Annotated in this window: 106 protein-coding genes (1 of these 106 cut by a window edge); 77 read left to right on the top strand and 29 right to left on the bottom strand. The window is 65.3% G+C overall.

The window, feature by feature from the left end:
* Positions 1–380, top strand: partial view of an acyl-CoA dehydrogenase family protein gene (locus KXR83_RS13710; protein WP_437425275.1) — the 3' end only. The gene continues 1,240 nt to the left of window position 1, outside the view; only the last 380 of its 1,620 coding nucleotides appear in the window; its start codon lies beyond the left edge, outside the window; its stop codon occupies positions 378–380.
* A 12-nt stretch (positions 381–392) separates the two neighbouring features.
* Here KXR83_RS13710 and KXR83_RS13705 read toward each other — a convergent pair whose 3' ends face one another.
* From KXR83_RS13705 to KXR83_RS13695, 3 genes are all read right to left on the bottom strand, one after another.
* Positions 393–857, bottom strand: coding sequence for a SixA phosphatase family protein (locus KXR83_RS13705; RefSeq protein WP_437425379.1), 465 nt, complete (start codon positions 855–857; stop codon positions 393–395).
* Positions 858–910: 53 nt separating this feature from the next.
* Positions 911–1,225 (bottom strand): hypothetical protein, encoded by a 315-nt coding sequence (locus tag KXR83_RS13700; RefSeq protein ID WP_133248696.1) that lies wholly within the window; start codon positions 1,223–1,225, stop codon positions 911–913.
* 65 nt (positions 1,226–1,290) lie between these two features.
* Positions 1,291–3,675, bottom strand: coding sequence for a phosphoketolase family protein (locus KXR83_RS13695; protein ID WP_437425274.1), 2,385 nt, complete (start codon positions 3,673–3,675; stop codon positions 1,291–1,293).
* 199 nt (positions 3,676–3,874) lie between these two features.
* Between KXR83_RS13695 and KXR83_RS13690 the strand changes: the two genes are divergently transcribed.
* The 3 genes from KXR83_RS13690 to KXR83_RS13680 are packed head-to-tail and all read left to right on the top strand — an operon-like array spanning position 3,875 to position 7,018.
* Positions 3,875–4,762: a DMT family transporter gene (locus KXR83_RS13690; protein ID WP_317711911.1), complete on the top strand. Its 888-nt coding sequence runs from the start codon at positions 3,875–3,877 to the stop codon at positions 4,760–4,762.
* A gap of 18 nt (positions 4,763–4,780) precedes the next feature.
* Positions 4,781–5,584 carry a DMT family transporter gene (locus tag KXR83_RS13685; RefSeq protein ID WP_174548751.1) on the top strand — a complete coding sequence of 268 codons (804 nt, stop codon included), beginning with the start codon at positions 4,781–4,783 and terminating at the stop codon, positions 5,582–5,584.
* Between the two features lie 39 nt (positions 5,585–5,623).
* Entirely contained in the window at positions 5,624–7,018 is a 1,395-nt protein-coding gene (locus tag KXR83_RS13680; RefSeq protein ID WP_437425273.1) for a dihydrolipoyl dehydrogenase family protein, read from the top strand.
* Between the two features lie 111 nt (positions 7,019–7,129).
* On the opposite strand, the gene KXR83_RS13675 is transcribed toward KXR83_RS13680, so the two are convergent.
* On the bottom strand, positions 7,130–8,500 hold the full coding sequence (locus KXR83_RS13675; RefSeq protein WP_437425272.1) for an FAD-binding oxidoreductase: 1,371 nt from the start codon (positions 8,498–8,500) through the stop codon (positions 7,130–7,132).
* 70 nt (positions 8,501–8,570) lie between these two features.
* A complete protein-coding gene (locus KXR83_RS13670; protein ID WP_437425271.1) occupies positions 8,571–9,029 on the bottom strand; it encodes a flavodoxin domain-containing protein in 459 nt (152 codons plus the stop codon).
* A 252-nt stretch (positions 9,030–9,281) separates the two neighbouring features.
* On the opposite strand from KXR83_RS13670, the gene KXR83_RS13665 reads away from it, so the two are divergent.
* The 6 genes from KXR83_RS13665 (at position 9,282) to KXR83_RS13640 (ending at position 15,924) form a co-directional block, all read left to right on the top strand.
* The gene (locus KXR83_RS13665; RefSeq protein ID WP_023954190.1) at positions 9,282–9,443 is read left to right on the top strand and encodes a DUF5302 domain-containing protein; all 162 of its coding nucleotides are present in this window, start codon (positions 9,282–9,284) and stop codon (positions 9,441–9,443) included.
* A gap of 98 nt (positions 9,444–9,541) precedes the next feature.
* Positions 9,542–11,062: a CoA-acylating methylmalonate-semialdehyde dehydrogenase gene (locus tag KXR83_RS13660; protein ID WP_437425270.1), complete on the top strand. Its 1,521-nt coding sequence runs from the start codon at positions 9,542–9,544 to the stop codon at positions 11,060–11,062.
* A 23-nt stretch (positions 11,063–11,085) separates the two neighbouring features.
* A complete protein-coding gene (locus KXR83_RS13655; RefSeq protein WP_317711905.1) occupies positions 11,086–12,237 on the top strand; it encodes an acyl-CoA dehydrogenase family protein in 1,152 nt (383 codons plus the stop codon).
* On the top strand, positions 12,234–13,103 hold the full coding sequence (gene mmsB / locus KXR83_RS13650) for a 3-hydroxyisobutyrate dehydrogenase (protein ID WP_437425269.1): 870 nt from the start codon (positions 12,234–12,236) through the stop codon (positions 13,101–13,103). The genes KXR83_RS13655 and mmsB overlap by 4 nt, the downstream gene beginning before the upstream one ends.
* Before the next feature lie 125 nt (positions 13,104–13,228).
* Positions 13,229–14,662 (top strand): aldehyde dehydrogenase family protein, encoded by a 1,434-nt coding sequence (locus KXR83_RS13645; RefSeq protein ID WP_317711903.1) that lies wholly within the window; start codon positions 13,229–13,231, stop codon positions 14,660–14,662.
* An 83-nt stretch (positions 14,663–14,745) separates the two neighbouring features.
* On the top strand, positions 14,746–15,924 hold the full coding sequence (locus tag KXR83_RS13640; RefSeq protein WP_437425268.1) for an acyl-CoA dehydrogenase family protein: 1,179 nt from the start codon (positions 14,746–14,748) through the stop codon (positions 15,922–15,924).
* Positions 15,925–15,927: 3 nt separating this feature from the next.
* Here the strand turns inward: KXR83_RS13640 and KXR83_RS13635 are convergent, their stop codons facing one another.
* Entirely contained in the window at positions 15,928–16,428 is a 501-nt protein-coding gene (locus KXR83_RS13635) for a MarR family winged helix-turn-helix transcriptional regulator (RefSeq protein ID WP_023954180.1), read from the bottom strand.
* A 142-nt stretch (positions 16,429–16,570) separates the two neighbouring features.
* Between KXR83_RS13635 and KXR83_RS13630 the strand changes: the two genes are divergently transcribed.
* The 6 genes from KXR83_RS13630 to KXR83_RS13605 all read left to right on the top strand — a co-directional run bounded on the left by KXR83_RS13630 (position 16,571) and on the right by KXR83_RS13605 (position 20,049).
* Complete coding sequence (locus tag KXR83_RS13630) at positions 16,571–17,458, top strand: AurF N-oxygenase family protein (RefSeq protein ID WP_437425267.1); 888 nt, start codon at positions 16,571–16,573, stop codon at positions 17,456–17,458.
* Positions 17,455–18,207 carry a DUF4873 domain-containing protein gene (locus KXR83_RS13625; protein ID WP_437425266.1) on the top strand — a complete coding sequence of 251 codons (753 nt, stop codon included), beginning with the start codon at positions 17,455–17,457 and terminating at the stop codon, positions 18,205–18,207. Before KXR83_RS13630 ends, KXR83_RS13625 begins: the two co-directional genes overlap by 4 nt.
* 48 nt (positions 18,208–18,255) lie before the next feature.
* Positions 18,256–18,453 (top strand): hypothetical protein, encoded by a 198-nt coding sequence (locus KXR83_RS13620; RefSeq protein WP_023954174.1) that lies wholly within the window; start codon positions 18,256–18,258, stop codon positions 18,451–18,453.
* 10 nt (positions 18,454–18,463) lie between these two features.
* Complete coding sequence (locus KXR83_RS13615) at positions 18,464–18,832, top strand: RNA-binding S4 domain-containing protein (RefSeq protein ID WP_031331119.1); 369 nt, start codon at positions 18,464–18,466, stop codon at positions 18,830–18,832.
* A 69-nt stretch (positions 18,833–18,901) separates the two neighbouring features.
* Positions 18,902–19,498 (top strand): DUF3558 domain-containing protein, encoded by a 597-nt coding sequence (locus KXR83_RS13610; RefSeq protein ID WP_437425265.1) that lies wholly within the window; start codon positions 18,902–18,904, stop codon positions 19,496–19,498.
* Positions 19,495–20,049, top strand: a complete 555-nt coding sequence (locus KXR83_RS13605; protein ID WP_437425264.1) for a DUF3558 domain-containing protein — start codon at positions 19,495–19,497, stop codon at positions 20,047–20,049. The genes KXR83_RS13610 and KXR83_RS13605 overlap by 4 nt, the downstream gene beginning before the upstream one ends.
* A gap of 14 nt (positions 20,050–20,063) precedes the next feature.
* On the opposite strand, the gene KXR83_RS13600 is transcribed toward KXR83_RS13605, so the two are convergent.
* Positions 20,064–20,843 carry an acyl-[acyl-carrier-protein] thioesterase gene (locus KXR83_RS13600; protein ID WP_317712872.1) on the bottom strand — a complete coding sequence of 260 codons (780 nt, stop codon included), beginning with the start codon at positions 20,841–20,843 and terminating at the stop codon, positions 20,064–20,066.
* 324 nt (positions 20,844–21,167) lie between these two features.
* On the opposite strand from KXR83_RS13600, the gene KXR83_RS13595 reads away from it, so the two are divergent.
* From KXR83_RS13595 to KXR83_RS13560, 8 genes are all read left to right on the top strand, one after another.
* Complete coding sequence (locus KXR83_RS13595; protein WP_437425263.1) at positions 21,168–22,883, top strand: FAD-dependent oxidoreductase; 1,716 nt, start codon at positions 21,168–21,170, stop codon at positions 22,881–22,883.
* Positions 22,884–23,010: 127 nt separating this feature from the next.
* The gene (locus tag KXR83_RS13590) at positions 23,011–24,276 is read left to right on the top strand and encodes a glycosyltransferase family 4 protein (protein WP_437425262.1); all 1,266 of its coding nucleotides are present in this window, start codon (positions 23,011–23,013) and stop codon (positions 24,274–24,276) included.
* Positions 24,263–25,012, top strand: a complete 750-nt coding sequence (locus KXR83_RS13585) for a class I SAM-dependent methyltransferase (protein WP_437425261.1) — start codon at positions 24,263–24,265, stop codon at positions 25,010–25,012. Before KXR83_RS13590 ends, KXR83_RS13585 begins: the two co-directional genes overlap by 14 nt.
* Positions 25,013–25,014: 2 nt before the next feature.
* The gene (locus KXR83_RS13580; RefSeq protein ID WP_437425260.1) at positions 25,015–26,121 is read left to right on the top strand and encodes a prenyltransferase; all 1,107 of its coding nucleotides are present in this window, start codon (positions 25,015–25,017) and stop codon (positions 26,119–26,121) included.
* A gap of 54 nt (positions 26,122–26,175) precedes the next feature.
* Positions 26,176–27,036, top strand: coding sequence for an LLM class F420-dependent oxidoreductase (locus KXR83_RS13575; RefSeq protein WP_023954162.1), 861 nt, complete (start codon positions 26,176–26,178; stop codon positions 27,034–27,036).
* The gene (locus tag KXR83_RS13570; protein ID WP_437425259.1) at positions 27,033–28,142 is read left to right on the top strand and encodes a TIGR03857 family LLM class F420-dependent oxidoreductase; all 1,110 of its coding nucleotides are present in this window, start codon (positions 27,033–27,035) and stop codon (positions 28,140–28,142) included. Before KXR83_RS13575 ends, KXR83_RS13570 begins: the two co-directional genes overlap by 4 nt.
* Positions 28,139–29,194 (top strand): phosphotransferase, encoded by a 1,056-nt coding sequence (locus KXR83_RS13565; protein WP_437425258.1) that lies wholly within the window; start codon positions 28,139–28,141, stop codon positions 29,192–29,194. The genes KXR83_RS13570 and KXR83_RS13565 overlap by 4 nt, the downstream gene beginning before the upstream one ends.
* 10 nt (positions 29,195–29,204) lie before the next feature.
* Entirely contained in the window at positions 29,205–30,287 is a 1,083-nt protein-coding gene (locus KXR83_RS13560; protein ID WP_437425257.1) for an NAD(P)H-dependent amine dehydrogenase family protein, read from the top strand.
* Between the two features lie 14 nt (positions 30,288–30,301).
* On the opposite strand, the gene KXR83_RS13555 is transcribed toward KXR83_RS13560, so the two are convergent.
* From KXR83_RS13555 to KXR83_RS13545, 3 genes are all read right to left on the bottom strand, one after another.
* Positions 30,302–31,621, bottom strand: a complete 1,320-nt coding sequence (locus KXR83_RS13555; RefSeq protein WP_437425256.1) for a DUF222 domain-containing protein — start codon at positions 31,619–31,621, stop codon at positions 30,302–30,304.
* 90 nt (positions 31,622–31,711) lie between these two features.
* Positions 31,712–32,560: an SDR family oxidoreductase gene (locus KXR83_RS13550; RefSeq protein ID WP_437425255.1), complete on the bottom strand. Its 849-nt coding sequence runs from the start codon at positions 32,558–32,560 to the stop codon at positions 31,712–31,714.
* Between the two features lie 47 nt (positions 32,561–32,607).
* On the bottom strand, positions 32,608–33,210 hold the full coding sequence (locus KXR83_RS13545) for a TetR/AcrR family transcriptional regulator (RefSeq protein ID WP_437425254.1): 603 nt from the start codon (positions 33,208–33,210) through the stop codon (positions 32,608–32,610).
* A 134-nt stretch (positions 33,211–33,344) separates the two neighbouring features.
* Between KXR83_RS13545 and KXR83_RS13540 the strand changes: the two genes are divergently transcribed.
* Genes KXR83_RS13540 through fadD1 form a run of 3 tightly spaced genes read left to right on the top strand, consistent with a single transcriptional unit; the run spans position 33,345 to position 37,315 of the window.
* Positions 33,345–34,691 carry a flavin-containing monooxygenase gene (locus tag KXR83_RS13540; protein WP_437425253.1) on the top strand — a complete coding sequence of 449 codons (1,347 nt, stop codon included), beginning with the start codon at positions 33,345–33,347 and terminating at the stop codon, positions 34,689–34,691.
* A gap of 1 nt (position 34,692) precedes the next feature.
* The gene (locus tag KXR83_RS13535; protein ID WP_437425252.1) at positions 34,693–35,673 is read left to right on the top strand and encodes an alpha/beta hydrolase; all 981 of its coding nucleotides are present in this window, start codon (positions 34,693–34,695) and stop codon (positions 35,671–35,673) included.
* A gap of 52 nt (positions 35,674–35,725) precedes the next feature.
* Positions 35,726–37,315, top strand: a complete 1,590-nt coding sequence (gene fadD1 / locus KXR83_RS13530; RefSeq protein WP_437425251.1) for a fatty-acid--CoA ligase FadD1 — start codon at positions 35,726–35,728, stop codon at positions 37,313–37,315.
* 30 nt (positions 37,316–37,345) lie between these two features.
* Here the strand turns inward: fadD1 and KXR83_RS13525 are convergent, their stop codons facing one another.
* From KXR83_RS13525 to KXR83_RS13510, 4 genes are read right to left on the bottom strand one after another with little or no spacing between them, the layout of a single operon-like run.
* Entirely contained in the window at positions 37,346–38,812 is a 1,467-nt protein-coding gene (locus KXR83_RS13525; protein ID WP_437425250.1) for a flavin-containing monooxygenase, read from the bottom strand.
* Positions 38,809–39,702 (bottom strand): IclR family transcriptional regulator, encoded by an 894-nt coding sequence (locus KXR83_RS13520; protein ID WP_437425249.1) that lies wholly within the window; start codon positions 39,700–39,702, stop codon positions 38,809–38,811. Before KXR83_RS13520 ends, KXR83_RS13525 begins: the two co-directional genes overlap by 4 nt.
* Complete coding sequence (locus KXR83_RS13515) at positions 39,702–40,478, bottom strand: SDR family NAD(P)-dependent oxidoreductase (protein WP_437425378.1); 777 nt, start codon at positions 40,476–40,478, stop codon at positions 39,702–39,704. Before KXR83_RS13515 ends, KXR83_RS13520 begins: the two co-directional genes overlap by 1 nt.
* A gap of 29 nt (positions 40,479–40,507) precedes the next feature.
* A complete protein-coding gene (locus KXR83_RS13510) occupies positions 40,508–41,560 on the bottom strand; it encodes an alcohol dehydrogenase catalytic domain-containing protein (RefSeq protein WP_437425248.1) in 1,053 nt (350 codons plus the stop codon).
* A gap of 144 nt (positions 41,561–41,704) precedes the next feature.
* Here KXR83_RS13510 and KXR83_RS13505 point away from each other — a divergent pair, with 144 nt between their 5' ends.
* From KXR83_RS13505 to KXR83_RS13495, 3 genes are all read left to right on the top strand, one after another.
* Positions 41,705–42,604: an alpha/beta fold hydrolase gene (locus tag KXR83_RS13505; protein WP_437425247.1), complete on the top strand. Its 900-nt coding sequence runs from the start codon at positions 41,705–41,707 to the stop codon at positions 42,602–42,604.
* Between the two features lie 46 nt (positions 42,605–42,650).
* Positions 42,651–44,018, top strand: coding sequence for an alpha/beta hydrolase domain-containing protein (locus tag KXR83_RS13500; protein WP_437425246.1), 1,368 nt, complete (start codon positions 42,651–42,653; stop codon positions 44,016–44,018).
* A gap of 79 nt (positions 44,019–44,097) precedes the next feature.
* Positions 44,098–44,595 (top strand): metallophosphoesterase family protein, encoded by a 498-nt coding sequence (locus tag KXR83_RS13495; RefSeq protein WP_437425245.1) that lies wholly within the window; start codon positions 44,098–44,100, stop codon positions 44,593–44,595.
* A 43-nt stretch (positions 44,596–44,638) separates the two neighbouring features.
* Here KXR83_RS13495 and KXR83_RS13490 read toward each other — a convergent pair whose 3' ends face one another.
* Positions 44,639–45,331, bottom strand: coding sequence for a class I SAM-dependent methyltransferase (locus KXR83_RS13490; RefSeq protein WP_030165055.1), 693 nt, complete (start codon positions 45,329–45,331; stop codon positions 44,639–44,641).
* Positions 45,332–45,372: 41 nt separating this feature from the next.
* Between KXR83_RS13490 and KXR83_RS13485 the strand changes: the two genes are divergently transcribed.
* On the top strand, positions 45,373–46,341 hold the full coding sequence (locus KXR83_RS13485) for an NADPH:quinone oxidoreductase family protein (RefSeq protein WP_437425244.1): 969 nt from the start codon (positions 45,373–45,375) through the stop codon (positions 46,339–46,341).
* Between the two features lie 15 nt (positions 46,342–46,356).
* Positions 46,357–46,638, top strand: a complete 282-nt coding sequence (locus KXR83_RS13480; RefSeq protein ID WP_030165049.1) for a DUF2277 domain-containing protein — start codon at positions 46,357–46,359, stop codon at positions 46,636–46,638.
* Here the strand turns inward: KXR83_RS13480 and KXR83_RS13475 are convergent.
* Positions 46,635–47,534 (bottom strand): amidohydrolase family protein, encoded by a 900-nt coding sequence (locus KXR83_RS13475; protein ID WP_437425243.1) that lies wholly within the window; start codon positions 47,532–47,534, stop codon positions 46,635–46,637. The two genes, KXR83_RS13480 and KXR83_RS13475, sit on opposite strands and share 4 nt — an antisense overlap.
* Positions 47,535–47,665: 131 nt before the next feature.
* Between KXR83_RS13475 and KXR83_RS13470 the strand changes: the two genes are divergently transcribed.
* Entirely contained in the window at positions 47,666–48,739 is a 1,074-nt protein-coding gene (locus tag KXR83_RS13470; RefSeq protein WP_437425242.1) for an NAD-dependent epimerase/dehydratase family protein, read from the top strand.
* Here KXR83_RS13470 and KXR83_RS13465 read toward each other — a convergent pair.
* The 3 genes from KXR83_RS13465 to KXR83_RS13455 are packed head-to-tail and all read right to left on the bottom strand — an operon-like array spanning position 48,728 to position 54,196.
* Positions 48,728–51,052, bottom strand: a complete 2,325-nt coding sequence (locus KXR83_RS13465) for a molybdopterin-dependent oxidoreductase (RefSeq protein WP_437425241.1) — start codon at positions 51,050–51,052, stop codon at positions 48,728–48,730. The two genes, KXR83_RS13470 and KXR83_RS13465, sit on opposite strands and share 12 nt — an antisense overlap.
* On the bottom strand, positions 51,036–53,243 hold the full coding sequence (locus KXR83_RS13460) for a molybdopterin-containing oxidoreductase family protein (protein ID WP_437425240.1): 2,208 nt from the start codon (positions 53,241–53,243) through the stop codon (positions 51,036–51,038). The genes KXR83_RS13465 and KXR83_RS13460 overlap by 17 nt, the downstream gene beginning before the upstream one ends.
* On the bottom strand, positions 53,240–54,196 hold the full coding sequence (locus tag KXR83_RS13455) for a spirocyclase AveC family protein (RefSeq protein ID WP_437425239.1): 957 nt from the start codon (positions 54,194–54,196) through the stop codon (positions 53,240–53,242). The genes KXR83_RS13460 and KXR83_RS13455 overlap by 4 nt, the downstream gene beginning before the upstream one ends.
* A 248-nt stretch (positions 54,197–54,444) precedes the next feature.
* Here KXR83_RS13455 and KXR83_RS13450 point away from each other — a divergent pair, with 248 nt between their 5' ends.
* The 9 genes from KXR83_RS13450 (at position 54,445) to KXR83_RS13410 (ending at position 66,608) form a co-directional block, all read left to right on the top strand.
* Entirely contained in the window at positions 54,445–55,059 is a 615-nt protein-coding gene (locus tag KXR83_RS13450) for a TetR/AcrR family transcriptional regulator (RefSeq protein ID WP_317711876.1), read from the top strand.
* A gap of 214 nt (positions 55,060–55,273) precedes the next feature.
* A complete protein-coding gene (locus tag KXR83_RS13445) occupies positions 55,274–56,776 on the top strand; it encodes a WS/DGAT/MGAT family O-acyltransferase (RefSeq protein ID WP_437425238.1) in 1,503 nt (500 codons plus the stop codon).
* Positions 56,777–56,789: 13 nt separating this feature from the next.
* Entirely contained in the window at positions 56,790–58,172 is a 1,383-nt protein-coding gene (locus KXR83_RS13440; RefSeq protein ID WP_437425237.1) for a wax ester/triacylglycerol synthase domain-containing protein, read from the top strand.
* Positions 58,169–59,329, top strand: coding sequence for an alpha/beta hydrolase (locus tag KXR83_RS13435; protein WP_437425236.1), 1,161 nt, complete (start codon positions 58,169–58,171; stop codon positions 59,327–59,329). The genes KXR83_RS13440 and KXR83_RS13435 overlap by 4 nt, the downstream gene beginning before the upstream one ends.
* Before the next feature lie 89 nt (positions 59,330–59,418).
* Positions 59,419–59,991 carry a TetR/AcrR family transcriptional regulator gene (locus tag KXR83_RS13430; RefSeq protein ID WP_437425235.1) on the top strand — a complete coding sequence of 191 codons (573 nt, stop codon included), beginning with the start codon at positions 59,419–59,421 and terminating at the stop codon, positions 59,989–59,991.
* A 317-nt stretch (positions 59,992–60,308) separates the two neighbouring features.
* Positions 60,309–61,553 carry an ABC transporter substrate-binding protein gene (locus KXR83_RS13425; RefSeq protein ID WP_437425234.1) on the top strand — a complete coding sequence of 415 codons (1,245 nt, stop codon included), beginning with the start codon at positions 60,309–60,311 and terminating at the stop codon, positions 61,551–61,553.
* Positions 61,554–61,603: 50 nt separating this feature from the next.
* Positions 61,604–64,396: an ABC transporter permease subunit gene (locus KXR83_RS13420; protein WP_437425233.1), complete on the top strand. Its 2,793-nt coding sequence runs from the start codon at positions 61,604–61,606 to the stop codon at positions 64,394–64,396.
* Positions 64,393–65,133, top strand: coding sequence for an ABC transporter ATP-binding protein (locus tag KXR83_RS13415; RefSeq protein WP_437425232.1), 741 nt, complete (start codon positions 64,393–64,395; stop codon positions 65,131–65,133). Before KXR83_RS13420 ends, KXR83_RS13415 begins: the two co-directional genes overlap by 4 nt.
* 152 nt (positions 65,134–65,285) lie before the next feature.
* Entirely contained in the window at positions 65,286–66,608 is a 1,323-nt protein-coding gene (locus KXR83_RS13410; protein ID WP_437425231.1) for a DUF222 domain-containing protein, read from the top strand.
* 95 nt (positions 66,609–66,703) lie between these two features.
* On the opposite strand, the gene KXR83_RS13405 is transcribed toward KXR83_RS13410, so the two are convergent.
* Genes KXR83_RS13405 through KXR83_RS13385 form a run of 5 tightly spaced genes read right to left on the bottom strand, consistent with a single transcriptional unit; the run spans position 66,704 to position 71,154 of the window.
* Positions 66,704–67,687: an LLM class flavin-dependent oxidoreductase gene (locus tag KXR83_RS13405; protein ID WP_437425230.1), complete on the bottom strand. Its 984-nt coding sequence runs from the start codon at positions 67,685–67,687 to the stop codon at positions 66,704–66,706.
* Positions 67,688–67,697: 10 nt separating this feature from the next.
* The gene (locus KXR83_RS13400) at positions 67,698–68,084 is read right to left on the bottom strand and encodes a carboxymuconolactone decarboxylase family protein (RefSeq protein WP_030165011.1); all 387 of its coding nucleotides are present in this window, start codon (positions 68,082–68,084) and stop codon (positions 67,698–67,700) included.
* On the bottom strand, positions 68,081–68,944 hold the full coding sequence (locus KXR83_RS13395) for an NAD(P)-dependent oxidoreductase (RefSeq protein ID WP_437425229.1): 864 nt from the start codon (positions 68,942–68,944) through the stop codon (positions 68,081–68,083). Before KXR83_RS13395 ends, KXR83_RS13400 begins: the two co-directional genes overlap by 4 nt.
* Positions 68,941–69,678, bottom strand: a complete 738-nt coding sequence (locus KXR83_RS13390) for an SDR family oxidoreductase (RefSeq protein WP_030165005.1) — start codon at positions 69,676–69,678, stop codon at positions 68,941–68,943. Before KXR83_RS13390 ends, KXR83_RS13395 begins: the two co-directional genes overlap by 4 nt.
* 9 nt (positions 69,679–69,687) lie before the next feature.
* Complete coding sequence (locus KXR83_RS13385; RefSeq protein WP_437425228.1) at positions 69,688–71,154, bottom strand: aldehyde dehydrogenase; 1,467 nt, start codon at positions 71,152–71,154, stop codon at positions 69,688–69,690.
* Between the two features lie 66 nt (positions 71,155–71,220).
* Here KXR83_RS13385 and KXR83_RS13380 point away from each other — a divergent pair, with 66 nt between their 5' ends.
* The 20 genes from KXR83_RS13380 (at position 71,221) to KXR83_RS13285 (ending at position 90,550) form a co-directional block, all read left to right on the top strand.
* A complete protein-coding gene (locus KXR83_RS13380; protein ID WP_030165000.1) occupies positions 71,221–71,811 on the top strand; it encodes a TetR/AcrR family transcriptional regulator in 591 nt (196 codons plus the stop codon).
* Positions 71,808–73,031, top strand: coding sequence for a cytochrome P450 (locus KXR83_RS13375; protein WP_437425227.1), 1,224 nt, complete (start codon positions 71,808–71,810; stop codon positions 73,029–73,031). Before KXR83_RS13380 ends, KXR83_RS13375 begins: the two co-directional genes overlap by 4 nt.
* The gene (locus KXR83_RS13370) at positions 73,031–73,825 is read left to right on the top strand and encodes an SDR family oxidoreductase (RefSeq protein WP_437425226.1); all 795 of its coding nucleotides are present in this window, start codon (positions 73,031–73,033) and stop codon (positions 73,823–73,825) included. Before KXR83_RS13375 ends, KXR83_RS13370 begins: the two co-directional genes overlap by 1 nt.
* Positions 73,822–75,171, top strand: a complete 1,350-nt coding sequence (locus KXR83_RS13365; protein ID WP_099383892.1) for a cytochrome P450 — start codon at positions 73,822–73,824, stop codon at positions 75,169–75,171. Before KXR83_RS13370 ends, KXR83_RS13365 begins: the two co-directional genes overlap by 4 nt.
* A gap of 15 nt (positions 75,172–75,186) precedes the next feature.
* Positions 75,187–75,378 (top strand): ferredoxin, encoded by a 192-nt coding sequence (locus KXR83_RS13360; RefSeq protein ID WP_437425225.1) that lies wholly within the window; start codon positions 75,187–75,189, stop codon positions 75,376–75,378.
* A 15-nt stretch (positions 75,379–75,393) separates the two neighbouring features.
* Entirely contained in the window at positions 75,394–75,945 is a 552-nt protein-coding gene (locus KXR83_RS13355; RefSeq protein WP_062798971.1) for a hypothetical protein, read from the top strand.
* A gap of 7 nt (positions 75,946–75,952) precedes the next feature.
* Positions 75,953–77,209 carry a hypothetical protein gene (locus KXR83_RS13350; RefSeq protein ID WP_437425224.1) on the top strand — a complete coding sequence of 419 codons (1,257 nt, stop codon included), beginning with the start codon at positions 75,953–75,955 and terminating at the stop codon, positions 77,207–77,209.
* A gap of 5 nt (positions 77,210–77,214) precedes the next feature.
* A complete protein-coding gene (locus KXR83_RS13345) occupies positions 77,215–78,087 on the top strand; it encodes an SDR family NAD(P)-dependent oxidoreductase (RefSeq protein ID WP_437425223.1) in 873 nt (290 codons plus the stop codon).
* Positions 78,088–78,121: 34 nt separating this feature from the next.
* Complete coding sequence (locus KXR83_RS13340; RefSeq protein ID WP_437425222.1) at positions 78,122–79,021, top strand: acyl-CoA thioesterase domain-containing protein; 900 nt, start codon at positions 78,122–78,124, stop codon at positions 79,019–79,021.
* Positions 79,022–79,080: 59 nt separating this feature from the next.
* Complete coding sequence (locus tag KXR83_RS13335) at positions 79,081–79,845, top strand: TIGR03084 family metal-binding protein (protein WP_437425377.1); 765 nt, start codon at positions 79,081–79,083, stop codon at positions 79,843–79,845.
* Positions 79,842–81,560, top strand: coding sequence for an acyclic terpene utilization AtuA family protein (locus tag KXR83_RS13330; RefSeq protein WP_437425221.1), 1,719 nt, complete (start codon positions 79,842–79,844; stop codon positions 81,558–81,560). Before KXR83_RS13335 ends, KXR83_RS13330 begins: the two co-directional genes overlap by 4 nt.
* Positions 81,557–82,720 carry an acyl-CoA dehydrogenase family protein gene (locus tag KXR83_RS13325; protein WP_437425220.1) on the top strand — a complete coding sequence of 388 codons (1,164 nt, stop codon included), beginning with the start codon at positions 81,557–81,559 and terminating at the stop codon, positions 82,718–82,720. Before KXR83_RS13330 ends, KXR83_RS13325 begins: the two co-directional genes overlap by 4 nt.
* Positions 82,721–82,752: 32 nt before the next feature.
* On the top strand, positions 82,753–84,288 hold the full coding sequence (locus tag KXR83_RS13320; protein WP_317712868.1) for an acyl-CoA carboxylase subunit beta: 1,536 nt from the start codon (positions 82,753–82,755) through the stop codon (positions 84,286–84,288).
* Positions 84,289–84,296: 8 nt separating this feature from the next.
* Positions 84,297–86,291, top strand: a complete 1,995-nt coding sequence (locus KXR83_RS13315; RefSeq protein ID WP_437425219.1) for an acetyl/propionyl/methylcrotonyl-CoA carboxylase subunit alpha — start codon at positions 84,297–84,299, stop codon at positions 86,289–86,291.
* Positions 86,288–87,445, top strand: coding sequence for an acyl-CoA dehydrogenase family protein (locus KXR83_RS13310; protein ID WP_437425218.1), 1,158 nt, complete (start codon positions 86,288–86,290; stop codon positions 87,443–87,445). The genes KXR83_RS13315 and KXR83_RS13310 overlap by 4 nt, the downstream gene beginning before the upstream one ends.
* Positions 87,446–87,466: 21 nt before the next feature.
* On the top strand, positions 87,467–88,228 hold the full coding sequence (locus KXR83_RS13305) for an enoyl-CoA hydratase family protein (RefSeq protein WP_437425217.1): 762 nt from the start codon (positions 87,467–87,469) through the stop codon (positions 88,226–88,228).
* The gene (locus KXR83_RS13300; RefSeq protein ID WP_247209950.1) at positions 88,225–88,827 is read left to right on the top strand and encodes a TetR/AcrR family transcriptional regulator; all 603 of its coding nucleotides are present in this window, start codon (positions 88,225–88,227) and stop codon (positions 88,825–88,827) included. Before KXR83_RS13305 ends, KXR83_RS13300 begins: the two co-directional genes overlap by 4 nt.
* Positions 88,828–88,907: 80 nt before the next feature.
* Positions 88,908–89,366, top strand: coding sequence for an ATPase (locus KXR83_RS13295; RefSeq protein ID WP_437425216.1), 459 nt, complete (start codon positions 88,908–88,910; stop codon positions 89,364–89,366).
* The gene (locus tag KXR83_RS13290) at positions 89,353–89,685 is read left to right on the top strand and encodes an ArsR/SmtB family transcription factor (protein ID WP_437425215.1); all 333 of its coding nucleotides are present in this window, start codon (positions 89,353–89,355) and stop codon (positions 89,683–89,685) included. The genes KXR83_RS13295 and KXR83_RS13290 overlap by 14 nt, the downstream gene beginning before the upstream one ends.
* A gap of 46 nt (positions 89,686–89,731) precedes the next feature.
* Entirely contained in the window at positions 89,732–90,550 is an 819-nt protein-coding gene (locus KXR83_RS13285) for a crotonase/enoyl-CoA hydratase family protein (protein ID WP_437425214.1), read from the top strand.
* A gap of 64 nt (positions 90,551–90,614) precedes the next feature.
* Here KXR83_RS13285 and KXR83_RS13280 read toward each other — a convergent pair whose 3' ends face one another.
* The 4 genes from KXR83_RS13280 to KXR83_RS13265 form a co-directional block, all read right to left on the bottom strand.
* Complete coding sequence (locus KXR83_RS13280) at positions 90,615–91,727, bottom strand: NDMA-dependent alcohol dehydrogenase (protein ID WP_437425213.1); 1,113 nt, start codon at positions 91,725–91,727, stop codon at positions 90,615–90,617.
* Between the two features lie 44 nt (positions 91,728–91,771).
* Complete coding sequence (locus KXR83_RS13275; RefSeq protein WP_437425212.1) at positions 91,772–93,268, bottom strand: aldehyde dehydrogenase family protein; 1,497 nt, start codon at positions 93,266–93,268, stop codon at positions 91,772–91,774.
* Between the two features lie 151 nt (positions 93,269–93,419).
* The gene (locus tag KXR83_RS13270; protein WP_437425211.1) at positions 93,420–95,069 is read right to left on the bottom strand and encodes a sigma-54-dependent Fis family transcriptional regulator; all 1,650 of its coding nucleotides are present in this window, start codon (positions 95,067–95,069) and stop codon (positions 93,420–93,422) included.
* Between the two features lie 112 nt (positions 95,070–95,181).
* Entirely contained in the window at positions 95,182–96,636 is a 1,455-nt protein-coding gene (locus tag KXR83_RS13265) for an SGNH/GDSL hydrolase family protein (RefSeq protein WP_437425210.1), read from the bottom strand.
* Between the two features lie 139 nt (positions 96,637–96,775).
* Here KXR83_RS13265 and KXR83_RS13260 point away from each other — a divergent pair, with 139 nt between their 5' ends.
* The 9 genes from KXR83_RS13260 to KXR83_RS13220 all read left to right on the top strand — a co-directional run bounded on the left by KXR83_RS13260 (position 96,776) and on the right by KXR83_RS13220 (position 106,948).
* Complete coding sequence (locus KXR83_RS13260) at positions 96,776–98,464, top strand: SulP family inorganic anion transporter (protein WP_437425209.1); 1,689 nt, start codon at positions 96,776–96,778, stop codon at positions 98,462–98,464.
* 328 nt (positions 98,465–98,792) lie between these two features.
* Positions 98,793–99,167, top strand: coding sequence for a 30S ribosomal protein S12 (gene rpsL / locus KXR83_RS13255; RefSeq protein WP_023956148.1), 375 nt, complete (start codon positions 98,793–98,795; stop codon positions 99,165–99,167).
* Complete coding sequence (rpsG, locus tag KXR83_RS13250; protein WP_023956146.1) at positions 99,167–99,637, top strand: 30S ribosomal protein S7; 471 nt, start codon at positions 99,167–99,169, stop codon at positions 99,635–99,637. The genes rpsL and rpsG overlap by 1 nt, the downstream gene beginning before the upstream one ends.
* A gap of 68 nt (positions 99,638–99,705) precedes the next feature.
* On the top strand, positions 99,706–101,811 hold the full coding sequence (fusA, locus tag KXR83_RS13245) for an elongation factor G (RefSeq protein WP_023956144.1): 2,106 nt from the start codon (positions 99,706–99,708) through the stop codon (positions 101,809–101,811).
* A gap of 157 nt (positions 101,812–101,968) precedes the next feature.
* On the top strand, positions 101,969–103,159 hold the full coding sequence (gene tuf, locus KXR83_RS13240; protein WP_023956142.1) for an elongation factor Tu: 1,191 nt from the start codon (positions 101,969–101,971) through the stop codon (positions 103,157–103,159).
* Positions 103,160–103,308: 149 nt separating this feature from the next.
* Positions 103,309–104,646, top strand: a complete 1,338-nt coding sequence (locus KXR83_RS13235) for a cytochrome P450 (RefSeq protein ID WP_116917483.1) — start codon at positions 103,309–103,311, stop codon at positions 104,644–104,646.
* A 77-nt stretch (positions 104,647–104,723) separates the two neighbouring features.
* On the top strand, positions 104,724–105,641 hold the full coding sequence (locus KXR83_RS13230; RefSeq protein WP_437425208.1) for an SHOCT domain-containing protein: 918 nt from the start codon (positions 104,724–104,726) through the stop codon (positions 105,639–105,641).
* Between the two features lie 96 nt (positions 105,642–105,737).
* Positions 105,738–106,355 carry a ClpP family protease gene (locus KXR83_RS13225; protein ID WP_437425207.1) on the top strand — a complete coding sequence of 206 codons (618 nt, stop codon included), beginning with the start codon at positions 105,738–105,740 and terminating at the stop codon, positions 106,353–106,355.
* Positions 106,352–106,948 carry a ClpP family protease gene (locus KXR83_RS13220; protein WP_437425206.1) on the top strand — a complete coding sequence of 199 codons (597 nt, stop codon included), beginning with the start codon at positions 106,352–106,354 and terminating at the stop codon, positions 106,946–106,948. Before KXR83_RS13225 ends, KXR83_RS13220 begins: the two co-directional genes overlap by 4 nt.
* Before the next feature lie 27 nt (positions 106,949–106,975).
* Here KXR83_RS13220 and KXR83_RS13215 read toward each other — a convergent pair whose 3' ends face one another.
* Positions 106,976–107,431, bottom strand: a complete 456-nt coding sequence (locus tag KXR83_RS13215) for a helix-turn-helix domain-containing protein (RefSeq protein WP_437425205.1) — start codon at positions 107,429–107,431, stop codon at positions 106,976–106,978.
* A 254-nt stretch (positions 107,432–107,685) separates the two neighbouring features.
* On the opposite strand from KXR83_RS13215, the gene KXR83_RS13210 reads away from it, so the two are divergent.
* From KXR83_RS13210 to KXR83_RS13185, 6 genes are all read left to right on the top strand, one after another.
* Positions 107,686–109,455: an N-acyl-D-amino-acid deacylase family protein gene (locus tag KXR83_RS13210; RefSeq protein WP_437425376.1), complete on the top strand. Its 1,770-nt coding sequence runs from the start codon at positions 107,686–107,688 to the stop codon at positions 109,453–109,455.
* On the top strand, positions 109,456–110,052 hold the full coding sequence (locus KXR83_RS13205) for a TetR/AcrR family transcriptional regulator (protein WP_437425204.1): 597 nt from the start codon (positions 109,456–109,458) through the stop codon (positions 110,050–110,052).
* Between the two features lie 7 nt (positions 110,053–110,059).
* Positions 110,060–111,031 (top strand): o-succinylbenzoate synthase, encoded by a 972-nt coding sequence (locus KXR83_RS13200; RefSeq protein ID WP_437425203.1) that lies wholly within the window; start codon positions 110,060–110,062, stop codon positions 111,029–111,031.
* Positions 111,032–111,108: 77 nt separating this feature from the next.
* Positions 111,109–112,446, top strand: a complete 1,338-nt coding sequence (locus KXR83_RS13195; protein WP_437425202.1) for a cytochrome P450 — start codon at positions 111,109–111,111, stop codon at positions 112,444–112,446.
* Complete coding sequence (locus KXR83_RS13190; RefSeq protein ID WP_437425201.1) at positions 112,446–113,072, top strand: TetR/AcrR family transcriptional regulator; 627 nt, start codon at positions 112,446–112,448, stop codon at positions 113,070–113,072. Before KXR83_RS13195 ends, KXR83_RS13190 begins: the two co-directional genes overlap by 1 nt.
* Positions 113,073–113,080: 8 nt before the next feature.
* Positions 113,081–114,706, top strand: coding sequence for an AMP-binding protein (locus tag KXR83_RS13185; protein WP_437425200.1), 1,626 nt, complete (start codon positions 113,081–113,083; stop codon positions 114,704–114,706).
* Positions 114,707–114,799 lie beyond the last annotated feature (93 nt).

Genomic DNA, 114,799 nt, shown 5'->3' with positions numbered 1-114,799 from the left:
AAGCACCTCTTTACGGGATCTGGGAGGGCAGCGGGAACGTCAGCGCCCTCGACACGCTGCGTGCGATGGCCACGGCACCCAAGTCGGTGGATGCACTGTTCGACGAATTGGAGTCGGCGACAGGCATGGACACCCGGTACGACACCTACCTCGACACCTTGAAAAGCCAGCTGGCAGAGGCAGGCCAACCGACCGCACGCAGGATCGCCGAGTCGATCTGCATCGCCCTGCAGGGATCGCTGATGCTGCGGCACGGACATCCGGCCGTGGCGGAAGCCTTCGCGGCTACCCGACTCGCAGGCGACCGGGCCGGCGCTTACGGCACGTTGCCCACCGGTCTTGATCTCGCGCCCGTGCTCGAACGGGCACTGGTCAAATAGACGCCGGCAGACTCATTCCCGCGGGATGGCCAGCCGGGTCATGTGCGCCGTCGAGTCCGGCGTCAGACCCAGCTGGTCCCACGCGGTCTCGGTCTCGACCACCGCGTACGCGGACGTGGGAAAGCGTGGAATGTGCGCTGCCGGATCGAGCGTCATCGCCGTGTCCGGCATCCCGGGCTCGTGCCCGATCACCAATATCGTGGCAGCGTCCGCGGGCGCGTGGAGCCTGACCGCCTCGCACACGTCGTCGGCGTCGCCGCCGTAGATGTCTTCGACAAATGTGGCCGGTGCGTCGATACCGGTGTGCTGCAACGTCTGACGTGTACGGACCGCGGTCGAGCACAGAACCGCGTCGACCGTGAGTCCGTCGTCGGCCATCCACCGGCCTGCCAGAGATGCTTCTCGCCGACCGCGCTCGGCGAGCGGACGTTCCTGGTCGGGTGTACCGCTGGGATAGGCCGACTTGCCGTGCCGCATCAGGATCAGTGTTCGTGCCACGAGGTCGACGGTAGCGTCACCGCGTTCGCCTGTCAGGAAACCTTGCGATGCCGGCCGGTCGACTCATCGGCTCCGCACCGGGCCAGAGCGGAACGCAGGAGTCGCACCGTGTGATTCCAGGCCGATGCTTCCTGCTCGAGGTGCTGGGCGATCTCCTCGTTTCCGCGGTCCCACTCCAGCTCGGCCAGTTCACGCAATTCGACGACCTCGTCGAGTCCGAAGGCGACAAGCTCTTTGATGGAGTCGATGTTCGAGCAGGCCCAGTCGATCTGATCACGCTGCAGCGTCATCAGACGCTCCAGGTCATCACGCAGGGCCGCCTGCGCCGATAGGGATAGACCACTCACCTGTCCCAGGGTGCCCCACCTGCCGCGCGAGTACTAGTTGACGCGCCGACAGCGACGCCGATCATCTAGGACCACTTCCACTCGCGGATCTCCGGCATGTCCTCGAAGTGGGTGGTGACGTACTCGGTGTGGCGCTGCAGCTGCGACCGGCAGAACTCGGCGAGTTCCTGGCTGCGTTCGGGTACCCGACGGGTTCTGCGCAGGGCTTCCAGGACCAGGTGGTACCGGCTCATCTTGTTCTGCACCACCATGTCGAAAGCGGTTGTGGTGGTGCCCTGTTCGATGAAGCCACGCACGTGGAACCGGTCGGCGCGGGTGCGCCCGTGCAGTTGCTGGTGGATGGCCCTCGGATAGCCGTGGAAAGCGAACACCACATCGGTCTCTGCGGTGAACAGATCGAGGAACTTCGATTCGGGCAACCCATGTGGATGTTCGTCCTGGGGCAACAGCACCATCAGGTCGACCACGTTGACCACGCGGACGCGCAACCAGGGAACCCACTCACGCAGCAGATGTGCGGCCGCCAGGATCTCTTCCGTTGGGACGTCGCCCGCGGCGGCCAGCACGATGTCGGGATTTTCGGGGTCCGCGTCGTTCGTCTCACCCTCGGTACCGGCCCACTCCCAGATCGAGGCCCCGGCTTCAGCGTGTTTGTGTGCCTGTTCGAGGGTCAGGTACTGGGGGTGCTTCTGCTTGTCGACCACCAGGACGTTGACGTGGTCGCGGCTGCGGAAACAGTGGTCGGCCACCGAGAGCAGGGTGTTGGAATCCGGTGGCAGCCAGACTCGCACCACGCCGGGGGCGAGTGGGATGACGGCATCGATGAGGCCTGGTCCCTGATGGCTGAAACCGTTGTGGTCGTTACGCCAGCAGGTACTGGTGAGCAGCACGTTGAGCGATGCCACCGGTTCGCGCCATGGCAATTCGGCGGCGTGCTGCAACCACTTGGTGTGCTGCACCAACATGGAGACGCTCACCATCGCGAAAGCCTCGTAGGTGGCGAACAGACCGTGGCGGCCGGTCAGCAGATAGCCCTCGAGCCACCCCTGGCACAGGTGCTCACTGAGAACTTCCATGACGCGACCCTCGGGCGACAGGTTGTCGTCGTTCTCGTTGGTCGGCAATTGCCAGCAGCGGTCGGTCTGCTCGAATACCGCCTGGAGCCGGTTCGACGAGGTCTCGTCCGGGCTGAAGAGCCGGAACGATCCGCCGTGGTTCTCGTCCGAGTTGTCGCGGTAGATGTCGCGCATCAGCTCACCGAGCACCTTGGTGGTCTCGTAGGCGAGCGCACCGGGCGCCTCGATGTCCAGGGCGTACGACTCGAGCGGCGGGATCTTGAGGGGCACCAGCGCGCGGCCGCCGTTGGCATACGGCGTTGCACCCATCCGCAACTCACCCTTGGGTGCCAGGTCGGCGAGGTCGTCGATGAGTGCACCCGACTTGTCGAACAGGTCGTCGGGCTTGTACGAACGCAGCCACTCCTCGAGCAGTGCGAGGTGCTCCGGGCTCTCGCGGACCCCCGACAACGGGACCTGATGACTCCAGTGGGTGCCCTCGATCAGTTTGCCGTCCACCTCGTGCGGTCCCGTCCAGCCCTTGGGGGTGCGCATCACGATGGCCGGCCACTTGTCGCCTGTCGGATTGCCTTCCCGGGCCCGGGTCTGGATCTCGACGATCTTGTCGTGCGCGTTCGAAAGGGCCTGAGCCATCGCCGGGAACACCTCGTGGGGATCGTCGCCTTCGACGAAGACGGGATCCCAGCCCTGGCCCGACAGGAACGCCGCGATGTCGTTGTCACTGGTGCGGCCGAAGACCGTGGGACTGGCGATCTTGGCGCCGTTGAGGTGCAGGATCGGCAGCACCGCACCATCGCGAGCCGGATTGAGGAACGCCGGGATCTTCCAGGAGCCGGCCAGGGGACCGGTCTCGGCCTCACCGTCGCCGACCACACACGCGACCACCAGATCGGGGCTGTCGAACGCGGCGCCCGCGGCATGGATGAGTGCGTACCCGAGTTCGCCGCCCTCGTGGATCGAACCCGGTGTCTGCACACTCACGTGACTCGGGATCCCGCCGGGCGTGGAGAACTGCCTGCACAGCGCGCGGACCCCGTGCGCGTCCGGGGACACGTGTGGATAGATCTCGCTGTAGGTGCCCTCGAGGTAGGTCGCCGCCACCAGCGCGGGGCCGCCGTGCCCGGGTCCGGTGATGTAGAGCCACTTCGAGTCGGTCTCGCGGATGCGCCGGTTGAGGAGGGTGTAGATCATCGAGAGCCCAGGACTCGTTCCCCAGTGCCCGAGCAGGCGGGGTTTGATGTGCTCGACGCTGAGCGGCTCCCGCAGCAAGACGTTGTCCTGCAGATAGATCTGCGCAACCGTCAGGTAGTTGGTCGCGGACCACCACCGCAGATCGAGTTCGAGTTCGGAATCGGTGTATCCGGCCAACGTCATATGCGCACCTTCTGGGTGTTTGCGGACAGGGCAACTTGATTATCGGGTGGGCTCGGGTGTCCCGCCACGGCTCGAGTACCCAATTGTCGAGAGTTCGCGCCGCTGTCACCGAGGTTTTGTTGTCCGACGAGATCGACTCGCTCACACTCCCAGCGCGAGAGCACGCTCGCCCCCAGGTCCGGCAAGTATTGTCGGCAAAGTGCACTTGTTCCTCCCGGCGCTGCTGGCGACTCTGTCGGCGCTCCTCGTCGCAACAGGGACACTCGTGCGTCAACGCTCCTCGACGGCGTCGGGTGGGATCACCAAACGGTGGTGGCTCGGAGTTCTGATCGCAGCTGCCGGATTCGCGTTGCAGGCGGTGGCGCTCGGCCTCGGGTCGTTGCTCCTGGTGCAGCCGTTGATCGTGCTGTCGGTGCTGTTCGCGCTGCCGATGGAGGCCTATCTCGACCATCGCCGCCTGAACTTCCACGAGTGGAAGTGGGGAATCATCCTCACCGTCTGCATCGCCGCGTTCGTGGTGATCGCCCGGCCTGAGGCCGGGGAACACAACGTGTCGGCCGGAACCCTGGCGGGAACCATCGTCGTGGTGGTCGCGGTGCTCGTCGGTCTGGTGGTCGCGGCCCGGCTCGTGTCACCGCATCACCGGGCGCTGCTCTTCGGATCGGCGTCGGGTCTGCTCACCGGGGTGCAGGCGTTTCTCCTCAAAGCGGTGGTGACCCAGCTCGGGGAAAGCGTCGTGGAGGTGTTGACCCACCCGGAGATCTACCTGATCCTGCTTGTCGCCACCGCCTCGGTGATCACCCAGCAGCTCGCGTTCGCCGCCCACGATCTGCAGACGTCGTTCCCGGCGATGACCGTGATGGAGCCCGCCGTGGCCATGGCGCTCGGTGTGGTGCTGCTCGGTGAAAGCGTCGACGTGAACATCTTCGACGGCATCATCGCCGGCCTCTCACTGGTCATCATGCTGCGGGCGGTGTTTGTGCTCGCCAGACATGCGGCCGAGCGTGAGACCGAGTTCGAAGTGGCGTTCCCCAAAGCGCCCGCCCCTGCTCCCGGAGGGTCGGCAATGGGCCCGACCGACCACTAGTCGCCTGTGCAGAACATCATGTCGGCGGTACTGGCGGTCGCTGCCGCCTGCCTCATCGCCACCGGGACGGTCTTCCGGCAACGTGCATCGGCGGCCAGTGGCGCCATCACACCGGGTTGGTGGCTCGGTGCGGGTCTGGCGGTGTGCGGATTCTCCCTACAGGCAGCAGCCCTGGGTCTGGGCTCCATCCTGTTGGTCCAGCCGCTGCTCGTCCTGGCCGTGCTGTTCGCGCTGCCGCTCGAAGCGTGGTTCGACCATCGAACGCCCACACGCACCGAATGGGCGTGGGGCGGCGCACTGACCTGCTGCGTGGCGGTGTTCCTCTGCCTGGCATCACCGAGATCATCCGATAGCCGCCCCGACCCCATGTTCTTTGTGCTCACGGTGGTGGCGGTGCTCGCCTGCCTCGCGGGTTTGGTGATCGCGGCCGAGAGCTGCAACAACCACATGCGGTCGCTGTTCTACGGCCTGACCGCCGGAGCGCTGTTCGGGATCTCGGCGCTGCTCATCAAAGCCGTCATCGGGCAGGCCACCGACGATCTGCCCCGGGTCGGTTTCCATCTCGAGATCTACCTGCTGCTCATCGTCATAGCTGCGGGCATCTACGCCCAGCAGCGAGGCTTCGGCTCGGGTGATCTGCAGACGTCTTTCCCGGCGATGACGGTGATGGAACCGGCGGTGGCCATGGCTCTGGGCATGGCCCTTCTTTCCGAGCGAATCTCGGTCAGCGTGTGGGAGGCCGGGGTGGTGGGGCTGGCGCTTGTGGTCATGGTGGTCGCCGTGGTCGAACTGGCCCGGCACTCCGCCATCCGGGGCACCTGAGGACTGGAACCGGCCCGTCGGCGATGGCAGGGTGGGGTGATGACTGAATCGACCGCAGAGACGGACAGTTCGATCACCGAGTACGACGTCATCGTCATCGGAGGCGGCCCCGCAGGAGAGGTCGCCGCGCAGTACGCGACCGCTGGTTCTGATCGAACCGCCGCCATCGTCGAACACGAACTGCTCGGCGGGGAGTGCTCCTACTGGGCCTGCATGCCGAGCAAAGCACTGCTCCGTCCGATCGAAGTACATGCGGCGGCATCCAACCTCGAAGGAATCAAGGTCGGGGAGAAACTCAACCCCGAGGAACTGCTGCGTCGCCGCGATACCTGGGTGAGCCAGTACGAGGACGGGGGACAGGAGAAGTGGGCCACCGGCCTCGACATCGCCGTCCTCCGGGGCCACGGGGTCATCTCGGGTGAGCGCACGGTGACCGTCGACAACGGTGGTCAATGTCAGACGGTGCGTGCGCGACTGGCGGTGATCGTGGCCACCGGCAGCACGGCCGTGATCCCCGACCTGTTCGCCGACGCACAGCCGTGGACGTCCCGGGATGCCACCGGGGTCAGGGAGATCCCGGGCTCGTTGATCGTGGTCGGCGGCGGTGTGGTGGCCTGCGAGGCCGCCACGTGGATGGCGGCGCTGGGCAGCAAGGTCACCTTGCTCTCGCGCGGATCGCTGCTGGGTAAGACCGAACCTTTTGCCGGTGAGATGGTGGCCGAGGCGCTGACCGCCGCCGGCATCGATGTGCGTCAACACGTCGACATCACCGAGGTGCGCCGTCCTGTCTCCGCGGACACCGGCATCGGCCGCATCCACGGTGACCCGGCGACCGTTGTCGCCGGTGGTGAGGAGATCACCGCAGACGAGGTCCTGGTGGCGACCGGGCGCCGGCCCGCCCGAAGCGGCATCGGGCTGGACGACGTCGATGCCGAGGCGTCGTGGTTGTTCTTCGTCGGCGACGCGTCCGAGGGCCCGGCGCTCACCCACTGGGGCAAGTATCAGGCCCGCAACGTGGGCCGGCTGATCGCCGCCCGTGCCGACGGGCGCCCCGACCCGGTTGTGCCCGACGGAGTTCCGGTGCCGCAGGTGATCTTCACCGACCCACAGGTTGCCAGCGTTGGCCTCACCGAGCGTCAGGCAACCGACAACGGGATCGACGTGACGGTTGCCGAGATCGCCTTCGAGTCGGTGGCCGGATTCGGGCTGCTCCGCGACGACGCCCACGGCAAGGCGAGGCTGGTGATCGACAAAGCCGCCGGTGTCATCGTCGGCGCGACATTTGCGGGTCCCGAAGTCGACGAACTCGTCCATGCGGCGACGATCGCCATCGTGGGCCGCGTTCCGGTCGACACGTTGTGGCACGCGGTGCCGTCCTACCCGACGGTCAGCGAGGTGTGGCTACGCCTGCTGGAGTCCTTGCCCGAGTCGTAGGCGGGTCACCTGCGCGCGGGATGTGAGGCAGGCGCAGGCTTTTTGTCCGGATACCGGCACTGCAACGCCTGCAGACAGACACAAAGCCTGCAGATTCTCGACGAATCAGACCTACAACATCGTCCCGGGATTGAGGATGCCCAGGGGATCGAGCGTGTTCTTGATCCGCTGCGTCAGCTCGATGACGTCGGGGCCCAGCTGATCGGGCAACCAGCCCTTCTTCAAACGGCCGACACCGTGCTCGCCAGTGATCGTGCCGCCGAGTCTGATCGCTAGATCCATGATTTCCCCGAACGCGAGATTGGCTCGTTCGGTCTCATCGGGATCGTTGGGGTCGTGGACGATCAGCGGGTGCGTGTTGCCGTCCCCGGCGTGGGCGATGACGGAGATCAGCACCCGCCGGTCGGCGGCGATGGCCTCGATGCCGTCGATGAGATCCGGCAACTTGTGCAGCGGAACCCCGACATCCTCGAGTAGCAGGGGACCGATCTTCTCGACGGCGGGAATGGCGTACCGCCGCGCGGCGGTGAATGCCTCGCCCTCGTCCGGATCGGTGGTGGCGAACACCTCGCTGGCGCCGCAGGTGGTGAATGCCTGCTCGATGACCTCGACCTCGGCGGCTCCGGCCGCGCCCGGCGCATCGGACTGGGCGACGAGCAGGGCCCCGGCGCTGCGGTCGAGGCCCATCTTCAACTGGTCCTCGACGGCGTTGATCGCGACCTTGTCCATGAACTCGAGCATCGCGGGCCGGATGGTCGACGTGATCGCGAGGACCGCCTCGGAGGCGGCATGCACCGACGAGAAGGTGCCCACCACGGTCGACGCCGGCGGCTGTGGCGGCAACAGCCGCAAGGTCACCTCGGTGATGATGCCCAGAGTGCCCTCGCTGCCGACGAACAGTTTGGTCAGCGACAGCCCGGCGCTGTCCTTGAGCCGCGGCCCGCCCAAGCGCACTGCCCGCCCATCGGCGAGCACCACTTCGAGGCCGAGGACGTAGTCGCTCGTGACGCCGTACTTCACACAACACAGGCCGCCAGCGTTGGTTGCAGCGTTCCCACCGATAGAGCAGATCTCGAACGACGACGGATCCGGCGGATACCAGAGTCCGTGTTCCTTGACTGCGGCCTTGACCTCCGCGTTGAGCAGCCCTGGCTGGGAGACCGCCGTACGGGTGATCGGATCGACGGTGATGTTGCGCATCTTCTCGGTGGTCAGGACGATGCCGCCGTCGATCGCCGTGGCTCCTCCGGACAGCCCGGTGCCGGCTCCACGCGGGATCACCGGTACCGAGTTGGCCGCGCACCACCTCACGGTCGCGACGACGTCTTCGGTGCTCGTCGCGCGGACCACCGCCATCGCGGTGCCCGCGGCGGGGTCGAATGCCCGGTCCTGGCGGTAGCCCGCGACGATGTCCGGATCGGTGACCACCGTCCCCTCGGGCAGGGCGGTCACCAGGTCGTCCAACACCGTCTTCGTCGACATGTTCGCAGCGTAATCGTCGCTGTCGGGAGGTGCCGCGAAGTCGCCGATCAGTGCCGACGACGTGGGCGCGTCAGCGCAGCGCGGGAGAGATGAGCGAGGAGATCTGCTGCGCCCATTCGGCCGCCTGCACCTTGGCGCTCACCTTCGACGACGCATCGTGGCGCCCGTGCTCGCCCACCTGGGTGGCGCCGAGTTCGGTGAGTTTTTCGGCCATGATCTCGCCGCCGCGGTTGTAGGTGTCGTCGTAGACGCTGTCGCCGAGGCCGAACATGGCAAAGCGGAGACCGTCGAGGGTGGGCTTCTCGTCGTCGAGGGCCTCGGCGAACGGTTCGGCTCCGGTGGGCAGTTCACCTTCGCCGTAGGTCGAGCAGACCACCACGTAGAAGTCGTCGGCGGAGAGGTCTTCGACTGCGAACTCGGACATGTCGTACATCGACACGTCATGGTTCTCGGCCAGCACGTCGGAGATGGAATCGGACACCACTTCGGCGGTTCCGGTCTCGCTGCCGTACAGGATCACAACAGACATCTTCTTCTCTCTCCATCCGGTCTCGTCGGCAACTGAGGGTACCCTATGTTGCGGTAGGTGCCGGGTGCCCGATCAGCGATTTTAGCGATCGACGGGTCAACTTCACAGTCCGTGCCGCCCGGGGATGTTTCGGGCCGGTGGCCTGCGTGTCGGTGCGGCGCGGGAACCGCGTCTGCCCAGGGATAATCACCTGACATCGCCGACTCGGCTCGATACGCTCCGAGAGACGGTGTTCAAGCAAAGGAGCAGTCGATGGCCGAAGATTCAGAGACCAAACGTAAGTTCCGAGAAGCGTTGGAGCGCAAGAAGAATCGCGATCTGCCCACCGGCGATCACAAGGATTCGGCATCCAAGGCGTCCGGCCAGCACGGGCCTGAAGGTGGCCCGCATCAGTTCCGTCGCAAAACCGGGTAGTTCCGAACAGGTCATCTACTGCTGGGGGTCGCATTACTAGGAAGTCCTAGTATATAGTGACAGGGACAACACAGCAGTAGATGACTTGTGAGGACCTCATGACCAGGCAAATCGACCATTTCGTGGACGGCGCACCGCTCGCCGGGACCAGCGGGCGCACCGCTGATGTGATGGACCCCAGCACCGGCAAGGTGCAGGCAACCGTTCCTCTGGCCAGCAAGGCAGAGGTCGACGCCGCAGTCGCCAGCGCTGTCGAGGCGCAGAAGATCTGGGCAGCGTGGAACCCGCAGCGCCGTGCACGCGTGATGATGAAGTTCGTCGCACTCGTCGGCGAGAACATGGACGAGCTCGCCGAGTTGCTCTCCAAGGAGCACGGCAAGACCGTTCCCGATGCCAAGGGCGACATCCAGCGCGGCGTCGAGGTCATCGAGTTCGCGATCGGCATCCCGCACTTGCTGAAGGGCGAGTTCACCGAAGGCGCCGGCACCGGCATCGACGTGCACTCGGTGCGTCAGCCGCTCGGTGTGGTCGCAGGCATCACCCCGTTCAACTTCCCGGCCATGATCCCGCTGTGGAAGGCCGGCCCCGCGCTGGCGACCGGAAACGCGTTCATCCTCAAGCCGTCCGAGCGCGACCCGTCGGTGCCCGTGCGCCTGGCCGAACTGTTCCTCGAGGCCGGACTCCCCGCAGGTGTGTTCCAGGTCATCCACGGTGACAAGGAAGCCGTCGATGCGCTGCTCGACAACGACGACGTCCAGGCCTACGGTTTCGTCGGCAGCTCCGACATCGCGCAGTACATCTACTCCAGCGCGGCCGCCAACGGTAAGCGCGCACAGTGCTTCGGTGGCGCCAAGAACCACATGATCATCCTTCCGGACGCCGATCTCGACCAGGTCGCCGACGCCTTGATCGGTGCCGGATACGGCAGCGCCGGAGAGCGCTGCATGGCGATCTCGGTGGCCGTGCCCGTGGGTGAGGCAACCGCGAATCGACTGCGCGAGAAACTGGTCGACAAGGTCAACGCGCTGCGCGTCGGCCACAGCCTCGACATCAAGGCCGACTACGGCCCCCTCGTCAGCAAGGCTGCTCTCGAGCGCGTCAAGGACTACATCCAGCAGGGTGTGGACGCCGGCGCCGAACTCGTCATCGATGGCCGCGAGCGCGCCACCGATGACCTGACCTACGACGGTCAGAGCCTGGAAGAGGGCTACTTCATCGGGCCGACCCTCTTCGACCACGTGAAGAAAGACCAGACGATCTACACCGACGAGATCTTCGGACCGGTGGTCTGCATCGTCCGCGCCGCGGATTACGAAGAGGCTCTGGCCCTTCCGTCCGAGCACGAGTACGGCAACGGTGTCGCGATCTTCACCCAGGACGGCGACGCCGCCCGCGACTTCACCGCCCGCGTCCAGTGCGGCATGGTGGGCGTGAACGTGCCCATCCCCGTGCCGGTGGCCTACCACACCTTCGGTGGCTGGAAGCGCTCCGGATTCGGCGATCTGAATCAGCACGGACCGGCGGCGATCCAGTTCTACACCAAGGTCAAGACCATCACGACTCGGTGGCCGTCCGGTATCAAGGATGGCGCCGAGTTCGTCATCCCGACCATGGACTGAGAGACCGGCCGGTGTCTTTCGACATGGATGACGATGACAAGGTCATCGTCGACACCGCCTCGGCGTTCGCGCGCAAGAGGCTCGAGCCACACGCCCTCGACTGGGATGAGCGCAAGCACTTCCCGGTCGAGGAGCTTCGCGAGGCCGCCGAACTCGGCATGGCGGGCATCTACACAAGCGAAGACGTGGGCGGAAGCGGTCTGCGGCGAATCGACGGCGTAAGGATTTTCGAGGAGTTGGCCAAGGCCGATCCCACCACGGCGGCCTTCCTGTCGATCCACAACATGTGCACGTGGATGGTCGACTCGTACGGCACGGACGATCAGCGCACCACGTGGGCGGTCAAGATGGCCTCGATGGAGGCCGTCGCCAGCTACTGCCTGACCGAACCCGCGGCCGGGAGTGACGCTGCGGCGTTGCGTACCAAGGCAGTTCGCGACGGCGACGACTACCTGCTGAACGGGGTCAAGCAGTTCATCTCCGGCGGCGGCGTCTCCGACGTGTACATCGTCATGGCCCGTACGGGTGCCGACGGTCCCAAGGGGATCTCGACGTTCATCGTGCCGGCGGACACGCCTGGACTCTCGTTCGGCGCCAATGAGCAGAAGATGGGCTGGAACGCGCAGCCCACCGCTCAGGTCATCATGGAGGACGCGCGGGTACCGGCGGCCAATCTCCTTGGTGGGGTGGAGGGTACGGGCTTCGGCATCGCGATGAACGGACTCAACGGTGGTCGCATCAACATCGCCGCATGTTCGCTGGGCGGTGCCCAGGCGGCCTACAACAAGGCCATCACCTACGTGTCCGACCGAGAAGCGTTCGGCGGCAAGCTGATCGACGAACCGACCATCCGGTTCACGCTTGCCGACATGGCCACGTCGCTGGAGACCGCCCGCCTCATCCTGTGGCGGGCCGCCGATGCACTCGACGCCGGTCATCCCGACAAGGTCGAGCTGTGCGCGATGGCCAAGCGGTATGTGACCGACACCTGCTTCGACGTCGCCGATCAGGCGCTGCAGTTGCACGGTGGATACGGATACCTGCGTGAGTACGGTCTGGAGAAAATCGTCCGAGACCTCCGGGTGAACCGAATACTGGAGGGCACCAACGAGATCATGCGGGTTGTGATCGGCCGCGCAGAGGCGGACAAGTCGACAAAGGGGCAATACCTATGAGCACCATCGCGTTCCTCGGTCTGGGCCACATGGGCGGACCCATGGCAAAGAACCTGGTCAAGGCCGGGCACACCGTGCACGGATACGATCCGTCGCCCGAGGCGGCAGTGGCTGCCAAGGAGAACGGTGTGGAGGTGTTCGCCGGGGGCATCGAGGCGGTTGCCGACGCCGACGTGGTGATCACCATGCTCCCGCACGGCAAGGCCGTCATCGAGTGCTACGAGCAGATCCTGCCCGGCGCCAAGACCGGTGCCCTGCTGATCGACAGTTCCACCATCTCGGTCGACGACGCCCGCAAGATCCACCAGCACGCGGACGACCACGGGTTCGCCCAGATCGACGCCCCGGTCTCCGGTGGTGTGAAGGGCGCTGACGCCGGGACGCTCGCCTTCATGGTCGGGGGCACCGAAGAGGCGTTCGTCGCTGCGCAGACCATCTTGGAGCCGATGGCCGGAAAGGTCATCCATTGCGGTGATCCCGGCAGTGGTCAGGCCGCGAAGGTCTGCAACAACATGGTTCTTGCCGTGCAGCAGATCGCGATCGGTGAGGCTTTTGTGCTCGCGGAGAAGCTCGGGCTGCAGTCGCAGGCGTTGTACGACGTGATCACCGGCGCCACCGGTAATTGCTGGGCCGTGCACACCAACTGTCCGGTTCCGGGTCCGGTGCCGACCTCACCGGCCAACAACGACTTCAAGCCGGGGTTCGCCACCGCACTGATGAACAAGGACCTGGGGTTGGCGATGGCGGCGGTGGAGTCCACCGGCGCGACCGCCCCGCTCGGAGAGCACGCGGCCACCCTGTACGCGGACTTCGCGCAGAACAACGCGGGTAAAGACTTCAGCGCGATCATCGAAACGCTGCGCTGAGACGCTGCCTCGGGGTGCAGATGGGTCGACCGACCGAACGCTAGTACGGCCATTCTGCCGACTGGGACTTCGTTTGCGTGAATGATGGGTGGGGACGCCTGTAGACGATCCCTAGGAGCACCCCCATGGCACCAACCCACACGCAGAAGTTCTACATCGACGGACAGTGGGTGGACCCGGTGTCCACCTCGACCCTCGACGTCATCAACCCGGCAACCGAAGAGGTCGTCGCGACGATCGCCCTCGGCGACGAGAAGGATGTCGAACATGCTGTCGCCGCGGCGCGCAAGGCGTTCGAGACGTTCTCCGAGACCACTCGCGAAGAGCGTATCTCGTTGCTGGAGAAGATCATCGAGGTGTACTCGCGGCGCCTCGGCGACCTCGCCGAAGCGGTCAGCATAGAGATGGGTGCTCCGGTGAGTCTCGCTCAGGGAGCGCAGGCACCGGCAGGCCTGGGGCATCTCATGTTCGGCCTGGAGGCTCTGAAGAACTTCGAGTTCGAGGAGAAGGTCAACTCCACCACGGTGGTTCGCGAGCCGGTCGGCGTCTGTGCCCTCATCACCCCCTGGAACTGGCCACTGAACCAGATCGGCGCAAAGGTTGCTCCGGCACTTGCCGCCGGCTGCACCGTGGTGCTCAAGCCGTCCGAGATCGCCCCGCTCAGCGGACTCGTGTTCGCCGAGATCCTCGATGAGGCGGGCGTGCCGCCGGGCGTGTTCAACCTGGTCAACGGCGACGGCCCGACCGTGGGTGTGGCGTTGTCCTCGCACCCGGAGGTCGACATGGTCTCGTTCACCGGGTCCACCCGCGCGGGCATCGAGGTGGCCAGGAATGCTGCTCCCACGGTCAAGCGTGTGGCGCAGGAACTCGGCGGCAAGTCCGCCAACATCATCCTCGACGACGATGCGCTCGCCGACTCCGTGGCGCGCGACGTCGCTGCGATGGTGGTCAACTCGGGCCAGTCGTGCAACGCGGGATCACGCATCCTCGTTCCGGCGGGCCGGATGGACGAAGCCGCTGAGATCGCCAAGGAGACGGCCGCCAAGATCGTTGTCGGATCGCCCGCGGACGAGAACACCCAGATCGGACCGGTGGTCTCGCAGGCTCAGTTCGACAAGATCCAGCGGCTCATCGACACCGGTGTAGACGAGGGAGCCGACGTGGTCGTCGGTGGCCCGGGCCGCCCGGAAGGCGTCGACGTCGGCTACTTCGTGAAACCGACGGTGTTCGCGAACGTCACCAACGACATGACCATCGCCCGCGAAGAGATCTTCGGCCCGGTGATGGTCCTCATCGGGTATCAGGACGAGGACGACGCAGTCCGCATCGCCAATGACTCGAGCTACGGGCTCGGCGGCATGGTCTCGTCTGCGGACACCGATCGGGCGCGCAAGGTCGCCCGCAAGATGCGCACCGGAACCGTGCACATCAACGGTGCCCCACTGGCAATGGATTCACCGTTCGGTGGCTACAAGCAGTCGGGCAACGGCCGCGAGTTCGGCAAGTTCGGTATGGAGGAGTTCTTGGAGGTCAAGTCGATCTTCGGGGACAACGCCTAGCCCGGGAGAGCGTTTCACCTCGTCCAGTCGCTCGAGTTCGCTAGAGTAGAACGTGTTCTAGTTTTCTTGCGAATGGAGTGGTCATGGGTCAGGTGCTCGACCGGATCGAAGAACATGCCGAGGAGATCCGCGCTGCGGGTGTCGAAGGCGACGAGTTGATGCGCCTGCCGGATTCCTCCGCGCAGCGGTTGCGGGAGTCGGGAGTGATCCGGCTCCTGCAGCCGGTCGAGCACGGAGGGTTGGCTGTCCACCCCCGTGAGTTCGCCGAGACGGTCATGGGTGTCGCGGCCATGGACGGGGCTGCGGGCTGGGTGTCCGGAATCGTCGGAGTGCACCCGTGGGAGTTGGCGTTCGCCGACCCCAAGGTGCAGGAAGAGATCTGGGGCGACGACCCCGACACCTGGGTGGCCTCGCCCTATGCGCCGATGGGTGTGGCCAAGCCGGTCGACGGCGGGTATGTGCTCAAAGGTCGTTGGTCGTTCTCGTCCGGCACCGACCACTGCGACTGGATCGTCCTCGGGGCGATCGTGGGCGACGCAGACGGCAAGCCGGTGATGCCGCCGACCATCTTGCACGTCTTCCTGCCCCGGGCCGACTACACCATCATCGATGACTCATGGGATGTCGTGGGCCTGCGTGGTACCGGCTCGAAGGACGTGGTGGTCGACGGCGCCTTCATCCCGACCTACCGGACCCTCGACTCGGCAGACGTGATGGACGGCAGTGCGCCACGGGCGGCCGGGCGCACCGAGTCGACCTATCTCATGCCGTTCAGTTGTATGTTCCCCCTTGGCATCACGGCGGCGGTGATCGGTATCGCCGAAGGTGCGCTGGCGTGTCACATTGCGGCGCAACGGGATCGGGTGGCCATCACCGGCCAGAAGATCAAGGAGGATCCGTACGTCCTCTATGCCATCGGCGAGTCGGCCGCCGAGATCGCGGCGTCGCGGGCCGCCCTGCTCGAGACGGTGGATCGTTTCTACGACAAAACCGAGGCGGGCAAAGAGATCTCGTTCGACGAGCGGGCCATCGGGCGGCGCACCCAGACCGCTGCTGCCTGGCGTGCGGTGCGGGCGGTCGACGAGATCTTCGCGCGGTCGGGCGGCGGCGCTCTGCACCGGAAGTTCCCCATGCAGAGGTTCTTTCGCGATGCGCACGCCGGACTCGCCCATGCCATCCACGTGCCGGGCTCGATCTTCCACGCGTCGGCGCTCACTCAGCTCGGCGGTGAGCCCCAGGGCATGATGCGCTCGATGATCTAGCGCTCAGATGTCTCCCGAGTGCTTTCGGACGGCATTGATCGATTTGACCAATGCCGCCGATTGCGCCTCGGTCATCCCCACGTCGCCGAAGACCTCTCGGTTGAGGGCGAGGGTTGCCTCTTCGACTGTCGTGCGGCCCGATTCGGTGATCTCGACCAAAGTGGTGCGACCGTCGGTGGGGTGCGGAACCCGCCTGACGAGACCCGATTCCTCGAGGCGACGGATCGCGTGCGTCACCGAGGTGACGTGTACCTGGAGCCGGTCGCTCGCCTTGGTGATGGGCAGTGCACCGCGGCGGCTGAAGGCCAGCAGCCGAAGGAGTTCGAACCGCGAGAAGCTCAATTCCCAGGGCTTGAGTACCGATTCCACCCGTGCCAACAAGATCTGGTGCACCCGCATCACCGAGGTCACCGCCTGCATACCGCCGGCCACATCACCCCAGCCGGCGTTCTCCCAGTTCTTCCGGGCCTCGGCGATCGGGTCGGGTCTGACGTCGCTGGACATGCCCCCATTCAACAGCAGACGAGCGGGCGTTTTCGCGTCTCCGTATCCGTGGCGCCGTTGCCGCTCGTGCATGGCACAGTGATCATTGACACATTCGAGACAGGGGCCTAGCGTCGGAATCACCTGAGAGCTAGGAGGCTCGATGTCAGTACCAGCACGAGAAGCCATCGCCAACAGACTGCTGGCGGGTTCGGTGAAACGCTCGTATTCGCCGGTCGTCGACCTGGATTGGGACGCTCCGCTCGACCCGGACAAGTACTTCCTCCCACCGCGGGTGTGCAGTCTCTACGGCACCGAATTGTGGAACGGCCTCACCGAGGAGCAGCGGATCGAGGTCTCGCGGCAGGAGATGGCCAACATCCTCTCGGTCGGGATCTGGTTCGAGAACCTCCTGAATCGGGCTCTGCTGCAACGGCTTCTGTCCGAAGACCCCGCATCGGCGCAAACCCACTACGCGCTCACCGAGATGGGTGACGAATGTCGGCACATGGTGATGTTCGGGCGCGCCATCGAACGAAGCGGCGCCAGGCCCTACGGATTGCTGTGGTGGGAGCGGTTGATCATGACGATGCTGCCCTTCGCGATGCGGGGGTCGCTGTTGTGGGTTGCTGCGCTGGTGGGAGAGGAGATCTTCGACGCCCTGCAGCGCGAGATGCTCGACGATCCCGAGTTGCAGCCGCTGGTGTCGCGCCTGATGCGCATCCATGTCGCCGAGGAATCCCGCCACATCGGATTCGCCCGTGACGCGGTGGTCCGTCGTCGCGCCGTACGAAGCCGCTGGGAGACATTTGTGGCGGCCAACCTGCATGGTCTAGCCGCACTGCGCTTCAAATACCTGTTCACCAACTCGGCGATGTACGCGCGAGCCGGCCTCGACCGGCAGGAGGCGACGGCCGCGGCCCGAGGCAATCCGAACTTCCAGCAGATGCAGATCGTCGGGTTCTCGAGCCTGGCCGCGTTCCTCGAGGAGAACGGCTTGATGACGCGGTTCTCGCGCACACTGTGGCGCCGGGCCGGATTCCTCGAATGAGTGCGCTGAAGGTGGGGCTCGAGGGCAGCGGACCCGTACTCGCCGGCGTCCGTGACCTGCTGCGGGCGTCACCGTTGGAGATCGAGGTCGCCTCGGACTCCGGCGGTGATCACCCTGCCGACGTGGTGGTGACGTCGACGCCGGCCCCGACAGGCAGCTTCCTGGGCGTGGCAGATCCTTCCCGGCCCAACGTCTTTCACACCGGAGACGCAACCGCACCCGCGCGGCTGGTGGCCGGCTACATCGTCTCGGCGATCGAGGAGATGATCGTTGCGGGGGCCGTCGAGATGAAAGTTCGGGTGCCCATTGCCCGGTCGTGGGCCGGATACGCCGCGGCCAACTGCGGCGGTGGCCGCAAGCTGATCCGAAAGCTGAAGCGCTTCGACCCCGCGGACTACGACTACCGGTCGGCGCACGACGACGAGGACATCTACGACGGCACCGCCGTCATCGAGCACGACCTGGAGTCGTTCGACTGCCGCATCCGGGTGGGCGGCTACTTCGACCCTCTCGACGGCCATTACCACTGGGCCGGAATCGCATTCGGGGAATCGGTTCGAGAGCTCAAGGACGCCCGGGCCCGCGATGTCCTGGTCGCCGTCGACACACGCGACGGGGTCCCGGCCCGTCTCACCGAGATCACGCCCTGGGGCTCTGTGCGCATCGTCGGTGTCGGGCAGCCTCCCTACGCACTCGACGACGTCGAGGTCCTGCGCTCTTCGCCGGAGCAACACCGCGTGGGCTCGTAGACTCGGACGCACGGGCGTCAAGCCGGGGTGTGAGGTCGAGGAGGAACCATGGGCAGAGAGATTGACCCAGCCAGACGCAACGCCGTGAGGCAGACGGTAGCCGCCCATCCCGGACTGGTGGTGTTCGCACTCAGTCCGGCGATCGTGGTGTTCGGCGTCCTGTGGTTGCTGACGAACTTCTGGCTCGCACTCATCGTGGGTCTTGTGGTGGGAGGCGGCGCGGCCTGGACGCTGCTGCGCAAGTAGGGCCGGCGTCATGGCTGAGCCCAGTACCCGCGTCGACAGCTGGATCTGGTCGGTCCGGCTGACCAAGACACGATCGGCGGCAGCATCCGCGTGCCGGGCGGGGCATGTCCGGGTGAACGGGACCACCGCCAAACCCGCCCAACACGTTGCCGTCGGGGACGAGGTCCGGGTTCGGGCAGCGGGCCGTGAGCGCATCGTCGAGGTCACCAGGGTGGTGTCCAAACGTGTCGGACCGTCGGTGGCCGCCGAGTGCCTGATCGACCGCAGCCCCCCGCCACCGCCCAAGGAACTGTTGTCGGCGCTGCCGTTACGTGACCGCGGAGCCGGCAGACCGACCAAGCGGGAACGGCGAGAGACCGACCGACTGCGCGGACGTTGACGTCGCATGGGGACAAGCGGCATGCAGACACACGCCGACATCGGCAGCGGCATCTCTACACTGCAACCTGTGGACTCCAGGGGTGGCAAACCGACCGGAACCGGTCTGAGACGAGGACAAACTCCGCTGCGCTACGTGGTGGTCCTGCTCGCGGCCGCGATGCTGGTGCTGGCCGGTTGTTCCGACGGCGGATCGAACGGCGACAGCCCCACCACGGAGACCGAGAGCGCACCCGGCAAAGCCGGCGAAGGGCCGTTCTTCGGTGAGTGCGGGGGAGTCACCACCGAGGACGTCGCGCGGGTGACCAAGGTCGCCGGCCTCACCAACACGGTGAACAACCCGTCGGTGTGCGAGTGGGTCACCTCGCAGGACCAACTCGGACCGCAGTTCTCGTTCAACTGGTACCGCGGCAGCCCCATCGGGCGGGAACGCGCCACCATCCAGTTGTCCCGCGATTCGGTCGAGGACATCACCATCGACGGTCACAGTGGCTTCATGGGGTCGAGTACCGGCATCTGCGAGATCGGTATCGCTTTCGGGGCCGACTTCTTCGAATGGTCGATCTCCTACGGCCTGCCCGCAGACGGCCAGAGCAATCCGTCCGACGACGACATCTGCGCCGCCGCGAAGACGCTGTCCACCCAGTCGATCGAGAACGCCTCATGACGCGGCTCAAGGTTGTTCCCCTGATCCTGGCTCTGCTCGCAGTGGTCGCGTTGTCGGCCGGGTGCACCCGCGCGGTCGACGGTGACGCCACCTCGATCGGTGGCGGCGACGGTACGTCCGACGGCAACGTCGACACCGATCGTTTCGACGGTCTGATGTACGAGTGCGAGATGCTGACGCCGGAGGCCATCGGCAAGGCCGTCGGCGGGTCCATCGCCGAACCCGGATTTTTCGGCGCGATCTGCCGCTGGGTGGTAATCGGTCCGGTCATCACCGACGTCACCTTCAACTGGTTCGAGTGGGGCGACATCGAAGTCGAGAAGTCGACCGCAAAAGAGCTCGGTTACACCACCGAGAACATCAAGGTCGCCAGCGTCACGGCGTTCACGCAGCGCAATCCGGCCCGTCCGGCTGCGTGTGGCGTCACCGCCCGTTCACCCGACCGCGGCGTCTACACCTGGTGGGTCGAGCCCCGCAGTTCCACACCGAGCGGCGACCCCTGCGCCGCGCCGACCAAGCTCATGGAACTGCTTCTCGGCGGCGGGCAGTAGCCGCTCAACGCACGTCAGGGTCGTTTGGTGACGGTGACCGTCGCAGCCACCTGATCCTCGACGATCAGCCACATGCGCAGTTGATCGCCGACACGCTCTCGCCGGATGGTGACCGTGGTCGCCGGGGTGATCGCCCGTAGATATTCGATGACGGCCCGGTGTGGGGCGTCGACCAGGTCGGGGTGGTCGAGGAGCTCGTCTTCGACCGCAGCCCAGTAGGCGGCGTTGTTCAAATGCTTGAACGGGTCGAAGTCGGTGGCGCGCAAGACATGTACGCGGTCGCTGTCCGATGCCTCGGGCACGGGCGCGGTGTTCATCGACTTCCACCGCAGGCGGTGCTCGTCGGTGGTCTGACTGAGCGTCTCGAAGGCGTCGTCGGACAACCGTGTCGGCATGCCCTGGTCGTTGACGTTGATCCAGAACGCCTCGGTCTCGATCAGGCCGTCCTCGCGGGGCTCGGGATTGAAGCGGTTGGTCTCGTGGACCGATGTCACCCGCACGCGCATGTTCGTCCACCGGGTCGACAGGGCGCCGCACCACCGCTGCAGGGTCACGTTGCCCGGCCACGACACCGGGCGGATCACGTCGATGACGGTGCGCCGCACGATCCAGTAGGGGTCGCTGGTGTGAAAGGCGGTGGCCTCGATGTTGTCGTTCGCGATGTCCTGCAGGTAGCGGCTCAGGCCATCGAGGCGCAGACGCATCTCCTGGTCGACATCACCGGTTCGCACCCGGTAGTTCGACTCGAAGTAGCTCGCGCCTTCCTTGCGTTCCGGTAGATCTGCCGGATTCATCGCGATGTCGGTCGGATCGATGGTCGATTTGTCTGGGCTCACCGGGTTCCCTTCGGTTGGGACGATGTCCGCTGCGGGATGAGCCTCGGGCAGGACTCGATCCCAAATGGGCAGCATAGGTTGCTTCATGTGGAGCGGGGTTGGCACTACCGCCAATGGAACTGACGTCCTAAAGTGTCTCAGTCGGCGGTCTGAATTGTTGCCGCCTGTGAGCAGAGAACTACGCTTGCCTTCGGCGGGTATTGGCGGCTGAGGTAAATTCAAGTAAAAATTGGAACACGTTCCATTTTCGGGGAACGCCGAGAGTACTGAGGTTGAAGGCGTATGGCGCACGTGATCACGCAGCCTTGCTGCAACGATGCCAGTTGCATCAGTGTCTGCCCGGTGAACTGTATTCATCCGACACCGGATGAACCCGAGTTCGCCAGCGCGGAAATGTTGTACATCGATCCCGACACCTGCATCGACTGCGGTGCCTGCATCGATGAGTGCCCGGTGGAGGCGATCTTCCCTGACGACTCGCTCGACGAGGGCCAAGAGCGTTACCTGCAGATCAATGCCGACTACTACACCGACCACGACGTGTCGGGTGGTCTGGTCGCACCCCGTAAGAAGCCGCCGCTGCCCGCAGGCAAGGAACTCCACGTCGCGATCGTGGGTGCCGGCCCCGCTGCGTTCTACGCCGCCGAAGAACTCGTGAAGCACTCGGCCATCAAGGTGGACATGTTCGATCGTCTGCCGACGCCGTACGGGCTCGTGCGTGCGGGTGTGGCACCGGACCATCCGTCCACCAAGGGTGTGGAGAAGACGTTCGCGGCCACCGCCGCCAAGCGCACCTTCGAGTACTACCTCAACGTGGAGGTGGGCAAGCATCTCGATCACGGTGAGCTGCTGGACCACTACGGTGCGGTCATCTACGCCCATGGCGCCTCGACGGACAAACACCTCGGCATCGACGGTGAAGACCTGCCCGGCTCCATCGCCGCCACCGACTTCGTGGCCTGGTACAACGGTCACCCCGACCACGCGGACCGCGACTTCGACCTCTCGGCCGAGCGCGCAGTGATCGTCGGCAACGGCAACGTGGCGCTCGACGTCGCCCGTATCCTCCTCGACGACCCCGACCGGCTGGCCAAGACCGACATCGCAGATCACGCGCTGGACAAGTTGCGCAGCAGCAATGTCCGGGAGGTCGTGTTGCTGGGCAGGCGCGGTATCGCTCAGGGCGCGTATACGAACTCCGAGTTCCTCGCGATGGGGGACATGCCCGGGGTGGACGTCGTCATCGACCCCGACGAACTGGTGCTCGATGCCGCGAGCCAGGAAGCCCGCGACGCCGGCACCCTCGACTCGACCATCGCGACCAAGGTGCGTATTGCAGAAGAGTTCGCCCAGCGCGCCCCGACCGATGGCAACAAGCGCGTGGTGTTCCGGTATCTCGTCTCACCGGTGGCCATCGAAGGGTCAGACGGTGTCGAAACCGTCCGCTGCGTGCGCAATGAGTTCGTGAATGCGCCCGACGAAAGCGCCGATCACGCCGGCCAATCGCCCAGGCCCGCATCGGGGCGTGTCGCGATCAAGCCGACCGGTGAAGAGTTCGACCTGAAGGCCGGCATGGTGTTGCGCGCCATCGGCTACACCGGGCTGCCGCTGGACGGCCTGCCGTTCGACGGCGCCCAGGGTGTTGTCCCCAACGAGTCGGGCCGCGTGCTCGACGCCCGCGGCGGCAGTCCCGTGGAAGGTGTGTACGTCGCGGGCTGGATCAAGCGAGGCGCAACCGGTGGCATCGGCATGAACCGCATCTGTGGTCAGGAGACGGCGCTGGCCGTGATCGCCGACTTCACCGAGGGCAGACTTTCCGAACCGGCCAAGTCGCGCGAGCAGATCCCGGATCTCATCGCCGAACGTGGTGCGGGCCGGGTGGACGGGTCGGGTTGGAAGAAGATCGACCTCGCCGAACGGACCGCAGGCAAGGAAGCCGGAAGGCGCCGGATCAAGTTCGTCAGCATCGAGGCGATGGAATCGGCGGCAAGGGCCTAGTGGTCGCGGTCATGCAGCGCGGTCCGAGGACCGACGTCATCGGTGTGCCCCCTTTTTCGCCGGTGAGCGAGGCAGGTACCGGGCAGCTAACGTTACGGCCAGTAATGGCCCGGTATGAAAGGTCCCAATGCGCATAGCACTGCTGTCTTACCGGAGTAAGCCACACTGCGGAGGACAGGGCGTCTACGTGCGCCACCTTTCGCGGGAACTCGCATTGCTGGGCCATCAGGTCGAGGTCTTCTCCGGGCAGCCCTACCCCGATCTCGACGACGAAGCGGTGGCTGCCGGCGTCACCCTGACCAAGGTGCCGAGCCTCGACCTCTACAACGACGTGAATCCGTTCCGGACGCCATGGCCGTGGGAGATCAAGAGCTGGATCGATGCGCTCGAGGTGCTCACGATGTGGACGGCAGGGTTCCCTGAGCCGCTGACGTTCAGTCTTCGTGCGGCTCGTCTGCTGCGTCGCCGCACCGACGATTTCGACGTGGTGCACGACAACCAGTGCCTGGGGTACGGCCTGCTGCAGATCGAACGCAGTGGTCTGCCAGTGGTCGCGACCATCCACCACCCGATCACCCGTGATCGCGAACTCGCCGTGAAAGCCGCCAAGGGGTGGCGCAAGCTGACGGCCCGCCGCTGGCACGCATTCCTGCGGATGCAGGGCCGCGTCGCCCGGCGAATTCCCCGGCTGCTCACGGTATCTCGCAGCAGCGAGGTCGACATCCGCAAGGCTTTTGCCATTCCGGAGGGCCGGCTCACCACCATCCCGCTGGGCGTGAACACCGAACAGTTCCGGCCGTCGCCGGAGCGGGTCGCCGGGCGCATCGTCTGTGTTGCCAGTGCTGACGCCCCGCTCAAGGGGGTCTCGTACCTTCTCGAGGCGGTCGCGAAGGTGCGGGCGGAACGGCAGGTCGAACTGGTCCTGGTGTCCAAGTTGGTCGAGGGCGGTCCGTCGGACACCCGGATCGATCAGCTGTCCATCCGCGACAGCGTGCAGGTGGTGTCCGGCCTGGACGACGACGAGCTCGCCGAACTCCTGGCATCGGCCGAAGTGGCTTGCGTGCCTTCGCTTTACGAAGGCTTCTCGTTGCCGGCGGTGGAGGCGATGAGTTGCGGTACGCCGCTGGTCGCCACCCGCGCCGGGGCGATCCCCGAAGTGGTGGGCGAGCAGGAGGAAGCGGCGCTGCTGGTACCGCCGATGGATTCAGGTGCCCTGGCCGAGGCGCTGGGCAAACTGCTCGACGACTCCGAGCTGCGCACCCGCCTCGGCGAAGGTGGTCGGGCACGGGTGGAAGAGCGTTACAGCTGGGCGGCGGTCGCCGCGAAAACGGCTGAGAACTATCAAAAAGCGATCGATCAGTTTGCTCGAGGAGGCAGCGTTGCTAACCGTTGATTTTGATCGACTGGGCGTAGGACCGAACACCAAGGCCATCGATATCGGTGCGGGGCAGGGGCGGCACTCGTTCGAGATGTTCCGGCGCGGCGCCGATGTCATCGCATTCGATCAGTCCGAGAGCGACATGTCCGAAGTCGCCGAGATGTTCGACGCGATGATCGCCGAGGGGCAGGTGCCGGCTTCGGCCAAGGCCCGCGCCGAGGTCGGTGACGCGCTGCGGCTTCCCTTCGGTGACGGGGAGTTCGACGTGGTGCTCATGTCGGAGATCCTCGAGCACATCCCCGACGACACCGACGCCATCTCCGAGATGGCCAGGATCCTGGCGCCCGGCGGTCTGGCCGCCGTGACCGTTCCGCGGTACTGGCCGGAAAAGGTGTGCTGGACGTTCTCGGACGAATACCACGCCAACGAGGGTGGCCACGTGCGCATCTACAAGGCGTCGGAACTGGCCGGAAAGCTCAGTGCCGCAGGTCTCGAGGTCACCGGCACCGGTCACGCCCACGCGCTGCACGCGCCTTACTGGTGGCTCAAATGTGCTGTGGGAGTGGAGAACAACGACAATCCGCTGGTCAAGGCCTACCACAAGCTCCTGGTGTGGGACATGATGTCGGCGCCCAAGCTCACCCGCGTCGGCGAGCAGGTGCTCAACCCGGTCTTCGGCAAGAGTGTGATCATCTACCTGCGCAAACCGGCTGATCACCCGACCACCGCGTCCGGCTCCGGCTCCGACTGAGCATGACGCCGATCCCTGAACTCGCGGACCTGATCAGCGCCGAAGAGTGCCTGGCCACCGGGCGGGCGATCGCGGCGATGCAGGAAAGCACCGGCGCGATGCCCTGGTTCCCGGGCGGTCAGACCGACCCCTGGGACCACATCGAGTCAGCGATGGCGCTCAGCGCCACCGGCTTGATCGCCGAGGCAGAGGCGGCGTACGAATGGTCGCGGCGTACCCAGCGCGCGGACGGGTCGTGGGCGATCCGCACCGTGCTGGGCACCGTGACCGACCACAACACCGACAGCAACTTCTGCGCCTACGTGGCGGTCGGGGTGTGGCATCACTACCTGATCACCGGTGATGACCGGTTCCTGGAGAAGATGTGGCCGATGGTGTGCTCGGCCATCGACCTGGTGATCAAGTTCCAGGCGCCCGATGGCCAGATTTATTGGGGCGCAACATATCCTCTGCCCGATCAGTCGTCGGGTACGTATCCGGGGATCTATCACGAGGCTCTCATCACGGGGAACTCGAGCATTCATCAGGCACTCGGATGCGCGGTATCGATCGCCGAGGAGCTGGGCCAGCCGGCCGAGGCGTGGGAGGCTGCGCAGACCAGGCTCGGGCACGCGCTGCAGAGCCACCCCGAACTGTTCGCCCCGAAGTCCGAATACTCGATGGACTGGTACTACCCGGTGCTCGGCGGTGCCGTCCGCGGCCGTGCCGGGCAGGAACTGATCGCCCAGCGGTGGGACGACTTCGTTGTCACCGACTTGGGCATCCGTTGTGTCGATCATCGCCCGTGGGTGACCGGCGCCGAGACCTGTGAGCTCGTCTTGGCTCTTGATGCACTCGGTGACGTCGCGGACGCGACCGCCTTGCTCTCGGACATGCAGCATCTGCGGGACCCGGACGGCTCGTACTGGACCGGTCTGGTGTTCGCCGACGGCAAGCGGTGGCCGGTGGAGAAAAGCTGCTGGACCTCGGCAGCGGTGGTGCTGGCCGTGGACGCGCTGAGCCGTACAACCCCTGCCAACGGCATCTTCCGCGACGCCGATCCGCTCGCGGACGCCCCCGGTCTGCACAAGTTGGCCAAATATAGAACGTGTTACTGTCTGTCTGCCTAGACTGGTGTCCAGGCACCGGTCCATGACCGGTTTGGAGCTGCAGCGGGAGGCACGATGGACTTCGGGATCGTCCAATTCACCAGCGACCGGGGCTTGGCTCCGGCCACGTTGGCACCTTTGGTGGAAAACGCCGGTTTCGACGCGTACTTCGTACCGGAGCACAGTCACATCCCGACCAAGCGGGATGCCGCCCACCCGCAGACCGGCGACTCGTCGCTGCCCGACGACCGCTACATGCGCACCCTCGACCCGTGGGTGTCGCTGAGTGGGGCGGCAGCGGTCACCAGCCGGATCCGGCTCGGTACCGCGGTGGCACTGCCCGTCCAGTCCGACCCGATTACCCTGGCCAAAATCATCGCGACGCTGGACCATCTGTCGGGTGGCCGGGTCACTCTCGGCGTCGGGTTCGGATGGAATCTCGACGAACTCTCCGACCACCATGTGCCGCCGAAGCGCCGTCGCACGATGCTGCGCGAGTACATCGAAGCCATGACAGCGTTGTGGTCGCAGGACGAAGCCGAGTTCGCCGGGGAGTTCGTCAACTTCGGTCCCAGTTGGGCATGGCCGAAAACCGTCCAGCAGCCGTCGCCGCCCGTCCTCGTCGGAGCCGCGGGCAACGAGAAGAACTTCAAGTGGATCGCCAAGAGCGCTGGCGGTTGGATCACCACGCCGGGCGAGCAGGACATCGAGGCGTCGGTGGTGTTGCTCAAGCAGATCTGGGCCGACGCCGGTCGCGAGGGTGACCCACAGATCGTGGTGCTCGACTTCAAGCCGGTGGCCGAGAAGCTGGACAAGTGGCGCGAACTGGGCGTCACGACGGTTCTGTACGGAGTGCCCGACGACAGTGAAGAACGTGCCGGCGCCTACCTGACCAAACTGGCCGGGAAACTGGGACTGAGCCCGGCGACGGTATGATCACCGAGCGGGTCGTCGAGGCCCCGGAGTTTCCCGAACTCGGTTGTTATGGGCTGGCCGGGCATTCTGCGAGCCCGCACGATCTCGTCGACGAGGTTCAGCAGGCCGAGAAGCTGGGTCTCGGCTCGGTCTTCCTGTCCGAACGTTTCAACGTCAAAGACGCTGCGGTGCTGGCCGGCGTCGCGGGTGCGGTGAGCCGGCACATCGGGATCGCCACCGCGGCAACAAATCACAACACCAGGCATCCGCTGGTGACGGCGACGATGGCAACGTCGATGCACAGGCTCACCGGCGGTCGCTACGCCCTCGGACTCGGACGGGGTTTCAATCTCCTGTTCGATGTGATGGGTGTTCCGCGGGTGACCTCCGCACAGATGGAAGACGCGGCCGGCATCTACCGCACCCTGTGGAAGGGTGAGGCGGTTGTCGGACACGATGGCCCGGCGGGGAAGTATCCGTTCCTGATGCAGGATGCGTCGTTCGACGAAGACATTCCGTTGATGCTGATGGCGATCGGTGATCAGACCCTCAAGCTCGCGGGGCGAATCGCGGACGGCGTTGTGCTGCATACGTTCTTCAGCGACGAGACACTCGAACGTTCGGTGGCGATCATCCGCGAGTCGGCGGCCGAGAGCGGCCGGGACCCGGCGACGATCCGGATCTGGTCGGTGCTTGCGACCGTCGAGGAATCGATCCCCGAGGAGTTGCGTCTGCGCAAACTCGTCGGCCGGCTGGCGACCTATCTGCAGGGATACGGTGAGGTGCTGGTCCGGTCGAACGGCTGGGATCTGGCCGACCTCGAGCGATTCCGCAATGATCCTTTTGTGCAGGGCTTTTCGGGGGCATTCGACGCCGTGGGCACTGTCGACGACCTGACCAGGATCAGCGCCCTGCTTCCCGATCACTGGCTTGCTGCCTCGGCCACCGGCAATGCGGCCCAGTGCGCCAACCGAATCGCAGACCAGTTCACCGCAGGCGCCGACAGTGTGATCCTGCACGGCGCCACCCCAACCGAGCTCGCGCCGGTACTCGATGCGTGGCGCTCCATCCGCCCGGGTGATCGATTCGACCGCCTGCCCGCCAACCCCGGAAGGGCCTTGCCGTGATCACCGAGATCGTGACGTCCGCCGAAGATCTGACCGCCGCCTGGGTGTCGGCAGCGCTGGGCCGAGAGGTCGAGTCGATTGACGCCGCCGCGGTCGGGACAGGCCAGATCGGTACGTGCTACCGGCTGGACCTCACCGGAAGTGATGTGCCTGCACGGCTTCTCGCGAAGTTGCCAGCGTCAGACCCGGCAACCCGGGAAATGCTCTCGGGCGTCTACCGCTCTGAGGTCCGTTTCTACACGGTGATCGCCGAGACCGTTTCGATTCGGGTACCGCGGTGCTTCTACTCGGCGTCATCGGAGACCGGTGCGGACTTCACGCTGCTCCTCGAAGACATGAGTCCGGCCGAGCAGGGCGATCAGCTGGCAGGCTGCACTGTGGATCAGGCGCGCGATGCCGTGATCAATCTCGCCGGCCTCCACGGCCCCCGGTGGTGCGACCCGACCCTGCTCGACATCGATGGGATGTCCATCAACGGCCCCGACGATGCCAAGATGATGGCCGAACTCTACGGTCCTGCGACGGAGATTTTCGTCGAGGCGCTCGGTGACCTGATCGCCGACGAGGATCGCCGGACGTTGTGGGAATGCGTGGACGTCTGCGAGGCCTGGACGCTGGGACGAGCCGAGCGCTTCGGTCTGGTACACGGCGACTACCGGCTCGACAATCTGCTCTTCCCACCGGATGGCGGGCCGGGGGTGTCGGCAATCGATTGGCAGACATTGAGTTTGGCGCTGCCGGCACGCGATCTCGCATACTTTCTGGGGACCAGCCTCTCACCGCAGCAGCGGCGCGCCCACGAATCGGCACTGGTCGCGGACTACCACCAAGCGCTTGTGTCACAGGGTGTGACCGGCTACGACCTCGATGCGTGCTTAAACGACTATCGGTTCGCGATGGTTCAGGGCCCATTGGTGTCGGTGTTCGGGTGCGCTTACGGAAGTCGCACCGATCGTGGCGACCGGATGTTCGCGGCGATGGTGGCGCGATCGTGCGCTGCGATCCGCGATCTCGGGACCATCGCGTTGGCAGCCGGATCCCCGACGAGCTGAAGGTCGGCTGATGCCAGGCGCTGCTGAGGGTAAGACGCGCGTGATCCAATGGGCCACCGGGGCAGTGGGTGTCGAGGCCCTGCGCGGCATCCTCGACCACCCCGACCTCGAACTGGCCGGTGTCAGGGTGTACTCGAGCGACAAGCATGGTGTCGACGCCGGTGTGTTGGCCGGCCGGTCGACGGTGGGCGTCACCGCTACCGCCAGCTTCGACGAGGTGTTGCAGTCGGATGTCGATTGTGTCCTCTACACACCCCGCAGTCCGTCGATCGATGATGTGTGTGCACTCTTGGCGTCCGGGAAGAACGTCGTGACAACATCATTCGGTTTTCACACCGCACGTACTGACGGTGCTGACAAGGATCGCCTGCGCAAGGCCTGTGAGGCGGGCGGAACGTCGTTGCACGGTACGGGCCTCAACCCCGGCAACCTCGGAGTGGTGTTGCCGTTGGCATTGTCCGGGCTGACGCGCGACATCACGAACGTGAAAGTTCAGGAGCGGGCCGATTGGTCGGTGTACGAAAGTCTGGACATAACGTTCGACCAGATGAGGTTCGGAAGTCCGGTCGACGAGGTGACACCGGAGTGCACAAGCCTGAAGTTCACCAGTGATTTGTTCCGCGAGCAGGTGTGGCTCGTGGGGGACGCTTTGGGTTTTGACCTGGACGAGGTGGTGACCGACCTGCAGGTGATCCCGGCGTCCGTCGACCACGAGGTCTTCGGTCGCACGCTCAAGGCGGGCACGGTGGCAGGTCAGTGGTGGCGGTGGACCGGTCGCTCAGCGGGGCACATCCGCGTCGAGGTGGAGGCCGTGTGGACGGTAGGGGAGCGCCCGCCGTCGGATTGGCCAGCGCCTCAACATGGTTGGACGATCACACTCGAGGGCACCCCATCGGCTCAGGCCCACATCGTCACACTCGCCAGTTTCGTTCGTGATGTCTCCCTGGCCGAACACGTGAACGCGGCCAGCGTTGCCACTGCCGCTCAGGCCGTCAACTCGGTGGCTGCAGTGGTTGCCGCACCACCGGGGTTTGTCACCATCGCGGATTTGCCCCTGATCCGGAACCGTCATGCGGCGGCCAGCGCGAGCTGAGCTGTGGTTCGCGTTCAGGCCGTGAATCCGTGTGGACGTGTTGTAAACGTTTGTCCGTACTGGGTTGTCCAGGTAATTGATCGGTCGGTGTGCATACGCGATGCCCAGTAGCCGAGTGTTTTGCGTTTGTGGTCCGGGCGGCACGCAGCTTCGAGGTTTTCCTCGATCGTCCATCCGCCTGATTCGGGATCGGCGTGGTTGAACGGGATGATGTGGTCGATTTCGCAATCGGCAGCTGGTGTTGTGCATTCGGGTGCGCGACAGGTGCCGTCGCGCGCAACGATGAACTCTCGCAGTGCCTGTGAGGGCTGGTAAGTGAGAGCTCCAGGTGGTGGTTCGGTAAGTCCGCCGTGGCCGTCGGCTGGGAACAGCCCGGGTGGTGGCGACATCGCGCCGGGCTTACGATGGCGGCCCTGAGCGAAGTTGTTCGCTTCTTGAAACAGTCCTTGCCAGGTGGCGTCGGCGGCGAGTTGTCGGGCCAGAGCGGGATCGATGACACCGTAACCCTCGAGAAACGGAACTCGTCCGACCAGGCCGGCCAACGTTTGGGCGTCGGTGTGGATCTTGATCAACGGTTTGGGTGATGCGGGCGTCGGGTGACGGTCTTTTTCGGGGCAGTCATCGCGCTCGCAGATGCAATCGAGGTGGCCCCAGCCCCGCATGACTGCAACGAATGCGTCAGCTCGTCGTTGGTGAGGTTGACGTCGGTCGCGGGCACAGACGGAGTCCATCACTGCCCTTATCCGGCTGTCGAGTTCGGCGGCTTCGGCGGCACTGATGGTAGCCGAGACGTTTGCCAGCCCGTTCAGATCTCGAGACGACCGATAGTCGCGATGTGGCTCTACTGATCTGCGCCGCTCAGCAGCACCATGGGGGTCGGCGGCGATGACCAACCGGTCGAGTTCGTCGCGCAAGGTGGTTCGAGGAAGTCGTTGCCGGGCAATGACAATCGCCTCGGGTTCGAGTTCGGGCAGCAGGTTGTCGTCCAGGCCCTGTAGTGCGGTGACAATCTCGCGGACATGAGTAAAGCCGATGTCGCCTGCCTCGAAAGCCGCCCTCGTGTGGTGGAAACGGTCGCGTAGTTGCAGTCCGTTGTCGATATAGATCTCGGCCATAGTGCGCGAGATATCGAGGAGCATCGACACCTCGGCCACCGGTATACGGGCGGCTTTGTCCAGGTTCCCTGAGATGGCGAGTTCTTCCTGCACCCGCAGGTCTGCGAGTTCGACAACGTCCGCGATTTTTCGTGCGAACCGCCGGTTCTCCTCCCGCGGAACCAGTAGCAAATCCTCGGCCAACTGTGCAATCCGAGTTCCCCCCTCGACCAGCATCATGACCCCAGTCTAGAGACGGGGTCTGACAATTTTTCGAGCGAACAAGGCTGCCTCGCAACGCTTGTCGGCCCGCATCGTGCGCCGAAAGATCTACCCCAACAACAACTCGCCGCTCTTGACCCCGGCGACCACGCCTCCGTCGACGAGGAGATCGGTACCGGTGATGAAGCCGGCCTTCACCGGGTCGAGCAGGAACTCGGCTGCAGCAGCCACGTCTTCGGCGGTGCCGAAACGGCCGGCCGCAGATTGGTTCACCATCGCCTCGTACGCCTGATGCGCAAACGAGGCGTTGAACTCGGCCCAGCCCATGGCGGTGGCGATGACGCCGGGGCTGATGCAGTTCACCCTGGCGCCGCGCCGCGCCCATGCCGGCGCGGCGTACTGGACCCGTAACTGATTGCCGCGTTTGCAATAGCCGTAGGTCAGGGCTCGGGTCAGATCGTCCGGCAGGCCCGTGATGTCCAGGACTTTGGCTGTAGACAATTCGTTGGCGGGCGCTGTCGCGAGTATCTTTGCCGCCTCTTCGTCGACCGCGGCACCGAGGATATGACCGGCGACGCTGGCGATGTAGACGCCTGCGCCACCCTCCTCGATCACACTTCCGAACACATCCAGCGACAGCGCCGTCCCGACGAGATCCACCTCGATGATCCGAGCGGCCGGGGCCTGGGCGGGGGAGAGACCGGCCGTGTGGACAAGCCCGGTGATCGAGCCCAGGCCGAGGGCGAACTCGGCGAGACGGCTCAGTGACTCGCGGTCGCTGACATCGACCTGTTGGGTGTGCACGTCGTACCCGTTGTGTCGCAAGATTTCTCCGAGCGACTCGAGTCTGTCGACGTCGAAGTCGGCCAGGACAACCGGACGCCCGGTGCCCAAGCGCCTCGCTATCGCTTCACCCATGCCGCCCACGCCGATGACAACCAGAACAGATTTCGACATCAAGCACTCCTCGTTTTGCCCGGTCGCCGCGGGGCGCCGGGGTTGTTTCAGGTCGGGCCGGACTGCAGGCCGGGCAGCACGTACCGGCGGATGTACCGCAGAACGGCCGCGTCGTCGTCGGGGTCGAGTGTGTCGCCGGGAACGGTCGCGATGCTGATGAGCGAACGCGCCACCCATTCCGAGGCCTCGACGATGTCGATGTCGGGATGGAGTTCGTTCTTCTCCTGGGCGATCTCGAGGTAGGGCCGCCAGAACGCGGCGAGGTCGGGAACCAAGCCCTGCACACCCGCGCCCGCACAGGCGGCGAACTCCTCGGGCTCATTGACCCGCAGCTTCATCAACAAGGCTCCGGGAGCGTCGTATGCGCTGCGGCCGATGCGCACGCCGGCGGCCACCCGGCGGTCGAAACCCTCCACCTCGGCCAGTGTCGAGTGTGAATCCGCCCAGAATGTCTCGTTCAATCGGACGATCGCGCCGCCCAGCAAGGCCGACTTGTCCGGGAAGTGGCGATAGAGCCATGCCCGCGACACCCCGGCCACCTCGGCGACCTCGAGCACGGTGGTTGCGCGAATACCTTTGGCGGCCAGACACTGTTCGGCGGCATCGAGAAGCCGATCGTGCACGCTGCGGGTGTCGGCGGTGTCGGTCACGGGCGATGGGTCCTCGCTGTTGTCGGCCGGGCAGGGGGCAAACGTACCAAAACGCGTAGACAGATTCTCGATTCTGTGTACTCTCCGTGTGAACAGGTTCTAGTTTCTGTCTACTTCGCTCACTAGGAGCCGCTATGCCAGGACCCACCACCGCCATCATCGGCGCCGGAATCAGCGGACTGACCGCCGGCAAGATGCTGGCCGACTACGGCGTGCCGTACACGTGCTTCGAGATGTCCGACCGGATCGGCGGCAACTGGGCGTTCGGAAACCCCAACGGGCACAGTAGCGCTTACCGCTCTCTGCACATCGACACTTCGAAACACCGGCTGTCTTTCCGTGACTTCCCGATGCCGGAGGACTACCCGGACTTCCCGCACCACACGCAGATCAAGTCGTACCTCGAGGACTATGCCGAGGCGTTCGACCTCAAGGACAACATCGAGTTCGAGAACGGCGTGAAGCATGCCCGGCGTCTGGACTCCGGGGGCTGGGAACTGCAGACGCAGGACGGGCAGACCCGGCTTTTCGACTTCCTGGTGGTCGCCAATGGGCACCACTGGGACCCGCGCATGGCGGACTTCCCCGGCGAGTTCACCGGTGAGTCGATTCACGCCCACCACTACGTCGATCCGCAGACCCCGCTCTCGTTCACCGGCAAACGGATCCTGGTGGTGGGTATCGGCAACAGTGCAGCCGACATCGCGGTGGAACTGTCGTCGAAGGCGTTGAGCAACCATGTGACGCTGTCCACCCGGTCCGGTGCCTGGATCGTCCCCAAATACATCGCGGGCCGTCCTGCCGACAAGTACTTCAAGACCAGTCCTCACATCCCGCTGTCATGGCAGCGAAAGCTGGTGCAGCTCGGTCAGCCGCTCAGTGCGGGGCGACCGGAGAACTTCGGGCTGCCCACTCCCAATCACAAGTTCTTCGAGGCGCATCCGACGCAGTCGGTGGAACTGCCGTTGCGGCTCGGTTCGGGCGATGTCATTCCCAAGCCCAACGTCAGTCGCCTCGACGGGGCCACAGTGCATTTCGACGACAACACACAGTCCGACTTCGACATCATCATCTACGCCACCGGGTACAACATCACCTTCCCGTTCTTCGACGAGGACTTCGTGAGCGCTCCCGACAACCACATCCCGCTGTACAAGCGGATGTTCAAGCCCGGCATCGACGATCTGGCCTTCGTTGGATTCGCCCAATCGACACCCACGTTGTTCCCGTTTGTCGAGTGCCAGTCCCGCCTCGTCGCGGCGTACGCGGCCGGTCGTTACCGGCTGCCGCCGGTGGCCGAAATGGAAGAGGTCATCATCAGCGACCAGCAGAAATACACCGGCCACATGCTCGATCGTCCGCGGCACACGCAGCAGGTCGATTTCTTCATCTACGAGCACGACATGAGGGTGAAGGAATTGCCGACGGGGTTGCGCCGCGCCAAAGAATTGGGTGCACCAGCATGGGCGGGGGTGTCCTGAGATGAGCTCAGCCGAGAACACTTTCAGCGACGTCAGCTTCGAGTCGGACGGAACCCGTTGCGCTGCGTGGCACTTCACCGCGACCACTGATGCGCTCGATGGCCCGGCCGGCCGGCCGGTGGTGGTGATGGCGCACGGGTTGGGCGGCACCAAGGATTCCGGACTCGGGCCTTTCGCCGAGAAGATCGCCGCAGCAGGCATGGACGTGCTGGCGTTCGACTACCGCGGCTTCGGAGACTCCGACGGCTCCCCACGGCAGACGGTGTCGATCAGCGGCCAGATCGACGACTACCGCGCCGCGATGACAACCGCGGCCGCCCTGCCGGGTGTGGATCCGAACCGGATTGTGCTGTGGGGGGTCTCGCTGTCCGGGGGTCACGTGTTGACCGCGGCCGCGGGCCGCGACGACGTCTGTGCGGTCGTCTCGCTCACACCGCTGGTGAACGGCGCTGCCGCCGGCCGCCTGGCCTTCGCGCACCACCCCGTGTCGGCCATCGCGAAATCAACGGCAGCAGGCGTGCGCAGCCGCCTGTCAGGCCTGCGCGGCGGCGCCGGGGTCATGATGCCGATCGTGGGCAGCCCGGGCGAGGTCGCTGCCCTGACACTGGACGGTTCCTACGCGGATTACATGGCCATCGCAGGGCCCACCTGGCGCAACGAGATCGACGCAAGCATCGGGCTCGAGCTGGGTCGCCTCCGGGCCGACAAGTCGGCCAAGGATGTGCGGTGCCCGGTGCTGGTGCAGGTGGCGGACTTCGACCGCAGTGCACCGCCGCACGCCGCAGGCAAGGCGGCGTTCACCGCGCGGGCCGAGGTGCGCCACTACCCGTGCGACCACTTCGGTGTGTGGCCCGGCCAGGACTGCTTCGAATCGGCCGTGGCACATCAGATCTCGTTCCTCCGCAGGCACCTGAAGGCAACGGCGAACGACGTACCCCGGCAAGAGTCCCCGGCTGCCGCCGAACCCGTGGCCGCCGGCTGACGCCGCTGCCGAGCCCCCACAAACGACCAGTTCCGAACAGATCGAGGTAACGATGGCCGACACGATCCAGCAACTTCTCCGCCAACGCGCTGACGACACGAATGTGGCGGTGAAGTACGGCGACCAGACGTGGACCTGGAGCGAACACATCGCCGACGCCGAAGCGCAGGCATCGGCGCTGATCGGCGTCGCAGACAAGGGCCGCCCCCTGCACGTGGGTGTGCTGCTGTCCAACACCCCGGACATGCTCAGCGCCATGGCGGCTGCGGGTCTGGGTGGCTACATCCTGTGCGGTATCAACAACACTCGGAGGGGTCCGGGCCTGGTCGCCGACATCGTCCGTGCGGACTGCCAGATCCTGATCACCGATGCAGAGCATCTGCCACTCCTGGACGGTCTGTCGCTGCCGGGCGTACGGGTCTTCACCACGGACTCGGCGGAGTGGACCCAGCTCAAGCGCGACGCGGGACCTCTTGTGCCGCATCACGAGGCGCAGGTCACCGACACCTTCATGATGATCTTCACCTCGGGAACCAGCGGTGATCCCAAAGCGGTTCAGGTGGCGCACATGATGGTGCTGTTCGCCGGTCAGATGCTGGTGGAGAAGTACGAACTGGGTCCGGCCGACACGTGTTACCTCTCGATGCCGCTGTTCCATTCCAACGCGGTGCTCGCCGGCTGGAGTGTGGCTGTCAACGCCGGGGCCGCCATGGCTCCGGCCACGTTCTCGGCGTCGCGGTTTGTCGACGACATCCGGCGTTACGGCGCAACGTACATGAACTACGTCGGCAAGCCACTGGCGTACGTGCTGGCCACCGAAGAGCGACCCGACGACGCGGACAATCAACTACGGGTGGCCTTTGGCAACGAGGCAACCGACCGCGACATCATCGAGTTCGGACGGCGTTTCGGCTGCACCGTCTGGGACGGATTCGGCTCCACCGAGAGTGCTGTCATCATCACCCGCGAAGAGGGCACCCCCCTGGGGTCGATCGGCAAGGGTTTTCCGGGAGTCGCGATCTACAACTCCACCACCATCGAAGAATGCGCCGTGGCGCAGTTCGACGAATCGGGCGCGCTGGCCAATGCCGATGAGGCCGTCGGCGAACTGGTCAATCTCGAAGGGGCAGGGTTCTTCTCGGGCTACTACAACGACCCCGGCGCCACGGAGGACCGGATGCGTCACGGGATGTTCTGGTCCGGAGACCTGGCCTACCGCGATGCCGACGGGTGGATCTACCTGGCCGGCCGTACCGCTGACTGGATGCGGGTCGACGGAGAGAACATGGCTGCCGCACCGATCGAGCGGATCCTGCTGCGCCTACCAGAACTCAATCGGGTTGCCGTGTACGCGGTTCCCGACGTCGCGGTCGGCGACCAGGTGATGGCCGCGATCGTGTTGCAGGACGACGCCACGCTCACCCCGGAGCGATTCGAGGAGTTCTTGGCGGCACAGCCCGACCTGTCGCCCAAGGCGTGGCCGCGTTACGTGCGAGTGGCAGACGATCTGCCGTCCACCGCGACGAACAAGGTGCTCAAGCGTGCCCTGGTGGCCGAAGGGCCGACCCCGGGTACCGGTGAACTGTGGATCCGGGAGGCGCGCGGCACCTCCTACGACATCGCCAGCACGGCGGTGCACTAGACGCCAGAAGGCATCTGCGGGGCCAGAAAGTCAGGCCCCGTACACGTCCGGGCCCACCCGGCGGGTCATCCGCCGGTATCGGGTCATGGACCAGGGCCAATTGTGGGTGTCGAGCCCGTCCGCTTGCTTGTACCAGCTGTCGCATCCCGACGCCCACACCGTGCCCGGTTGCCTCGTGCGCACCGCGGTCATGAAGTCGGCGAACACTTTTCGGCGCACTTCGAGAACGTCCAGGGCGCCGCTCCGCAGACGCTTGACCGCAGCGACGACGTGGTCGGCTTGGGCCTCCATCAGGTAGATCACCGACCCGGAGCCGAGATTGGTGTTGGGACCGTACATGAAGAACAGGTTGGGGAAGTCGGGCACCGAAAGTCCCAGGTAGGCCTCGGGGGCGCCGGCCCACTTGTTGTGCAGTGTCAATCCGTCTCGACCGGTGATCGACACGCTTCCGGCGAACCCGGATGTGGCAAAGCCCGTGGCGAAGACCACAACGTCGATCGGACATGGCCCGGCATCGGTCTCGATTCGTCCGGGCCGGACACCGATGATCCGCTCGTTGGACACGGTGACGTTCGGCCGCTGCAGGCTCTCGTGGTAGCCGTCCGCGATCAGGATCCGTTTGCATCCGATCCGGTGGTCCGGAGTGAGTGCTGTACGCAAGCCCGGATCACGTACTTTGTGCCGCAACATGATCCGGTGGATCAGCGCAAGCGAGGTGAGCATTCGGGGCCAACGCCAGAAGAACATGCCGAAGAACTCGAGGTAGAGCCACATCAGTTGCCGAGCAGCTCTCCTGAGCAACGGGCACCGCCGGTACACCGCGCTGGTGCCGGGACCGTACGAACCGTCCGGTTTCGGGAACACGAACGGTGCGGAGCGCTGGAACACGGTGAGGTGTCCGACCTCCTGCGCGATGGCCGGGATCACCTGGACGGCGCTGGCCCCGGTGCCGATGACGGCGACGCGCTTCCCTGCGAGATCAACATCGTGCCGCCATCGCGCAGTGTGAAAGGCCGGGCCGGAGAACGTCTCCAGGCCGTCGATGTCGGGAACAACCGGAATGTCGAGTTGGCCCGTCGCACAGACCACAACCTGCGCGTCCACCCGGGAGCCGTCGGTCAGCTCGAGCTCCCACCGGTCGTCGAGCCACGTCGCCGACGTGACGCCCACGCCCAGGCAGAACCGCTCGGTGATCCCGGCCTCGTCGACGCAGCGCTGAAGATAGTCACGGATCTCCGGACCGGGCGCGAAGCGCCGAGACCAATCGACCTGCTGGGCAAAGGAAAAGCTGTACACGTGGGACGGTGCGTCGCAGGCGGCACCCGGATACGTGTTGGCCTGCCATGTACCCCCCACGGCTTCGGCCTTGTCGTAGACCACGAAGTTACCCTCGCCGGCGGCCTGCAGCTTCAAAGCCACTGCGATGCCGGAGAATCCGGCTCCGATGACGGCAGTCCCGACCGATGGATGCGCCTGCGGATCGTGAGCAGTGCTCACCCCGGTACCACTCCACCCAACTCGGCGGTGATGTCGTCCGCGGTGTCCCGCAGCCGGTGACCGATGTCGCGGAGTTCGCCACCCGTGATCGCTTCCGGCACGTCGAGCAGGCACAGCGATCCGACAACCGTTCTCTCGCGGTCGAAGACAGGTGAATTGACCGAGAGCGGTCGGTAGAGCTGGGCGTCGTCTATCTCACCGACGAGCATCTCCACGTTGAGTCGTTCCTCCTGCCCGCGGGTGAACCGGGACGCGCGCTCGGAACCGTAGGCGATGGATGTCGCCGAGACCGCAACGTCGCGGAAGGCAGCGGGCTCGGGCGGATACTGCTCCACCGCAAAGCGCCGGTCCCGGATGAGGTCGAGCACCGCCCGATACCGGCTCGAGTCCTCGGCGACAACGGGATTGCGGTCCAGCCACGCGGTGATGGCGAAGTCGTCGGCCCACGCCACCAGAACCGAACCCAGCGGTGGCCGATGGGTGATCTTGTCCCCGGCCCGCACACCGAGGAGCGGGCGGTCGTCCGGTTCGGGATGGGCGACCTCCGCGACCACGAGGTCGCCACCGGACGGCACGATCAGGCAGCACACGTTGCCCGACTCGATAGCCAACCGCGACATGGGTTTACGGGCCGGCGCGATCGCGTTGATGGCGATCCGCGCCGAATCACCAACGGGGGCGAGCCGGGGTCCGAGCCGATAGGTCTTTTTGGTCGGGTGTTTGACCACCCAGCCCACTCGCGTCAGCTCGGTCAGCATCGGGAACAGTGTCGCCTTGTCTGCCCCCAGGGTTCGCGAGATGTCGGCGAGGCTGCGCCCGTCGGTGGGGCGGTCGGCCAGGTACTCGACGATCTCGACCAACCGCTCGGTCTGGGGTGAACGTCTGACCATCAAACACCCATTGCTGCCACGTGTTTGAGGATGTCGGGATATCTGCGGGTGTGCGCGCCGCCGTTGAGGTCGAATGCGGCTCCGCTCACCCAGGACGCACGGTCTGAGGCCAGGAATGCCACCATCTCCGCCACTTCCTCCGGTTGTCCACTGCGGCCGAGGGGTGTGTTCTCGATGTAGTCCTCGGTGAGACCAGGAACCAGGGCCAGGCCCGCGACGAGTGGGGTGTCGACCAGGCCGGGGGAGATGGCGTTGACCCGGATTCTCCGCTCGCCAAGTTCGAGGGCCGCGACCTCGGTCAGCATCAGCACACCGGCTTTCGCGGCGCAGTACGCAGCCATGCCCGTTCCCGGCTGCCGGCCGTTCAGCGATGCGATGGTGATCAGGCTCCCGCCGTCCGTGAGATGTCTGGCCGAGTGTTTGGTCACCAGGAACGCCCCGGTGAGGCAGACATCGATGGTGGTCTGCCAATCGGCCAGGGCCAGGTCGGTTATGGCGCCGGGGATCGTGAGTCCGGCGCAGTTGACGACGCTGTGGAGCTGACCGTGTTCGGCCACGATCTCGGTGAAGGCGCGGCCGACGGATTCCTCGTCCGTCACGTCGAGCCGCTTGGACGTGACCGACGGGCCGATCTCGGTTGCCCGCTGTGCGGCCTGCTCGGCGTTGATGTCGGCCAGGACAACGGTGTCGCCGCCTTCGGCCAGCAGTCGAGAGGTTGCGAGTCCGATTCCGGAGGCGCCGCCGATGACAAGCGAGACCTTGCTGTGGGTGCTGATGATGGCTCCTGTGTTCTCGCTGGTGCCGGTCAGCCGACCAGCACCTGTTGCGGTTCGATGAGTACTTTCTGCTGATTCGACGGCGACCCCAGTTCGGCGATCAGCCGACCGAGGTCATCGAGCCCACCGCGCCCGGTGATGAAGTCGGAGACGTCGATCCTGCTTTGCTGCAACAGTTTTGCGGCAAGTGTGAACTCCTGCCTGGTGTAGTACGAGACGAAGCTCATGTCGATGTCCTTCACCACGCCGGCGACGGACATGAAGCCGTCCTCTTCGAGGCACACTCCGGCCACCACGATCCGGCCGCGGGGTGCGACGGATTCGAGGCAGGCGGCGATCATCCCGCGCGAGCCCACACATTCGAAGACGACGTCGAAACCCTCACCTGGGTGATCGGCGGTGGGATCGACAACCGAGGACGCGCCATAGAGGACCGCTGAGGTACGCCGGGAGGCGACCGGATCGGACACCACGATCTCGTCGACGCCTTGGCGGACTGCCCAGAGCAGGATGGCGATACCGACCGGCCCCGCGCCGATGATCAGGACACGATGACCGGGCTTGATGGCCCCGCGGGCAACGGCGTGCAACCCCACGGCCAGAGGCTCGGTGACCGCGCCGACCGCGCTGGGCGCGCCGTCGAATCGAACCGTCTCGCGGGCGCTGACCCGGATGTACTCGGCGAAGCCGCCGGCGCGTCCACCCAGGCCGAACGCCTCGACCTGTGTGCATCGGGCCACGTCCCCGCACACGCAGGAAAGGCATGTGCCGCAACCGCTCACAGGCATCGCGGTCGCCGGTGTGCCGATTTGCCATTGAGCGGCGACATCGCGCCCGGCCGCGACAACGGTGCCGGAGAACTCGTGTCCCATGATCGTGCCCGGGGGCAGAAAGGGTGCGGTCTTGATGTCCGACCCACAGATGCCGCACGCGCTCACCTCGAGGATCAGATCGTCGGGGCCGGGCGTGGGATCGTCCACCTCGCACACCGAGAACGTCCCGGTGTCGACCACAGCTGCCCGCATGTTCGCTCCCCGATCACGGACGGTGCGCGCACCGTCCATCGATGCGACCCACGTCACATTTGTTCCGTCATTAGTTCACAGCAGCGAGGTACTGTCAACGACAATGCCGCGTGTGAGTGTCAAGTGGCGCAACCGCTTTCGAAAAGTGTTTGCACTGTGCAAATCATTGGTGGGCCGAAGCCTGCTCAGTAGACTGCCCCGGTGACCAATGGGACAAACGGCGGCGGGACCACGTCGGAGCAGGTGACTGTCGGTGATCTGACGTTCGACATCTCGGTGTCCCGGCCGGAGTCACCGCCGGCTGGGACCGTGCTGATGCTGCACGGGTTCCCCGAATCGCGAGCATCGTGGAGAGCTGTTGCCGACCTCCTGCGGGACGCCGGGTACGCGACGATCGCACCTGATCAGCGCGGCTACTCGGCCGGCGCCCGCCCCGTGGAGGTCGACGCCTACCAGCTCGACGAACTCGTCTCGGACGTCATCGCGATCTGTGACGCACTCGGGCTGGACACCGTGCATCTCGTGGGACACGACTGGGGAGCTGCCGTCGCATGGACCGTGGCCGCGCGGCATCCCGAGCGGATCTCGTCGCTGACCGCTGTATCCGTGCCGCACCCCGCAGCTTTCGCGTGGGCCAAGAGCGAAGACCCCGAGCAGCGGGAGCACTCGGGGTACATGGAGTACTTCCAGATACCGGACGAGCCCGAGTTCAATCTGCTGGCCGACGATGCCGCTGCGTTGCGGATGGGTTTCGGGGATGCGGTTCCCAGTGATGTGGCCGACCAGCATGTGCGGGTGCTCAGCGCTCCGGGGGCGATGACCGCCGCCCTGAACTGGTACCGCGCTCAGACCCCGGCGAGCGAAGACGTTCCCGTCGTCGACGTCCCGACCACGTTTGTGTGGAGCTCGGGCGACATCGCGATCGCGCGGGCCGGAGCCGAGCGATGCGGCGAGTTCGTGCGTGGCGACTACCACTTCATCGAGATCCCAGATGCCTCGCACTGGCTGCCCGACGAGCATCCGGAGGCCATCGCCGACGCGATACTCTCGCGCATCGGCCGGTCGCCGGCCACCACGGCACGAGGGGAAGCGCGGACATGACACCACCGATGACAACGACTGCGGGTCGCGACAGGAAGGTCGCCTGATGGGCGCCGAGTTCGCGGTGCTCAGCGGGGGTGCCGGCCTGTCGTTGATGTCGGCCGTGCCCGGGCCCGACCTGGCCGGCGCCGGGTATGACGAGGGTGAATACGCGGTGTCGGGGGTGGCGACGAGGTACACCGCCGCCGACCTGCCGGTCGATGGCCGTTTCGACATCGAGCCGGTCGACGACGCCGAGTTCATCACCCGTGTGGTCACGCGGGCGCCCGCCGACGCCGATCGCTTCAACGGAACGCTGGTGGTGGAGTGGCTGAACGTCAGCAGCGGACAGGACGCGGCGCCCGACTACACCTATCTGAGCGAGGAGATCGTCCGGGGCGGATACGCCTGGGTGGGGGTGTCGGCGCAGTTCTCCGGCGTTCAGGGTGGCTCGGCGACGGTGGCCGTCGGCGATGGCGCGCCGAAGGGCCTGGTCGGTGCCGACCCGGAGCGGTACGGCGGCCTGCATCACCCCGGCGACGGCTACAGCTATTCGATCTTCTCGACGATCATCGACACCTTGCGAAACGGTTCTGCGACCCCACTGGCACATCTCGACATCCAACGGGTGCTGGCGGTCGGTGAGTCCCAGTCCGCGCTCGCCATGACCACGTATGCGAACGGCGTCCAGCCGCACGACCGTCTCGTCGACGGGTTTGTCATCCACAGCCGGGCAGGCGCCCCGATGCCGCTCGGGGAACCTGGCCGGGCCATCGATCTCGTCGCCGCTCTGGGAGCTCCCGCCGTACGAATCCGCGACGATCTCGATGTCCCGGTGATCCTCGTGCAAACCGAGACCGACATCTTGGGTCATCTCTGGTACCACCCTGCCCGACAAGCTGATTCGGCCCGACTTCGACTGTGGGAAGTCGCAGGCAGTGCGCACGCCGACCGATTCCAGATCGGCGATTTCGAGACGTTCCTCGGATGTCCCACCGCGGTGAACGACGGCCAGCAACGCTTTGTCGTCCGGGCGGCCCTGCGTCACCTCGCTGCCTGGGTGAGCGACGGGCGCGAGCCGCCTGCCGCCGAGCAGATGGCGGTGGACAACACCGGGCCCACTCCGCGGTTTGTCACCGATGCGGTGGGCAACGTCGCCGGGGGAGTGCGCACCCCGAGCGTCGAGGTCCCGACGTCGGTCCTCAGCGGGTTCAGCACGGCCACAGCGTCTCGGATCTGCCAGCTGTTCGGGTCTACCGTCCCGTTGTCGCCGTCTGAACTCACCACGATGTACGGCACACCCGAGGCCTATCTCGAGCAGTACTCGGCTGCCGCCGACCAAGCGATCGCGCGTGGATTTGTCCTCGCCGAGGACCGCGCGGAGATCCTCGGTGATGCCCACCGGGTCGCTGCCGGATGGTCGGCAGGCCGATGAAGGCGTAGATCGACGGCTCAGATCGACGGCTCAGATCGACTGATCGCCGGGCGACGCCGCGGGCGGTAGAACTGTGGTCGTGAAACTGTTGCTGCTGGCCGACACCCACATCCCCAAGCGCGCCAAAGACCTTCCCGCGGTGGTGTGGGACGAGGTCGACCGGGCGGATGTGGTGATCCACGCCGGTGACTGGGTCGACCTGGCAAGCTTCGAAGCACTCGAGCGCCGGGCGAAACGACTGATCGCGTGCTGGGGGAACAACGACGGCCCTGATCTGCGCTCGCGCATGCCCGAGCGCGCCGATGTGAGCCTCGGCGGCCTGCGTTTCACCGTCACGCACGAGACGGGAGCGTCAGTGGGTCGGGAAAAGCGGATGTCGATCGCGTACCCCGACACCGATGTGCTGGTGTTCGGGCACAGTCACATCCCGTGGGACACCACCACGGGCACGGGTCTGCGTCTACTCAATCCCGGTTCGCCCACCGACCGGCGCAGGCAGCCGTATTGCACGTACATGACTGCTCGTGTGGCCGATGGCGACCTCGGCGATGTTGTTCTGCATCGGATCGAGAGGTGAACCGCTGACGCCCGGCCCGTGGCCGGACGTCAGCGATCAGGAGTCAGGCCGGTAGCGGCTGACCCGGTGTTCCGCTGTCGCGACGCAGCACCCGAAGCGACCCCTGCGCGCCGACCTCGGTGAACTGCCCTGTCTGCAGGGCCTTCTCGTAGATCTCGAACGGTGGCCGGCCACCGTCCTCGGGGTTCGGGAACACGTCGTGGATGAGCAGGGCGCCGCCCACCCGCACCCAAGGCGCCCACCCTGCAAGGTCGTTCTGGGCTGCTTCGCTGCTGTGGCCACCGTCGATGAACACGAAGTCTGCGGCACGGCCCCAGACCTTTGCCGCCGCCGTCGAGGTGGCGAGCAGCCCGATCACCGTCTCCTCGAGACCGGCGTCCCACATGGTGCGCCGGAACCGGGCCGAGGTGTCCAGTGTCCCCGTGTGCGGGTCCACCAGCGAGGTGTCGTGGTATTCCCAGCCGGGCTGATGCTCTTCGGAGCCACGATGGTGGTCGATGGTGACGATGGTGGCGCCGGTCGGTTCTGCGGCGGCTCCGAGGAAGACGGTCGACTTGCCGCAGTAGGTTCCGATCTCAACCCCGATGCCCACCGCATCCGGAGCCGACAGGTATTGCTGCGCAACCCGATACAGTGCGACGGCCTCGTCGATCGGCATGAAGCCGGGAGCCTCGGCCGCGGCGTGCAGGTGCCGTTCGCTCGGCTGGTCGTTTCGGGTTTCGGATACAGATGTCATACCGGTGATCCTATCGGCGCCTCCGCGTAGGGTTGTGCGTTATGAAGGCGCAGATACTCACCGAAGAAACCGGCCCGAGCGGATTGTCCCTGAACGAGGTCCCGGACCCGGAGCCAACCGGCACCCAGGTGCTGGTCGACATCAAGTCCTGCGGCGTCTGCTTCCCCGACCTCCTGATGAGCCAGGGCAAGTACCAGCTCAAGGTGCCGACTCCGTTCACGCCGGGCACCGAGGTGGCGGGTGTCGTGTCGTGGGTGCCCGAGGGATCCGACCTGTCGGTGGGCGACCGGGTTCTTGTCATGTCGGTGGTGGGCGGCTTTGCCGAGAAAGTGGCGGCGGCCCCCGAGCAATTGCTGCCCATCCCGGACGGCCTCACATTCGACGAGGGTGCCGCCATGGGCATCAACTTCCAGACCGCGCTGTTCGCACTGAAGACACGTGCCCATCTCGAGCCGGGTGAGACCGTCGGCGTTCTCGGAAGCGCCGGGGGCGTGGGCGTGGCAACCATTCGCGTGGCAAAGGCGATGGGCGCCAGGGTGATCGCCATCGTGCATCGCACCGGAGCCGAAGAGATGCTGCGGGAGATGGGTGCCGATGAGGTGGTTCAGCTCGAGGAAGGCTGGGGCTCGCGGATCAAGGAACTCACCGGCAACGGGGTCGACGTCCTGATCGACCCGGTGGGGGGCGAGGTGTTCGACGAGGCGCTGCGGCAGGTGGCCCCTGACGGCCGGTTCGTGGTCATCGGGTTCGCGGCAGGCGGTATCCCCACCGTCAAGTTGAACCGGGTGCTGTTCCGGAACATCTCGGTGGTCGGAGCTGCGTGGGGCGAGTACGTCCGCACCCACCCCGGACTTCCGGCGCAGATCCACCAGGAGCTGACCACCATGATCGCCGACGGCATGCGGCCACCGATGAACGTGACCTATGAACTGGCCGATCTGCCCCAGGCTCTCGACGACCTGGCGGCAGGCAAGGTCCTCGGCAAGGCGGTAGTCAAGATATCGGAATAGTGGGAGTGGAAAACAATGTGTCGCAACATAACTGAGCTTCGTGGACTCGAACCCCCGGCCACCGACGTTGAGATCGAGGCCGCAGCCCGCCAGTACGTCCGCAAGGTCAGCGGCGTGCAGAAGCCGTCGGAGGCGAACCAGCAGGTGTTCGAACTCGCGGTCCTGCGGGTGACCGCTGCGACGCAGGAGTTGCTCCAGTCGTTGCCGCCCCGGCGACAACCCCCCAAAACTGTTCCGCCCCTGCGTCGTCCCGAAGTGCAGGCACGGATCGCGGCGCGGGCGGCGCGCGGCGCCTAGCCGAGTCCGAACAACTCCGACGCGTTGTGGTGCAGCACCCGGCGTAACCACTCGTCGCCCATGTTGAGCCGGGTGACTGCACGAAGTGCCGTCGCGTAGCCGTAGGGGATGTTGGGGAAGTCGCTGCCCCACAGGACGCGGTGGCCCAGATCGGCCAGCTGTGCCCTGCGGTCGTCGGGAAACGGTGCCATCTCTTCGGCGAAGTCGGTGAATGCCATCGTCGTGTCGAGATGAATCCGTTCGTGGTGGCTCGCGATATCGAGGAAGTCCGCGTATTCCGGCATGCCCATGTGCGCGATGATCAACGTCAGCGTCGGAAACCGCTGCAACAGTTCGGCGATGGGCTCCGGACCGGTGAAGGTCCCCGGCGCCGGGCCCGATCCGCAATGGATGACAACCGGTGTCCCCGCATCGGCGATGGATCCCCACACCGGATCGAGCAGTGGGTCGAGCGGACTGTAGTTGCCGACCTGGATGTGCGCTTTGAACACCGATGTGCCCGATTCGATCGCGGCGTCGACGTACGCCGGTGCAGAGGGCTCCGGATAGAAGGTGGCAGTTCGCAGACAGTCTGAGGTGTGTGACGCGAACTCCGCGGCCCAGCTGTTGAGCCAAGCGGCCATGTCGGGTTTGTGCGGGTAGATCATCGACGTGAACGTCGTGACCCCGAAATCGCGCAGTGTCTGTACGCGCTGTTGTTCGTCGGTGCGGTAGGTGATCGGCCACTGCCTGCCGACGAGCGGACCGGCGGCATCGAAGTAGGCCCAGACCTTGTCCATCACCGACTTCGGCATGAAATGGGTGTGGACGTCGATCATTCCGGAGAGGTCCAGGTCGCTCCAGATCGTGCGAATGGCGTGCACCTCGGCCGGGGACGCGGGGGAAGGCTCGGACACCTCGCCCACGCTACCGACTGCGCTGCCAAGGTCGACATCGCCTAGATGGACTCATGTCCAGACACCTGTATGTTTTAATGGTCGGAGTCCGGCGGGGAATTGCCCCGCGAGTCCGCGATAAAGGTGTGTTGATGTCAACTGATCGCATACTCGTCACAGGAGCTTTCGGCCTGGTGGGTGCCGAGTTGGTCCGCACCCTGCTGGCCGGTGGCCACGATGTGGTGGCCACCGACCTCGACATCGAGCCCAATCACAAGAAGGCCGCTCGGCTCGCCGGCAAGAACGGGCTCGACGTCAGATGGGCCGACCTGACCGATCCCGCTGCGCTGAATGCGCTTGTGTCCGCGGTTCGTCCGACGGCCATCGTGCACTTGGCCGCAGTCATCCCGCCCGCTTGCTACGCGCGCCCTGACCTCGCCCGCAAGGTCAACGTGACGGCCACCCAGTCCCTGGTCGATGCTGCCGTTGCCCAACCATCGCCGCCGCGGTTCATCCAGGCATCGAGCGTGGCCGTGTACGGTCCGCGGAACCCACACCGCGTGGACGATGTCCTCACCCCGAACATGGCTCTGACACCGTCGGACCTGTACGGCGCGCACAAGGCCGAAGCCGAAAAGATCGTCACCGCTTCGCATCTGGACTGGGTGATCCTACGGCTGGGTGGGGTGATGACAGCCGAACCGCGCTGGGACATCGACAAGGACCTGGTGTACTTCGAGGGGTTGCTGCCCACGGACGGCCGCATCCAGACCGTGGACGTGCGCGATGTAGCCCATGCGTTCGCCGCGGCCGCGACCGGCCAGATGAGCAAGGAGATCTATCTGATCGGCGGCGACGAGTCGCACCGCATCACACAGGGTTTCCTTGCCCCGGCGGTCTCGGAGGCGATGGGTCTCACCGGTGGACTCCCCATCGGCAGGCCAGGAAATCCGGACAGCGACCGCGACTGGTTCGCCACGGATTGGATGGACACCCGCTCCGCGCAGGCGGCCCTTGGATTCCAGCGGCACACGCTTGCAGGCCTCATCGCCGAGACCCGCGATCGGGTGGGTGTCAGGCGTTACCCGCTGCGGGTGATGGCCCCCGTAATGCGCAGATACTTGCGCGGTCAGTCGCCGTATCGCCACACGCCGGGCCGGTTCGCCGATCCGTGGGGAGCGATCGCCTCGAGGTGGGGCAACCCATCGCCCGACTCACTGTCCTGACGTCCGAAGGCCCTGTAGCACAGCGGATGTGACCCGGCACGGTACACCGTTGACCACCTGCGTGTTGCTCGGTACGTCGAACAGTTCTGGCGGATTGAGCAGGTTGGCGTTCGAGCCCGGGTGCGTGTTGGCGGTGGCGAGCCTCGTGCCGGCCACGCCGTGCCCCCAACCGTGTGGAAGGCACACCACCCCCGGCATCATCTCGTCACTCACCTCCACCGGTGCCGTGAGTGAACCGGCGGACGTGGTGATGTCGGCGGGCGCACCCTCGATGAGGCCCAGCCGTTCGGCATCGGCTGGGTGCACCAACACGGTGCAGCGGTCGCGGCCACGCATGAGCGCGGGGACGTTGTGCAGCCATGAGTTGTTGGATCGCAGATGCCGCCGGCTGATGAGCACCAACTCGTCGGCTTCTCGGTCGATGCGCCGTTCGAGTCGGCTGATGTCGGCGGTCAGGTGCGGGTGCACCAGTTCGATGGTGCCCGAGGGTGTGCTCAGAACCTCGTCGAGACGGCCACCTTCGAGTTCGCCGAGCCTGAGTCCGTTCGGGTGATCGCGTACATCGTCGAGTGTGAGGCCGCCGGGTCTCTGGCCGAGATCATCTCCCCACGGCCCCAGCCTGATTCCCAGATCGACGAGTCGTTCGGGTCCAACACCCCGGAGGGCTTCAACTGATGCGGTGGCATCGCGGCCGGCCAAAGGTGTGTCGGGACTGGCGCACAGGGTTGCCACCAGACCACCGACATAGAGGTCGTCCATGGCGGCCACGTCCACGTCGGGGACCGGGGTGCCCAGCACGGCGCCGCTCAGCCGTAGCAGGACCTCCCACTCGGCGGGCCGGCTCGAGTCCGGGGCGAACACCGGTTCGGACCACTTCACACACGACGCGGTTGCGTAGTTCCAGTACAGGTCGTCGGCGTGGAAACGTTCCAGCGGAGACAGTCCCGGGAAGATGACATGGGCGTGACGGGTGGTTTCGTTCAGCCAGTTGTCCACCGAGACCATGGCGTCGATGGTGCCGAGAGCGGCGTCGAGCCGAGCCGATCCCGGGGCCGAGATCACCGGATTGCCTGCCACGCTGATGAAGGCGCGGATCTGCCCATCCCCGGGTGTGTCGATCTCCTCGGCCAGGACACTGATCGGGAACTGGCCGAACACTTCGGGGATGCCCCGGACGCGGCTGTGATAGCGGCCGAACTGCCAGCCGGTGGCATCCTGATCGGGCGGCTTCATGAACATCGGTGACCAGACCGCGGGTTTCGGGAAGAGTGCGCCCCCCGGACGGTCGATGGCGCCGAGTGCGGTGTTGAGCACAAAGACCAGCCACGTGGCCAGCGATCCGAATTCCTGTGTGCACGCACCGATTCGGCTGTACAGAACCGGGTTGCCGGCGTGAGCGAGCCCGGCGGTGAGGCGACGGATGGAGTCGGCGGAGACGCCGCATGCCGGCGCCACGCGTTCGGGTGTGAACGGCGCTGCCATGGCGATCGCGTCGTCGAGTCCGGTGACCCGGCCCTGAAGGTGTTGCGGCCGCTTCACCCAGCCGTTCGAAGCGAGGGTGTGCAAGATCGCGAACAACAGCAGGGCGTCGGTGCCGGGACGGATGGGTACCCATTCGTCGGCACCCTGCGCGGTGTGGGTGCGTCTGGGGTCGACGACCACGACCCGACCGCCCCGGCGCGAGATGTCGCGGATCTTGCCCATCACGTCCGGTGTCGAGAGCATCGAACCCTGTGACGCAGCGGGATTGGCGCCCAGAACCACCAGATGATCCGTGCGGTCCAGGTCTGGGATCGGTGCGTTCCACATGCCACCGAACAGCAGCGCACCGACCACATTGAGTGGCCACTGATCAACCGTGCCAGGGGAGTAGTACGTCTGCATCCCCGCCGCCTGGCCCATCCCGATCAGGCCGCCGATGTAGGAGCTCAGCGAGACATTGTGCGCCACCGGGTTTCCCACGTAGACGGTCAAGGCCCGCGCCCCGTGACGTTCGAGGACCGGTCGCAACACCCGCTCCGCCTCCTCGTACGCGTCGTCCCAGGACACCGGGACGTGCTCGCCGTTCGCGCGTTTGACCATGGGTTCGCGAAGACGGTCCGGATCGTCGTGCAGGTGTCCGAGGACGGTGCCCTTGGGACACAGGTGCCCGCTCGACCACACGTCGTCGCGGTCCCCGCGGATCGACGTGACGGTGTTGCCCTCGGTGTGGACACGAAGACCGCACATCGCCTCGCACAGTGGGCACGTCACCGAATGATCGGCCGGACCCACCGTGAGGTTCGTGTTGCTCGGTTCAGCTCGGTCGGGCATGGGCGATCACCTCGATGGGAACCCCGTTCATTCGCGCCATCCCCGCGAGCCGCTCGAGATCGGCCGGGTCGCTGGAGATCAGCTGATTGACGTTGGCACCCCCGCTGCCCGAATCGGCACGGGCGGCGTCGTTTGCCCGTGTCCAGCCGCCGGAACCGTTGTGACCCCAGCCATGCGGGATGGCGACGACGCCGGGTGAGATGTCTGCCGTGACGGTGATCGGCAGGACGATCTCGCCGTGCGCCGACCGCACCGACACGATGTCACCGTCGGCGACCCGGCGGGCATCGGCGTCGTCAGGATGCATACGCGCCGTGTGGCTTCGCCCGCCGCGCAGGAGCATCGGCGAATTGTGCTGCCACGTGTTCTCCGAGCGGACCTCACGCATCCCGATCAGAAGCAGTGGCAGGTCCGCGGGCTCGTCGAGGTCGAGGCGCCCACACTCCTCGACGAGTTGCGGTGCATCCAGTTTCACCTTGCGACCACGATGGGTGACCACGGTGCGCAGCCGGCCCGGACGGAGGTGCTCGGCGACCACGACACCGCTCGGCTCAGCTCGCAGCCGCGCCAAATTCAGGCCCCGCCGACGAATGCCGAAGCGATCGCCGCCCTGACCCATCCTGATGAGGCCGTTGATCACCCTCTCCGGGTCCACCGGACGCCCCACCCTCCGAGAGACCCTGTCCACGAACGCCATTGCACGCATCTTGGTCGACAGGTCCGCAAGGCCGCCGGCGAGTTCGTTGAACACCTGCCACTCGGGGCGGCTCTCGCCCATCGGCGCGATGACCGGATCCGTGGCCTGTTTGAAGGGTGTGGTGTAGAGCGACTGGAACATCAGCACGTGATCGGGACGTTCGTACATGGTCGGAGCCGGGAGGATGAAGTCGGCGTGGGCGTTGGTCTCATTGCGGTAGAGGTCGAAGGACACGCAGAGGTCCGTCTGCCCGAGCGCGTTGGCGAGTTCGGCGCCATTGGGTACCGACAGCACGGGATTGCCCGCGCAGAGGAACAGCGCCCGCAGCTGTCCGGGCCCGGGTGTGGTGATCTCCTTGGCCATCAACGACGCCGGTGCCTGCCCGGCCACCTGAGGGAAGCCGCCGATGCGGCTGGTGCGTGCACCCCAGCCGAATCCGCCCGACCGCTGCATCGCACGCGCGATCGCGCGCTCGGCTGGAAAACCCATCGTGCCGAACATCGAGCCGCCGACCGAGTCGAGATTGCCGGCAAGCAGATTGACGATGTCGAGCAAGGCGGTGGTCAACGTACCGTTCCGGCCCAAGCACGTGCCGACGCGTCCGTAGACGGCTGCGCGAGACGTGCCGACGAGATCGCGCGCGAGCCTGCGCGCTGTCGCCGCCGGTACCCCCGTTCGGTCCTCGGTCATCTCGGGTGGATAAGGGGCACTGAGCTTCTCGATGGCAGCAACGCCGGTCGCCTTCGCGGCGACTGCTCGGAGGTCGACGAGCCCCTCGGCGAACATCACGTTGATGAGCGACAGCATCAGCAGGGCATCGGTGTCCGGGCGGATCGGCATCCAGTCGAACTCACGGGCGGTCTCGGTGCGCCTCGGGTCGATCACCACCACCCGTCCGCCTCGTCGGCGGATGCCGACCAACTTGTCCCGAACCCGAGGAGTGCTCATCAAGCTGCCGTGGGACACGACCGGATTTGCCCCGACCACAACGAGCAGCTCCACCCTCTCGATGTCCGGGATGGGTACGGCGAGGGCGTTGCCGTAGAGGAAATGGCTTGCTGCGTAACGGTTGTTGGCGTCCTGGGAATTGGAGCTGTAGATGTGTGGGCTGCCGAGCATCTGGAAGAACAGTCCGCTCCAGATCATCAGTCCGGTGTTGAAGACCGATGGATTGCCGAGGTAGCCGCCGATCGACTCGCCACCGTGCTCGGTGTACACCCGGCGCAGTCGGGCGATGATCTCCGACATCGCCGAGTCCCACGACACCCGATCGAAATCACCGTCGGGCCGTCGGCGCAACGGATGCAGAACCCGATCGTCGTCGTTGACGATGTCGCTGAACGCAATGCCTTTCGGACAGGCGTATCCCTCACTCAGCGGATGTGCTGGATCAGGTCTCAAACGGAGCAGGCGGCCGTCCGAAACGGTGGCGATCATGCCGCACATCGGTTCGCAGATGCGGCAGAACGTCGTCTTGTCCACGGGCGCGGTCACGGCGACAACCAGCTCGGCGCAGGTGCGACCGTCGACCCTGACAACACCATCAGAGCGATGTTGTACGCCAGGAACGCCACGTTGAGTAGACCCGCGAGGGCGAGCAGTCGCACGACAACGGGCAGGGCGCCCGGCAATATGTCGATTCCGGGATCGAGAACACTGAAGCGGTGGCCCCCGCGGAAGAACATGAGCATGCCCGGAAGCGCCCACAGGAAGCCGAGCATGATGCCCTCGTACACCGGCCACTGATCTGCCGTACCCGCGCTGATCGCGAGGTTGTCGGCCACCCTGTTCCACACGAGCAGGCCCTGTGCGATCCCGGCCATCTCGAATGCGGCGTCCAGGACGACGAAGATGAGCCACACCGACAGCACCAGCAGGAGTGGTGAGTGGAGACCGATGCGGTGAAGTCCTCGCAGGATGGCGTAGCTGAGCAGACCGAAGATGGGCAACAGGGCGAAGAACACCAGGGCCTCGAACAGTGGCTGCGAGAGGGTTGGCCCGTCGACGGGGGAGAACGGCAGGTGACTCACCCAGTCGCCGCGATCGCGAAGATGGGCGTTGTAGGTGAAGTTGTGGTCCAGAGCGTTGACGAGGGGTTCCTGCCAGTAGACCGCCGACCACGCGAACGTCAGCAGCAGCGGCCACGTGAGTCCCTTTGCGCGCCAGAAGGAAAAGACCAGAGCCGCAATCCAGACAACAGTCAATACGATCAGGATCGCTTCCGCGCGATCGACATTCGCCATCACCGAGGCCGGCACCGGGTCGTTGCCTTCTGGCTGTTTCGCCGGATCGGCGAGAAGCCAGGCGATATACCCGTACACCTGGATCGCGACGAAGATCAGTCCGACGGCGGCGAGGATCAGCGCCGTCTTCGACGGTCGCAGTGGACCTTTCGTGCGGTCTGGTTGCGTCGGCACCATGTCTGACGTGACAGGGGGTCCGGACATAAGTGCTCTTCCGTCCTGCAGTCGGCCACCTCGTGGTGGTCGCGTGGATGGGCTGTTGGATGGTGGTCAGGAGTGGTGGTGTCATAGTGCAAACAAGTGAGACCTACGTCACATTTCCCGGTTTCATTCAGTCACAGGGCCATCTGAGGTGTCAACACTCGCGACTCCTGGCGGTTGGTGACTTCCCTCGTCTCCGTACGAAGGAGTAGCGTCTGTAAACGAATCTCTTTAGTCGCTAGGAGTCCTCAGTGTCCATTGATCACCCTTCGCCCACGCGGGCGGCGGCGTCCGAGGTGCGGGCCGCGCGCCGCAGTCGGATGACACGCGAGAGCGTGATCTCGGAGGCGCAGGCCCTTGTCGACGAGCTGGGTACCGAGGCCTTGACGATGACGGCTCTGGCCTCGCGATTGCAGGTGCGGGTGTCCTCGCTCTACAACCACGTCCACAGCCTCGAAGAACTGCGCAGCGAACTACAACTCCACGCGATGCGCGAGCTCGGTGACCTCGCGCGCAGGGCGGCCATGGGGCGTACCGGGGTGGATGGGTTGCGGGTTCTGGCCAGGGTGTTCGTCGACTATGGCGAGCGCTGGCCCCATCGATGCCGATCGCTGCTGCGAGTTCCCATCGACCTGCCTGCATTTCGTGCCGCCAGTGCGGAGGCGGGGGAGGCCCTCGCGGTGATGATCCGTACCGCCGGTGTGCCCGAAGACCGGGTGCTGCAGACGCAGCTCGCGCTGTTCGCCGCGATCAACGGGTTCGTCTCCCTGCAGCTGTCCGGGTTCTTCGATGTCGTGGGCAACGCCGACGACGTGTTCGAACAGATCCTTCAGGGCGCGGTCACCGCAGCGGTCCTGGGCAGCTGAACCCGCCCCAGGCCACCGACGGTTGACGAGGGCCGGCCCGCGGTGATGTGACAAATCTGGCTGTTGCGGTCCGTGCCTGCTCACGCCCCGATATCGCCGAAGACCAGCGCCGATCCGATTGACAACGTAGTGTCGCGGTTGTACGAATGGCATTCGACAGAAACGAATGCCTTTCGTTTTCGCAATCGACTCCGACGAGGACATCATGCGACGCTTGAGTGGAACCGACTCGCTGTTCCTGGCGGCCGAGACACCGTCGTGGCATCAACACGTCGGTGGCCTCACGATCTTGGAACCGGGGGACTCGGGACTCGGATACGACGACGTCGTTCGGCTCACACGCGAGCGGATGGAATACGCCCCCAAGTTCCGCTGGAAGCTCAAGCAGGCCCCGTTCGGACTCGATCGCCCGGTGTGGGTGGATGATCCGGATTTCGACGTCCGACATCACGTGCACCGCATCGGTGTTCCCTCCCCCGGCGGCGCCCGCGAGGTCGGCGAGGTGGCCGGTCTGCTTCTCAGTGCCCAACTCGACCGCAACCGCCCGCTGTGGGAGGTCTGGCTGATCGAAGGCCTCGCCGGTGGACGGGTGGCTTTGCTCATGAAGTACCACCACTGTCTGCTCGACGGTGTCGCAGGCGCCGGTCTCGCGACCGCGATGCTCGACATCGAACCAGACGCGACAGCGCCGCTGGTGGCCAAGCCGTCGCGCGAGGAATCATCCGCCGGCGATCAGGGTGTGCTCGACGTCGTCGGCGGTCTGGCGAACAGATGGGTCAAAGGCCCCGCGACCTATGCGCGTTATGGATTCGACGTTCTCTCCAAGGCCGCCGCCGTACTGGATGGCGCACGCAGCGGGGGATCGTTGGCCTCGGCCATCCCGAGAGGCCCGAGCACTCCGTTCAATGCGTCGATCGGAGTCCGCAGGCAGCTGGCGTTCGCCGGCATCGCGTTCGACGACATCCGTCGCATCAAGGAGGCGCACGGGGTCAAGGTCAACGACGTGGTGCTGGCGTTGTGCGGGACCGCGCTGCGTACCTATCTGCTCGCGCACGACGCCCTGCCGGATCGCTCACTGGTGACAGGCGTGCCGGTGTCGACCCGCGCCGAAGGCGACGACACGCAGGACAACCAGATCACGACCGTGTTCGTGGAATTGGCCACGCATCTCGATGACCCGATTCAGCGACTCAAGACGGTTAGCGAGACGGCAGCGGGCGCCAAGGAGATGTCGAAAGCGATGAGCGCCAAGCAGATCCAGTCGCTGGGTGAAGTCGCCGCCCCGCTGATCCTCGGTACCGCGATCCGGGCGATCTATTCGGCCGAGCTGATTTCACGGATGCCACTGCGGATCAACACCCTCATCTCGAACGTCCCCGGTCCGCCGCTTCAGCTGTACATGGGCGGCGCCAAGGTCACAGGTATCTACCCGAGTTCGGTGATCCTGGAAGGGATGGGCCTGAACTTCACGGTGCTGTCGAACATGGAGCGGATGGATTTCGGTCTGCACGTCGACCCGAACCTGGTTCCTGATCCGTGGGAGATCATCGATGCGCTCGAGGCGGCGCTTGCCGAGTTGCTGGCGGCCAGCGGTCTGGAAGGTCCCACTGCCGTTGATGATCCGTTTGCTGCCGACGAGCCGTCGGACGGATCGGGCGACGAGACGCAACGGCCACCGTCCACGACGGACCGACGGACGAAGAGCGGGGTGAAGTAGTCCGATGGAGCGCATGACCGGACCGGACGCGTTGATGCTCAACATGGAGACCTCGACGACGCCGATGCACACCCTGAAGGTCGCGATTCTGGACTCGTCGAACCGTGGCACACCGGTGACTCTCGCCGAACTGCGCGCGTTGGTACCACGCTATCTAGGTCATTTCCCTCGGGCGACCCAGCGGATCGAAGCGCTGCGTGGCCATCGAGGACGTCCTTTCTGGGTGCCCGACATGAGCTTTCGGATCGCCCACCACATCGATGAGCACACCCTTCCGGCCCCTGGCGATCAATCGCAGCTCGATGAACTGCTGGCCGCGCTCGCCACGAAACGGCTCTCACGCGATCGGCCGCTCTGGGCCATGACGCTGGTACACGGGCTGAGCGGCGACCGGCAGGCGGTGGTCATCCGGGTGCATCACGCGGTGGTGGACGGTCTGGCCGCGCTGAACTGTTTCCGCACGGTGACAAGCGACAGCCCGGGAGCGACTGCGGCTGAACCGAATCCCTGGTCCATCGATGACGCCACACCTCCCGACCGCGCAGAGATGCGTGCGATGGCCCGGCGAGAATCGGTTCGCCTGATCCGCGACCTACCGCATGTGGCGGCAGATGTGTACCGCACCGGGGTGGCGGCCCGTCGTTTCGAACAGCGCCGCGCCGTACCCCACTTCATGGGCGCCGACCGCACGAGTTTCAACACCCCGAGTTCACATCGGCGGCGCTGTGCCAGTGCGTCGATTCCACTCGCTGACGTGCGGCGGGTGGCGGCTGCCACGGGCACAACCGTCAACGGTGCTTTCCACGGGATCGTGGCAGGGGCGATCCGCGCGGAGCGTCTGGCCCGCCGAGAACGCACCGATCGTCCCGCAGTCGGGATGTTCGGGGTGTGCCGCGACCTCTCCTCGCCCCGCCGCCAGGGCAACGAGCTGGCGACGGCGACGGTCTACCTCCACACCGAGATCGTCGACCCTGTCGAGCGGGTGCGCGCCACTGCATCGAGTTGCGCTGCGGCTGTGTCCCTTCGCAGGCAGCTGGGTTTCGACCTCACCGAGCATCTCGCGACCTACACCGGTCGCCTGGGACCCTGGGCGCGTCCGATCGCAGCGCCCATCGCGCCTCTGGTGATGAACCACATCACCACGGCGAACATGCCAGGACCGAAAGAACATCGATGGATCGGCGACGTGAAAGTGGAGCAATGGACGTCTTTTGCACTGGCGATAGCCCCAGCAGATGTCAACCTGACCGCGTACAGCTACGCGGGGCAACTGTCGATGGGTCTGATCACCACACCCGAGTCCATGGCTGACCCGGCGGCATTCCTCGGCCGGGTCCAGGCGTCTCTGGACGAATTGACCTCGGCACTGCGCACGGCTGAGATGCTGGATCGATGACGGCCACACCCGGGCCGGATCGTGGTCGCTGGCAGAACAGATTCGACTCGTCGCTTACACGGATGTCGCTGCTGGCCGAAGTCCTGCCCCGGGCGGTGCTGAGCTCGCGCAGCGCCAGCCATCGCGCCGCGGCCACGGGCATCCCACCGTCGGCGTTCGGCGTCCGCCAGGTGGGTGAAACAGCGCTCGACGAGTTCTTCATCGCCGGCTTTTCACTGCTGCGCGCCGTGCCCGATGAAGACGACATCAGAGCGAACGTGGACAGGTGTGCGCTGGTGGGCAGCAGGCTCAGGGCGCTGCCGATGACCGAGGCGAACCCGGATCCCCCCGAGCTCCGAATCCAGCGGTCGATCCGCCGGAAACTGGGGCCGGTGGCGTACGAGCGGCTGGACTACGCGAGTCCGGACCCCCACCCGCTGTTGCTCTCGGGCGACAAGACCAAGACGGCGGCAACCGTGCGTGTCCTCGAACACCGCGAGCGGGGACACCCGTGGCTGCTCTGGATCCATGGCGCCGGTCAGGGCCGGATCGACGACCTGATGTCGTTGCGCGCAGCGTTTCTGCACGAGGAACTCGGCTACAACGTCGTGTTCCCGGTCCTGCCGGGGCACGGGTTGCGACGCAGCAAAGGCGTGACCTTCCCCGGCTTCGATCCGATGGCCAACGTCGCGCTCACCGCTCGCGGGATCGCGGAGGTCCGTGCCCTGGTCCGGTGGATGCATGCGCAGGATCCGACCCCCATCACCGTCGGTGGCATCTCGCTGGGCGGTCCGGTCGCCGCAATCGTGGCCGGCCTCGAACCGCAGGTGCAATCGGTGATCGCAGTGGTCCCGATGCTGGACCTGCACGCGACCATGGCCCATCATCTGCTCCGGGGCGGTGACCGGGGTCGTGCGATCGCAGAACTGTTGCGGTCGGATCCGGTCCAGGACGTGACGAGTGTCGTGGATCCCCTCAGGGTGACACCGCATGCGCAGGCGGACCGCCGTCTGGTGGTGGCCGCCCTGAACGACAGGGTGACATCGGTTGCCGCCGCGGAACGTTTGCACGCCCATTGGTCAGGGCCGGTGCACTGGTATCCGGGTGGGCACATCGGCGGGGTGATGTCGTCGGCCGTGCGCGCGGCGATCACCGACTTCGCCTCGGCGCAGACCTAGAACGACCCGCGCCGGAGGCGCCCCTCGCGGAGGTGGTCGGCCGGAGCAGGTTGGTGGCCCACGTGGTGGTCGGGGTACCGTTGCCAGCTGTGCCTGATCAGTCCCCGGTTGAAGCCACTCGTCGACGACTGACGGGCAAACGTGCCGACACGGTGTTGAAACTGGGTGCGGCCACCGTCGAGGTACTCGGCGAAGTGGGCTACTCGGAGCTGACGGTGCCACTCGTCGCGGCCAAGGCGGGCCTTGCCCGCGCGACCGCCTACATCTACTTCTCCTCGAAGGAACACCTCGTCGCAGAGGTGTACTGGCGCCGGCTGACCACGGCCACACCTCCGGCCAACGACTCTCCGGAGATGATCGAGCGCGTCGTGAGCGTGCTGCGCTACCTGGCCCTCAATGTCGCCGACGAGCCCGAGTTCGCCGCGGCGGTGACGCAGGCATTGCTCAGCAATGACTCCGACGTCGAACAGCTCCGCTTCCAGATCAGCCGCGAGATCCATCGACTCCTGGTGGCAGCCGTCGGGTCGCAGGGGAGCTCCAGAGATGTGGGACTGCTGGAGTTGGTCTACACCGGCGCGATGGTTCGCGCGGGGATGGGTCACCTGTCCTACGGCGAGGTCGCGGACCAGCTCGAGGCTGCCGCGCGCCAGATTCTGGCTTGAACGCTTCCGCCTTCAATAGTCAAGTCGTCTAATAGCTTTCGCCAGTTCCGGCGCTGAATGCGCGCCGGGTCCGGTGCGTGTGACCGCTGTCGAGAACTCCACTCAATCACACAACTGGACACCCGTCTATACGGTTGACGATACGAATGTCTGTGCGTAATGTCTGACTGGCTTCGAACAAAGTGATCTGCATCACCAGCCGCCCCATCTCCCGCTCCTCGCGAGCCCACTGAGAAACCAGTCCTCCGTCGTGGATGGCCGGGCGATGGCGTCTGGCGCTCGATCGCCCCATCCATGGATCGTGAAGGGTATGAAATATGAAGTCACGCAGGACAAGTCGCAGCCGCGGCCAAGTCATCTTCGGCGTCGGTGCCTCGGTGCTGTTGACAGTTCTCGGCGTCAGCGCGTGCAGCGACGGTTCCGACAGTGACTCCCCGGATTCGTCGCTGCCCACAACATCCCTGCCGGCAGACGCGGCCACTGGCGCCCCGATCAAGGTGGGCTTCATCAACAGCGAAGGCGGCTCGTTCGCCTCTTTCCCGGCCAACCGCGAAACCGCTCAGGCCGCAGCCGAATACATCAACGCCAACGCGGGTGGGGTTGACGGACGACCCATCGAACTCGTCATCTGCAAGCAGCAGGAAGAACCGGCTTCGGCGACGAACTGCGCCAACCAGATGGTCGAGCAAGGTGTTGTCGCAGTGGTGGTTCCCGGTGGAGCCCAGGGCCCGGCGATGTTGCCGATCCTCTCCGGCGCAGGCATCCCGTACGTCGGCCCGGTCGGCGTCACCCCCGTCGAGCTGACCTCGCCGGACTCCTTCATGTTCACCGCCGGACTGCCCGGCGTGCTGGCCGGTATGGCTCAGTACTCGGCGCAGAACGGCATCAAGAAGCTGGCCCTGATGTCCGGTGACGGCGGAGGCACCCCCGCGGCGATCTCCGCGATCGGTGGCCCGATCTTCCAGGCGGCAGGTGTCGAACTCAAGGTCGTACCCATTCCGACCGCCGTGCCCGACCCCACGCCGCAGCTCACCGCAGGGCTGTCCGACAACCCCGATGCCGTTGCCATCGTCGGCGACGCCAACATGTGCATCTCGGTGCTGAAGACCATGCAGACCGTCGCCCCGGGCAAAGACCGACTGGTCGTGCCCACGTGCGTCGCCCCTGACGTGGTGAAAGCCGTTGGCGGATCGGTCATGGAAGGTATCAAGGACTTCACCACCGTCGACATCTACTCAGACGATCCTGACTCGGTGCTCTACCGCTCCGTGATGGCGCAGTACGCGCCGGAGACCGACATCGGCGGCTACGGTTACACCGGATACCAGGGCGTTCTCGGCCTGTACCGGGTGATCGAGAATCTGACCGGCGACATCTCGCCCGCAACGGTGACCGGAGCGCTCAAGGCAGCCAAGGACATCCCGCTCCCCATCGGGGCCGGACTGAAGTTCACCTGCAACGGCACCGCGATCCCGCAGCTGCCGTCGATCTGCAGCAAGACGTTGCTCGTCGGTCCGGTCGACAGCGAGGGCAAACCCACGAACCTCACGAGCGTGGGCTAGATCCACCGCGAGAAGACCACCTGAATCATCGAAAGAAGTTGGAACAGTAGATGACCGAGCACTTTGCCTATCTCTTTCTCGGCCTGGGCAACGGAGCGGTCTACGCCGCCCTCGGACTCGCGTTGGTTATGACCTTCAAGAGTTCGGGGGTGGTGAACTTCGCGACGGGAGCTGTCGCGCTGTACACCACGTACACGTATGGGTTACTGCGTGAGGGAGAACTCCTCATCCCGGTACCCGGCTTCCCGTCGACGATCGAATTGGGTGGCGAACTCGATCTCGTTCCCGCCGTCGCGATCTCGCTGGTGATCGCGGCGGCGCTGGGAGCGCTGCTGTACCTGGTGGTCTTCCGCCCGATGCGGTCGGCGCCGGTGGTCGCCAAAGCCGTTGCATCGATTGGTCTCATGTTGGCCATCCAGGCGCTCCTCGCGCTTCGGGTCGGCACGACAGCGGTTCCGGTGGCACCGATCTTCGAACCGGGAGTCCTCTCCATCGGTGACAGTCAGGTGCCCACGGACCGCATCTGGCTCGCCGTGGTGATCGTGGCCCTGGCGACAGTGGTCGCGCTGGTGTACCACTTCACGCGATTCGGCGTGGCCACCGAAGCCGCCGCGGAATCGGAGAAAGGTGCGTTTGTCACCGGGCTTTCGCCCGATCGCATCGCAGTGAGCAACTGGGCTCTGTCGTCGGTGATCGCAGGCCTCGGCGGTATCCTCATCGCCCCGATCGTGCCCCTGAGCCCGATCGCCTACACGATGTTCATCGTGCCCGCACTGGCTGCGGCGCTGGTGGGCAACTTCTCGTCCATGGCTTTGGCCGTCGCGGCCGGGCTGGGCATCGGAATACTGCAGGCTGAGGGAACGCACCTGCAGAGCCTCTACAGCTGGATTCCGAGATCTGGTGTCTCCGAGGCGATCCCGCTGCTCTTGATTTTGGTGTTCCTGGTGGTCAAAGGTCGGCCGTTGCCCAGTCGTGGCGGTATCGTGCACCAGAACCTCGGTCGGGCACCGCGTCCGAGATGGATCTGGACGCCAGCGGTTGTCGCCACCGTGGTTGCCGTCATCGCCCTGTCGGCGACGTCGGGCAGCTACCGCGGGGCGATCATCGCCACCTTCATCTTCGCCATCCTCGGACTCTCGCAGGTGGTGGTGACCGGGTTCGCCGGACAGGTGTCGCTCGCCCAGCTGACCCTCGCGGGTGTCGGTGCCTTCGGGCTGAGTGTGGTGAACACCGAACTGGGGATACCTTTCCCGTTCGCGCCGATCCTGGCTGCACTGATGGCCACGGTCATCGGGGTGGTGGTCGGGTTGCCTGCCCTCCGGATCCGGGGGCTCCCGTTCATGGTGGTCACGCTCGCCCTTGCGGTGTTCCTGGAGACCTTCTGGTTCCGCAACCCGTCGTTCAACGGCGGACTCAAGGGCTCGAACTTCGACGCACCGAGCATCTTCGGGATCGATCTGGGTATCGGCGCCGGGGAGAACTATCCGAGGATCTCGTTCGGGATCCTGTGCCTGATCATCGTGGTGATCGCCGCGGTCGGCGTCGGTCTGCTGCGGCGCAGTCGGCTCGGCTCGGCCATGCTCGCCGTCCGAGCCAACGAGAGGTCTGCGGCCGCCGCGGGCATCAACGTGTCGCGAACCAAGTTGGCCGCGTTCGCAATCGGCTCTTTCCTCGCCGGGCTCAGCGGCACATTGCTCGCCTACCAACAAACTCTCGCAACCGCTGATCCGTTCAGTGTGTTCGCCGGTATCGCGATCTTCGCCATCATCTACACCGCCGGGATCACGTCCGTGTCGGGAGCCTTGCTGGCCGGTGTCCTCGCGCCCGGCGCGCTGCTGTACATCGTGCTCGACCGGGCCTTCGACTTCGGTGACTACTACGCGCTGGCCAGTGGGGTGCTCCTCATCCTGACGGTGATGATCAACCCGGACGGCATCGCCGGACGCATCACCCCTCTGGTGCAACGGTTCTCGCGGACCGAGACACCCCGAGCCACGGCCGGGGAGCCCGATGCCTCGACGATGCCCGCATCCGGCCGGCTCGACGCCGATACACCGGTGATCGATCGTGACCGCACGCTGCTGAAGGTCGACTCCGTGTCGGTGCAGTACGGCGCAGTCGCCGCTGTCAGTGCCGTGTCGTTCGAGGTGTTCGACGGTGAGATCGTCGGGCTGATCGGGCCGAACGGCGCCGGGAAGACCACACTGATCGACGCCATCAGTGGCTTTGCGTCGGCGTCGGGACACATCACTCTCGACGGAACCGACGTGACCGATCTGGCTCCGCACCGCCGCAGCCGACGTGGATTGGGCCGCACCTTCCAGGATGTCGAGCTGTACGACGACCTGTCCGTGCGGGAGAACGTGACCGTCGGCGCGCGTGGCGGTAAGGCTTCCACCAGCGACGAGAGCGTCGACGGTGTTCTCGGATTGCTCGACCTGCACGCGGTCGCCGATGTCACCGTTGCCTCACTGTCACAAGGACAACGGCAATTGGTGTCGATGGCGCGGGTGCTCGCCGGCAATCCCTCGGTGGCACTGCTCGACGAGCCCGCCGCCGGTCTCGACAGCAACGAGAGTCGGTGGCTCGGTGAGCGGTTACGCGCCGTCCGCAACAACGGAATGACAATGCTCCTCGTCGACCACGACATGGAACTTGTTCTGTCCGTGTGCGATCGGATCATCGTCCTTGATCTCGGCAAGGTCATCGCCAGCGGGACCCCCGATGCCATCCGGGCCGATGAGAACGTCATCCGCGCCTATCTGGGTATGCCTGCGGGTGGTCGAGACACCGACGAGGCCACATCGGCGACCGGGCTCACGGAACAGAAGGTGATTTCATGAGTGTGCTGGAATGCAAGGGCCTGGAGGCCGGGTACTTCAAGCGCAGCCCCTGTGTGCGCAACGTCGACCTGAACATCGGCGCGGGCGAGGTGGTGTCGCTGCTGGGGCCGAATGGTGCAGGCAAGACCACGTTGTTGCTCACCTTGGCCGGGCTGTTGCCGAGTTTCGGCGGAGAGGTCTTGGTGGGTGGGCAGACCCTTCGTCGCGGAAGTCCGCGCGCGGCAGTGGGTTCCGGCCTCGTACTTGTGCCCGACGACCGCGCGCTCTTCCGCGGGCTGAGCGTGCGCAAGAACCTACAGCTCGCGACCCGCGGACGTGACCGCGGCAAGCAGGCCCTGAACGAGGTGCTCGAGTACTTCCCGGCACTCGGTGCTCGCCTCAAAGTCGACGCCGGTCAGTTGTCCGGAGGTGAGCAGCAGATGCTGGCCATCGGCCGCGCACTCATCCAGCGACCAAAAGTACTGCTCATCGACGAGCTGAGCATGGGGCTCGCACCCGTTGTGGTGGAATCGATCCTGCCGATCATCCGCGCGGTCGCGGACCGGGGCGACACCGCGGTGGTGCTGGTGGAACAGCACGTCCACCTCGCCCTCGGGATCGCGGACCGAGCTGTGATCATGGTGCATGGTGAAGTGGTCCTCGACCAGCCGTCGTCGGTGCTGTCGGACGATCCATCGTTGGTCGAACGGGCTTACATGGGTGCGCGCAAAGATGACTCGGAGAGTGTTGTGGGCTGAGTTGGGCTCTTCTGCGGTCGGAAAAGTTGTCAGACCTCGCGGTTAGACTAGGCAGTTCGGCACTGTTTGTTTCTCGAAAAAGGTTGCGGCGCAGAGAAAGAAGTCGAGTTCGAACACTTGTACGAATGGCGATTCTGCTCTAAAGTTGAGGCATGGATATCGGGGGAATCCGCACAGCGTTGGCTGTGATTGCGCAGGGGTCACCGCCTGAAGCTGATGCCGTCTTGGCCGAGCAGGTGGTGGCCTTGATCAAGGTTCGTCATCTTGTTGATCACGTGTTGTCGGTGTGGGCGGGGGCGCTCGATCGGCGTGGTGTGGCCAAGCGGCTCGGAGCGGCGTCCACTGCTGCTCTGTTGATGACCGCGGGCCTTGCGCCGGGATGTTCCCATCGCACGGTGCGGGTAGGTCGTGCCTTGGCGTTGTTGCCGAAGGTCGAGGATCATGCTCGCGACGGTGACTTCTCCGGCGAGCAGGTCGACGCGATCGTGCGGGGCATAGCGCATGTCGAGCGAGCTGTGCCCGGATTGCCGGACGCAGCCCGCGACGCCTGTGTGAACCGCCTGCTGGCGCAGGCGTGGTCGGGTGCCACACCCACTGAGATCGGCGAACGGGCTCGTGGTGATGCGTGCGCGCTCGCGCCGACAACAGGTGCGGTGCCGGTGTCGGAAAACGCTGCGCTGAACGGCCTCACGGTGACTCCCGGTGGTGACGGGCGGGTGCGTGGAAAGTTCGACGTCGATGCAATTCTCGGCGAGAAATTGTTGACCGGGCTGGATCCACTGACCAGGCCGATGCCGGCCGACGATGGCACACCTGACCCACGCTCGACCGAACAACGAATGGCCGAAGGCCTCGAGCGCTTGATCGACGCCTACTTGCAGGCCGAAGACCGGCCGACGGTGGGTGGGGTGCGCCCGCATCTGACGATGACCGTTGATGCGCGTGAGCTGGCCGAGGAGGGAGCTGCACCGCCGGGGTCAGGGGCGTCGACAGATGAGTACGCGCAGTTCCTCGATGAACGGGGTTATACGAGCCCGTTCCACTTGCAGTGGATGGGACCGATCAGCGGTGAAGCCGCACGGTTACTGGCCTGCGATGCCACGTTGACGTCGATGATCCTCAACGGTGAACGTGTACCTCTCGACGTCGGTCGAGAACATCGCACGGTCACTCCCGCGATACGGAAAGCATTGTTGGCGCGGGATTGTGGGTGCGCGTTCCCAGGATGCGGCCGCCCTGCCGGATGGACCGATGCCCATCACATCGAGCACTGGTCCAAAGGCGGCAAGACCAGCCTGAGCAACACCGTCCTGTTGTGTCGGCACCATCACCGAATGGTTCACCACCAGGGGTGGGCAGTCGCGATAGGCGGCGATGGGCATCCGTGGTTCACGCCACCGAAGAGTGTCGACCGACGACAGAAACCGATACCTGCTCACCGACGGTCGCAGATCGTCGCGCCGGCTGCCGCCTAGAACTGACATCTCGAACCGCAGACCTTGTGACCGATCGACCAGCTCCTTGACAACTACACAGTGTGAGGCCGAGTCAGTCCCGATCGTTTGGGGCGTCAGTTCCTCAGTGCGGGAAGCACTTTCTCGCCGATGAGGTGCACGCTGTCCCAGGAGGGTTGCTCAGGCATGCCGCCGCACACTGGGTGGCTTGTCACCAGGCGCACTTCGCGACTACGGCATTTCTCGACCAGGTCGTCCGGGGTGCAGACCAGATAGCCCGTGCCGCTGCGAAGTTCGTCCACGGTGGTGGAGCTGTCTCGAACATGCGAGGCGTGGTCGCCGTGCCACGCTTCGTACGCCTTCGCGTCGGCGAGCAGGTACGAGCCGTAGTGGTGCCAGAACCGGTCGGGGTCTTCGGAGCAGAACACCGTCGACGGCCCTGGTGGCGGCGTCATCACAAAACCCGGTTCGCGGCCGTGCGCACGGCATTCCGATTCGTACAGGTCACGCAACGCGGTGTCGGCGACCTGGGGTTGGAAACCGAGGTCGAGTCGGGCGGCGCGCAGAGCAGCAGCCCTGGAGCCACCGCCGTAGAACAACATCGGGTGGGGCTTGGACAACGGCGCCGGGGTCACCTGCACTGTCCGTCCCTCGAACTCGAACGGTTCTCCACTCCACGCGGCCCGGAGAACACCGATCAGTCGTTCGATATCGGCGCCCCGACTGACCCACGGCCGACCGAATTGTGCGTACTCGTGGGGCAGGTACCCGAGTCCGAGCGTGTACGACACCCGGCCCCCGCTGAGGTGGTCGAGGACGGCGATGTCCTCGGCCAGCCGCAGCGGATCGTACAGATTTGCGACAAGCGCCGACACCGTGATCGAGATCCGAGACGTTCGCGCAGCGAACGCCGACGCCACCAGCATCGGACTCGGGAGGTAGCCGTCGGGCGAACCGTGGTGCTCCGACAACATCAGGGCGTCCTGGCCGTGCGTGTCGAGGTACTCCGCCTGCTCCACCGACCGCGCGAACAGTTCGCCGCGGGCGGCGGGGGTGGCGCCGGGAGCGCGGAAATCGAATCGAGTCGCGAAGAATGTCACCGGACCACTCTCAGTCCGCTGCCCGCGTCGCCTTCTTGTGCTTCTTGATGACCTCGCCGAACATCATGTTGAGCCGGGTACCTTGCGGCCAGCCGATGTAATAGCAAAGGAACAAAGCGATTTCGAGTAGCTGATCACCATCGAGTTCGCCGTTCCCGAGTGCGGCGCCGGCCTGGATCTCGGCGACATCGGTCTGCCCGGTTGCGGCCAGCGCACCCAGCAGCAGCAGTCTCCGGTCTCGCACGGTGAGCCCCTCACGGGTCCACACCTCGGCGAACAGCTGATCGGCGGTGTGCGCGAAGAAGTCGCCCGGGCCGTCCTGCATGTCCCATCCGTACACCTTGGACATCATGTCCAGGCCGCGTTGACGTCGCTCTGACGTGCCCTCAGTAGTCATTGTTTTGCCTTTCCCACACCCAAGCCGTCAGCGAAACGATCCAAAGAGATATGCCCGAGCGGCAGATCGACCCCGAGTTCGGCGCCGAGCTGCAAGGCGAGTGCGAGGTCCTTCTCGCCGAGATCCCGCACGTGCGTGAAGATTCCGTACCAGAAGTCGTCGGGATCGATGGGCGCCGTGGTGTCCCGCAGCATGATCGCACCCGGCCCGCCTGTTATCGCATCGGTGTGCCGGACCACCTTGCCGAGCTTGGCGATGTCGATGCCCGCCGCCTCCGCCAACCGCGCCGCCTCGGTGGTCGCGGTGAAAGCGATGAAGTGAAGCAGATTGCGGGCCAACTTCATCCGGGTACCGGCACCCACCGGTCCGGCGTGCACCATCATGTCCGAGACCGATGAGTACGGCTCTTTCAACTGTAGATAAGCCGACCGCTCACCGCCGACCATGATGGCGAGCTTGCCTTGTTGCGCTCCGGGGGCGCCCCCGGACACCGGTGCATCCACCAGCTCCACGCTGGACTTCGCGCACACCGCGGCGAGATCGATCGCGGTCTGCGGACCTATCGTGGAGTGGATCGCGATGACCGTGCCGGGCGCCGCGGTCTGCAGGATGCCGTCGGGGCCGGAGACCACCGTCTTGACCTGCTCGTCGTTGAGGACGGTGATGCCGATGACCCCTGCGGTCTTGGCGACCTCGGCAGGCGAAGCGGCCAGCGTGGCGCCGGCTTCGACCAGCTTGTCGGCCGCCTCGGGCCGGGTGTCGCAGACAACCAGGCCGCCGGGCCAGGCGAGCAGGCGCTCGGCCATGGGGGCACCCATGTTGCCCAGACCGATGAAGCCGACTGCTTTCTGATCTGTCATGACCGGATGATCTGTCCGCCATCGACATTGAAGATCTGACCGGTGATCCAGCCGGCTTCGTCCGACAGCAGGAACAGGAGCATGCCGACCAGATCATCGGGTGTGCCCATACGAGACAGCGGCAGCTTGCTGACCATGTCCTTGACCATGCTGCCCGGCGTTGTCGACTTGGTCGCCTCGGTGTCGATGGGCCCCGGTGCGATCGCGTTGACGCGGATGCCGGAACCGCCGAGTTCGGTGGCGAGCTGCTGGGTCAGACCGTTCACTCCCACCTTGGCCAAGCCGTAGAAGCCGCTGTACAGCCATGCCGCCGTAGAGGACTGGTTGACGATCGCGCTACCGGGCTTCATGTGGCCGTAGACGGCGCGGGTCACGTTGAGGGCGCCGTCGAGGTTCACGCTCATGAACTTCTTGTAGTAATCCCACGGGACGGTGATGAGGAAGTCGAGCTTCATCCCGCCGTAGATCGCGGCGTTGTTCACGAGATAGTCGATCTGCCCGTAGGCATCGAGGGTGGCGGTGGCCAGGGCCTGCGCCGACTCGGGATCGGAGACGTCGGTGTTGACGTAGAGCCCACCGAGGTCGGTGGCGACCTGTTTGCCGGCCTCGTCGTTGAGGTCGGCGACCACAACGTTGGCGCCCTCGGCGGCCAGACGGCGTGCATAGATCTCGCCGATACCACCGGCGGCGCCGGTGACGATGGCGGTTTTGCCTTCAAATCGGTTGTTGCTCATACATGCTCCTTATGCTGGTGCCGCGATGGCTTTGAGTTCCAGGTATTCTTCGAATCCGGCAACGCCCATCTCGCGTCCGATGCCGGATTGCTTGTAGCCGCCGAACGGCACGTCGGCGCCGTACCAGATACCACCGTTGATGCTCATCGTCCCGGTGCGAACACCGTCGACAACGTGCTGGATGCGCTCCGGGTCCGTGCCCCACACAGCGCCGGACAGGCCGTAGGGGGAATCGTTGGCGATGTTGATCGCGTCGTCGTCGCCGTCGTGGGGGATGATCACGAGCACGGGACCGAAGATCTCTTCTTGCGCAACACGTGCGGAGTTCTCGACCCCCGAGATCAGGGTGGGCTCGATGTAGTAGCCCTTCTCCTTGTTCGCGGGCCTGCCGCCACCGATCTCGATGGTGCCGCCCTCCTCGCGCGCCAGCTTCAAGTAGCCCTCGACGCGGTCTCGCTGCGTCGCGGAGATGACCGGACCGCAGATGGTTCCGGCATCGGTGGGATCTCCGGCAGGTAGTCCCGCCATCGAATCACGGGTCAGCGCAATGGCTTCGTCGTACTTGTCGCGGGGAACCAGCAGTCGCGTGGTCAACGCGCAACCCTGGCCCGCATGGGTGACCACGGAGAAGCCGGCCATGGAGCAGGCCGATGCGAGGTCTGCGTCATCGAGCACGATGAACGCCGACTTGCCGCCGAGTTCGAGGAAGACGCGCTTGAGGCTGTCGGCAGCTGCCGCCATCACCTTCTTGCCGGTTGCGGTGGAGCCGGTAAACGAGACGATGTCGACGCGGGGATCGCTCGAAAGTACCGCTCCCACAGAGTGATCGCTCGAGGTGACAATGTTGATCACACCGGCCGGGATGTCGGTTTCCTCCGCGATGACCTTGCCGACCAGTGCCGCGCACCAAGGGGTGTCGGGGGCGGGCTTGAGGACCACCGTGCAACCGGCGGCGAGCGCGGGGCCGATCTTCGCGAAGTTGATCTGATGCGGGAAGTTCCACGGCGTGATGGCGCCGACCACACCGGCGGCCTCACGCTGCACGCGCCGCTGGGTCTTGATGCCCATCGGTTTGGCCCGACCGAGGTCACTTTCCCATTCGTAGCTCTCGGCGAGGTCGGCCAGCCAGCCGAGATCGTTGATCGGGCCCTCGAGTTGGGGGCCTGAGGTCAGAAAGTGGGGGGCGCCCACCTCGGCGATGGTGATCTCGCGGAGCTCTTCGATGTGGCCCTGCAAGGCGTCGCGGAGTTGGCGCAGGCACTTCGCCCGGAAGGCGTGGTCGTGGCGCCAGGTGGTGGTGTCGAAAGCCGTGCGCGCGGCGGCGATGGCGGCCTCCATGTCGGCGACGGTGCCGTCGGCGGCCTGCCCGATCACCTCCTCGGTGGCCGGGTTGATGATGTCGAAAGTGCCACCGGAACCGGGTACGAGCTTCCCGTCGATGAGCAGCTCAGAGCTGGTTTCTGGCTTCAGCGCCATTGCTGGTCGCCTCCTTCTGGACACGTGTCTGGACTCGAGTATGAACCTAGTGTAATGTCAGCGTCCATGTCCAGTCCGGTTTCTTTCGAATCCACTCGCCGGCGGCTGACGACCGCTCAGGCGGAGACCGTCAACCGGTTGACCGCCGCGGCGGTGGAGGTGTTGCGGGAAGTCGGATACGACGCCTTGACCGTGCGATCGGTGGCCAAGCGCGCAGGCGTCGCACCTGCCACGGCCTACACGTACTTCAGTTCCAAGGGGCATGTGGTGGCCGAGCTCTTCTGGCGCCGGCTGGCCGAGGGGATCGCCGACCCCGACCCCTCGTTGCCCAGAACCGAACGGGTTGTCACCCAATTGCGTTCGGTGGCATTGGCTGTCGAGGACGACACCCATCTGGCCCGTGCGGTGACCGCATCGCTTCTGGGCTCGGACCCAGATGTCGAGCACCTCCGGTTGCGGATCGGCGTGCTGATCCGGCAACGACTGGCCACCGCCCTCGGCGGTGACCCCGAGGCCCCTGAGAACGAGGCGCTGCTCGAGGCGCTCGAAATGCTGTACTCCGGCGCGCTCGTGCGTGCCGGCATGGGATACGAAACCTATTCCGCCATCGCCGACCGGCTCGACGCGGCGGCACGACTACTGCTGGAGAACCGATGACCGCAGGTATGCAGACCCGGGTCCCGTTCGACCCCTACGACTACAACTTCCACGAAGACCCCTATCCCACGTATGCCCGCCTGCGCGCCGAGGCGCCGGTCTACCACAACGCGGACATGGACTTCTGGGCATTCGCCAAGCACGAGGACGTACGCAACGGGTTCCGCGACGCAGTCCGGTTGTCCAACAGCTGGGGTGTGTCGATGGACCCGGCCGCCTACGGCCCCGATGCGCACAAGTCGATGTCGTTCCTTGCTCTGGACGACCCGAAGCACATGCGTATCCGCAAACTGGTCTCCAAGGGCTTCACACCCAAGCGGGTCGCGGAGCTGGGTGACCGGATCGCCGAACTGACCCAACAACACTGGAGTCGCTGCCTGGAGATGGGGGAGTTCGACTACGTCACCGAGTTCGCCGGTCTGCTGCCGATGGATGTGGTGTCGGAGTTGCTCGACGTGCCGGTGGCCGACCGCGCCCATCTGCGTACCCAGTCAGACTTACTGATCCACCGCGAAGAGGGTGTGTTCGACGTTCCCGAGGCCGCGGTGCTCGCCTACTTCGAGCTGACCCGTTACTACACCGAGCTGCTCGTCGAGCGCCGCAAGAAGCCGGGTACCGACCTGGTGTCCGCACTCCTCGACGCCGAGGTCCTCGACGACGAAACCGGTGAGAAGACCAGGCTCACCGAGGACGAGATCATCGGGTTCATGATCCTGATGATCGTCGCAGGCAACGAGACCACCACGAAACTGCTTGCGAACGCGGTGTATTGGGGATGGCGGTTCGCCGATCAGCTCGCGATACCGATGGCCGACCCCGAGGCCGTGCCCCAGTGGACCGAAGAGACCCTGCGGTACGACAACTCCACCCAGATCGTCGTCCGCCGGGTCATGGAAGACGTCGAGTACGGCGGCTACACCATCCCCGCCGGTCAGCGTGTGCTCTTGCTCCTGGGCTCGGCGAACCGCGACGAGGATGTGTTCGAGAACCCCGACAACTACGACATCACCAGGGACAGCTCGCAGGCCCTGACCAGCTTCGGCCTCGGCACCCACTTCTGCCTCGGCGCACACCTTGCGCGGCTGGAAGCCAATGTCGCACTGGGGCAGATCGTCAAGTCGATCGACCAGATCGACATCGACATCGAGAACGCCGCCCGGGTGCACTCGGTCAACGTCCGCGGGTTCGCAGCCCTGCCGATGAAAGTGAAGGTGCGCTGATGCCACGGTTCCCCGGACACCCAGAACGCAGGCCGGTGGTCGTCGCCGGTGCCTCGTCCGGCATCGGTGCGGCGACGGCCGTCATGCTCGGTGCGGCCGGCTACCCGGTGGCACTGGGCGCCCGGCGGGTGCAGAAGTCACAGGAGTTCGCCGACCAGATCAACGAAGCCGGTGGCGAGGCGATCGCCCTGCCGCTCGACATCACCGACGCCGACTCGATCGATGAGTTCGTCACCAAGGCCGAAGCCCAGCTCGGTCCCATCGAGGTGGCAGTGTCCGGTGCCGGTGACCTGGAACCGGGACGCTCGTTCGAAGTGTCCACCGACGACTTCGCCGCGCAGGTGAACATCCACCTGTTCGGTGCACAGCGTCTGTACCGCAGGCTGATTCCCGAGATGATGGGTCGCCAGCGTGGTGATTTTGTGTTCATCAGTTCCGATGTGGTGGTGTCGCCGCGTCCGCAGATGGGCGCCTACGTCGCCGCGAAGTGCGGTGTCGAAGGACTCGCCGAGGTCGCCAGGATGGAGCTCGAGGGCACCGGTGTGCGCGCCAGCCTCGTCCGTCCCGGCCAGGTGATGACCGGCATGGGGATGAACTTCTCGCCAGAGGTCGCCGAATCGGTGCTCAACGACTGGATTCCGTGGGGCCTGGCCCGGCACGGAAACTTCCTCAAGCCCGTCCATCTGGCCACCGCGGTCACAACCATCGTTTCCATGCCTCGGGGTGCACACATGCGCCTGGTCGAGGTCGAGGCCGAAGCCCCGGTCGCTCGTACTGAAGGAGACAGCAAATGACACTGACCAAGCCCAAGCGCGTATCCGGTGGCGACGGCGAGCACGGCCATCTCGACGAGTTGTCCACCGATCCCATCGGCCTGTTCAAGAGGGTCCGTGAAGAATGCGGCGACGTCGGGATCTTCCAGCTCGCCGACCGCGAGGTCGCGCTGGTCTCGGGCGCCGCGGCCAACGAGGCCTTTTTCCGTGCATCGGAAGAGGACCTGGACCAGGCGGCGGCCTACCCCTTCATGACGCCCATCTTCGGTGAGGGTGTGGTGTTCGATGCCAGTCCCGAGCGGCGTTCGGAGATGCTCCACAACCAGGCGCTCAAGGGCGCCCACATGAAGAACCACGCCGTGACCATCCCGCTCGAGGTCGAGCGCATGATCGCCGACTGGGGTGATTCGGGCGAGATCGATCTGCTCGAGTTCTTCGCCGAGTTGACCATCTACACGTCGTCGACGTGCCTGGTGGGCAAGAAGTTCCGCGAACAGCTCGACGGCAGATTCGCGCATCTCTACCACGATCTGGAAAAGGGCACCGACCCGATCGCGTACGTGGACGCCCATGCCGACATCGAGAGTTTCCGCAAGCGTGACGCCGCCCGCGAGGGACTGGTCGCCCTGGTCCAGGAGATCATGGACACCCGCATCGCCGAGCCGGACGAGAGCGACGACAAGGATCTGCTCGACGTGCTGGTCTCGATCCGCGACGAGGAGGGCAACCTCCGTTTCACCGCGGACACCATCACCGGGATCTTCATCTCGATGATGTTCGCCGGACACCACACCACATCCGGCACCGCCGCCTGGACGCTGATCGAACTGCTGCGCCACCCCGACTATATGAAGCAGGTCACCGACGAGCTCGACGAGATCTACTCCGGTGGTGCCGAATACAGCTTCGGTGCGATGCGTCAGATCCCCAAGCTGGAGTCGGCGCTCAAAGAAGCCCTGCGGTTGCACCCTCCGCTGATCGTGCTGATGCGCGTGGTCCAGAACGAGTTCATCGTCGAGGACTTCGAGATCACCGCCGGCCAGACCATCGCCGCGTCGCCCGCCATCTCCAACCGGTTGCCGGAAGACTTCCCGAACCCGGACAGCTTCGACCCGGATCGCTACCTTGAGCCGCGTCAGGAAGATCTCGCCAACCGGTGGACGTGGATTCCCTTCGGCGCGGGCAGGCACCGTTGCGTCGGCGCGCAGTTCGCCATCATGCAGCTCAAGGCGATCTTCTCCGTGCTGCTGCAGAACTATGAGTTCGAGATGAGCCAGCCGTCCGAGTCGTACAAGAACGACCACTCGAAAATGGTTGTGCAGCTGGCCCAGCCGTGCAAGGTGAAGTACCGCAAGCGCGCTCGCTGAAGACAGGAGCAGCCGATGAGAATCGAAGTCGACCTGGATCTGTGCCAGGGACACGCAATGTGCGAGATGGAAGCGCCGGATATCTTCGAAGCCGAGCGCGAATCGGTGAATCTCCTTGACCCGCAACCGGATGATAGTCATTTGGAGGACGTCAAGCGCGCGGTGCGTTACTGTCCCACTCAGGCCCTCAAGATCATTGAAGAATGAAAGTTGGTTATTTCCATGGCATTTGATCGCGCTGAGCTCGACGAGATGGTCGAGCGCTGGCTGCAGGGGAACGTCGATTGCGAGAAAGCCGGCGACTGGCGTCCCCTTGCGGAGTTCTACACCGAAGACGCCACATACGGCTGGAATTACGGCGCCAAGCACGACTTCATGGCGGTCGGTCGAGATGAGATCCGTGACTACGCGATCGGCTACGAGATGGACGGTCTCGACGGGTGGACCTACCCCTACCAGACGTGGGTGATCGATGAGAAGACCGGCGACATGCTCGGACTGTGGAAGCAGATCTTCGAGGCCACCCGCCCGGACGGTTCGCACTATGGGCTGGAAGGGATTCAGGGCAGCTGGTTCAAGTACGCCGGCGATTTCAAGTGGGGCTGGCAGCGGGACTTCTTCGACTACGGCAACGTCACCGCGCTGTTCATGGAGATGATGACCGACGGCGTGATGAGCAAGGGAATGCAGGGCCGCATCGACCGGGTCATCAACGCCAAGGAGTTGCTGCCAGGGTGGTACCCCCTCGGCAAGACTCCAGTTCCGATGTGGTGACCTGCAGATGTCATACGCGGACCTGAGTCGCGCCCAGCTGGCCAAGCTGGTGCCAGAACTACTGCTGTCCGGCCAATTGATCGACCGGTCCGGAATGGCGCACTGCATAGCGGCTTTCGGCCGCGAGACCATGGCGCAGATCGCGATCGAGGAGTGGATGGCCGCGAGTCCGGTCTACACCGGGCGGATGCGAACCGCTCTGCAGATCGACGGTGACGGCGTGGCGGACATGTTCAAATGCCTGCAGCTCGACATCGGCGCACCACCGCAGTTCATGGACTTCCGGTACACGATCTTCGACAAGTATCACGGCGAGTTCGTCCTCAACCACTGCGGCGCGTTGATGGACGTGGAGCCGATGGGCGACGACTACGTGACGTCGATGTGCCACGACATCGAAGACCCCACCTTCGACGCCACCGCGATCGCCACCAACCGGCGGGCACGGATTCGCCCGATCCACCGGCCACCTCGCCGTCCGGCGGATCAGCACCCGCACTGCGCGTGGACGGTCACCATCGAGCCGGACCGCGAAGAGCTGCCGCTGCCTCCCGAATCCATCGAGATGTCGAAAACCCGGGCTGCGACGCTCGAACTGTCGCCGATCGACCCGGAGAGCGAGGGTCACGGCGACTACATCGGGCCGGTCTGGGAAGACCTGCGTTTCGAGGACTGGTCCCACTCGGCCCTGGTGCGTATCGCCGAAGAGGTTGCACTGCAACACCATCTGCTGGCTTTGGGCTTTCTGATGTCGGTGCGGGGCAAGACCGACGACGACAAGGCAGCCGAGATCTTCCGCAAACAGTTGACGGGAATATCCGGTCTGACGGCCGATCGGTTGCGTAAGTGCCTTGGCCTCGGACAGGGTGCCGAGGATCTGGCCGCAGTATTGCGGATACATCCGATCCTCGGCCCTGATCAGTACGCGGGCACCGAGGTGTCGGTGCACGGCACGGGGGAGTCCGCCATCGTCCGGCTGCGTATCCCTGCCGATTCCAGTGCGGTCGCCGACGGCGGCTGGCTGGCACACATCGATCAAGACCATCTCGAACCGGTCCTGGCGATGGCCACCGGCGTCGATCTCACCTGGTCGGCGGTGACGGGTTACCGCGACGGTGGCGACGTGGTGGTCGAGATCGCACATGCCGAGGCCATCAAGGAACTCGGTGAGGTCGCGATCGCGCGATTCAGCGGCGGATCGACCTTCGAGTTCGCCGATCGAGGTATCCCGCTGTCGATCACGCCGGTCAACACGGGCGCCTGACCTCCGTGGCCGAACAGCATCTCTCCGGCAAGTGCGTGGTGATCGCCGGTTCGAGCCGGGGAATCGGTCGCGCCGTGGCCGAACGCCTTGTGGCCGAGGGTGCATCGGTGGTGATCAACGGACGCGACGGTGACGTGGCGTCCCGCGTCGCCGCCGATGTGAGGGACCGCGGCGGCGTCGCTGTGGCGGTTGCCGGTTCGGCGGCCGACGACGGCGTCGCCGAAGCACTGATCGCGGCATCGACCGACGGGTTCGGCCGTTTGGATGCGGTGATCAACTGTGCCGGGATCGCCGAACCCGAACAGTCGTCGATCCTCACCATGTCGACTGCCGACTTCCGCGCGCAGCTCGACGCCCACCTGCTGAGCACTTTCGAGTTGGCTCGGGTGGCGGCGCCGGTCCTGTCCCGGCAGGGTCACGGGTCGATCGTGGCCACGGGCTCGGCGGCCGCGGCCGGAAACTTCGGTGGCACCGGATACCCGGCGGCCAAGGGCGGCGTCAGCGGTCTGGCGCTGGCGCTGGCCGCGGACCTGAAGCCGCATGGCGTCCGGGTCAACGTCATCTGTCCCGGTGGGAAAACGCGACTGTCGACCGGTGCCGGCTACGAAGCGCACATCAGGGATCTGTTCGAGCGCGGGTTGCTCGACGAGTTCACCCGTGACGCCGCGCTCGATCCGGCGCCGCCGGAGTACGTGGCCCCCCTGTACTCGTACCTGGTCAGCGATTTCGCATCCAAGGTGACCGGTCAGATATTCAGTGCAGCAGGAGGATTCATCGGCCGATACCCGGCGTTCGAGCCTGCTTTCGTGGCGTATCGCGGACATCAGGACGAACCGCCCTACACATTGCCGGAGTTACATCGACTCGTTCCCGACTGATCCGCGTGGGCAACGGTCGTGATAGGCAGTGGACATGACCGATTCGTCTGGGCCGCTGACCTCGCTCGCCATCGAGTACTCGAAGACCGACGCGGGGGTTCGGTCTTTTCGTCAGTACGTGGGGACCGGATTGCTGGATCACCGCGGTGATGCCGGACTGACCTCGGTCGCCACACTCGCCGAGATCGTGGGCGGCTCCGAGTTCTATCATTCGCAGCCCGCGGGATCGGCGACAGTACAGGCCAGGCTCGCGCTTTCGATGCCCGTACCCGTGGCCGTCGGCACCTCCGTGCAGGGGTTCGGTCGCGTGGTCGGGATGACGGGCGGACATGGGGTGACGTCGGCGGAACTGGTCGACGACGGTGGCCACGTGGTCTGTTTGGCGATGGGGCGAGGAATTGTCGTCAGCAGACCGACCGGCGAGGTGCCCGAGGGAGAGGCCGGCCACGTCGCGGGGTCTGCCCGCCGTGTTCATCAGGCGCCTGCGCCCCCACCTCTCGACAACGCGCTCACCGGTGTCGACATACTTCGCGGTCTGGCAGAGGGCAGCATCGGGCACGGACCCGTGCAGCGGATGTTCGGCATCCGGGTGGCCGCGGTGGGCGACAAGAACATCACCGTCGCCGTCACGCCAACACCCGGGATGGCCAATCGGATGGGCACCATGCACGGCGGCGTGGTGGTGGCCGCGATGACGGAGGCGTGCTCACTCGGGGCCGAGTTGCCCGCGGCCGCGAGAGTTCGTTACCGGATCGTCGACATCACGCTCAGCTACTTCCGGTCGCCTGCGATAGACGCGGGTGAGCTAATCATCTCGGTCCAGCTGATCAAGGCAGGCCGCCGGATCGTCTCTCTGCTGGCCACCATGGTGGGCGCCGACGGAACTGTCCTCGCTGAAGCCACGGCCGATGCCGCAGCGGTACCACCGGACTAAAACAAGCAGCAGTGCTTGCTTTAGCTCCCGGGTCGTGTGATGCTGGCCCGGTGAGCATCGTGGCCGAGTTGGTGGCAGACCTGTCCGCCGAGATCGACGTCGTCGACAGCATGGTTGCAGACCTACCCGAATCCGGTTGGTTGGCAAGCACTCCCGCTGTCGGGTGGAGGGTCATCGACCAGGTGGCACACCTGTCGTGGACCGACGAGCAGGCGCGCGTCGCGGCCACCGACGCCGCAGCGTTCGACGACATCCTCAAGACGGCATGGGAGAAACCCGCCACGTTCGTCGATGACGGGGCTCGTGAAGAGGCGGCGAAGCCGCCCGCACAACTCCTTGCCGAGTGGCGTACACGCCGACGTGCTCTGATGGACGCGCTCTTGTCCCACCCTCCCGGCGAGAAGCTGCCGTGGTTCGGGCCGCCCATGTCGGCGGCATCGATGGCCACGGCCCGGCTCATGGAGGTGTGGGCTCACGGCCTCGACATCGCCGATGCGCTGGGAATCTCCAACGAACCGACCGCTCGACTGAAGTCGATCGCACATCTGGGGGTCAGAACCCGTGATTTTGCGTACCAGGTGAACCAGATCATTCCTCCCGCCGAGGAATTCCGGTATGAGCTCGCGGCGCCCGACGGTTCGGTGTGGACGTGGGGACCAGAGGGCGCTGCGCAGAAGGTGTCCGGTTCGGCACTCGACTTCTGCCTCTTGGTGACCCAACGCCGCAACCCGGCGGATGTCGACATCCACACCGAGGGTGACGATGCGGCCCGGTGGGTGACCATCGCGCAGTGCTTCGCGGGTCCTCCTGGAGGCGGCCGATGAGCGCGGTACGCATCGGCAACGCGTCGGGTTTCTACGGCGACCGCTTCGCCGCGATGCAGGAGATGCTGACCGGCGGTGATCTCGACTACCTGACCGGCGACTACCTTGCCGAGCTGACCATGCTCATCCTCGGACGTGACCGACTCAAGGACTCCACGCTTGGATACGCGAAAACCTTTCTGCGACAGGTGGAGACAAATCTCGGCACGGCGATGGATCGCGGTGTCAAGATCGTCAGCAACGCGGGCGGTGTGAACCCCGCAGGCCTGGCCGAGGCGTTGACCCGGCTGGCCGACGAACTCGGTCTCTCACCCTCCATCGCCTACGTCGACGGCGACGACCTCACCGCGAGTGCCGCCGATCTCGGGCTGGGAACGCCACTGACGGCAAACGCGTACCTCGGTGGCTTCGGCATCGCCGCCGCCCTGCAAGCCGGCGCCGACATCGTGGTGACCGGTCGTGTCACCGACGCGTCACTGGCCGTCGGTCCCGCCATCGCCCACTTCGGCTGGGAGCCCGACCATCTCGATCAGATCGCCGGAGCCATGGTCGCCGGCCACATCATCGAATGCGGCACCCAGGCAACCGGCGGAAACTATGCGTTCTTCACCGAGATCGCAGACCTGCGTCACCCGGGATTCCCGATCGCCGAGATCGAGGCCGACGGGTCGTCGGTGATCACCAAACATGCCGGAACGAGCGGAGCGGTCACGGTTGGTACCGTCACCGCTCAGCTGCTGTACGAGGTGGGCGGACCGCGCTACCTCGGGCCCGATGCGACCACCCGTCTCGACACGATCGAGCTCGAGGATCTCGGCGACGACCGCGTGCGGGTGACCGGTGTGCGAGGCGAGGCTCCACCGGACACCCTGAAGGTGTCGCTGAACCACCTGGCCGGATTCCGTAACGAGATCACCATGATCCTCACGGGTTTGGACATCGAGGCAAAGGCCGAACTGGTGCGGACGCAGTTCGAGTCCGAGCTACGCCACGCACCGGCCGACCTCACCTGGACCCTCACCCGCCTCGATCAAACCGACGCACCGACGCAACAACAGGCGAGTGCGGTGCTCCAGTGCGTCGCCAAAGACACTGACCCGAAGGTCGTCGGGCGCCAGTTCTCCTCGGCTGCGGTGGAATTGGCGCTGGCCAGTTACCCGGGCTTCACGATGACCGCCCCGCCGGGGACAGGCTCTCCCTTTGCGGTGTTCGAGCCCGGATATGTACCGGCACACAGCGTTCCTCACCGTGTGCATCTCGCGGACGGATCGACGCTCGACATCGATGCCAGCCCGGTGGCGACGTCGGCTCCGGTTGCCGACACCTTCTCGCCGGACGATGCGGACGAGCCGGCCGATCCCGCCCGGTGGGGCCTCACCCGGCGGGCGCCGCTCGGCGACATCGCCGGCGCACGCAGTGGGGACAAGGGCGGGAGCGCGAATGTCGGTGTGTGGGTGCGCAACCCGGACCACTTCGAGTGGCTGGTGGCAACGCTTACGACCGATCGGTTCACAGCCCTGATCCCCGAAGCCGCCGAACTGACGGTCCATCGCCACGTCTTCCCCAACCTGCTGGCGATCAACTTCGTGATCGAGGGCATTCTCGGTCGCGGTGTCGCTGACAACGTCCGGTTCGACCCTCAGGCCAAAGGCCTGGGGGAATGGCTGAGATCACGACACATCGACATCCCCATCGAATTCGGAGAACTGACGTGAGAACACTCGAGACCCCGGCGTGGAGAACTGACGAGCGGGCGCAATTGCGCAGTACCGTCAGGGCTTTCGCGCAGCGACACATCTTGCCGCACCAGGACGAGTGGGAGCGCCTCGGCGAGCTGCCGCTGGACCTGCACAAGCAGGCCGCGGAGGTGGGACTCCTCGGGTTGGGCTTTCCCGAAGAAGTCGGCGGCTCGGGTGGAGACCTGATCGACGCCACCATCCTGGGCGAGGAACTGCACTACGCAGGGGTGTCCGGAGGGGTGTTCTCGTCGCTGCTCACCTGCGGGATCGCGCTGCCGCACCTGATCGCGGCACGAGATGCCGAGCAGATCGACAAGTGGGTCCGGCCCACGCTGGCCGGAGAGAAGATCGGCAGTCTCGCCATCACCGAACCCGGAGGTGGCAGCGATGTCGGCCACCTGACCACCGCTGCGGTTCGCGACGGCGATCACTACATCGTCAACGGCGCCAAGACCTACATCACCTCAGGTGTCCGTGCGGATTTCGTCGTCACCGCGGTACGCACCGGCGGGCCGGGTGCAGGTGGCGTCTCCCTGCTGGTGGTCGAGCGCGGCACCCCCGGCTTCACGGTCACCCGCAAGCTCGACAAGATGGGTTGGCGCGCATCGGATACCGCGGAGCTGTCGTACGTGGACGTCCGCGTACCCGTCACCAACCTCGTCGGTGCGGAGAACTCCGGGTTCGTGCAGATCGCGCAAGCCTTTGTCACCGAACGGGTCGGCCTGGCCGTGCAGGCCTATGCCAGCGCCCAACGGTGTCTCGACCTCACCCTGGAGTGGATCCGTGAGCGGCACACCTTCGGCAAGCCGCTGATCGCCCGGCAGTCGGTGCAGGCAACGGTCACCGAGATGGCCCGCAAGATCGACGTGGTCCGCACCTACACCCACGCCATAGTGGACGCTGCAGCAGCCGGCGAGACCGATCTGATCGCCGAGGTCTGTTTCGCGAAGAACAGCGCGGTCGAGGCCGGGGAGTGGGTGGCCGACAAGGCGGTTCAGCTGTTCGGTGGCGCGGGTTACATGACCGGCACCGAGGTCGAACGCCAGTATCGCGACATGCGGATCATCGGTATCGGCGGCGGAACAACCGAAATCCTCACCGGCCTGGCCGGAAAACGATTGGGGTACCACCCGTGAGCGCGCCCGACATCGACGACGCCACCACTTCGATGCTCGGCAAGATCGCCGAGATCGAGGAACTGTTCGCTCAGGCTGCGGCCGGTGGCGGCGAGAAGAAGGTGGCCCGCCACCGCGAACGCGGCAAGCTGCTTGCCCGCGAACGCATCGAGTTGCTGGTGGATGAGGACAGTCCGTTCCTGGAACTGTCGCCCATCGCCGCGTACGGGTCCGACTTCCCTGTGGGGGCCTCGATCGTCACCGGCATCGGTGTGATCGAAGGGGTCGAATGTGTACTCGTGGCCAACGACCCGACCGTGCGTGGCGGCACCTCCAACCCCTGGACACTTCGTAAGGGCCTGCGCGCCAATCAGATCGCTCTGGAGAACCGTCTTCCACTGATCAACCTCGTGGAATCCGGGGGAGCGGACCTGCCCACGCAGAAAGAGGTGTTCATCCCCGGAGGCGCGATGTTCCGGGACCTCACCAAACTGTCTGCGGCCGGGATACCCACGCTGTCACTCGTTTTCGGTAACTCGACCGCCGGCGGCGCCTACCTGCCGGGCATGTCCGACCACACCGTGATGATCGAAGGCCAGTCTAAGGTGTTCCTCGGCGGACCGCCGTTGGTGAAGATGGCCACCGGTGAGGTCAGCGACGACGAGTCCCTCGGTGGTGCCCAGATGCACGCACGTACGTCCGGGCTCGCCGACTACTACGCCACCGACGAACGGGACGCCATCCGGATCGGTCGGCGGATCGTCGCCCGGCTCAACTGGCGTAAGCGCGGCCCGGGACCGGTGGCCGCGAGCATCGAACCGCGCCATCCCGAATCGGATCTGCTCGGGATCGTGCCCGGAGACCTGAGGATCCCGTTCGATCCTCGCGACGTCATCACCCGCATTGTCGACGACAGCGTGTTCGACGAGTTCAAACCCGAGTACGGATCGTCGCTGTGTACGGGATGGGCGCGCATCCACGGCTATCCGATCGGGATCCTGGCGAACGCCCAGGGGGTGCTGTTCAGCGCCGAGGCGCAGAAGGCAACCCAGTTCATCCAACTCGCGAACCGCTCGGACACCCCATTGCTGTTCTTGCACAACACCACCGGGTACATGGTGGGGCAAGAGTACGAGCGGGGCGGCATCATCAAACACGGCTCGATGATGATCAATGCCGTATCGAACTCCACCGTCCCGCACATCTCGCTGCTGATCGGCGCGAGCTACGGAGCGGGCCACTACGGCATGTGCGGACGGGCGTACAACCCCCGCTTCCTGTTCAGCTGGCCCAGTGCGAAGTCGGCGGTGATGGGCGCAGCCCAACTGGCCGGAGTGATCTCGATGGTGTCGCGCGCCGCGACCGAGGCCAGGGGCGGAACGGTCGACGAAGAGGCCGACGCCGGTATGCGGGCGATGATCGAAGCTCAGATCGAGAAGGAATCGATGCCGGCGTTCCTCTCGGGAATGCTGTACGACGACGGCATCATCGACCCCCGGGACAGCCGTACGGTTCTCGGGCTCTGCCTCTCGGCGATCGACAACGGGCCGGTGCAAGGCACCAGCAACTTCGGCGTCTTCCGGATGTGATGGGAAACATGCAAACAGTACTGGTGGCCAACCGCGGCGAGATCGCGCGCCGGGTCTTCGCCACATGCCGCCGTCTCGGATTCGGCACCGTCGCGGTGTACTCGGATCCCGACGCCAATGCTCCTCACGTCCGTGAGGCAGATGTGGCAGTCCGGTTGCCGGGCAACACCTCTGCCGACACCTACCTCAAGACCGATGCGGTGATCGCTGCCGCGCGTGCCGCCGGTGCCGATGCGGTGCACCCGGGCTACGGCTTCCTGTCCGAGAACGCCGCCTTCGCCCGAGCGGTGATCGAGGCCGGGCTCACCTGGATCGGCCCCGATCCATCGGCGATCGATGCGATGGGTTCGAAGGTGAACGCCAAGGCGATCATGGCCGACGCCGGTGTACCGGTGTTGAGCAACCTGGATCCGGATGCCATTGCCGCCGAAGATCTTCCGGTCTTGATCAAGGCATCCGCCGGCGGGGGTGGCCGAGGTATGCGCATCGTTCGCGACCTCGCCGACCTGACCGCAGAGGTGGCGGCCGCAGCTCGTGAAGCGCAATCGGCATTCGGTGACGCGACGGTGTTCTGCGAGCCGTACATCGAGCGTGGCCACCACATCGAGGTGCAGGTGCTGGGCGACGCAGCAGGAAACGTGTGGGCGGTGGGCGAGCGGGAGTGCTCGATACAGCGACGCCATCAGAAGATCATCGAGGAGGCGCCGTCCCCGCTCGTGGAGCGAATCGGCGCCACGTTGCGCCGCGAACTCTTCGATGCTGCGGTGGCCGCTGCCTCGGCCATCGGTTACACCGGAGCCGGGACCGTCGAGTTCCTCGCCGACGACAACGGACGGTTCTTCTTCTTGGAGATGAACACCCGGCTGCAGGTCGAACACCCCGTCACCGAGGAGACCAGTGGGCTCGACCTGGTCGCGTGGCAACTGCACATCGCCGAGGGCGCGCATCTGCCGCCCGAAGCTCCGGAACCGCAGGGCCATTCGATCGAGGTTCGCCTGTATGCCGAGGATCCCGGCGCAGACTGGCAACCCCAGTCCGGCACCGTCGATCACGTGCACATCGCGGGCGATGCGGCCTTCCGCCGACTGGGCGCACCCGGTGTGCGAGTGGACTCGGGCATCGAGGACGGGAGCGAGATCTCGGTCTTCTACGACCCGATGCTCGCGAAGGTGATCAGCTGGGCACCGGACCGGCGCACCGCGATCAACATTCTTGCAGGGGCGCTCGAGTCGGCGGAACTCCACGGTCCACGCACCAACCGCGACATGCTGGTGACGATGCTGCGCCGCAACGAGTTCCGTGATGGCGACACCACCACCAAGTTCATCGACGAGATCGGTCTCGACGTCCTCTCGGCCCCTCTGGCTGGTGAGGAGCGACGACGCGAGGCGATCATCGCCGCCGCACTCGCCGACGCCGCCGACAACCGGAGCCGTGCAGGCGTGGATGGGGGACTGCCGTCGGGCTGGCGCAACCTGCCGTCGGCCACGCAGACGAAGGACTACACGTTCGGGGAGAACACCGACGAGACGACGGTGCGATACCGGGTGACACGTGACGGTGTGGTGCTGCCGGATGACCCAGCGGTGACGGTCAAGACGATGCACAGCAACGCAGTGACCCTCACCGTTGCAGGCGTGGACCGCACCTTCCGGGTACGTCGACGCGACGCCGCGCGCTGGGTCGATTTCTCAGGTGGGTCGGTGACGCTGACCAGGGCACCGCGATTCGTCGACCCCGCCGAGATGAGTGCCCCCGGATCGCTGCTCGCGCCGATGCCGGGGTCGATCATCAGGATCGCCGTCGTGGAAGGTCAGACCGTCACGAAGGGCGAGCCGCTGCTGTGGCTCGAGGCGATGAAAATGGAGCACACCATCTCGGCCTCCGCAGACGGGATCGTCGAGAAGCTGCCCATCGGGGCAGGACAACAGGTGGCCGTGGGCGAAGTGCTCGCCGTCATCTCAGAACATCGGCCGAACGAGATCGAGGGAGAGACAGCATGAGCTTCGTGGAAACAGATGAGCAGAAGGCGTTACGCAGTTCGGTGGCCGGTCTCGGCGGCCGTTTCGGCCACGAGTACTTCCTCGATTGCGCCCGCAGCGGCCGCAAGACGGATGAATTGTGGTCTGAGGCAGGAAAGCTGGGCTTCATCGGTGTCAACCTGCCCGAGGAGTACGGCGGCGGTGGCGCGGGAATGTACGAGCTGTCGATCGTGATGGAAGAACTGGCGGCCATCGGTAGCGGACTGCTGATGATGGTGGTCTCCCCGGCAATCTGCGGAAACGTCATCGCGCGCTTCGGCACCGAAGACCAGAAGAAGCAGTGGCTGCCCGGACTCGCCGACGGGTCGATCACCATGGCTTTCGGTATCACCGAGCCCGATGCGGGGTCCAACTCGCACAACATCACCACCACTGCGCGGCGCGACGGTGGCGACTGGCTGCTCTCGGGTCGCAAGATCTATGTGTCCGGCGTGGACCAAGCCCAGGCCGTGCTGATCGTGGCCCGCACCGAGGACGCAAAGACCGGCCGGCTCAAGCCCGCGCTGTTCATCCTGCCCACCGACGCACCGGGTTTCGAGTTCAATCAGATCGAGATGGACCTGGTCAATCCCGAGAAGCAGTTCCTGCTGTTCCTCGACGACGTGCGCCTTCCGTCGACCGCGCTGGTGGGTTCCGAGGATGCGGCGCTGAGCCAACTGTTCGCCGGTCTCAACCCCGAGCGCATCATGGCAGCCGCGTCAGCTGTCGGGATGGGACGCTTCGCTCTCGGCCGTGCGGTGGAATACGTCAACGAGCGGACCGTGTGGAAGACGCCCATCGGCGCACACCAGGCCATCGCGCATCCTTTGGCAGTCGGCAAGATCGAGATGGAACTGGCCAAACTGATGATGCAGAAGGCCGCAACGCTGTACGACGCCGGTGACGACTGGGGTGCGGCCGAACCGGCGAACATGGCCAAGTACGCGGCGGCCGAGGCATGCGTCAAGATCGTCGATTCCGCCGTACAGTCGCTCGGCGGCAACGGTCTGTCCACCGAGTACGGGCTCGCGCCGCTGCTCAACCTGTGCCGGATCGCCCGCGTGGCGCCCGTCAGTCGCGAGATGATCCTGAACTTCGTGGCGCAGAACAGTCTCGGCCTACCCAAGTCGTACTGAGAGCGGACCCCGAGAAGCGATATGGACAACATCGTCGGATACGCCGCCGAAGCGGGAATCGCCACCATCACACTGGATTCGCCCGGAAACCGCAACGCGATCTCAGGCGCGCTGGTCGAGCAGCTGACCGCACGACTGGACGCTGCCCGCGACGACCAAGCGGTGCGGGCAGTGGTGTTGACACATACCGGCGGGACCTTCTGCGCAGGAGCCGATCTCAGTGAGGCGGGCAGAACCGGGCCAGAGGTGATGATCGATCTCATGCGGTCGATCATCGAGTTGCCCAAACCGGTGATCGGACGGATCGATGGCCACGTACGAGCAGGCGGGTTCGGGTTCGTCGGGGCCTGTGATCTCGTGGCGGCGGGCCCGGCGAGCACCTTCGCGTTGACCGAAGCGAGAATCGGCGTTGCGCCATCGATGATCTCGCTTACGGTGCTCCCCAGACTCACGTCCCGGGCGGCCGGCCGGTACTTCCTCACCGGCGAGAAGTTCAACGCCCACGTGGCCGAGGAGATCGGGCTGATCACCACCGCAGCGGCGGACTCCGAAGCGCTGGCCGGCATCGTGGCGAACTGGTGTGCCGATCTGCGCAAGGGTTCTCCGCAGGGTCTCGCCGCGAGCAAGCGGCTGACCACGACGGCTATTCTGCGTGAATTCGACCGCGATGCAACACGATTGGCGAGCGAATCAGCGGCCCTGTTCGGTTCGGACGAGGCCAGGGCGGGAATGCTCGCATTCTTGAACAAGCAACCGCCACCCTGGGTGGCCGAGCACCCATGACGCGCGGCCCGGTACGAACTCCCCAGCAGGACCGCAGTCGGGCGACGCGGCAACGCCTACTCGACGCGACCATCGACGTCCTCGCCGTCGATGGCTGGGCGGCGTGCAGTGTTGGTGTGGTTGCCGGCCGTGCGGGGGTGTCCCGTGGTGCGGCGCAACACCATTTCCCGACCCGCGAGGACCTCATCACCGCCGCACTCGAGCATGTCTTCGAGAACCTGACGATGCGTGCCACCGACGAGGCCGAGCGACTTCCACCTGGTGCCGGACGGATCGAGGTCGCCGTCGCCACGGCCGTCGAGTTCTACACCGGTCAAGAGTTCAAGGCGGCGTTACAGGTCTGGTGCGCAGCGGCATCGGACGAATCGCTCCGCCGGTTGATCCTGCCGCTCGAGGGCCGGTTCGGAGCCGCGGCCCATTCGATGACGGTGCACATGCTGGGGGTCGACGATTCGGACCCCAAGGTCCATCGGCTGGTGCAGGCCACCCTGGACTTCGCGCGTGGGCTCGGATTGGCCGATACGTTGTCCGACGACTCCGCGCGCCGCAGGCAGGTCGTCGGGGCGTGGGCGGAGCAACTCCGGGTGTCACTCCGCTGATTTGTGCAACCAGAAGGTTGCATATCGGAACCGGGATGTGCAATCCTTGGGTTGCAGATCAATCCGACACGGAGGACACCATGACTGAAGACTTTGACCGCATCGAGCGGCAGATCGACATCGACGCACCGGCCGATCGGGTGTGGTCGCTGATCAGTGAACCCGGTTGGTACATCAACGACTCCGAGATCACGCCCCACCGGATCGAGCGGTCCGGCGACGTCGACATCGTGCATGATCCGGTGCACGGTGCTTTTGCCCTTCGCACCGTCACGCTGGACCCGCCGAAGTACGCTGCTTTCCGCTGGATCGCCGATGTGGCCGACACCGCGGGCGCCTCGACGTTGGTCGAGTTCTGGATCGACGAGATCTCCTCGGGGTCAGTGGTTCTCAGGGTTGCCGAGAGCGGGTTTGCGTCTCTGCCCGGAGACGCCACCGAACGGCGCAAGAAGTTCGACGACAACACCGAGGGATGGACCCAGGAACTGGGTATCGCCAAGCGGCATCTCGAACTTGCTCAGGTCGATGTCCGGAGCTGACACCGAACTGCCGGCAGTCTTCGCCGCGCTCGCCGACGACACCCGCTGGGGGCTGCTCGTCAGGCTGGGCAGGGCCCCGGCGTCCGCGTCGGCGCTCGCGGCGGAGTTCCCGGTCTCGCGACAGGCCATCGCCAAACATCTGGCGATCTTGGAGGAGACCGGCCTGGTCTCGTCGTCGAAGTCCGGTCGCGAGGTGAGGTTCACCGCGGTGGGCGCCCGGCTCAGCCGGATCGGCCGCGAACTCGATGGCATCGCCGCCGGCTGGGATCGTCGTCTCGCCGACATCAAGACGCGTGCCGAGGCCGATCCGAACACCTAGGTCCAACTTCTTCCGCTGCCGGCAGGCCACCTGATATGAATCGGTGGTGACTGACACGAGCGGGGACGCAGCAGGCCGGCAGCGGGTGACCTGTGAGGTCGCCGATGGGGTCGCACAGGTGCGGCTCAATCGGCCGGACAAGATGAACGCCCTCGATCCGGCGATGTTCGAGGCGCTCGTCGACGTCGGATCAGCGCTCATCGACCGCGCCGACGTCTCCGCGGTGGTGATCGCCGGTGAAGGCCGGGCGTTCTGTGCCGGTCTCGACATGGCCCAGTTCGAACTGATGCAAGGTGGGGCTGCCGACGTCGTGGCCGACCGCGAACCCCTGGGCGCGGCAACAGCTCTGGGCCAACAAGCCGTGCATGTGTGGTCACTGGTGCCCGTACCCGTCATCGCCGCCCTCCACGGCGTCGCGTTCGGTGGGGGATTGCAGGTGGCGCTCGGCGCGGACATCCGGATCGCCGCGCCCGACACCACTCTGTCGGTGATGGAGATCGTCTGGGGATTGATCCCGGACATGACCGGCACGCAGATACTGCCTGAGCTCGTCGGTCGCGACGTCGCCAAGGAGCTGGTGTTCACCGGTCGCAGATTCAGTGGAAGCGATGCAGCCGCACTGGGTCTGGTGACCCGCACCGACGACGACCCGCTGTCGGCGGCCACGGCGCTGGCCACCGAGATCGCAGGCAACTCCCGGGGCGCACTGGTCGAGGCCAAGGCTCTGCTCGAACTGGCCGGGCGAGTGGACCTCGCCGCTGGATTCGACGCCGAGCAGGTCGCCATCCGGAAGCTGATCGGCTCACCCGAGCAAATCGAGGTGGTCCGCAGACGCACCGAGGACATGGCACGCCGCCGACGCTGACGCGCGATGTACGGCGAAAGCCCGCACCCCAGCCGAGATGGGTGCGGGCCTTCGTCGCGAGTCGTCACGCCGAGTGGTGGATGACCCCGCGGATGTTCTTGCCGTCGCGAAGATCCTGGTAGCCCTGATTGACCTGTTCGAGTGAGTAGGTCTGAGTGATCAGCTCATCCAGTTTCAACTGGCCGGCGTCGTACAGTCGCAGGAGTTTGACGATGTCGTACTGCGGATTCATCGATCCGAAGAGCGACCCCTTGATCGTCTTCTGGTTCAGGGTCAGATCGGTGCCCGACACCTGCACCGTCAACTTCGTCGGGTCCGCCAGGCCGGTGATCACCACCGTGCCGCCTTTGCCGATGACCGCAGTCGCGGCCGACACCACTTCCTGGTCGACGGTGCCGACCAGGATCAGAGCCGCGTCCGCGCCTTGGCCCCAGGTGAGTTCGTTGACCTTTTCAGCGGCACTGGCCGCATCGGCGAATGCATGTGTGGCACCGAACTTCAGCGCCGTCTCGCGCTTGAGCGGCACGGGGTCGACCACCACCACGTACTTGCAACCGGCTCCCACCGCACCCTGTACGGCGTTGATGCCCAGCCCTCCGATGCCGTAGATCACCGCCGTGTCGCCGTTGCGGAGGTTACCTGCATTGACCGCCGTCCCCCAGCCGGACGGCACACCGCAACCGACCAGGACGGCGGTCTCCAGCGGAAGCCAATCGTCGACCTTCACCACCGAGTGCTGTGAGATGGTGGCGCGTTCGGCGAACGTACCGAGCATGCACATGGCGCCGAAATCTTTTCCGTCCCCGTGGAATCGGAAGGAACCGTCGGGCATCGAGCCCTCCAGGATGGTGGCGCCCATGTCGCATAGGTTCTGCCGACCGGTCGAGCAGTAGCGACAGGTGCCACAGTTGGGGATGAAGCTGCACACCACGTGGTCGCCGGGTTTCACCTTGGTGACGCCGGGTCCCACTTCCTCGATGATGCCTGACCCTTCGTGTCCGCCGACGATCGGATAGCGCGGCGGCAGATCGCCGTCGGTCAGGTGGAGGTCGGAATGACAGAGTCCGGCGGCGGTGTACTTGATGAGCACCTCGCCGGGGCCCGGCCCGTCGAGTTCGAGTTCCATGATCTCGAACGGTTTGCCGGCCTCGAGTAGCACTGCGGCTTTGGTTTTCATGATGGTCCTTTCGGTGGTGTGAAGGAGGATGTCGAGAAGTCTTGTCAGAGAGCGATGTTCACCGATTTGGTCTCGGTGTAGAGATCGATCGCCGAGTTGCCGAGTTCGCGGCCCCAGCCGGACTGCTTGTAGCCACCGAACGGCATCGCGGTGTCGAAACCGTTGTACTGGTTGACCCAGACCGAACCGGCCTTGATGCGCCTGGCTGTCTTGTGTGCCTTGGACAGGTCTCGGGTCCAGATGCCGGCGGCGAGTCCGTAGATCGAGTTGTTCGCGGCAGCCACCACGTCATCTCCGTCGAAGGGCATCGCGGCCACCACGGGCCCGAAGATCTCTTCCTCGACGATCGAGAAACTCGGCTCGACGTCCACGAAGACAGTGGGTTCGATGAAGTATCCTTCCGTGCCCCAGCGTTTTCCGCCGGTCAGCGCCCGAGCGCCGTCGGCAAGACCCTGAGCGAGATAGCCGCTGACCTTGTCGAACTGCTCCTGCGAGATGAGCGGGCCGAGCTCGGTGGTGGGGTCCAGGCCCGGACCGATCTTGGCCTTCGATGCAGCCTCTGCGACGGCGGCGGTGAAGTCGTCGAAGATCGGGCGCTCCACAAACAGTCGTGTGCCCGCGACGCAGCACTGGCCGTGATTGAACATCCATGCGGCGACCGAACCGGCCACGGCCTGCTCGAAGTCGGCGTCTGCGAACACGATGTTTGGGCTCTTGCCACCCAGTTCGAGAGAGACCTTCTTGAGATTGCCCTGCGCGGCCGCGACGATCTTCTTGCCGACCTCGGTGGACCCGGTGAACGCGATCTTGTCCACGTCCGGATGTGCCGTCAGGGCGGCGCCGGCATCACCGAAGCCGGTGACGATGTTGACGACCCCGGGAGGAAATCCTGCCTCCTCGAAGATCTCGCCCAAAAGCAGTGCAGTCAACGGGGTTTGCTCGGCAGGTTTGAGGACCACGGTGTTGCCGGCCGCGAGTGCGGGGGCCAGCTTGAACGACGCCATCAGGAGGGGGAAGTTCCACGGGACGATGAGGCCGCATACCCCGACGGGGTCACGGAGGGTGTACGCGTGGAACTCGCCGCCAGGGACAAAGGGCATCGACACGTTCACCGTGGATCCGAAAATCTTGGTGCACAGCCCCGCGTTGTATCGGAAGATGTCGGCCGACCACGCTGTGTCGACAGCCGCGGCGATACCCGCTGACTTGCCGTTGTCCAGGGCTTCGAGCTGGCCGAACTCCTCCGCGCGTTCGGTCAGCAGATCCCCGACCCGCCAGAGCAGACGTTCGCGCTCGTTCGGCTTCATCCGGGCCCATGGCCCATCATCGAATGCCCGCCGGGCGGCCCGGACCGCTCGGTCGACGTCGGTGGCGTCGCCGTGGGCGACGTCGGTGATGGGAGCCGTGGTGGCCGGGTCGAAGGTGGTGAAGGTCTTGCCCGATACGGCAGCCGTCCACTCGCCCCCGATCAGCATCGAACGGTCGGTCGAAATGAAATCTCTTACCCGCGAGGTCAATTGGGGCTCGGCAATGGCGGTCATACATTCTCCTAGCGTCAGCATGCACAGTCGCTTATGTGACTGCGGTCATAGTGCCAACGAAAGGTGGTGCCCAACTGTCCGGAATCTGTACACCCCGCCGGACGCTGCGGAAGGACTCAAGCGTCTACTCGGCCTGTCGAGCGAACGATCCTCAGTGATCGATGTCGAGGGCGCGTAGCCGGGTGTACAGCGTGCTGCGACTGATGCCGAGCATCTTGGCCGCGTGGACCTTGTTGCCGTCGCTGGCCTGCATGGCCTCGACGATCGCCTGACGTTCGGCCCGGTCTCGTCCGGACAGCCGGTGCGCGCGCGTGGTGGTCTGATGGTGCGCGGGCAGGTCGGCAACCGTGATCACCCGATCCGCGCGGCGGGCGGCATTGTCGGCCGCGGTTCGCAGAACCATCGTGAGTTCGGTCAGGTTGCCCGGCCAGTCGGACGAGAGCAGGGCCTCACCGGCTGCCGCACCGAGCACGGCACGAGGCGCGATGCGCGACAACACGTTTCCCGCCAGAGCCGGCAGGTCGATCGTGCGATGGCGCAACGGCGCCAGATCTATCCGGCGTGGACACAGAGCGATGAGGGCGGCGACCGGACCAGGTGACTCGGGCAGCGGGGGAGCGGTCAGTACAACCGGTGGGGTCCCCTCGAGAACCGCCGTCCTGAGCGCGGACAGACTCAGCGGATCAAGGAGATGCACGTTCTCGATGAGCAGGGTGGTCTGGTCGGTGCCGGTGAGATGGCCGATCAGTCCGCCACCGCCCGAGCCGGTCACCAGGGCCGCGGCGTCCACGGCACGGACCGGGCGGTCGCCCAGCAGTTCAGCCGCGGTGCTGGTCCGTCCACTACCCGGTTCGCCGGTGATGGCGGTGTTCTCCCACACGCTGCGAGGTCGGTCTGTCCGCAGTCCGGCGCCGGTCTGCGAGCGCGACTTACGGGCAATCGGCACGTGGGGCAGATCCAGAGGTCGCACCCGGAAGAGGGCGCCGCCGGCACTGCCGGACACCCGCCGGCCGACGACCTCCACGACGTTGCCCGACACCAGTGCGAGTTGCGTTCGGCGCTCGTCTGCACCCAGATCGGCGGCCAGTGCGCGGAGGGTTCCGAAATCCGCGGAGGCGAGGATGTCGGCGGCAAGCGCATTGGTCAGCAACAGATCGTCGCCGACCGCGACGACGGCGACATCGCGACGCGGCGCGACACGCTGAAACGCCTCCACCACCGCCGTCTGCCGCGCTCGCGACCCCTCGAGGAGACGCTGCTCGATATCGCCCGCGATCCGGTCGACGAACGGCGCGAACAGCGGATTGACGGTCGGTTCGAGGTTGCTCATGCAGACGATCCCCTCCAGCCGACGAGAGACGGGATGGAGGATGGGTCGCCCATAGCAACTGATGGTGCGGAACTGCTCGAGGAAGTGTTCGGCGGCATTGATGACGATGCCGTCCCGGATCTCGAGCGGGGTACCCAGCGCGGTGGTGCCCATCGTGTCCTCGCTGAACTCGGCGCCGCACACCGCGCCCACCGATTCCAGTGCCTGCTCGACCTGGACCCCGCCGAACGTGCGGGACACGAGCCGGGCGTCGGAATCCACCAGCAGCAGAGCCGTGTTGGACTCGGCCAATTGATGTGCGATGGCGTCGATGACCGGGCCGGCGGCCCGCAGCAACGGGTGCTCGGTTGATGAGATGTCCACAGGCCGCACGTCCGGCGAGTCACCTGGCTTCAGCCCACCCAGCATCGATCGCTGCCACGACCGGGCGATGTCGGGGCGATTCGGTTGGTTGTGCGATCGGCTGTTCATCGGCACCTGCGACGCTACCCCCGCGGTAGGCGAGAGCACTGCGGAACCGGACGCTCCCGATGGTCGATGTCCCTGGGGAATCGATCGCCGGACGAGCGCCGGTGGCGCAGGACTACGCCGCCGAACCCCAGGCCGAATCAGAGGAACCGGACGATCCTGACCCACAGTTGTTGACCAGCTGACCCAAAGCGACGGTGTCGGCCAACTTCTGGTAGCCGGCGGCGCTGAGGTGGAGGTGATCGCCGTCGTCGTAGGCAGGAAGGAGAGCAGAGGGGTTCGCCGGGTCGGCGACGGCCTTGTCGAAGTCCACGACACCGTCGGCCGGACTGCTGGTGCGGATCCACTCGTTGACCTGGTTGCGCAGATCGTTGGTTGCACTCGTGCCGTAACTGCCCTGCCCGGTATGGCCCCCGGCAGGAGTGATGGTGCCCTGTAGGACACGGATTCCGCGCTGGTGCAGCGAGTCGATGATCGTCTGATAGTTCTGGGTCAGCTGATCGACGGTCACGCCGGGGGCCTGGCCCAGATCGTTGATGCCTTCGAACAGGACAACGGTACGCACGTTGGGAACCGACAGCACGTCTCGGTCCAGTCGAGTCGATGCCGAATCTCCACGAGAGGTGTTGATGAGTCCTGATTGCCCCTCGGCCGCATCGAAACTGACCCTGTTGCCAGATATTCCGGCGTTGACAACCGTCAGCGGCAGTCCCTGCTCGTTGATCCGGCGGGCCAGGCGGTCGGGCCATCGGACGTTCTCGTCGAGGCCGGCGGGCAGTTCGGGTGAGGGGCCGGTCGGGTTGGGTGCGCCCGTCTGATAGCCATCGGTCAGGGAATCCCCAAGTGTGACAACCGCTCCCGTTCCGGGAGTCAGTGTGTCCATCCCGGTCACGAAGAGCCGCGACGTCGTGGTGGTGCCGAACGCGGCGCCACTGGTGTCGAGTGTCTTGTCGCCGGCTCCGGTTGCCGTGAGGTACGAGCGCTGACGCGCCACCCAGTGCCGGGTTGCCGACGCCACGTCGTCAGGGGTGAAGGTACTGATCGACAGTGCTTCGAAAGCCTGGAAGGCGTACGGCATGGGGTCACTGACCACCTCGCCGCCGGCAGGCACCGTCACCGTCGGCTGTCCACCGAACAAGAGGGGAACGGGATCGGACACGCCTGCACCGGTCGCCTGTTTTCCAACACTCACCGATGTGAACGTCACCGGCGCCTCGCCGTACTCGTTCGACAGGTCCACGCGGAGGACCTCGCCGGCGCGGGTCGGCACGATGACAGACCGGACCGTCGAGTTGTCGACCTCGGGATTGGGCACGAGGCTGGGGTCGACGGGCGGGAAGTAGGGACTCGGAGGCCCATCCGGGGACAGTGCCCCGTCGCTTGCCGGCGCGCTCCAGGCCCCCACCCACGGACCGAAGGCCGGGCAGACGATCGGTGTGGGCGCCGCTGCCGCCGGGCCGGATGGGGCGACGACCAAGCCCGCGCCGACGGTGAGAGCAACGAGGAACGGGCCGCAGCAGCGTCGTGCGGTGCGCGTCATCGGCGACAGCGTCCGCTCAAATGGTGACATTTGCTAACAGTAAGGCCGGACGCCGGCAGGTGGGCGACGAACAGCGTTGTCCGATCAGGGGCGGGCACAAGCGAATAGACTCTCCGGAGCCGAGAACTGGTCTGCAACACCGGCCCGAGATGGAGTCGTGGTAACCGCCTTGACGGAAGTATTCGCCCGCTTACCCGGGGTCGCGACCGCGCGGCAGTATCGCCGGGAGTGGCTGCGTTCCGACATCACCGCGGGCCTGGTCTTGACCGCGCTGCTCATCCCGGCCGGGATGGGTTACGCAGAAGCGGCCGGGTTGCCCGCGTATGCCGGCCTGTATGCCACCATCGTCCCGCTCCTCGCGTATGCAGTGGTGGGCCCGTCGAAAATCCTTGTCCTCGGACCGGATTCGTCGCTCGCGCCCCTGATCGCCGCAGCGGTGGTGCCGCTGGCGGTCACCGGGGACCCGGAGACCGCGCTCGCCCTCGCGGGAATCCTCGCAGTCCTTGTCGGTCTCATCTTGCTCGTCGCCGGGTTCCTGAGGCTGGGGTTCGTCACCGACCTGCTGTCGAAACCGATCCGGCTCGGATATCTGAACGCGATCGCGCTCATCGTGGTCGTCGGCCAGTTGCCGAAACTGCTCGGCTTCTCGGTCGATGCCGACAACCTGATCGAGCAGGGTTGGGAGACCGCCCACGCTGCATTCAGCGGCGGCGTCGACCTCGTCACCGCCACAATCGGTTTCGGCTCACTGGCGATCATCGTCGCCTTCCGGCTCTGGTTGCCCCGCGTGCCAGGGGTTCTCGTGGCCGTCGTGGTGGCGATCATCGTCTCTGCGGCCCTGGGTCTCACCGATGACGTCGGGATGGTCGGCGCGTTGCCCGACGGCATGCCGCTGCCGTCGTTCGGGGGAGTCGACTGGTCGGACGTGGCCGAGCTCGTCGGGCCCGCGGCCGGCATCGCGTTGATCGCTTTCGCCGACACCGGTGTCCTCTCTCGCACGTTCGCGGCCCGCCACGGCGAAGAGGTGAACGGCAGCACGGAGATGAAGGCAATCGGCGTGGCCAACATCGCGGGCGGCCTTTTCAGTGGCTTCCCGATCTCGGCGAGTGGATCGCGCACCCCCGTGGCCGAGCAGGCCGGGGCCAAGACCCAACTCGCCGGAGTCGTCGGGGCCCTCGCCGTCCTGGTCTTCGTGCTCGCGGCTCCGGGCGTCACCGCATACCTGCCCGACGCCACGCTCGCCGCCGTGGTGATCGTGGCCGCCACCGCGCTGGTCGACGTGAGCGGCATGGTCCGGATGTTCCGGATGAGCAGGATCGAGTTCGCTCTCGCGGTCGCGGCCTTCGTGGGCGTCGCGCTGGTCGGGGTACTCGAAGGTGTCCTGGTCGCGATCGGCCTGTCCTTTGTCGCGGTGGTCGCGCGGGCCTGGCAGCCCTACCGCACCGAGCTCGTCCAGGTGGCCGACCGCCCCGGCTTCCACGACATCGCGCGCCACCCGGCCGGTCGCCGCATCCCGGGTCTTGTCCTCGTCCGCTTCGATGCACCGCTGTTCTTCGCGAACGGCGGCATCTTCGACGACTACGTCCGGTCGGTGGTCGCGGCGGCCCACGAGCGGGTCGATTGGGTGATCGTGGCGGCAGAACCGGTGACCGGCATCGACACCACCGCGGTCGACGAACTCATCGATCTCGACACCTATCTGGCGAGCAAGGGCATCCGTCTGGTCTTCGCGGAGATGAAGGGGCCCATGAAAGACAGGCTCATCCGATTCGGCCTGGCAGACAGATTCGGCCCCGGCCGTTTCCATCCCACGATCGAGGCGGCGGTGGACGCGTTCAGGAACCGCGAGGGCTGTTGAGCGGCTGCGCACGAACAGCCGACAACCTGCGGGATCGGTCCGCTCGGCGGTCGTCCTGGACGATTTTGACCTGCGGTCGCACGGTCGGTAGAGTTGACCGCTGGTGCCCGGCCTCCGCCATATTTCTAGATCGGCCGGGTCCATCTGCGTGCCTTCAACTGCCGCGTCGGGCAATTTCGACACGCCCGACTAAGGGGTAGGGAAGGCCACACCTGACCAGGGCTTTTGCCTCGGTGGGGCGTACTGCGGAAGTGCCGACCACGTCGGACTTGCCCGGAGCAGAAACCGCAGCAGAGACGAAGAACGCCAAACAAAGGAAGAACTCTCAGTGCCAACTATCAACCAGCTGGTCCGCAAGGGCCGTCACGACAAGCCTGCCAAGCAGAAAACGGCAGCGCTGAAGGGCAGCCCGCAGCGACGCGGCGTGTGCACTCGCGTCTACACAACCACCCCGAAGAAGCCGAACTCGGCGCTCCGGAAGGTGGCTCGTGTTCGTCTCACCAGCTCGGTCGAGGTGACCGCATACATCCCCGGTGAAGGCCACAACCTGCAGGAGCACTCGATGGTGCTCGTTCGCGGTGGTCGTGTGAAGGACCTCCCGGGTGTGCGTTACAAGGTCATCCGCGGCTCGCTCGACACCCAGGGTGTCAAGGCTCGCAAGCAGGGTCGCAGCAAGTACGGCGCGAAGAAGGAGAAGGGCTGATGCCACGTAAAGGACCCGCACCGAAGCGCCCCCTGATCAACGACCCGGTCTACGGCAGCCCCGTCGTGACCCAGCTGGTCAACAAGATTCTGCTGGACGGCAAGAAGTCGACCGCCGAGCGGATCGTCTACCAGGCCCTGGAACAGGCTCGTGAGAAGACCGGTACCGATCCGGTCGTCACCCTCAAGCGCGCGCTGGACAACGTCCGTCCGGCCCTCGAGGTCAAGAGCCGTCGCGTCGGTGGTGCCACCTACCAGGTGCCCATCGAGGTCAAGCCGGGCCGCGCCAACACCCTCGCTCTGCGTTGGTTGGTGACCTTCAGTCGCCAGCGTCGCGAGAAGACGATGGTCGAGCGTCTCGCCAACGAGCTGCTCGACGCCAGCAACGGTCTGGGCGCGGCAGTCAAGCGCCGCGAGGACACCCACAAGATGGCCGAGGCCAACCGGGCGTTCGCGCACTACCGCTGGTGACAACGGGCCGCCGGCCCTCCAGGCCGGCGGCTACAACAACTTTCAGGCAATACAGAGTGAGGAATTAAGTGGCACAGGAAGTGCTCAGCGACCTCAACAAGGTTCGCAACATCGGCATCATGGCTCACATCGATGCCGGCAAGACCACCACCACCGAGCGAATCCTCTTCTACACCGGCGTCAACTACAAGATCGGCGAGACGCACGACGGCGCCTCGACGACCGACTGGATGGAGCAGGAGAAGGAGCGGGGTATCACCATCACCTCCGCTGCGGTGACCTGTTTCTGGAACAAGAACCAGATCAACATCATCGACACCCCCGGGCACGTCGACTTCACCGTCGAGGTGGAGCGAAGCCTGCGTGTGCTCGACGGTGCGGTAGCGGTGTTCGACGGTAAAGAGGGTGTGGAGCCGCAGTCCGAGCAGGTCTGGCGGCAGGCCGAGAAGTACGAAGTCCCCCGTATCTGCTTCGTCAACAAGATGGACAAGCTGGGCGCCGACTTCTACTTCACGGTGCGCACCATCGAAGAGCGTCTCGGTGCCAAGCCGCTGGTTCTCCAGCTGCCGATCGGTGCCGAGGACGACTTCGACGGTGTCGTGGACCTCATCGAGATGAAGGCCATCACCTGGCGCGGCGTCGTGCCGACCGGTGCCGAGCCGACCATCGAGGAGATCCCGGCCGATCTGCTGGAGAAGGCCAAGGAGTACCGCGAGAAGCTGATGGAGACGGTCGCCGAGACCGACGAAGCGCTGCTCGAGAAGTACTTCGGTGGCGAAGAGCTCAGCATCGCCGAGGTCAAGGCGGCCATCCGCAAGCTCACCGTCACCCGTGAGCTGTACCCGGTGCTGTGTGGCTCGGCGTTCAAGAACAAGGGCGTGCAGCCCATGCTCGACGCGGTCATCGACTACCTGCCCAGCCCGCTCGACGTTCCCTCTGTGGAAGGTCACGCGGTTGGCAACGAAGAAGAGATCCTGTCGCGCAAGCCGTCGTCCGACGAGCCGTTCGCGGCGCTGGCATTCAAGATCGCCTCGCACCCGTTCTTCGGCAAGCTGACGTTCGTGCGTGTGTACTCCGGACACATCACGGCCGGCACCGGCGTGCTCAATGCCACCAAGGGCAAGAAAGAGCGCATCGGCAAGCTGTTCCAGATGCACGCCAACAAGGAAATGCCGGTCGAGGATGCCACGGCAGGCCACATCTACGCGATGATCGGCCTCAAGGACACCACCACCGGTGACACCTTGTGCGACTCGAATGCACCGATCGTCCTGGAATCGATGAGCTTCCCGGACCCGGTCATCAACGTCTCGATCGAGCCGAAGACCAAGTCCGACCAGGAAAAGCTGGGTGTCGCCATCCAGAAACTGGCCGAAGAGGACCCCACGTTCTCGGTCAAGCTGGACGACGAGACCGGCCAGACCGTCATCGGCGGCATGGGCGAGCTCCACCTCGACATCCTGGTCGACCGCATGAAGCGCGAGTTCAAGGTCGAGGCCAACGTCGGTAAGCCCCAGGTGGCCTACCGAGAGACCATCCGCAAGACGGTCGAGAAGCACGACTACACCCACAAGAAGCAGACCGGTGGCAGTGGCCAGTTCGCCAAGGTCATCGTCAAGCTGGAGCCGTTGGTGGATGCCGAAGACGGCGCCACCTACGAGTTCGTCAATGCCGTGACCGGTGGTCGCGTCCCGCGTGAGTACATCCCTTCTGTGGATGCCGGCGCCCAGGACGCGATGCAGTACGGCGTGCTCGCGGGCTACCCGCTGGTCAACTTGAAGTTCACTCTGCTCGACGGCGCCTACCATGACGTCGACTCGTCGGAGATGGCGTTCAAGATCGCCGGATCGGCTGCGATGAAAGAAGCAGCCAGGATGGCGGGCCCGGTGATCCTGGAACCGTTGATGGCCGTAGAGGTCACGACGCCCGAGGATTACATGGGTGACGTGATCGGCGACCTCAACTCACGCCGTGGTCAAATCCAGGCCATGGAAGAGCGCAGTGGCGCCCGTGTCGTCAAGGCACTGGTTCCGCTGTCGGAGATGTTCGGCTACATCGGAGACCTCCGGTCGAAGACCCAGGGCCGGGCAAACTACTCCATGGTGTTCGACTCGTACGCTGAAGTACCGGCGAACGTGTCGAAGGAGATCATTGCCAAAGCAACGGGTGAGTGATTTCTCTCCCGTCGCCTCGGCGATAGCGCCACCGGCGCACAGCAGATAAGAATCGCTTGCCGGCGGGGGACGTGAGTCCCTTGCCGCGCAAGAACTAAACACCCAGTGAAACCCGGAAGATTCCGGTTCACGACAACAAGTCCAGGAGGACAATCAAGTGGCGAAGGCGAAGTTCGAGCGGACCAAGCCGCACGTGAACATCGGCACCATCGGTCACGTCGACCACGGCAAGACCACGCTGACGGCGGCCATCACCAAGGTGTTGCACGACAAGTTCCCGGATCTCAACGCGAGCTTTGCGTTCGATCAGATCGACAAGGCTCCGGAAGAGAAGGCTCGTGGTATCACGATCAACATCTCGCATGTTGAGTACCAGACGGAGAAGCGTCACTACGCCCACGTCGATGCTCCTGGTCACGCGGACTACATCAAGAACATGATCACCGGTGCAGCCCAGATGGACGGTGCCATCCTCGTGGTCGCCGCCACCGACGGCCCGATGCCGCAGACCCGCGAGCACGTGCTGCTCGCGCGTCAGGTCGGCGTGCCTTACATCCTGGTCGCGCTGAACAAGGCCGACATGGTTGATGACGACGAGATCATCGAGCTGGTCGAGATGGAGGTGCGCGAGCTCCTCGCTGCACAGGACTTCGACGAAGACGCTCCGGTCATCAAGGTCTCGGCCCTGAAGGCACTCGAAGGCGACCCCGAGTGGGTCAAGACCGTCGAAGAGCTCATGGACGCTGTCGACGAGAGCATCCCGGAGCCGGTTCGTGAGACCGAGAAGCCCTTCCTCATGCCTGTGGAGGACGTGTTCACGATCACCGGTCGTGGCACCGTCGTCACCGGTCGTGTGGAGCGTGGCGAGGTCAAGGTGAACGAGGAAGTCGACATCGTCGGCATCCGCGAGAAGAGCACCAAGACCACCGTCACTGGTATCGAGATGTTCCACAAGCTCCTCGACTCGGCACAGGCGGGCGACAACGCCGGTCTGCTGCTGCGTGGTCTGAAGCGCGAAGACGTCGAGCGTGGACAGGTTGTCATCAAGCCGGGCACCACCACCCCGCACACCGAGTTCGAAGGACAGGCCTACATCCTGTCCAAGGACGAAGGCGGACGGCACACCCCGTTCTTCAACAACTACCGTCCCCAGTTCTACTTCCGTACAACTGACGTGACGGGCGTTGTGACCCTGCCCGAGGGCACCGAGATGGTCATGCCCGGTGACAACACCGAGATGTCCGTCAAGCTGATCCAGCCGGTGGCCATGGACGAGGGCCTGCGCTTCGCGATCCGTGAAGGTGGCCGCACCGTTGGTGCCGGTCGCGTCACGAAGATCAACAAGTAAGCAGTAACAGAACAAACCGAAAAGCGCCCGACCCCATCTGGGGTCGGGCGTTTTTTGTGTGCATGGGCCGATGGATACGTGTGACGTGGTTTACAAGTAACTCCGCCAAAGATACGGTTATAGAAATTCGTTTCTTCGGAGGTCGACGTATGCCCACCAAGTTCTCGCAGATCCCTTCCGGGAGTGGCCTCAAAGAGGTCCCCTTCTCGACGCGCAACGGAGTCATGGAGGTCCTGGCCATGCGCCACGACCCGTTCAAGCAGTCGGACGAACGCCACGCCAAGTACGGGCGGGTCTCGGGTATCAACGCATTCGGGCAGAAGATCGTCATCGCTTCGGGCCCCGACGCCTGCGACGAGATCCTGATGAACAAGAAGAAGGCCTTCGCGAACGGGCCGGCGTGGACCTATCTCATCGGGCCGTTCTTCAACCGGGGCGTCATGCTGCTCGACTTCGACGAGCACCGTCACCACCGGCTCATCCTGCAGCAGGCGTTCAACGCCAAGGTGTTGCGCGGATACATGGACGCGATGCAGCCGATCATCCGTGACAGGGTCGCCCAGTTCCCCACGGGAAAGGTGTTGTTGTTCCACGAGTTCAAGGCGCTGACCCTCGATGTCGCTCTCGAGGTGTTCCTCGGTATGGAACTGCCGAAAGCCGAGGCGGACAGACTCAACAAGGCCTTTCTGGAGACCGTCCAGGCAGGCGTCGCGGTGATCCGCAAACCGGTCCCCGGTACCCGGTGGTGGAAAGGTCTCCGCTCACGCAAGATCCTCGAAGAGTTCTTCTACAAGCACATCCCCGCCAAGCGGGCGACCGAGACACCTGACCTCTTCTCCGTCCTCTGTCACGCCGAAAGCGATGAGGGACACAGCTTCACCGACGAGGACGTCGTCAATCACATGATCTTCGTGCTGATGGCCGCCCACGACACCTCCACCATCACGATGACTCAGATGTGTTACCGCATGGCCAAGTCGCCGCAGTGGCAGGTGCGCGCCCGCGAGCAGTCCCGCGAGCTGGGTTCGGAACTGAGCTACGACGACCTCGCCGCGCTGACCGACCTCGACCTGATCATGAAGGAGTCGCTGCGGATGTGCACCCCGGTCCCGGCGCATCCCCGGATGACCGTGCAGGACACCGAGATCCAGGGTTACTACCTACCCAAGGGGACCATGGTGACGGTGCCCAGCATGATCAACCACCTCGACCCCGAGTACTGGAAAGACCCGTGGACCTTCGACCCCGAGCGTTTCAGCAAGGAGCGGGCCGAAGACAAGGTCCATCGCATGGCGTGGAGCCCGTTCGGCGGCGGCGTGCACAAGTGCATCGGGCTGTACTTCGGCCAGATGGAGGTCAAGACGATCATGCATCAGCTGTTGCGCAACTTCGAGTGGTCGGTGCCCGACAGCTACGAGATTCCGATGAACTACGCGTCGTTGCCCATCCCCAAGGACAGTTTCCCGGTGACGCTGCGTCGGTTGTGATATCTATTCACCTCGACAGCCGGTGACAGTTGGGGCCGAGAACCGCGCCCGGACCGGCGGGGTGAGGGTGCCACAGCATGAGCTTTTTCGGACAGGGTGATAGCAACCGCGAACCGAGCTTCTTGCGGACGTTCGTGCCGATTCTGCTGTTCACCCTGCTCTGCGGAATCGTCGGTCCGATCTTCCTGGTCGCGTATTTCCTCATCGACGACCCGCTCACCGGCTGGATGTTCTACGCAGGTCTGGGGATCACGGTCGCAGACGTGGTCATCGGTTACTTTGTCGCGCAGTCGCTCTACCGTCGCCGACGCAAGCGGTACAACCTGGAACAGAACGGCAGGTTCGGCATCGGCGAGGTGCGCTCGGTGGACCAGACCAACGTGCGCATCAACGGACAGCCGATGATGAAGATCTCGCTGGCCATCTCCGGCGACGGCATCGCTCCGTTCGAGGCGACCAAACGCGTGGTGGTGCCGTTCATGTTCTTGCCGGCTCTGCGGTCGCACAGGGTTGCGGTGCTCGTCGACACCTACTCGGGTGAGTTCGACATCGACTGGCAGCGCACCGCACTGCTGGCCGGGACGGCGCCCGCGCGGTTCACCGACACCGAAACCGGCGAGGAGTTCGATCTGTCCGGCAAGAGTGATGCTCTGATCGAGATCATGAGGGTCTTCGCGGACAACAACATCCCGTTCGGAGGCAGGGTGGACCTGAGATCGAATCCGATTGTGCGTGAGCAGGTGATGGATATCGCGCGACGTCACGGACGTCCGGACGGGTTTGCCCAGCAGGCGCCGCCGGGCCGGCCCACATCGGCGCCTCCGGACATGAGCAAACCGAGCGCGGCTTCGTTCACACGCCCACCTGCCGCGCCGCCCGGTCCACCACGCACACCTGGCCAGCGGCTGGCCGAACTCGAGTCGATGCGTGCAGCGGGCACCATCAGCCTCGAGGAGTACCGCGCCGTACGTACCAGGATTCTCAACGATTTCTGACGTTTGCGTTGCTGCCGTCGGCAGAACCGCTCAGGGCCGATCTGCTCTGGGCAGCAACAACTTTCGCTCGCCCCGGGCTGGGTCCACAGTGAGGTCATGAGTGACAACCACGCACCTCCGGCCATCATCGACGACGAATTGCAGTCGCGGCTCTTTCACCAACGGGTGATCGTGCTCGGCGATCAGCTCGACCAGAAGCTCGGCAACAGGCTGTGCAGTCAGCTCCTCTTGCTGTCGGCCGACGATTCACGCAAAGACATCAGCTTCTGGATCAACTCGCCTGGGGGCTCGGTGCCGGCGATGCTCGCGATCATGGACGTCATGCGTGCCATTCCGAACGACGTCAGCACCCTTGCCCTCGGAATCGCTGCCAGCGCCGGCCAATTCCTGTTGTCGGCAGGGACGCCGGGAAAACGTCATGCGCTGGCGCATTCCAGGATCTTGATGCACCAGGGTTCGTCCGGCATCGGGGGAACCGCGGTCGACGTCGAGTTGCAGGCCGACGACTTGCGGCACACCCGCGACACGGTGCTGGCGCTGATCGCCGAGCACACCGGACAGCCCGCCGAGAAGATCTGGAACGACTCGCTACGGGACCGGTGGTACACGGCGGAGCAGGCGGTCGAGTACGGATTCGTGGACCGCATCGCCGACGGCGTCGCGGACATCTACCCGGCGTCGGCCCGCCCGGTTGCGCTGGGAGGCGTCCGATGAGCACGTGCACGGTGCCGTACGTCGTGGAGAAGACCGCAGCGGGGGAGCGTTCGATGGACGTCTACAGCCGCCTTCTCTCCGAGCGGATCGTCTACCTGGGCACCGAGATCGACGACGGGGTGGCCAACGTGCTGATCGCGCAGTTGCTGCATCTGGAGTCGGACAGCTCGGAGATGCCGATCAACCTCTACATCAACTCACCCGGCGGGTCGCCGGCCGCGATGCTCGCCGTGTACGACACGATGCAGTTCATCCGGCCCGACGTCGCGACGACCTGCGTCGGTCAGGCCAGTGGTCCCGCGGCGGTCCTGCTCGCCGGAGGTGCGGCCGGACAACGATCGATCCTCCGGCATGGCCGAGTGGTGTTGCACCAGCCGTCGATTCAGGGTCAGGGGTCGATTCCTGACCTGATCATCCACGCCGACGAGGTGGTTCGCGTACGCGCAGAACTCGAGGAACTGCTGGCGCGGCACACGGGTAAGGACCTCGAGGCCCTCCGTCACGACACCGACCGTGAGCTCATCCTGCCCGCGGAGGCCAGCGTCGAATACGGGTTGGCCGACCAGGTTCTGGAGTACCGGCCGATGCGGTGACCCTTCGGAACTCGGCCGACGACCAGGTCAGGACGCCAGAAGCAGGTGAGCGCGGTTCGAGGATGAGGCCGGCCGCGACACCGAGGAAGCGGTCCGGGGGAGTCCGCCTACCGTGATGACCTGGCCGGCTGTGTCGTTCGCGGCGCGTTCGATGATTGCGGCGACGCCTTTGGTGATGTCGAGCAGTGTGAGCCCGAGCGCGCCGGCGACAGCGGAGAGGATCTCCGACGACGGCTCTTTGCGTCCGCGCTCGATCTCGGACAGATATTGGGGCGACACACCGGCTTCGGCGGCAACCCCGGTGAGGATCCGGCCCTGCTCGCCGCGGACATCACGCAGGTACGTCCCGAGGACGTCGCGCCACAGCGGCTCGGGCTCGTGCGGTTGTTCGCGCTGCCGTGGCTGTGGCTGTCTCTCCGCCGGCCGTGAACGGGCACGGAGATCGGCGGACGTGGTGTCGGTGATGGTGAGACTGCGGCCCATCCACCGAACGTAGATCGAAGGTCGGGCCGGTGCACCGCGAATCTGCTCAGAGCAGAAGCAGCGCACGGATTCGGTTCGGATGCGGGCAACGCGCCGTTGTGTAGGCGAGAACCAAGAAATATTTCGCGAGTGGCCACTCTCTATGTTATCGTTGAGTTATAGAGTGATGGAGGTCACACATGAGTCTGCAGGCGGACACCACGACACCGGTCGACGGCAACGGACATGCGGGAGGCGGCGACGCCTCGTACGACATGGTTGTCCGCGGGGGCACCTGGTTCGACGGCACCGGTCAGCCAGGTCTGCGCCGCGACCTCGGAATCCGGAACGGCAGGGTTGTCGCGGTCTCCGCCACACCTCTGCCCGTCGGGCCGGACACCCAGCTGATCGACGCAGCCGGTCAGTGGGTGATGCCCGGATTCATCGACGTGCACACCCATTACGACGCCGAGGTGCTGGTGGCGCCGGGTCTGGGTGAGTCGGTGCGCCACGGCATCACCACCGCGATCATCGGCAACTGTTCGCTGTCCACCGTGTACACAACCCCTGTCGACGCTGCGGACCTGTTCAGTCGTGTCGAGGCCCTGCCGCGTGAGCACGTCATCAAGGCCCTCGAAGGCGGGAAGACGTGGACTGATCCTGCGTCCTACGTCGAGGCGATCGACGATTTGCCGCTGGGTCCGAACATCGCAGCCTTCCTCGGCCATTCCGACATCCGGACCGCAGTGATGGGGCTCGGCCGCTCCACGGATCGATCACATACCCCGAGCAAGGCGGAGATGGACGCGATGCTCAAGGCGATCGACGACGCCCTCGATGCGGGATTCCTCGGGGTGTCAGGGATGACGAACCCCTGGGACAAGCTGGACGGCGACCGCTACCGGTCGCGGTCACTGCCCTCGACCTATGCCCACTGGAGCGAGCGCCGCAAGATCAACAAGATACTGCGGCAACGTGACCGGGTATTGCAGACGATCCCCAACCTGAACACCAAATACGACATCCTCTTCTTCCTCGCCGGCAGTACCGGGCTCGGCCGCAAGCCCCTCAAGACCTCGGTCCTCGCGGCCGCAGACGCGAAATCGGACCGGTGGGTGCGGCGCATCTTCGGGCCGATCGCGACAGTGGCCAACAACTGGGGTCGGGGCGCTCTGCGCTGGCAGCATCTGCCGGTGCCCTTCCAGGTGTACAGCGACGGCATCGATCTGGTGGTGTTCGAGGAATTCGGTTCAGGCCGTGCGGCATTGCACCTGCGCGAGGAGATGGGCCGTAACGAATTGCTTTCCGATCCCGAGTATCGGCGATGGTTCCGCAAGGACTTCGAGACAAAGTTCAGCTCGAGGATCTGGCATCGCGACTTCGACGATGCCGAGATCACCGAGTGCCCCGACGAATCGATGATCGGGAAGACGGTGGAACAGGTGGCCCGTGAACGCGGGGTCCACAGCACCGACATGTTCCTCGACCTCGTGGTGGACCACGGCACGAAGTTCCGCTGGCGCACCGTGATCACCAATGACCGTCCGGAGATCGCCGACTGGTTGATCAAGCAGAACGGCGTGACCATCGGCTTCTCCGACGCCGGTGCGCATCTGCGCAACATGGCGTTCTACAACTACGGAATCCGTTTGCTGCAACGTGTGAAAGAAGCCGAACACGGCTCGCGCACACCATTTCTCACCATCGAGGAAGCGGTCCACAAACTCACCGGTGAACTCGGGGAGTTCTACGGCCTCGACGCCGGATTCCTGCGCGAGGGGGACCGCGCCGATTTCGTGGTCGTCGACCCAGCGGGACTGACCGACCAGACCAAGGAATACGCTGAGGCAACCATGACCGAATTCGGGGGGATCAAGCGCATGGTCAATCGTAATGACGACGCGGTGTCTGCGACCGTGGTCGGCGGCCGGTATCTCTACGGTCGTGGCAACTTCGCACCGGGTTTCGGCACCACGGTGCAGGCCGGGCAGTTCCTGCGCGCAGGGGCCGCGCGCGGGACGGTACGCGCGAGGTCGACCGCATAGATGGGAGAGGCACGCCGCACCCAGGAGCAGCGCCGGACAGCGACGATGGCGCGGCTGGTGGATGCGTGCGTGGAGTCGCTGTGCGAGCTGGGATATCAACGCAGCACCATCAGTGAGATCTGTGCGCGTAGCGGAGTGTCCCAGGGTGGGCTGTTCCGCCACTTCCCGACTCGGCTGGACCTCGTGATCGCGGCCGCCGATTCCGTGCGTGCCAGACAGTTCGAGGCCTTTTCGCAAAGTCTGGCGCTGCTGGGAACCGGAACGTTGGCCGACTGCCTGGTGCTCGTCCGGCAGGCGTGCCGGGCGCCCATCAACGGCGCTTGGTACGAACTGCTGATCGCTGCGCGGACCGACGCGGGGCTTCGGGATCGACTCGCCCCCATGCTTGCCGAGTACCACGATCAGATAGCGCAGTTCGCGCGCACTGTTCCCGCCGTCCAGGGATTGCCCGACGGACAGATTGAACTCGTGGCGCTGACCATCGTCCATCTCTTCGACGGGGAAGCCGTTGCGGCGGCAGTCAATCCACAGCCAGAGCTGGAGCAGCAGAGGCTCGAACTCGTGCTCGGCTGGCTGGCCGGCGCGGCAGATCGGTGAATCGTTCATGACGGTCCCCGCGGTGTCTCCCGTTCCGTCCTACGAAGAGATCGCGGAATCGGTCGTGGTGGTGGCGCTGCCCATGCGCATGCGGTTCCGCGACATCACCACTCGTGAGGTGATGCTGTTCCGGGGTCCGGCCGGATGGGGCGAGTTCGGTGCCTTCGTCGAATACGACGACACCGAATCGGCCGCCTGGCTTGCGGCGGGAATCGAAGCCGCCTACCTCGGACCACCACCCGCGGTGAGGGACTCGGTTGCGGTCAACGCCACCGTTCCGGCGATCCCGGCCGACCAGGTGGACGAGGTGCTGGCCCGGTATCCGGGCGCGCACACGGCCAAGGTCAAGGTGGCGCAGGAGGGCCAGACGCTCGACGACGACGTCGCACGCGTGGAGGCCGTCCGATCCCGCATCGACCATGTCCGGGTGGACGCGAACGGTAAATGGACTGTGCAGCAAGCGATCACAGCGATCCGCGCGCTCGGTGAGCTGCAGTACGCGGAGCAGCCCTGCGCCACCATCGACGAGCTCGCTGCCGTCCGGGCCGCCGTCGACACACCGATCGCGGCCGACGAGAGCATCCGCCGCGCCAGTGACCCTCTCAAGGTCATCGCCGCCGACGCTGCCGACATCGCCGTCCTGAAGGTGGCGCCGCTCGGCGGCATGCGACGGGTGCTCGATCTCGCCGGCCGGATTCCGATACCTGTGGTCATCTCCAGCGCCCTCGATTCCGCGGTCGGCATCTCCGCCGGCGTGGCCACCGCGGTCGCGTTGCCTGCCGAACCCCCTGCCTGCGGGCTCGGCACCGGCGGACTGTTCGTCACCGACGTCGCCGAGCCCTTTGTGCCGGAGATGGGTTCACTCAGTCCCCGGCTGGTCGACATAGACCCCACCGTGCTGCCCCTCGCCGGCGAGGACAGGCGGGACTGGTGGCTGGAGCGTCTGCGCCGCTGCCTGGCGATACTCGCCGACAACTGAAAACCGCAACCGGCTGTGCCTGGACGTCGCCAGAAGATACAATTTTGCGAAATCGTTCCAACAGCGGAGGTTCAGCAATGTCGGTCATCCTGGCGGAGGCCCCATCGGGCAGCGGTCTGAAGTCGATCGAGGGTTCGGACACCAACGGGGCGATCCAGATCCTCAAGATGCGCCGCGACCCGTTCGCCTTCAGCGACGCCCAGCAGGCGGCATTCGGTCGTGTCTCCTTCATGAACGCCTTCGGGCAGAAGCTGGTCACCTGCCGGGGACCCGAAGCTGCCGACCAGATCCTGATGAACAAGGACAAGGCGTTCGCAAACGGTCCGGCCTGGAGCTTTTTCATCGGCCCGTTCTTCAATCGCGGCGTGATGCTGCTCGACTTCGAAGAGCACCGCCACCATCGGCTGATCCTCCAGCAGGCTTTCACCCAGCCCGTGCTCAAGGGCTACATGCAAGAGATGCAGCCGATGATCGTCGAGCGCATCAAGCAGTTCCCCGTCGGCGAGGTCAAACTGTTCAGCGAGTTCAAGGCACTCACCCTGGACGTGGCGCTCGAGGTCTTCATGGGTCTGGAACTGCCCAAAGAAGAAGCCGACCGCGTCAACAAGGCCTTCATCGACACGGTCCGCGCAGGAGTCGCGCTGGTTCGCCGGCCCGTCCCCGGTGGTCGCTGGTGGAAGGGGCTGCGGTCACGCAAAGTCCTCGAGGAGTTCTTCATGAGCCACATCGCCGCCAAGCGGGCGGGGGAGTCGCCCGACCTGTTCTCGGTGCTGTGCCACGCCGAGAGCGAGGAGGGGCATCGGTTCACCGACGAAGACGTGGTCAACCACATGATCTTCGTGATGATGGCCGCCCATGACACCTCCACCATGACGATGAGTCAGATGGCGTACCGCATGGCCAAGTCGCCCGAGTGGCAGGACCGTGCCCGTGCCCAGTCCATGGAACTCGGCACCGAGCTCGGCTACGACGACCTGGCCAAGCTGACCGATCTCGACCTGATCATGAAGGAGTCGCTGCGCATGTGCGCTCCGGTTCCCGGGCAGCCGCGAATGGCGATCAAGGACACCGAGGTACTCGGGCACTACGTGCCCAAGGGTTCGATCGTGTCGGTTCCAGGGCTGACCAATCACTACGACGCGGAGTACTGGTCCAACCCGTTCGTCTTCGATCCCGAGCGGTTCACCAAGGAGCGCGCCGAGGACAAGAAGCACCGGATGGCCTGGATGCCCTTCGGCGGCGGCGTGCACAAATGCATCGGGTTGTATTTTGGACAGATGGAAGTCCGGACGATCATGCACCAGTTGTTACGCGGTTTCGAGTGGTCGGTGCCGCAGGACTACACGATGCCGATGGATTTCAGCTCGCTCCCGGTGCCCAAGGACAAGCTGCCCGTCACCATGCGGCGCGTGTGATGGCGCGGTCGTCGAGTCCCACCGAAGAACGGGCATCATCATCGCGCAAGGTGCGCAACACCGCATCGCCACGTGAGCAAGAAGACGCCATCCTCGAGGCGGCGCGAGGCGAGTTCGAGGACAACGGCATTCGCCGTACCGGCGTCGACGATGTCGCCAGACGCGCGGGCGTCAGCCGCAGCACCCTCTATCGACGGTTCCCGAACAAGGAGGCGCTGCTGCTCGGTGTGGCCGAACGCATCTACCTCGACGGAATGCTGTTGCTCGAGCAGGCCACTGTCGGCCACGGACCGCAGGAAGCGGTCGTCGAGGCGTTTCTCGCCGGTGCGCAGCTGGTGAACAACGACCCGTTGATCCGCCGCATGATGGTTGACGAACGCGACGCGCTCAAGGGCATCACCAACTCGGTGACCGGTCTGTTCATCGAAATCGTGACCGGACGGATCATGAAGACGCTGCGGGCGGCCGGCGCGAAAATGCCCGATGAGGATTTGCACGCGGTCACCGAAATCCTTGTCCGGCTGGTGATCTCGTATCTCGATACCCCGGCGATGGACGAGAGCAGATCGGAGCCCGAAGCGGTTCGCGACTACGCGCAGCGCTATCTCGCGACGATGGTGTGGTGAGGCGTCGCGTGTCGAAGCTGAACCACGTGCGTACCGAGTTGGCGGCGGTACGGGAACTGAGGTGCGCCGGCGCGATGCCGGGTGTGCGTCAACTGCCCCAGGTCGCCAAGCTGCGTCGTGCGGCAGGTGAAGCGGCGGGGCCCGCGATCTATGCGGCCATCCACGGCAGCCGCGTTGCGCTGATCGACCCGCAGGGATCGGTGACGTACAGCGAACTGGCCACGATGTGCAACGCGGTGATGAACGGCCTGGGTGAGGTCCTGTCAGGTCAGGACCGTCCCACCGTGGGAGTGATGTGCCGCAACAGCCGCTTCGCGGTGATCGGTTTGCTCTCCGGCATCGGACTCGGTGCACGAGTGGTGCTGCTGAACACCGATCTCGGCGCCAAACAGATGGCGGAGGTGACCGCTCGCGAGAAGGTCGACGTGATCCTGCACGACGCGGAGTTCACCGGCGTCCTCGACTTGGTCGACCAAGGGGTCCGCCGGTACGTCGCGTGGACCGGCCAGGCTGAGGGTGAGCCGGGACCCGAAACACTCGACCACCTGATCGCGTCGAGCTCGACCGAACTGCCGCGGGCGCCGCGGCACCAGTCGTCGCTGGTGATCCTCACGAGCGGCAGCACCGGAGCGCCGAAGGGTGCGCCGCGCGACGGCGCCGTGTCGATGTCGTTGCCGGCCGGGTTCGTCTCCAAAATTCCGATCCGCGGTTCCGACACCGTGCTGATGTCGGCGCCGGCGTTTCACGGCTGGGGCCTGCTTGCCACGATGGTGTGCCTGCTGACCGGCGCGACAGTGGTGATGGACCGACGGTTCCGGGCACCGGAGTCGCTCGATCTTTTGATTGAACACCGTTGCACCGCAATGATGGTGGTGCCCACCATGCTGCGCCGGTTCATGGATCTCGACGAGCAACAGCTCCGTCGCATCGACCACGGCCGGCTCCGGATGATTGCTTCCGGCGGCGCCAAACTCGATGCATCCCTGGTGCTTGCCGTCGGCGAGCGGTTCGGGCCGGTGCTGCACAATCTCTACGGCGCGACCGAGGCTTCCTACGTCACCATTGCGACTCCTGACGATCTCGCGGCCGAACCCACCACCGCCGGCCGCCCACCGTTGGGTGTCGAGGTGGCCATCATCCGAGATGGTGCTCGGGTACCGACGGGGGAGTCCGGACAGATCTTCGTGCGGTCGGGCAGCCAGATCAGCAAGTACACCAACGGCACGAGCAAAGAGACTCTGCACGGGATGTTGAACACCGGGGACACCGGACGTCTCGATGTCGCGGGAAGGCTGTTCGTCGAGGGCCGCAGTGACGGGATGATCATCTCCGGCGGGGAGAACGTCTTTCCCGAAGAGGTGGAACTGGCACTCGGCAAACATCCCGACATCGTCGACGCCGCAGTTGTTGCCGTCCCCGATCAGGATTTCGGCCAACGACTCCGGGCATTTGTGGTGCCGCGCGACGGCGCCGACGTCGAGGCGGCCGACGTGAAGACCTACATCGGTGCCGAGCTGTCGCGGTCGCGGGTTCCTCGTGACGTCATCGTGGTTCCCGACCTGCCGCGTGGCGCACAAGGCAAGGTCACAAAAACCACCCTCGATGCGCTGGCTGAGGAGCACAACACGGCGTAGGTCGGCAGAGGCCGGTAGCCCCGCTCGGTGTTCTGGCGGTTGCTCGGTCTGTATTCCGAGCGTGTGCGGGTTTGGTGCGCCGCCAAACGGCCT

Origin of the sequence: Williamsia muralis (genome assembly GCF_051487485.1) — a bacterium.
GTDB classification, from domain to species: Bacteria; Actinomycetota; Actinomycetes; order Mycobacteriales; family Mycobacteriaceae; genus Williamsia; species Williamsia muralis_B.
Note: the sequence above shows the minus strand (reverse complement) of the source record. Positions and strands in the feature narration are given on the sequence as shown.

What these genes read in the sequence shown, in the direction of transcription:
- KXR83_RS13705 (WP_437425379.1), bottom strand. Translation starts at nt 857, where the DNA reads ATGCGGCACGGCAAGTCGGCCTATCCCAGCGGTACACCCGACCAGGAA.
- KXR83_RS13695 (WP_437425274.1), bottom strand. Translation starts at nt 3,675, where the DNA reads ATGACGTTGGCCGGATACACCGATTCCGAACTCGAACTCGATCTGCGG.
- KXR83_RS13685 (WP_174548751.1), top strand. Translation starts at nt 4,781, where the DNA reads ATGTCGGCGGTACTGGCGGTCGCTGCCGCCTGCCTCATCGCCACCGGG.
- KXR83_RS13680 (WP_437425273.1), top strand. Translation starts at nt 5,624, where the DNA reads ATGACTGAATCGACCGCAGAGACGGACAGTTCGATCACCGAGTACGAC.
- KXR83_RS13675 (WP_437425272.1), bottom strand. Translation starts at nt 8,500, where the DNA reads ATGTCGACGAAGACGGTGTTGGACGACCTGGTGACCGCCCTGCCCGAG.
- KXR83_RS13670 (WP_437425271.1), bottom strand. Translation starts at nt 9,029, where the DNA reads ATGTCTGTTGTGATCCTGTACGGCAGCGAGACCGGAACCGCCGAAGTG.
- KXR83_RS13665 (WP_023954190.1), top strand. Translation starts at nt 9,282, where the DNA reads ATGGCCGAAGATTCAGAGACCAAACGTAAGTTCCGAGAAGCGTTGGAG.
- KXR83_RS13660 (WP_437425270.1), top strand. Translation starts at nt 9,542, where the DNA reads ATGACCAGGCAAATCGACCATTTCGTGGACGGCGCACCGCTCGCCGGG.
- KXR83_RS13655 (WP_317711905.1), top strand. Translation starts at nt 11,086, where the DNA reads ATGGATGACGATGACAAGGTCATCGTCGACACCGCCTCGGCGTTCGCG.
- mmsB (WP_437425269.1), top strand. Translation starts at nt 12,234, where the DNA reads ATGAGCACCATCGCGTTCCTCGGTCTGGGCCACATGGGCGGACCCATG.
- KXR83_RS13645 (WP_317711903.1), top strand. Translation starts at nt 13,229, where the DNA reads ATGGCACCAACCCACACGCAGAAGTTCTACATCGACGGACAGTGGGTG.
- KXR83_RS13640 (WP_437425268.1), top strand. Translation starts at nt 14,746, where the DNA reads ATGGGTCAGGTGCTCGACCGGATCGAAGAACATGCCGAGGAGATCCGC.
- KXR83_RS13635 (WP_023954180.1), bottom strand. Translation starts at nt 16,428, where the DNA reads ATGTCCAGCGACGTCAGACCCGACCCGATCGCCGAGGCCCGGAAGAAC.
- KXR83_RS13630 (WP_437425267.1), top strand. Translation starts at nt 16,571, where the DNA reads ATGTCAGTACCAGCACGAGAAGCCATCGCCAACAGACTGCTGGCGGGT.
- KXR83_RS13625 (WP_437425266.1), top strand. Translation starts at nt 17,455, where the DNA reads ATGAGTGCGCTGAAGGTGGGGCTCGAGGGCAGCGGACCCGTACTCGCC.
- KXR83_RS13620 (WP_023954174.1), top strand. Translation starts at nt 18,256, where the DNA reads ATGGGCAGAGAGATTGACCCAGCCAGACGCAACGCCGTGAGGCAGACG.
- KXR83_RS13615 (WP_031331119.1), top strand. Translation starts at nt 18,464, where the DNA reads ATGGCTGAGCCCAGTACCCGCGTCGACAGCTGGATCTGGTCGGTCCGG.
- KXR83_RS13605 (WP_437425264.1), top strand. Translation starts at nt 19,495, where the DNA reads ATGACGCGGCTCAAGGTTGTTCCCCTGATCCTGGCTCTGCTCGCAGTG.
- KXR83_RS13600 (WP_317712872.1), bottom strand. Translation starts at nt 20,843, where the DNA reads ATGAATCCGGCAGATCTACCGGAACGCAAGGAAGGCGCGAGCTACTTC.
- KXR83_RS13595 (WP_437425263.1), top strand. Translation starts at nt 21,168, where the DNA reads ATGGCGCACGTGATCACGCAGCCTTGCTGCAACGATGCCAGTTGCATC.
- KXR83_RS13590 (WP_437425262.1), top strand. Translation starts at nt 23,011, where the DNA reads ATGCGCATAGCACTGCTGTCTTACCGGAGTAAGCCACACTGCGGAGGA.
- KXR83_RS13580 (WP_437425260.1), top strand. Translation starts at nt 25,015, where the DNA reads ATGACGCCGATCCCTGAACTCGCGGACCTGATCAGCGCCGAAGAGTGC.
- KXR83_RS13575 (WP_023954162.1), top strand. Translation starts at nt 26,176, where the DNA reads ATGGACTTCGGGATCGTCCAATTCACCAGCGACCGGGGCTTGGCTCCG.
- KXR83_RS13570 (WP_437425259.1), top strand. Translation starts at nt 27,033, where the DNA reads ATGATCACCGAGCGGGTCGTCGAGGCCCCGGAGTTTCCCGAACTCGGT.
- KXR83_RS13560 (WP_437425257.1), top strand. Translation starts at nt 29,205, where the DNA reads ATGCCAGGCGCTGCTGAGGGTAAGACGCGCGTGATCCAATGGGCCACC.
- KXR83_RS13555 (WP_437425256.1), bottom strand. Translation starts at nt 31,621, where the DNA reads ATGATGCTGGTCGAGGGGGGAACTCGGATTGCACAGTTGGCCGAGGAT.
- KXR83_RS13550 (WP_437425255.1), bottom strand. Translation starts at nt 32,560, where the DNA reads ATGTCGAAATCTGTTCTGGTTGTCATCGGCGTGGGCGGCATGGGTGAA.
- KXR83_RS13540 (WP_437425253.1), top strand. Translation starts at nt 33,345, where the DNA reads ATGCCAGGACCCACCACCGCCATCATCGGCGCCGGAATCAGCGGACTG.
- KXR83_RS13535 (WP_437425252.1), top strand. Translation starts at nt 34,693, where the DNA reads ATGAGCTCAGCCGAGAACACTTTCAGCGACGTCAGCTTCGAGTCGGAC.
- fadD1 (WP_437425251.1), top strand. Translation starts at nt 35,726, where the DNA reads ATGGCCGACACGATCCAGCAACTTCTCCGCCAACGCGCTGACGACACG.
- KXR83_RS13520 (WP_437425249.1), bottom strand. Translation starts at nt 39,702, where the DNA reads ATGGTCAGACGTTCACCCCAGACCGAGCGGTTGGTCGAGATCGTCGAG.
- KXR83_RS13500 (WP_437425246.1), top strand. Translation starts at nt 42,651, where the DNA reads ATGGGCGCCGAGTTCGCGGTGCTCAGCGGGGGTGCCGGCCTGTCGTTG.
- KXR83_RS13490 (WP_030165055.1), bottom strand. Translation starts at nt 45,331, where the DNA reads ATGACATCTGTATCCGAAACCCGAAACGACCAGCCGAGCGAACGGCAC.
- KXR83_RS13485 (WP_437425244.1), top strand. Translation starts at nt 45,373, where the DNA reads ATGAAGGCGCAGATACTCACCGAAGAAACCGGCCCGAGCGGATTGTCC.
- KXR83_RS13480 (WP_030165049.1), top strand. Translation starts at nt 46,357, where the DNA reads ATGTGTCGCAACATAACTGAGCTTCGTGGACTCGAACCCCCGGCCACC.
- KXR83_RS13470 (WP_437425242.1), top strand. Translation starts at nt 47,666, where the DNA reads ATGTCAACTGATCGCATACTCGTCACAGGAGCTTTCGGCCTGGTGGGT.
- KXR83_RS13465 (WP_437425241.1), bottom strand. Translation starts at nt 51,052, where the DNA reads ATGCCCGACCGAGCTGAACCGAGCAACACGAACCTCACGGTGGGTCCG.
- KXR83_RS13455 (WP_437425239.1), bottom strand. Translation starts at nt 54,196, where the DNA reads ATGTCCGGACCCCCTGTCACGTCAGACATGGTGCCGACGCAACCAGAC.
- KXR83_RS13440 (WP_437425237.1), top strand. Translation starts at nt 56,790, where the DNA reads ATGACCGGACCGGACGCGTTGATGCTCAACATGGAGACCTCGACGACG.
- KXR83_RS13435 (WP_437425236.1), top strand. Translation starts at nt 58,169, where the DNA reads ATGACGGCCACACCCGGGCCGGATCGTGGTCGCTGGCAGAACAGATTC.
- KXR83_RS13425 (WP_437425234.1), top strand. Translation starts at nt 60,309, where the DNA reads ATGAAGTCACGCAGGACAAGTCGCAGCCGCGGCCAAGTCATCTTCGGC.
- KXR83_RS13420 (WP_437425233.1), top strand. Translation starts at nt 61,604, where the DNA reads ATGACCGAGCACTTTGCCTATCTCTTTCTCGGCCTGGGCAACGGAGCG.
- KXR83_RS13415 (WP_437425232.1), top strand. Translation starts at nt 64,393, where the DNA reads ATGAGTGTGCTGGAATGCAAGGGCCTGGAGGCCGGGTACTTCAAGCGC.
- KXR83_RS13410 (WP_437425231.1), top strand. Translation starts at nt 65,286, where the DNA reads ATGGATATCGGGGGAATCCGCACAGCGTTGGCTGTGATTGCGCAGGGG.
- KXR83_RS13400 (WP_030165011.1), bottom strand. Translation starts at nt 68,084, where the DNA reads ATGACTACTGAGGGCACGTCAGAGCGACGTCAACGCGGCCTGGACATG.
- KXR83_RS13395 (WP_437425229.1), bottom strand. Translation starts at nt 68,944, where the DNA reads ATGACAGATCAGAAAGCAGTCGGCTTCATCGGTCTGGGCAACATGGGT.
- KXR83_RS13390 (WP_030165005.1), bottom strand. Translation starts at nt 69,678, where the DNA reads ATGAGCAACAACCGATTTGAAGGCAAAACCGCCATCGTCACCGGCGCC.
- KXR83_RS13385 (WP_437425228.1), bottom strand. Translation starts at nt 71,154, where the DNA reads ATGGCGCTGAAGCCAGAAACCAGCTCTGAGCTGCTCATCGACGGGAAG.
- KXR83_RS13380 (WP_030165000.1), top strand. Translation starts at nt 71,221, where the DNA reads ATGTCCAGTCCGGTTTCTTTCGAATCCACTCGCCGGCGGCTGACGACC.
- KXR83_RS13375 (WP_437425227.1), top strand. Translation starts at nt 71,808, where the DNA reads ATGACCGCAGGTATGCAGACCCGGGTCCCGTTCGACCCCTACGACTAC.
- KXR83_RS13370 (WP_437425226.1), top strand. Translation starts at nt 73,031, where the DNA reads ATGCCACGGTTCCCCGGACACCCAGAACGCAGGCCGGTGGTCGTCGCC.
- KXR83_RS13365 (WP_099383892.1), top strand. Translation starts at nt 73,822, where the DNA reads ATGACACTGACCAAGCCCAAGCGCGTATCCGGTGGCGACGGCGAGCAC.
- KXR83_RS13360 (WP_437425225.1), top strand. Translation starts at nt 75,187, where the DNA reads ATGAGAATCGAAGTCGACCTGGATCTGTGCCAGGGACACGCAATGTGC.
- KXR83_RS13355 (WP_062798971.1), top strand. Translation starts at nt 75,394, where the DNA reads ATGGCATTTGATCGCGCTGAGCTCGACGAGATGGTCGAGCGCTGGCTG.
- KXR83_RS13350 (WP_437425224.1), top strand. Translation starts at nt 75,953, where the DNA reads ATGTCATACGCGGACCTGAGTCGCGCCCAGCTGGCCAAGCTGGTGCCA.
- KXR83_RS13340 (WP_437425222.1), top strand. Translation starts at nt 78,122, where the DNA reads ATGACCGATTCGTCTGGGCCGCTGACCTCGCTCGCCATCGAGTACTCG.
- KXR83_RS13330 (WP_437425221.1), top strand. Translation starts at nt 79,842, where the DNA reads ATGAGCGCGGTACGCATCGGCAACGCGTCGGGTTTCTACGGCGACCGC.
- KXR83_RS13320 (WP_317712868.1), top strand. Translation starts at nt 82,753, where the DNA reads ATGCTCGGCAAGATCGCCGAGATCGAGGAACTGTTCGCTCAGGCTGCG.
- KXR83_RS13315 (WP_437425219.1), top strand. Translation starts at nt 84,297, where the DNA reads ATGCAAACAGTACTGGTGGCCAACCGCGGCGAGATCGCGCGCCGGGTC.
- KXR83_RS13310 (WP_437425218.1), top strand. Translation starts at nt 86,288, where the DNA reads ATGAGCTTCGTGGAAACAGATGAGCAGAAGGCGTTACGCAGTTCGGTG.
- KXR83_RS13305 (WP_437425217.1), top strand. Translation starts at nt 87,467, where the DNA reads ATGGACAACATCGTCGGATACGCCGCCGAAGCGGGAATCGCCACCATC.
- KXR83_RS13300 (WP_247209950.1), top strand. Translation starts at nt 88,225, where the DNA reads ATGACGCGCGGCCCGGTACGAACTCCCCAGCAGGACCGCAGTCGGGCG.
- KXR83_RS13295 (WP_437425216.1), top strand. Translation starts at nt 88,908, where the DNA reads ATGACTGAAGACTTTGACCGCATCGAGCGGCAGATCGACATCGACGCA.
- KXR83_RS13290 (WP_437425215.1), top strand. Translation starts at nt 89,353, where the DNA reads ATGTCCGGAGCTGACACCGAACTGCCGGCAGTCTTCGCCGCGCTCGCC.
- KXR83_RS13280 (WP_437425213.1), bottom strand. Translation starts at nt 91,727, where the DNA reads ATGAAAACCAAAGCCGCAGTGCTACTCGAGGCCGGCAAACCGTTCGAG.
- KXR83_RS13275 (WP_437425212.1), bottom strand. Translation starts at nt 93,268, where the DNA reads ATGACCGCCATTGCCGAGCCCCAATTGACCTCGCGGGTAAGAGATTTC.
- KXR83_RS13270 (WP_437425211.1), bottom strand. Translation starts at nt 95,069, where the DNA reads ATGAACAGCCGATCGCACAACCAACCGAATCGCCCCGACATCGCCCGG.
- KXR83_RS13265 (WP_437425210.1), bottom strand. Translation starts at nt 96,636, where the DNA reads ATGTCACCATTTGAGCGGACGCTGTCGCCGATGACGCGCACCGCACGA.
- rpsG (WP_023956146.1), top strand. Translation starts at nt 99,167, where the DNA reads ATGCCACGTAAAGGACCCGCACCGAAGCGCCCCCTGATCAACGACCCG.
- KXR83_RS13235 (WP_116917483.1), top strand. Translation starts at nt 103,309, where the DNA reads ATGCCCACCAAGTTCTCGCAGATCCCTTCCGGGAGTGGCCTCAAAGAG.
- KXR83_RS13230 (WP_437425208.1), top strand. Translation starts at nt 104,724, where the DNA reads ATGAGCTTTTTCGGACAGGGTGATAGCAACCGCGAACCGAGCTTCTTG.
- KXR83_RS13225 (WP_437425207.1), top strand. Translation starts at nt 105,738, where the DNA reads ATGAGTGACAACCACGCACCTCCGGCCATCATCGACGACGAATTGCAG.
- KXR83_RS13220 (WP_437425206.1), top strand. Translation starts at nt 106,352, where the DNA reads ATGAGCACGTGCACGGTGCCGTACGTCGTGGAGAAGACCGCAGCGGGG.
- KXR83_RS13215 (WP_437425205.1), bottom strand. Translation starts at nt 107,431, where the DNA reads ATGGGCCGCAGTCTCACCATCACCGACACCACGTCCGCCGATCTCCGT.
- KXR83_RS13210 (WP_437425376.1), top strand. Translation starts at nt 107,686, where the DNA reads ATGGTTGTCCGCGGGGGCACCTGGTTCGACGGCACCGGTCAGCCAGGT.
- KXR83_RS13205 (WP_437425204.1), top strand. Translation starts at nt 109,456, where the DNA reads ATGGGAGAGGCACGCCGCACCCAGGAGCAGCGCCGGACAGCGACGATG.
- KXR83_RS13200 (WP_437425203.1), top strand. Translation starts at nt 110,060, where the DNA reads ATGACGGTCCCCGCGGTGTCTCCCGTTCCGTCCTACGAAGAGATCGCG.
- KXR83_RS13195 (WP_437425202.1), top strand. Translation starts at nt 111,109, where the DNA reads ATGTCGGTCATCCTGGCGGAGGCCCCATCGGGCAGCGGTCTGAAGTCG.
- KXR83_RS13190 (WP_437425201.1), top strand. Translation starts at nt 112,446, where the DNA reads ATGGCGCGGTCGTCGAGTCCCACCGAAGAACGGGCATCATCATCGCGC.